Genomic DNA, 115,343 nt, shown 5'->3' on the forward strand with positions numbered 1-115,343 from the left:
GATCTCGCCGCTGGGCGACACCATGGACAGACGCCTGTTGATCCGCAATCTGTCCATCACCCTGGCCGTGGCCTCGCTGGGCGTCTTTCTTGCCCCGAGTCTCTGGCCATTGCTGGTGGCGAGTTTCGTGGTCGGTCTGGGCGCCAACATCACCCAGCAGCTGATCCCGCTTGCCGCGTCACTCTCCACACCGCAGAGGCGCGGCAAGGTGATCGGCACGCTGATGACAGGGCTGACCATCGGCATCCTGCTCTCGCGCACCCTGAGCGGCAGCATCGCCGAGTACTGGGGCTGGCGCAGCGTCTTTCTGGTCGCCGCCATCCTCGCCATCGTCATCGGTATGTCACTGTATCGTCAGCTGCCGAGTCGTGCCCCTGCGGTGCAGATGGCCTATCCCAGGCTCATCGCCTCGATGTTCACGCTGCTGAAACGCCATGCGCTGCTGCGCGAATCCGCGCTCACCGGCGCACTGTGGTTCGCGGCCTTCAACGCCATGTGGGCGACACTGGCACTTCATGTCACCGACACGCCCTTTGATTACAGCGTTCAGCAAGCCGGACTGTTCGGCATCATCGGACTGGCGGGGATCATCGGAGCCAAGGCGTCGGGACGTCTGGTCAATCGCGTCGGCGCAGGCCCCTTGATCAGCCTCGCGCTCACGATGGTGGTGGCCGCCTTCGCGGTACTCGGCCTCTGGGGAGACAGCCTGACGGGGCTGATCATCGGCATCATCCTGCTGGATCTCGGGGTCTTCGCCGCCCAGATTCCCAATCAGGTACGCGTCTTCTCCATCGACCCCGAGGCGCAGAGCCGCATGAATGCCGTCTACATGCTGTGCTATTACACCGGTGCCGGCCTGGGCTCGGCCGTCGGGGTCAAGATGATGAGCCTCTTCGGCTGGCAGGGCATGGCAGTGTTCGGGCTGACGCTCGGGGCGCTGGCGCTCGTGCATCACCTGCTCAGACAGCGCCGGCCAGCGGCGCCCTCCCACAAGGCCTGAACGTCCCTCTCAAGAGGTCCATGGGCCCCGACGACAGCGAATGCCGCCATCACTCACGGACTGCGGCAAATGACGCCATGATTCAGGTAGTCGATTCAGGTACACTCTGCGCGCCATTTCGGTGCGTGGCCTGACTGCGACGACCTGCAGTCCGCCGACCAGCGAGATGGTACGCGATTCACGGCCTGTACTCAGGGCAAGAACCCGTCAAACTCTCGAGATCCACATGAAGCTCATCGTCAAACTTGTCCTCGGCATCATCGCCGGTCTTCTGATCGGTCTGATGGCCCCGGATATCGTGGTCCGCGCGGCGCTGACCGCCAAGGTCATCATCGGCCAGCTGATCAACTTCACCATCCCGCTGATCATCCTGTTCTACGTGATGAGTGGCATCGCCTCTCTGCCGAAGAATTCAGGCGCCATGCTCGGACGCACCGTCGGCATGGCCTATGGCTCCACCATTCTCGCTGGCATCTTCGCCTTCCTGGTCGCCAGCAATCTGCTGCCGGGCATGCTGTCCGGCATGGCGCCCGTGGCCGAAGGCCGCGACGCACTGGCCCCCTTCCTCGATCTCGAAATTCCGGCCGCGTTGCCGGTGATGACGGCGCTGGTACTGGCCTTCGTCTTCGGTGTCGTCATCAGTCGTCGCGAGCTTCCGACCCTGAAAAGCGCGGTATTTGAATCACGTGAAGTGGTCGACGTGTTCCTCAACAGCGTCATCATCCCGCTGCTGCCGCTGTTCATCGCCGGTACCTTTGCCGAGATGGCCTATGAGGGCAAGGCGCTGTCGACTCTGGATACCTTCTGGAAGGTGCTGGTGCTGGCCATCGTGATGCACTGGATCTGGTTGAGCACGGCCTATCTGATCACCGGGCTCGTCCAGCGTCGCTCGCCGCTGGGACTCCTGCGCAACATGCTGCCCGCCTATCTGACGGCGCTGGGCACCATGTCCTCCGCCGCGACCATTCCGGTCAGCCTGCGTCAGACCAAGGCCAACGGGGTCAGCGATGAAGTGGCGGATTTCAGCGTGCCGCTGTGTGCCACCATCCATCTGTCAGGCTCCACCATCACCATCGTGACCTGCGCTACCGCCGTGATGATGATGAGCCATGACCTGGCCATCGCCAGTCTCGGCGAAGTCGTCCCCTTCCTGATCATGCTGGGCCTGACCATGATCGCCGCGCCCGGTGCGCCGGGCGGCGCCGTGATGGCCGCACTGGGCGTACTCGGCAGCATGCTCGGCTTCGGCGAGGCGGAACTTGGCCTGATGATCGCGCTGTATCTGGCACAGGACAGCTTCGGCACCGCCACCAATGTCACCGGCGACGGCGTGATCGCGCTGTGGGTTGACCACTTCGCCCGCCGAGATGGCGTCGTCGCGGACAGCGATGCCCGAGCGCTTGATGAGCAGGCAGCGCGTTCACGCTCCTGAAGCAGGCCACCCGAGCGTCACGGACTGATCTCCAGGGCGCTCGGGACAACCGCTGCACACGAAAATGCCCCGCCACTCGAGAAGTGGCGGGGCATTTTCGTGTGCAAGGCTTCCACATGCTCAAGGTGAGGCATGACGCCGCGCCGCGCCTGACACCATGCCCGCGAACGGCTACCATGAGCGCCCACGCGTGAGCGCTGTCATGGCGGTGAGTTACCGCCTCTCTGTTACCGTTGCCGGAGTGCCAGATGTCCCTGCTTGACTCTTTCCCCCTCACCTCGCGTGCCCAACGCCTGCCCCTGCGACGCACACTGGCGGCCTGGTGCCTCGCCGGTGGCAGCTTGATGCTGGCGCAAAAGGCCAGTGCCCTGGAGATCGGCATGCCTGCCGACGCCGGTGTCAGCGCCACCCCTGCCGTCGTGCTGGAAGCCGAAGGTACCCTCGAGGACTCATTGCGCGAGCCGCTGACCCTGACGCAATTCGCCAGTGCGGATGAGGTGATGAAGGGGCTGCGTGATGGCACGCTGGACGCCGCCTACCTGACGCCCTGGAACCTCAAGGCACTGGCCGAGAGCGGCGTGCCGCTGCGGGTACTGGATGGCGCGGACCTGGATGATGTCAGCCTGGTCGCACGCGATGAGCTGATCCGCTATACCAAGCTGTTCGAGCCGCAGGAAATGCTGATCCGCTTCCTGAATGACACCACGCGTGCAGTGCGGGTGGTGATCAGCGACAGTGATGCGCGCTCGCATCTGGCGCTCAAGCAGTGGATCGAGGTCAAGGTCGGTTCCAGCATGCAGCTGGTGAGCCCGCGCTCGCTGGAAGCGCTGGAAGGTGATGAGTACGCCGGCGATGCGCCCAAGGCGCTGATCAACAGTCGCAAGATGCATGCCGCCTTCCTGGGTGGCGATGACGCCTCCCGTCTGGTGGCCCTGCACCCGCTCTCCAAGGACTGGCTGCCGCGCGCCAACATGCTGGATCTTCCGCGCATGCTGCTGGTCAGCCGCGCCGACATCGCCGATGACGCTCTCGATGCCGAGCTTCAACAGCTGGGCCAGGCCCACGCCGCGGCACAACGCACCCTGCATCAGGAAGACCCGACGAAGGCGGCCTTCATGCTCAAGCAGGAGTGGCCGGCCCAGGCCGGTAAAGCGCCAAGCCTGCCCCAGGTGGTACATGCGCTGAATGGCAATGCGCTTGCCGTCAGTGACATGCGTCAGGCGCTCAATGACTGGCTGGGCGAGCAGCAGACCAAGGTCAGCTGGCCCGAACTCCAACCGTGAGTGACAGTCGTGAGTGACAGTCGTGAGTCGTCCTGATCCCAGGCCGTCTTGACCCCCAGGCCGCCTCGGACCGTCAAATGCCAGGCGCGTCAGCCAGACACGAAAAAACCCGCCAATTGGCGGGTTTTTTCATTCATCAGCGACGATCAGGCGTCCAGCGCTTCCGCGATCTGGGACTGAGCCTTGGGACCGATACCCTTGACCTCAGCGATCACGCCGTCAGCGTGGGCCTTGCGGACCTTGGCGACGTCATCGTAGCCGGCTTCGGTCAGCGCGCGGATAGCTGCAGCGTTCAGACCCAGGTCTTCCAGGGAAGCCGCGTCTGCGGTGTCCTCGGACTCCGCCTGCTCTTCAGCGGCTGCCATCGGCATCATGCGGGACTGGGCGATGGCCTGTTCACGGGCCAGACGCGCCTTGTACTGCACCAGCTTTTGGTTGAACTCGTGTTCGACCTGCTTGCGGTGCTTGTCAGAGGCTGCTGCCTTCTCGCTCAGACGCTCGTTGCGAGCACGCAGGTCCTCGACTTCCTTCTTTGCCTTGTCACGGGCATTGCGGAGCTTGTCGGCTTCCTTGCTGGCTTCACGCAGCTGACGCTCCAGCTCCTTGATGCGGGCGTTCTGGTCCTGCTTGGTGTCCTGCTCCTGAAACAGGGATGCAAGCTGATCGTCAAGAGTAGCGTCGGTCATACTGCTATGTTGCCTCGAATAATTGATAAAGAGCTAAAGTCTGGGCGCACATTCTACCGCAGTTCTTCAGTTTGTGCTGCATTTGAGCGCAACCGAGCGGGATGAATGTGATGTCGGTGTCCTGCCTGGCGCAATTTTACCCCATCCTCACCATAGCGCCAGCACTGGTTGTCTCTGGCGCCGGGTGAGCCTATCGGCCAGTCGTCGTGGCGGTCTTCACGCATGCCACGTCGACTGGCCAGGCAATTCCTGCCCCCTTCTCACGTCACGTTCACATTCACGCAAGAGGGGGCGATCAAGGGCGCCTCAGTGCTTGCGCCATTCTTCCAGCTTGTCCGCCAACTGCTGGCGACGCGCATCAGGCGCCGCGAGAGAGGCACTCTGGTGACCTTCCCCGAAGCGATTCTCCAGGTAGTCCATCAGGTTGATCAGCTCGCCGTCGGTCAGGTTGTCATCAAAGGCCGGCATGAAGACGCTGTGACCATTGTTCTCGCGCTGCACGCCATTGAGAATCGCCTGCGCCAGGTTGTCCGGATAGACACTGCCGGTCACGCTGTTGTGGAACAGCGACGGGTAGTAACCATCCTGGGTGCCGGCGCCATCCGCCCCGTGACACATGGCACAGTGGCCCAGATACAGGCGCACACCCGGGGTGGCATCCGTCAGCTGACCGATCAGCGCTTCGTCATCCGGGCGCTTGTCGAGTGGCTGACCGCGCAGCAACAGGACATCGTCAGCCGGCGCCCCCTGATTGAACCGCGTGGCGACCTGAGGCTCGCTGGCCTGCTCGGCTTCCGCCTGGCGATCGCCATCATTGATCGCCTCGCCCTGCTCACCCTTGCCATTCACGGCCGGGATGGACTTCAGATAGACGGCAATGGCACGCAGATCATCTTCGCTCATGTGACGCATGGAGTGCGTGACGACATCCGCCATCGGGCCGCCGGCCTGCGCCTTGCCCTTGAGATTGCCGGTGGCGAGGTAGGTCTGGATATCCTGCTCACTCCAGCTGCCCAGACCATCCTGCATGTCCGGCGTCAGGTTGAAGGCGCGCCAGCCTTCGATCATCGCACCACCGAGATAGCCGTCCTCATCGCCTGTCAGCGCCTTCTCCTGGAAGGCGATGCCACGCTCGGTGTGGCAGCTGCCACAGTGTCCCGGCCCCTGGACGAGATAGGCGCCACGGTTCCAGTCGGCGCTCTTCTCGGGGTCATCCTGCCAGGGCTCCAGCGGCGAGAAGATCTCTTCCCACAGTGCCATCGGCCAACGCATGTTGAGCGGGAACGGAATCTCGCTCTCACGGTTCGGCGTGGCGCTCGGCGTCACGTCATGCATGTTCCAGGCATAGAGTGACTTGATGTCGTCATCGGTCAGACGTGCATAGGACGGGAACGGCATCGCCGGATAGAGATTGTGGCCATCGGCCGCCTCACCTTCGCGCAGTACACGGGTGTACTCCTCGAGGGTGTAGTTGCCGATGCCGTGTTCGGTGTCCGGGGTGATGTTGGTGGCGAAGATCTTGCCGACCGGCGTCTCGAAACCGAGACCGCCGGCGTACTCTTCACCATCTTGCGTACTATGACAGGCAGCGCAATCACTGGCGCGTGCCATGTACAGGCCCTTCTCGATCAACGCCGGATCATTGGTGGCGGCCTTGTCGGCCTCCACCTGCCTGGCGTGCTCATCTTCACCACTGCCACAGGCGCTGAGCAACAGCGCACTGGAACCGGCAATGGCAGCAAGACGAATTGCACGGGCCAGACGCGCGGGACGGGCCGTGAGGCGGGCACCTCGGGCATTCTCATCAATGGCATCACGAATGCCAGCAGTACGGGCGTGCGGGACCATGCTTATATTTCCTGTTCGAGCAGATCGGCAATACGAAGAGACAAGGCGGCAATCGTCAGAGTGCAGTTGACCGAGCCGACAGTCGGCATGCTACCGGAGCTGGCGACGAACAGATTGTCGTGGCCATGCACTCGGCAATCGCGGTCCACCACGGATTGCGTCGGGTCATCTCCCATCAGGGTCGTACCGCAGATATGCTGGTTGTTGGAGAACTCATCACGGAACGCGATGTCCGTGCCTCCCATCAGCTTGGCGATGCGTGCATATTGCTCCCGCGTATGCACGGCGCTGCGCTTGACGTAATCATCGATAGCATAACGGAATTCCGGGCGCGGCAGACCAAGTGCGTCACGTTTTTTTGACGGCGTGATGCGATTGGCTGGCTCGGGCAGCAGCTCATGGAAGCTGTCGAACTGCACATAACGGCTGGCACGATTGTCGATCTGCGCCTGCAGGTCCGCGCCCAGCCTCAGGGGTGTCTCCGCCAGCACCTCGGTGGTCATCTGCTGAGTCCGGGCGATGTTGGAAAGGTGCAGCTTCTTGGAGGCGAATTCACGGCGGAAATCCCCGTCACGCCAGGTGATGATGGACGTCATCTCCTGGGGGCCACGGCCGGCCCACAGTGCCTCATCGGCCAGAAAGCTCACACCGGTACCCGGGTGATCCATCAGATGCCGGCCGACCATGTCGTTCTGATTGCCCACACCGTCGGGGGTATGCGCATTCACCGACATCTGCATCAGCTTGGGCGTCTCGATGCCATTGGCCGCCAGCACCACCTTGGGAGCGCTCAGTCGGTGCTGCTTGCCTTGCGGGTCGAGATAGCGCACTTCGCGGATCTTGCCGCTGGCATCGCTTTCCAGATGATGGACGATGGCATTGTCGATCAGTCGGGCACCGGCGCGCTCCGCCTTCTCGACGTGAATGATGCCGGAGTACATCGCCCCGATCGGGCAGATCGGCATGCAGTTGTTGTTGCCGCAGCAGGTCGGGCGGTCATCGTAGGGGCGGCTGTTGCGCGCCACCGGCTCGGTGACCATGTCAAAACCGTGGGGATTGATGCGCTCGCTGACCCGCCGTTCGTTCCACGACAGCGGCAGAGGCGCCATCGGATACTCGGCGCTGCGCGGGCTGCCGAGATCGACATCATTCGGCCCCCAGACACCCAGCGCCACCTCGGCCCGAAAGTAGTAGTCTTCCAGGTCCTCATAGGCGATCGGCCAGTCGAGACCTACTCCATATTCGCTCTTGAGACGGAAATCGCTGGGCAGGAAGCGCCAGGCCGAGGCCGCCCAATGCCAGGTGGTACCGCCGACGGCGCGGATATACTGCGCGTCATAGGGCTGCTCACCCTTCTGGACGAGATAGTCGGCATTGTCGCCGTGCAGCATGGGATGCGGTGCCGCCTTGCTGGCGGGATACGGCCCCATGAAGTCCATCTTGTCGGCCTGATTGCGAAAGCGCTCCACGATCTGCCAGCGCTCCAGGCGCGGGCCGGCTTCCAGCATGATGACCGCCTTGCCGGCTTCGGCCAGACGATGCGCGATCAGGGCACCGGCAACGCCGGAGCCCACCACGATCACGTCAGCGTCATACGTACGAGCTTCCTCAGCCATGCGGGGTTCTCCTCAAGGTGCTTTGCGTCACCGCAGCGGGACTGCGATGTCGTCAGGGCATTCGTTGCCGCCCGCTCTCATGGCGATGCTGGCAGATGAACGAGTGGGTTCAAGCAGGACGCTCGGCCCAGAAACCGGGACGATTCGGGCAATAGGTCCGCACGACCTGGACATCGCGGGGACCTGCATACATGCCGGCATGTTCAAAGGCGATCACCTCGGCCTGCGGGTCGGTGGCAGATTGCCCCACCGTCCCCAGCATCCAGGCCTGCAGCACGCGGCGCACCAGTGCCATCTCGGCTTCGCTCACGTCATCCTCGCGCAGATATTCACGCTGCTCCCCCAGGGCCAGGAGACGATCTCTCAGGTCCACCAGCGTGCCAAGGCCCGGCACGCCATCGACGGGCGTACGCGCCAGTGCCTCGAAGAACCGCTGCCCGAGGCGCTCATTGAGGACTCTGTCACTCAAGAGCCATGCCGAGAGGGACATGAAGGCGGCAAAGGCGCCATCCTCATCCGTCTCCCGGGCACTGCTGGTGACCGTTTGCGCCAGCGCCGACAATGGCAGGCTGGTCAGTGTCGCGGCACCGACCCCGAGCAGACCACGCTTGAGCAGGCGACGCCGGGAAGCATCGACGCGTGCGATGTCATGAGTCGAATCAGGCAAGGCATCGGTCTCAGGCGAAGTCGTCATGGGGCTCTCCGGGCAATCATGGGAACAGATACGCACACTCGAGCACGCTGGCAGGCCAGCAGCAGGTCAAGCGGGAAACATTAACATTGGGTGAATGGTAACAATTGGCACCCCCTCATAGACGAAAGACTAATGAATCGTGCGTTCGCACTTGCGCAACTCCGTCATCGCGCTCGATGCAACCCTAGTGAACGCGGCAGACCCTACCCCTCGCCCCGAGAGCGTGGCTTACGTCTTTCGCGGCGGCTGACGTTTTCAGTCATCTCGCGGCACAGTAGGATGTGGGCTTGATCCCTTCGTCATTCCAAGGATGGCCATCATGCTTCGCACCCTGCGTACCCCTCTCGCGTTGATTCTCACCACCACTCTGCTGGCAGGTTGCGAGAGCGCGTCCCTTATCGCCGACAGCATTTCCCTTCCGGACTTCGGCAGCACCACTGCCTCCGAGGACGCCGATCAGCGCGTCAAGCGGACAGTGGCCTTCCCGGAGGCGGAGTACGCCAAGCTCGACAAGACGGGAACCTCGGTCATCAAGGGCCGCATGTCCTATGACTGGCAGGGTCAGACGATCCATGCCAACCGAGCCGGCATCTCCATTGCCCCCGTCACCACCTACTCCGCGGAAGCCGCGGAACTGGCACTGGCCGGCAAGACGGCAGAGCGCGCCGACCCGCGTGCCCAGGCCTATACCCATATCGTGCGCACCGACAGCAATGGCTACTTCAATGCCACCGGCCTGCCCGCCGGCACCTTCTATGTCGCTGGCGTCATCAAACTGCCCGATGGCACCCGCAGCCCGCTCATCCTGAGCCAGGTGCAGGTCGGGCGTGGTCAGACACGCAACATCGAACTGAGCCGCTGAGCGTGCTGAGCCCAGACTCCCGCGAGCCCCGGGCCTGCCACCCTGAGGGATGATCGACGAATGACCACGACACCATGACGGCACTCTCGTTACGTTCCTACACGCCACGCGCCGATGTGCATGATCACGAATATCCGCAGCTGGTGCTGCCGATCCGGGGCCATCTCGACATCCAGGTCGGCGGCTACACCGGTACCGTGGTCACAGGCGAATGCGTGATCATCCGCTCGGGCGAGATCCATCAGTTCCAGGCCCATGACGCGGCACGCTTCATCGTCGCAGACCTGGACTACCTGCCCGACAATCTCGCCGCCACTCGGCGCGTGGTGTTCTCCATCAGCACCCTGCTGATGAACTACCTTCTGTTTCTCGAAGCCCAGCTGCAGGGCAAGGTCGATGCGCGGATCGACCGTCTGGCCATCGAGCTGTTTCTGGGCCTGCTGGAGCGGCAGACCTGCGACAAGCGTGTCGATCGGCGTCTACTCAGAGTGCTGGATGTCATGAACGAGCAGTTGGATCAGCCGCATGACGTGGCATCACTGGCGGCCCTGGCGCATCTGAGTCCTACCCAGTTCCACAAGATCTTTCGTGACAACCTGGGCGTCAGCGTCAAGCAGTACCTGACAGCCCGGCGCATGGAGCGCGCCCGTGCGCAGTTGATCCATTCCGACCTCAGTGTCCAGCAGGTCGCCGAGGCAGTGGGCTATCAGAACCTGTCGGCCTTCACGCGACGCTTCTCTCACCATTTCGGCATGACGCCGCGCGAGATGACTCGCCAGTACTCCAGCCTGACCATCTCCAGCTGAGCGTCTTCCCCTGACCTTCTTCAGCACCTCTCCCGCCCTTGTCACGGCGTTTCAGACGCCTGCTGGCTCACTTGGCTGTCTCCAGCAGAACGAAGCGTAGTTTCAGCACAATATCGATTCGCAATGAAGCGTAATCTCGTGGTCACCGAATCACCTTTCATTGCGAGCCATCAACCATGCAACACCGCATCGCGAACGCTTCGCTCTCCCCGCTGCTCCAAGGTCAGACCGGCAACCTGTGCGTACTGCTGGCTGCCTGCCTGTGGGGGACCACCGGCACGGCCGCCCACTTCAATCAGGGCGTGAGCCCGCTGGCTACCGGCGCCTTCGCCATGGGGGTGGGCGGCGTACTCCAGGCCATTCTGTCACGCCGCCACCTTCGCGCCGAGGCACACAAGCTGCTCGCACAGAAACACCTGGTGGCCTGGGGCACTCTGTTCATCCTCTGCTATCCCCTGGCCTTCTACTCGGCCATGGAATACACCGGTGTCGCGATGGGCACCGTCATCACCATCGCCACGGCCCCCTTGGCGGCCGCCGCACTGGAATATCTGCTGGACCGCAAGAAGGTCACTACCAGCTGGTATGCCGCGCTGACGCTGGGAATGATCGGCGTCGCGCTGATGGCCATCGGCGAGACCGCGTTGCCTGAGGCCACGCCACTGCTGGAAGCGCGTGGTGAGGGGGCGATGCTCATGGATGAGCGCAAGCTCATCGGCATCGCCCTGGGGATCGTGGCCGGCGCAAGCTACGCCACCTATTCGCTGCTCGCCAGACGCATGATGTTGCAAGGCACCCACGGACGTGCGGCGATGGGCTGCCTGTTCGGCACCGCCGGTGTGCTGCTGCTGCTCGGCCTCGGAACCGCCAGCCTCATCCACGACCCGCGCCTGTTCGCCACGCCGGTGAATGCCAGTGTCGCCATCTACATGGCGCTGATTCCCATGCTGCTGGCCAGTCTGGTCTTCGGGCGTGGGCTGGCCAGCGTGCCCATCAGTCGCGTCACCATGCTGACCATGTTCGAGCCGCTGGTGGCAGGCGTTCTGGCGGTCGTGGTGGTCGGCGAGCAGTTCACCATGATGGGGGCGATCGGCATGCTGTTGATCATGACCTGCCTGATGCTGCAGCTTCGCTCCCGTGCCCCCAGGACCCCGACGGCCAGTCCGCAGCCAGCGCCCACCGCATGGGCAAGGGCCTCCCACGCATCACGACGCCCTGACCTTGAGGCAGAGCGGGCGTCTGATCTGGAGACTGACCTGGCGACGGGGCTCTGGACTGGCAACGATAGCGGGCAGGAGCCCGCCTGCGAAAGCGTCGCAATGCTCGACTACCCCGCAGAGAGCCAGCACGGCTGGTCCCCATGCGGCAGTGGAGTCCGGCGACAGGACACCACGTTGAACGGATCTCACTGAACGGATCTCACTGAACTGGCCTCACTGAGCCGGTTGCACTGAGCTGACGACGGGGCGCAGACCGCAGTGACTCGCCGCGTTGTCGTGATCATGACAGAAAGTGGTTTCAGCACACTCTGCGTGCTCGCGGCATGCATGGCGAGCCGACGAGAAAGAGCGCACCTCTCACGCCAAAGGAATGCCTGGATGACAACGATCTCTCCTCTGACCTCCCAACCCTCGAAGTCGGGAGTGCTGGGCAGCCTGGCGGTGCTGTTTGCGGCGCTGCTGTGGGGCACCACCGGCACGGCGGCCCACTTCAATCAGGACGTCAGTCCGCTGGCGACCGGTGCCTTCGCCATGGGCGTTGGTGGCCTGCTTCAGGCAGTGATCGCACGGCCCTATATCTTGGGCTGCCTGGGCCTTTTGATGGCGCAGAAGCGCTGTGTATTGCTCGGCGCCGTATGTGTCGTCATCTACCCGCTGGCCTTCTACACCTCGATGCATCTGGCGGGCGTCGCCATCGGCACGGTGATCACCATCGCCACGGCGCCCCTGGCGGCCGCGATACTGGAGCGCCTGTTCGGTCACCATCGACTCACGCCGAGCTGGTATCTCAGCCTCGCGCTGGGCATCGCCGGGGTGGTGATGATGGCATTGGGCGAAACGGGCCATCAGGGCATGCCGACGCCCCTCGCCGCGGGGCAGAGTGCTAACGGTCGCCTTGCCTTCACTGATGAACTGGCGCGCCTGGCGGGTATCGCGCTGGGCATCATCGCCGGGGTGACCTACGCGGCCTACTCGCTGATCGCACGGCGCATGATGGAAGGTGGTATCCACGCTCGCGCGGCCATGGGCAGCCTGTTCGGCGTCGCCGGCATCGCGTTGATCGCAGGCCTGGGCCTCAGCATGCTGGTGGCAGACCCGCGCCTGTTCGCCACTGCCGGCAACGCAGGCGTAGCACTCTACATGGCACTGGTACCGATGTTCCTCGGCTATCTCGCCTTCGGCTATGGCCTCAAGACCATCGCCGCCAGCAAGGCCACCCTGCTCACGCTGTTCGAGCCGCTGGTCGCCGCGCTGCTCGCCGTCACCATCGTCGGCGAGCATATCGCTCCGCTCGGCTGGACCGGCATGGTACTGATTGCCGTCTGCCTGGTGATTCAGGTGAGGCCGAAAACGACCTGAGGAATGCCTGGAGCCTGAACAACAGAAAGCCCCAGCCTGATCCTCAGGCTGTGGCTTTCTGTGTTACTGGGCATGAACTCTCGGCCTAACGCCGTCTCGATCACTCGCCGTGAAGAGCGTGCGACGTCAATGCGAGGCAAGCTCGGCGGCATCAACTTGCGGCGTTATGCGGCGTACGCCCTTGGCATCCTGCGCGTAGGCACGATGGCGCACATCCCAGAGCTCCACAGCATGCTGGATGTTGAGCCAGAACTCCGGCGTATTGCCTAGCGCAGCCGCCAGCTTGATGGCCATCGGGGCCGTCAAGGTCCCCTTGTCATGAACGATACGGCTCAGGGTATTTCTGTGCACTCCCATCGCCTCGGCCAGTGTGCGGATGTCGATCTCCATCGGCTCCAGAAACTCTGCCGTCAACATCTCGCCTACCGTCAGTGGGCGCCGCTGGGTGTTTCTCATCGCTGCTACCTCCTCTAGCCCTTGTCAGCATGCGGGTCTAGATATGTTTGATGGGCAATCCCTGCCTCCCATCGAAAGATGAGTCGATACTGCTTGTTGACGCGAATCGAGCAATAACCTGCGAGATTGCCCTGCAGATGCTCGAAACGATTGCCTGGCGGAATCCTCAAATCAGACTCCTGGCTTGCGGCATCGAGAATCTGCAACTTGCGATAAAGCGAATTTGAGAGCGCCGCAGGTATCTTGCGGTGACCAACATCTTGCTCGTAGAAGCTCTCGAGCCACACATCCCTGAATTCCACCGCCATGGCAGCACCTTTTCCCCTCATTCTATGCACAACCCCGTTGTGCATCAAGTGACTCTCCCCTGACGTTTCTCTCCCCCATGAAAAACGCCCAACGAGTCCAGAACTCGTTGGGCGTTTCGTATTCCTCTGCCCTTCACATCAGGCGATCAGTCACTCATGCCGCCGTCTTGTCGGCCAGTTCGACCTTGGCAAGCTTGATCAGCCCGCCGTAGACGACGAAGGCGACCACGACACCCACGACCGGCGGCATGAAGGGGGAGCTCCAGGCACACAGGCAGGCGATGGCGTAGGCGGCGAGGCCCGGCCAGTGGTAATCCACCTTGGGCATCTCGGCGAGACGCGGATACTGGCCTCTGTGGCCGAGCCAGAAGTTGGCCATGATCACGCCGCCGATCGGTGGAATGAAGGTACCGAGCAGAATCAGGAACGGGATCAGCCACTCATACATGCCGAGTACCGCCAGCACCGTGCCGATGGCCGCGCCGCCCAGGGTGACACGCTGACGATGCGGTGTGCGCAGCAGGTTGCAGCCGGCGATGGCGAAGTTGTAGATGGTGTTGTCCTGGGTGGTCCAGATATTGAGAAACAGCATCAACACCGCGAGGCTGACCAGCCCCTGGGCAATCATCACATCGACGATATCAGCCTGCTGATAGATCATCGCGCCGAGCGCACCGGTCAGCACCATCAGACCATTGCCGACGAAGAAAGCCGCCAGCGTGGCGATCACGGCGATCTTCGGCGAGCGTGCGAAGCGACTCCAGTTGGTCGCCTGGGTGCCGCCACTGATGAAGGTACCGATCACCGCCGTGATGGCGGCTGTCCAGCTCATGGAATCCGTGGGCGTCAGTGCCGCGAGTCCCGCCATGCCACCGACGTCGACCATGCCGGTATAGAGACTGAACAGAATGAACAGCAGCATGGCCGGCACGGCAACGCGCGAGAGCATGTCGAGCCCGCGATAGCCGATCATCGCCGTCAGGCAGAAGGCGAAACCGAAGATGACCATCAGCGGCGTGGTCAGCCATTCCGGCAAGCCGAGTGTCTTGACCAGCACGATGGCGATGGTCGCGGTGCCCCAGGCGTACCAGCCGATCTGGGTGAAGCCGAGCACGAAGTCCGACAGACGGCTGCCCTTCTCGCCAAAGCATAGGCGGCCCATCAACACCGAGTTGAGGCCGCTCTTGCAGGCGATGTAGGCCAGCGCCGCCGCATAGCTCCCCAGCAGCAGATTGCCGATCACGATGATCCACATCAGCTCATTGAGTTCGAAGGCCGCGCCCAGTGACCCACCGGCCCACATGGTGGCGGTGAAGAAGGTGAAGCCGAGCAGCACCATTGAAGTGGAGAGCAGCCCACGTCGTGCCGAAGCGGGGACTTCGCTCAAGGGATAGTCATTGCCTGCGGCCGAAGCCAGCGGTGAGGTCTGTGAAGTTGATGAGCGGTCATCTGCCATGCGGGGTATCCCTCGGACTCGTGCATCGCGCCGAGTCTCTTCGTGTGAGGCCGTGTCAGCCGGAGTAAGGTGCCATGCTCTCTCGCCATCTGGCAGGTCGCTCTCATGGAACGCTGCGCTCGACGGGCAGCGCGTCGGTCGATGAGAGCCTGCCAACCGCTGGCGAAGTGCGGATGAGCGGGACTGGCGGTCGCCACCCTACCACCACGCAAGAAACGCGCCAGTCCTTGAGATGCCCGCGTACCTGTCCGCGGGCTGCCCGGCACCATAACTTGTCCTTGGCGTCAGGATCTCGCGCTGGAGGGGGTGTGAGGCAGCTATTGGCGCAGCAATGCCTTCTCTGACGTATCGCTTGCGTCACTTGGCCGGTGATGGCGCAAGATCCCCGTATGATGCCCTCAATATGGCAGTGATCCACAAAAACGCCACGCGGCGCACTCTTTCAGTGCAGCGCGTGGCGTTGATCGCATCGTCCTTTCTCCACGCCATAACCTGACGCCAAGTGCAGGATGCAAATTTTTTCAGACATTCCCGGTCAGAGGCGTCCTCAAGCGCTTGCCAGCACTCCTTCACTGGCATTGACCTCTTCGCTGTCCATCAGACGCAATCTGACAGGCACCGATTTCGAGGCCGGCGTATTGCTGCGCGCATCACGGTGATCCAGCGGAATCAGGTCATTGGTTTCCGGGTAATACGCTGCCAGACAGCCGCTCGGGATATCGTAGGCCTTGAGCTTGAAGCCGGCCATGCTGCGCTCGACACCATCCTCACTCACGGTTTCCATACGCACGCGCTGGCCCTCGGACAGGCCGAGCGTTTCCAGATCCTGCGGGCTGATCATCACCACCATGCGCGTCCCGTAGACGTCCCGATAGCGGTCATCATTGGAATAGACGGTGGTGTTGAACTGATCATGGCCCCGCATGGTGCTGAGCAGGAAGGTACTGTCCATGTCCAGCGTCTCGTGGGTGACCTTGTCGAGGCCCTGCTCATCGGTGCCAAGTCCCTCGGGGAACAGGAAGTTGGCGCGCCCGGAGTCGGTGTGCCAGATGCGCTCACGCGGGGCGATGCGGATGTGGAAGCCACCCTGCGCCAGGCGGGCATTGTAATCCGGGAAGATCTGCGGGAAGACCTGTTCGATACGGTCGCGAATGCGCGCGTAATCCGCCTGCAACCAGTCCCAGTCCAGGGTGGGATGCGCCGGCAAAGTGGCCTTGGCCAGCTGACAGGTGATGGCGATCTCGGAATGCAGGCTGGCATCCGCCGGCGCCATCACGCCGCGCGAGGGCGAGACGTTGCACATGCCGTCCTCGACACTGGTGGTCTGCTCCGCGCCCTTGCCATCGGCGCCGGCCTGCAGATCCCGCTCGCTATGACCCAGCGTCGGCAATACCCAGCCGTGCTTGCCGGGGTGCAGATGGCTGCGATTGAGCTTGGTGGCGATATGCACCGTCATGTCCAGCTCGTGCACCTTCTCCACGATGCGCTTCTGGTCCGGAATCGCGCGGAAGAAGTTGCCGCCCATGCCGATGAAGGCCCGTGTCTCACCGCGCAGAATCGCCTCGCAGCATTCGGCGACATCATGGCCGTTGTCCCGTGGGCACTGGATGTCGAAGACGCGATCGAAGGCATCCAGCATCGCGCCGTTGGGGAGGTTCTCGATACCGACGGTGCGATCCCCCTGCACGTTGGAGTGGCCGCGCACCGGACAAGGCCCGGCGCCCGGCTTGCCGATATTGCCGCGCAACAACAGCAGATTGACGATCTGCTGGATGGTATCGCCACCCCGCGCATGCTGAGTGATGCCCATGCCCCAGCAACAGATCACGCGCTCGGCCTCAAGATAGGTCTGCGCCGCCTGCTCCAGTGACTCCCGTGACAGGCCGGACATCTCGACCAGATCCTGCCAGTCGAGCTTGCGGCAGTGATCGGCGAAGGCCTCGAAGCCGTGGGTGTGCTGAGCGATGAAGTCATGATCCAGCAGCCCCACCGCATGAGGATTGCGCTCACGCAGCGCATCGTCGGCCTCGATCACGTACTTGCACATCGCCTGCACGGCAGCGAGATCCCCGCCGATGCGCAGCTGATGGTACTGGGTGCTGATCTCGACGCCCTTGCCGCTCAGCATGTCCCTGGGCGATTGCGGGTCGGCAAAGCTCACCAGCGCCCGCTCGCGCAGGGGATTGAAGCTCACCACCTCGGCACCACGGCCACGCGCCTCGTGGAGATCGCCCAGCATGCGGGGACTGTTGGTGCCGCTGTTCTGACCGAAGATGAAGATGGCATCGGCCTGCTTGAAGTCCTCGAGATTCACCGTGGCCTTGCCGATGCCGATGGACTCCGGCAAGGCCCGGGAGGTGGTCTCGTGACACATGTTCGAGCAGTCGGGGAAGTTGTTGGTGCCGTACATGCGCCCGAACAGCGAGAACAGGAAGGCCGCCTCGTTGGAGGTGCGCCCCGAGGTATAGAACTCGACCTGGTTCGGGTCGTCATACTGTTTGAGACGCTCACCGATCTCGGCGTAGGCCGCCTCCCAGCTGGTCACCTCGTAACGGTCCTGCTCGGCGTTGTAGCGCAGCGGGTGCGTCAGGCGCCCTTCCTTCTCCAGATGATGATCCGTCCACTCGCGAAGCTGGCTCACGGTGTTCTGAGCGAAGAGTTCATCGCTGACGCGTTCACGCGTCGCCTCCCATGCCAGTGCCTTGGCACCGTTCTCGCAGAAATTGGCCCCCTTGGGCTTGTCACCATTCGGCCAGGCGCAGCTCGGACAGATGAAGCCATCCGGCTTGTTCATCTTCATCAGGCTGACATGCCCGGCGATCGGCAGGTGCTCCTGCCAGAGGAACGTCTCCACTGCCTTGAGCGATGGCCAGCCGCCGCCCGGCGGACGATCAAGCTGGCTGCCGGAAAGCTCGCGGGAAAGGTCAGGCGCATGGGACCCCTTGTGGCCGAAGGTGCTGGAAGAGGCGGGCCGGGACGTGGGCGCGTCGTGTGACATGTCAGAACTCCTGCGCGGTGCGTGCTCGATCAAGAAAGAGAAAGTAGCAGGCGAGATATGAGCGATACCTCATCTCTTGCTCTCGCGCGGGGGATTTTCAAGGGCAGCCGGCGTTGCGCCCTTGAAGTTCTTTCGATCCGCCACCAGAGTTGTACATACCTGACACAATGAGCTCGAGAAAATGCGCTGACACGGCGAGACCCTGACAGACGTGAGCCGTCTTCTGGAATGCTGGAACTCCTAAAGCTTGAAGGGAGAAGCTGAGAGTCCGGCAAGAAGAGAGACAGGCCACGCGTCTCGCCCAGCCACTCGACAAGCTGACGCTGATGAGGAGCCCGGACATGACCATCTTTGAAGCCCTGCGCGAGACCCACGACGAACAACGCCGCCTGCTGGACATGCTGCTCAAGACCGAAGGTGACAGCGAGCCTCGCGATGACCTGTTCAAGCGCCTCAAGGAATCGCTCACCAACCATGCGGGAGCTGAGGAGCGCGCGCTCTACATCCCGATGATGGAGCACGACATGACGCAGGAAAAGGCGCGTCACAGCGTGGCCGAGCACCATGAAATCGATGAGCTGGTCGAGAAACTCGAGACGACGGACTACAGCTCGCCGGGCTGGCTGGCCGCCGCCAAGCAGCTCGAGCATCTGGTGACTCACCATCTGGACAAGGAAGAGCAGGAAGTCTTCCAGCTGGCCGGTCGCGTCTTCGACGACGCCACCAAGCAGCGACTCGCCGATGAGTACCTGAAGGACATGAAGGCACGCGAAGCGGCCTGATATGTCGCCTGACGCCTGACGCCTGACGCCTGACGCTCGACAATAGCCAGGCAGGACATGACACGGGCTGGCCACATGACGTGGCCAGCCCGTTGTCGTTGATGGCGGTCGAGAAGTTGGCGAAAGAGGCTGACGCCCCGACCGCACGACATTACCGGCGGCGGCTGCCTTTCGCCCCGGCCCCCTTGAATGAACCACCAGCACGCTTGCCCTTCTTCTCTCCCTTGCCCGCCCCTGGCCCGGTCTCGGAGGTCGCGGAACGTCCGACATGACGTGCGATCCAGATCGTATGCCTGGCTCCGGACGTGCCATGGGCATACACCTGACGTGCCTCGGCCTTGAAACCGGCCCGCGACAGACGCTGCGAGAAGCGCGCATCGGCCGTGGCCGACCACACTGCCAGAATGCCGGCAGGACGCAGTGCCCTGGCGCATACCGCCAGCCCTTCCGCGCTATAGAGCCAATCATTGTCGTCAGCGGTCAGCCCCTCCGGGCCATTGTCCACATCCAGCATGATGGCATCGAAACCGCCAGGTGCTTCGCGCAGCACCTCGGCCACATCGCGATTCTCGACGGTCGTGCGCGGATTGCGGATCGGATACCCCGCCTTGGCCCCCAGCGGGCCGTCATTCCAGGTGATCACGCCCGGCACCAGCTCGGCGACCACCACCTCGGCATCTGCCTTGAAGTGCGCAAGCGCCGAGGCCAGCGTGAAGCCCATGCCCAGACCGCCGATCAGGACACGCTGCGGCGCCGACGGCGTTCCGCGACTCTTCAGCAGGCCAGCAGGAATCTCTGCCAGCGCGTCTTCCGAGCCATGCATGCGGGTATTCATCAGCTGCCCCCCCTTGCCGCTCTCGATCTTGATGACGAAGTCCTCGCCATACTCGAACAGACAGAGCGAATCCGTGGTACCGGGGATCGGGGCGGTATCGAGCAGCACAAAACGTTTCATGGCATATCCAGGCTAGAAGAGATCACGCGACAATCGATACCTGCAGGCAACTCCAGCCGGGGCGACGCGCATTGACGCAATATCCCGCTGGCAGGCATCTGCATGATCCAGAGGAGCGTTATCCTACCAGCCATGCGCGTCATGGCGATAATGAGCCAGTCACTCCACAGGGATAGCTGCCTGAAAGGACAACAGCAGTGGCAACGATTGAGAGACAACAGAGTCTCTGCAACAGAACTGGCACATTCTCGTGGTATCTCTAATACTGGCTAGGTGGTTACGAAAATCCACAATCGTTAATCAATGGAAGTTGCATAATGCAAAACGCTGGCGCGAAGGTGCCAGACACGCGGCAGCGATGCTCTCTGGCTTGAGCGCCAGCCAGGCCACGGCCTGCTCGGGAGATCGTGCCCGCCACGCATGCCTCTCGGGTCATTGCCTGACCCCGCCTTGAGGCGACACACTATGGGGAAAGGCGGTCTGCGGGACAGGCGAGAGGGTGATTTCGCACGACGATTCACGCACGTAAACAACGACACCTATAACAGCGACGCCTGACAGAAAGACACTCTCACGTGGCGGCAGACGCCGTCATGACCAGCGAATGACACGCATCATCCGCACTCGGGACACCGAGTGCCATCTAGGGGAACCACCGATGCCACACACCAACCCAGAGCAACTGGCGACCATCAGTGCCGAAAAGGTAGAGGAACGCTTTCGCGGTCTGCATCCCATCGTCGCGCTGGTGTCAGCCACGCGACTGATGCAATACCTGGAGCGTGAGGGCCTGATGCTGCAGGCACACCGCCGCCTGTGTGCCTGCATCATCCGAGAGGCCCTGCCCACGCTGGAAGCCGGTCCGGGGCATGACCCCGAGAACCTGCCAGAGCTCAATGTCCAGGCCTCACCCCAGCAACGGGAGCAGGCGCTTGCCCCCGCCGTGGCCTCCGTCTCGCCGCAGGGGGCCCCCACCCCGGCGACCGTGCACGACAAGCCACAGGGCGTCGTTTCCTGAGCCGTTGACACCTGGCCTGAGCCGAAGATGACACCCCCGCCCGTTGCTTTCCCCTGAGCAACGGGCGTTTTCATTGGTGGCATGACCCCGCCCCACATGAACATCAAGTTTTTTGAATGTAGGGGTTTGAATCCGCACGAAGATCCACATGTCATTCAGGTAGGCGTTCGCGTCTGAAGGCGATTGCGTCGTCATCATGATTCACGGACAAGGAGTGACAGCATGAGTCAACTACAACCCCCGCAGCATCAGGATCATCAACCGGGTGATGAACATCGCATGCAGCCTCGCCCCGAATATATCCGGGAAGGCTATCAGGGCAGCGGAAAGCTCAAGGGCAAGGTCGCCGTCATCACCGGAGGCGACAGCGGCATCGGGCGCGCCGCCGCCGTCCACTTCGCGCGCGAAGGGGCCGACTGCATGATCACCCACGTCGGCAGCGAGGAAAAGGACGCCGAGGAAACCCTCCGACTGATCGAGGCCGAAGGTCAGAAGGCCAGCCGCATCGCCGGTGACATCGGTGACCCGGCCTTCTGCCGCAAGGTGATAGAAGGCACGCTGGAGGAATTCGGCAAGCTCAACATCCTGGTCAACAACGCCGCCGAGCAGTACGACTGGAATGACGTGACCGAGATAGATGACGAGCAGCTCGAACGCACCTTCAAGACCAATCTCTTCAGTCACTTCTATCTGATCAAGGCCGCCGTCCCGCATCTTTCCAAGGGCGACTCCATCATTGCCACCTCCTCGGTCAACGCCTTCAAGGGCAATGACAGCCTGATCGATTACAGCGCCACCAAGGGGGCCATCCAGGGACTGGTACGCTCGCTGTCCGGCACGCTGATGGACCGCGGCATCCGCGTCAATGCCGTGGCCCCCGGCCCGGTCTGGACCCCGTTGATCCCCGCCAGCTTCGAGGATGACAAGGTCGCCGAATTCGGCAAGCAGGTGCCGATGGAGCGTCCCGGGCAACCCAGCGAGATGGGCCCGGCCTACGTCTATCTGGCCAGCGACGATTCAAGCTACATGTCGGGACAGACGATCCACCTCAATGGTGGCGTCGTGCTCAACACCTGATCACGATGCGTCCCTGAACGCTTCACTGCGCCAGTGGCTGGTGATCACTGCCCTGCCAGCGATGTGGCGATCACCACGCAGCAACACCAAAGGCCACCCGATCCGGGTGGCCTTTTTCACATTCCCATAGGGGTCTGCTCAAGGAATGCGTACCGCGTCTCAGCGCTTGTGCCGCGTTCGAATCACCTCTTCTCCCTGCCAGTATCAGGCCCTCCTGTCGGTCCGTATCAGGCATTTCACACGGCTGTAAAGCGTTGGCCTCTCTATTCTGGTAGCAGCCCAGGGAATGCCATGGGCAGGAAAGGAACGTCACTCGCGCTGCAGGAGGCCTGCATGTCCAAGCTGATTCTCTCGCTGGATGGTGGCGGCATACGTGGGGCAGCTACCGCCCGGTTTCTGATGCATGTCGATGCGACACTCAAGCGCGACCATCAGACCACACTGCGCGCCTGCGTCGATTTCTACGCAGGCACCTCTACCGGCAGCCTGATCGCGCTGGCGCTGGCTACCACCGACATGAGCCTCGAAGACATCAACGGGCTCTACAGCGCAACCAATGCCAGGAAGATCTTCGTCGACAATCGTGGCTGGTTCGAACTCGATGGCATCAATGCGCCCAGGTACGAGGCCAAGGGCAAGAGCGCGATGCTCAAGAAGCATCTCGGCCAGGCCAAGCTCCGGGATGTCCCTGACGGCAAGCAGGTCCTCGTCGTCACCTACGGGATCGAGAGACGCCGCCCGCATGTGCTGAAGTCCAGCAAGCGCGAGCACCACAAGCTGCTGGCCTGGCAGGTCGCGGATGCCTCGAGCGCCGCGCCCACCTACTTCCCGACCCGCGACATGAAACTCGGGACGGACAATGAGCAGACCTGGCTGATCGATGGTGGCGTGATCGCCAACAACCCGACGATGTGCGCCATCGCCGAGGCCTGTCGACTGTGGCCGCATGACACCCGGCGCGTGCTGTCGATCGGTACCGGGACGCGCACGCGCAAGATCAACGGCCCGGATTCCCAGCATTGGGGCGCGGTGCAGTGGATGCTGGAAGGCAGTCTGATCGACGTGCTCTCCGACGAGAAGGTGGTCGGCTATCAGGCCATCACCATCTCGCCGCCGGGCAGCTACATCCGCGTCAACGCCGAGATGCGCCCGCAACCGGGATTGCCCAAGGCGCCTGACGATGCGATGGACGACATCAGCGTCACCAATATCCAGCGCCTCAAGGGCATGGGCGACTTCTGGTTCGCGCAGTACGGCGAGGCAGCGGTGGCGCTGATCATGGACCACTATCGTGGCCCGTCGCTGGACCGCATCGACCCCGCCACCGGCAAGCCCGAGGCCTATGAGCCTCACTGAGCACGCCTTGCAAGACGCGAACTCGGAGACGCCTGTCAGCGATTTTGCTACTCTGCGCTGCCATGCTCATGCCGACCCGAGTGTCCCCGATGCCCCAAGGTAGTTCGCCAGTGTCTCGCCGCCCCGCCACCCGCCTCCTGGCAGCGCTCAGTCTGTCATTGGCGACCCTCGCGCCCACCCTGACGCCGGGTCTCGCCCTGGCAGCCGACGACATGCACTTTGACCAGCCGGAAGCCTTCGCCACCTTGAAGAAGGCGGTCGGCTATTTCGATGAGATGGACACCTTGCCGGAAGAGGCCTGGATCAGCCGCGATCAGGCCTCCGCGCGCAGTGATATGGACGAGATGATCGAGGAAGCCATGCAGGCCCTCGACGTGCCACAACTCTCGACCCTGCGCAGCACCTATCGACAGGTCGAGGACAAGATTCGCGAATCGCGCCGTGAGATTTCCGAGTTGAAGGAGAAGCGTATCCTGGCGCCCGACACCGAGGTCTCGACGCTGACGCGCTTCACGCCTACCGATACCCTGCGCGAATTCACCGCCAGCACACGCGGCGATTATGACCTGCTGATCGCCGCACATGAGAAGAACATCACCGCCTATCAAGGCGAGCTGACCACGCTGGAAGGCAAGCTGGCCGCGCGGCTCGATGAGATCGGCATCACCCTGACGCCGGACCAGGTCCAGGTGTGGCTGTCCTCGGTGGTCGGCGACGACGTGCTGACCATGAGTGTCGTGTTCGCCAGCATCAAGTCGGTGGCCCAGCAGCTCGCCGAGCTGACCCGCGACAGTGGCGAGAATCTGGAGTACGCGCGTCGCTACTACGGCATGGTCGTCATGCTCCACCGCATGATCGTCACCATGCAGCAGGACTTCATCGCCCGCGTGGATGACGAGGTATTGCCGCAGCTGCAAGGGTTCGCCGACGAAGCCCAAGCCACCACGCGCGAAGCCCGCACGCTGATCAAGCAAGGCGGCTCACGTGAGAGCCTGGAGAACAACATCCGCGCCAATGCGCTGACGCTCAAGACGATCAACCTCTATCGCTCGTTGGTGAGCGAGCAGCGCGACCGCGTCAAGACATCGCTCACCAAGAGCCAACGCGAACTTGCGGTGGCGACCAATACCTATCGCACCGTCAAGCTCAGCGCGCATGTCGCCGACCTGATCCGCCAGGGCGTCAAGACCTTCGACACCCTCGCCGGCCTGCAGGTACCGGTCGCCACCAGCTTCGAGAACAACGCCATGCGCGAGGAATTCCGCAAGCTGACCGAGCGCATGCAGCAGGCAAAGTAGCACTCGCGTTCAGTATCGATACCACGCCTTCGCCCTGCCGGGCGGAGGCGTTTTCAATTCTGACGCTGCTCATTGCCGCCCTACCGGATGTCGCGCATGGTCAATATGCTCTCCAGCGTGCGTCTGAGCCGGGCCACCTCACTGACCAGACTCTCGCCCGCCAGCATGCCGACCCCCAGCACCAGCCCACGTCGTGAATCCTCGCTGCTGCAGACCATGCTCAGTGGCCGCACGATCAGATGCTCCTTGACCATCAGTTGCGCGACGCGCTTGTCATCGATCTCGGGGGCGAACTGCACGCACAGGCTGATGCCGCGCGAGGGCGGCGAGACGCTGATCACGCCCTTCACCTGACACAGCTGGTCATGCACCACCTGCTGTCGGCCCAGATAATCGCGCTGGATGCGCTGATACCAGGCATCGAGATCCCCATCGGCGATGAACTGCGCCAGCACCGCCTGATCCAGCATGCGCCCCTCGCGAAACACCTCGCTGCGCAGCCGATTCATCGGCCCGGCCAGCGCGCGCGGCACCACCAGATAGCCCAGCCGCAGGCCAGGAAACATCAGCTTGGAGAACGAGCCGACCAGCAGGCGATTGTCGGCGTCCGGGTCAAACAGCAGCTGATCATGGTCATCGCCACTGAACTCGTAGTCATCCTCGAGGATATAGGCGGGCTGACAGGCCTCGCAGAGCGCCAGCTTGTCACGCCGTGAGGTAGGGACACTCAAGGGATAGTGATGCGAGCCGGTGAAATAGGCGATCTGCACCGGACGACGCGCCAGCAGGGCGAGCTCGTGGCCCGGGGCATCGGCGGTGTCATCCGCGGGTCGCCAGGGAATCAGCTGGGTCTCGAGTCCGGCGGCCAGAAAGACATTGCGTGCCCCCCAGTAGCAGGGAGACTCCATCACCACCTGCTGGCCGGCGTCCGCCAGCGCCAGCGCACACAGCTCGATGCCGTGGTGGGTGCCCTCGGTGATGATGATCTGCTGGGTATCGCAATCGATGTTGCGCCAGCGGCGTAGAAAATCCCGAATCTCCCGCTTGAGCGGGCCATAGCCACCGCTGGAATACGACAGCAGCAGCGCGTTGTGGGGCACCGTGACGCTGGCATACAGCTGACGCCACTTGCGCATCGGAAAGCGCGCGATATCCGGGATGCCCGGCACGAAGGCACCACTCTGGATCAGACTCGCCCCTTGCCCGCCCAGCACCCGGCGTGCGCGAGTGGAAAGCGGCAGTGGCGCAGGTGCCTCGGGCGAGGCGCTGCCGGGTCTCGCGGCATATGGGCGGCGCGTCCAGGTGCCCTGACCCTGCCCGGTGTGCAGATAGCCTTCCTCGATCAGCGACTTGATGGCCAATGACAGGGTGTTGCGTGCCACGCCCAGCGCCTCGCACAGCTTGCGATGCGCAGGCAGCCGTACCCCCACCGGCCATTGCTCACGAATCATCTCGAGCAATGCCTGCTCCAGCCGCACCTGCTTGCCCAGGGCCTGCGACTGGCGGCGATAGCACTCGATCAATGGCTCAAGCGTGGCCAGTTCCATGCAGGTCTCCCGATATCGTTCATGTAGCACGTAACGTCCATACGCTGCATAGATCACGTGAGCAACCAGCCTGGCTGGCGGGGTACAGCGCCCATTCATCCCTGATTATCCGCAGTCCACCAAGATTGGTCCAGTCAAACGCTCAATTGGTCTATTCGCCTGAACAGTGGCCGCTGATAGCGTGTCCCTCAGGCGCTGCCTACTGACTGATGCTCACAGCCCACGATGGCTGGATCGCTCCTGCGATGTCGACAGGAGCGAATTTTTCCCACAAGCCTCAGCCAGCGACAGGACTGACCTTGCACCTGCTTACCCGCCAGAACGTTCGGCACAGGACAGCAGACGCACACGAAAGACATCAGCAGGTCCGGCACCGCCATATAACAAATTCCAAGATCGACTCGGACGCATCCCCCATGACCCAAACAACTCCCCCTGCAGAACAACTTGTCAGAGTCCTCGCCCGCGGCGACGTTCTGGCCCTCGCCTTCGGTGCCATGGTCGGCTGGGGCTGGATCGTCCTGACCGGCGGCATGATCCAGAATGCCGGCAGCATCGGCGCCATCATCGCCTTCATCATCGGCGGCATCGCTGTCGTCTTGATCGGCCTGACCTATGCCGAACTGGCCGCCGCCATGCCCAAGGTGGGTGGCGAACACGTCTACAGCTACCGTGCCATGGGACATTTCTCGTCCTTCCTGTGCACCTGGACCATCATTCTCGGCTACCTGAGCGTGGTGTCCTTCGAGGCGGTGGCCCTGCCGACCGTCATCGAGAACCTCGCACCCGGCTATGCCGTCGGTCACATGTGGACCATCGCCGGCTGGGACGTCAAGGCCACCTGGGTTGCCGTCGGTGTCGGCGGGTCTCTGGCGATGATGGCGATCAACTATGTCGGCATCACCACGGCAGCGCTGCTGCAGAAGGTCGTGACCGGCGTGATCCTGATCGCCGGTGTCCTGTTCGTGACCGGTGCACTGTTTGAAGGCGATGTCGCCAACATGACGCCGCTGTTCACCCAGTCTGAGGGTGGCGTGACGGCCGGCATCATCGCGGTACTGGTGCTGGTGCCCTTCCTGTTCGTGGGCTTCGATGTCATCCCCCAGGCCGCCGAGGAGATCAATCTGCCCTACAACGCCATCGGCAAGGTGCTGATGATGTCCGTGGTACTGGCAGTGGTGTGGTATGCGCTGATCATCCTGGCCACCAGCCTGGCACTGGATCACGACTCCCTGCTGGCAAGTTCACTGAGCGTGCCGGATGCCATGCAGGCACTGTTCAACACGCCCTGGGCCAGCAAGCTGATGATCCTTGCAGGTATCGCCGGCATCATCACCAGCTGGAACGCCTTCTACATCGGTGGCTCGCGCGCCATCTACGCCCTGGCGCATGCCGGCATGCTGCCGGCCGCCCTCGGCAAGCTGCACCCGAAACACAAGACACCGACCAACGCCGTACTGCTGATCGGCCTGCTGTCCTGCATCGCGCCCTTCTTCGGTCGTCCGGCACTGGTGTGGATCGTGGATGCCGGCGGGCTGGGTATCGTCATCGCCTATCTGTTCGTCGCGATCTCGTTCCTGATCCTGCGCATCCGCGAGCCGGACATGCCGCGCCCGTTCCGCGTGCGTCACGGCAAGCTGTGCGGTGTGCTGGCCATCCTGCTGTCCTTCGCCATGGCCTGTCTGTACCTGCCGGGCAGCCCTTCCGCACTGACCGGCACCGAGTGGATGATCTTCGGCGCCTGGATGGCACTGGGCCTGGTGATGTACGCCATCGCCCTCAAGCAATTCGGCCGTGAATACAGCGACCGCATCATGGCACCGGCCTTCACCGCTCACTGAGCAAAGGCCTCGTCATGTGACCGCCGGGCAGGTCCGTCCGCCTGCCCGGCCCCATCGGACTCGACCACCGCGAGCCGATATCAGGACAGTCCGCGCGATTCGCCAGCGCTGTCCACTCAATGAATGCACTGCACGCCAGACCGCCAGAGGAGCTCCACATGTCCCGTATTGCACTCCCGACCAGCGACTTCCTGAAGCGCTACGTCAACTCGGAGAACAGCCGCGACGTCTTCGTCCCTGCCTTGATCGGCAGCGAGCGCCGCGAGACCGGTACCACCTTCAACGTGACCAATCCGGCGACTGGCGAGCAACTGGCCCGTGTCGCGGAAGTCAGCGCCGAGGATACCCGTGACGCCGTCGCCGCCGCCGAGAGCGCCGGCAACGCTTGGAAGAAGGTGCCGGTGAAGGAGCGTTCTGCGCTGCTGCGCCGCTGGTTCGACCTGGTGCTTGAGCACCGGGAAGACCTCGCCCAGCTGATGACCCTGGAACAGGGCAAGCCGCTGGCGGAATCGCGTGGCGAGGTGACCTATGGCGCCTCCTTCATCGAATTCTTCGCCGAAGAAGCCAAGCGCATGGCCGGTGAGACCCTGCCGTCCCACGGTGCCGACAAGCGCCTGATGGTGCTGCGCGAGCCCATCGGTGTGGTGGCAGCCATCACGCCGTGGAACTTCCCGCTGGCGATGATCACCCGCAAATGCGCGCCGGCGATCGCCGCAGGCTGTGCCGTGGTCATCAAGCCGGCCGAAGCCACCCCGCTGACCGCGCTGGCACTGGCGGATCTGGCGCTGGAAGCCGGCCTGCCGGCAGGTCTGATCAGTGTCGTCACCGCCATGAAGCCGATCGCCATCGGTGAAGTGCTGACCACCGACCCGCGCATCCGCAAGGTCTCCTTCACCGGCTCCACCCCGGTGGGCAAGACGCTGATGGCGCAGTGTGCCTCCACCGTCAAGAAGACCGCCATGGAGCTGGGCGGCAACGCCCCGTTCATCGTCTTCGATGATGCCGATGTCGATGCCGCCGTCGACGGTGCCATCGCCTCCAAGTTCCGCAATGCGGGCCAGACCTGCGTGTGCACCAACCGCTTCCTCGTCCAGGACGGCGTCTACGATGCCTTCGTCGAGAAGCTCGCGGCGCGGGTCGCCGCCATGCAGGTCGGCGATGGGCTGGTCGATGGCAACACCATCGGTCCGCTGATCAACGGCGCTGCCGTCAGCAAGGTGCAGAGCCACGTCGATGACGCCATCGGCAAGGGCGCGCGCCTGGTCACCGGTGGCAAGCCGCACGCCCTGGGCCACAGCTTCTTCGAGCCCACCGTGCTGGCCGATGTCACCACCGAGATGGTGGTGGCGGATGAGGAGACTTTCGGGCCGCTGGCACCGGTGTTCCGCTTCCACAAGGATGAAGACGCCATCGCGATGGCCAATGACACGCCCTTCGGCCTGGCCGCCTACTTCTATGCCACCGACTACCGTCGCATCTGGCATACGCTGGAAGCGCTGGAATACGGCATGGTCGGGGTCAATGAGGGCATGATCTCCACCGAGCTGGCGCCCTTCGGCGGCATCAAGGAATCCGGTCTGGGTCGTGAAGGGTCTCACCACGGTCTGGAAGAGTTCACCGAGCTGAAGTACGTCTGCATCGGCGGCCTCTGATTTTGTGTGGACGCCTCGCGACGATGCCTCGAGAGGACGTCTCACGACGTTATCCCACCACGTTTACTAGACAACGGTGGCATGGTCCGCGCCATGCCACCGGCAACAAGAAAAGGAACCTGACATGAGCCACTCCCAGCTGAGCAACGAACAACTCGACGTCCTCAAGCACAAGTACGTCGCCAAGGGTGCCGTCACCGCCACGCCGCAGTTCGCCGACACCGCGCTGAACGCCGAGATCTGGGATGCGGACGGCAACCGCTGGATCGACTTCGCCGGCGGCATCGGCGTGCTCAACCTGGGTCACCGTCACCCGAAGGTCGTCGCCGCCGTCAAGGCACAGCTCGACAAGGTCATGCACACCGCCGCGGGCGTCATCTCCTACGCCCCGTACGTGCAACTGAGCCAGAAGCTGGCCGAGCTGACGCCGGTGCGTGGCCCGGAACGCAAGACCCTGCTGGTCAATTCCGGCGCGGAAGCGGTCGAGAACGCCATCAAGATCGCACGTGCCGCCACCGGCCGCAGCGGTGTCATCACCTTCGACGGTGCCTTCCACGGCCGCACCATGATGACCCTGGCGATGACCGGCAAGGTGCTGCCGTACAAGAACGACTTCGGCCCGATGCCGGGTGACATCTTCCGTGCGCCCTATCCGAACCCGATTCACGGCATCAGCGAAGAGCAGTCCCTGAACGCCATCCGCACCCTGTTCAAGACTGACATCGCACCGCACCGCACCGCCGCCATCGTCATCGAGCCGGTGCAGGGCGAAGGTGGCTTCTACATCGCCTCGCCGAGCTTCCTCACCGCGCTGCGTGAGCTGTGTGACGAGCACGGCATCCTGCTGATCGCCGATGAAGTGCAGTCCGGCTTCGCGCGTACCGGCAAGCTGTTCGCGATGGAGCACAGCGGTGTCGAAGCCGACATCATGACCATGGCCAAGAGTCTGGCCAACGGCATGCCGCTGTCGGCTGTCGTCGGTACCGCCGAGGTGATGGATTCCTCCGGCCCGGGCTCTCTGGGCGGCACCTACAGCGGCAACCCGCTGTCCTGCGCCGCGGCCCTGGCCGTCATCGACGTCATCCGCGAAGAGAACATCCTGGAGCGCAGCACCCAGATGGGCGAGCAACTCGCCGCGCGTTTCGCCCAGTGGGAAGAACGCTTCGCGCATGTCGCGCACTCACGCAACCAGGGTTCCATGGCGGCCTTCGAGCTGGTGGACGCCGATGGCAAGCCGGACCCCGCCGCGACCGCTGCCGTATGTGCCAAGGCCAAGGAGCTGGGGCTGATCCTGCTGTCCTGTGGCTTCTATTCCAACTCCATCCGCGTGTTGGTGCCGCTGACGGTCGAGCCGGAAGTGCTGGAAGAAGGTCTCGACATCGTCGAGAAGGCGCTGGAAAGCCTCGTCTGATCGGTTGCCTTTTCCGACACACGTGTAACAGAACGGCCACCTTCGGGTGGCCGTTGTCGTTTCCAGCGCCACTCGCTGCGCTGGAGGGAAACCCTGGGCCGAGAAATGAATCGCAAGCTCATTACCCATCTAACCATATAGCCAATCAACCCAAGCAGCCTTTTGTGGCAACTAATTGATTAAATTATGATATTCGCTGCATTTCTGCGTATTCCCGACCGATTCTCGCCATGCCACACGCCATCGTGAACGACGGCTGCCAGAGAGAGACCTTTCTCATCGGCAGCACCTCGAGTGACCCCTACCATGACTGACAGCAACGCCCACGACTTCAAACGCAGCATGCAGCAGCGCCACCTGGTGATGTTGTCCCTCGGCGGTGTCATCGGCACCGGCCTGTTTCTCAGCTCCGGCTATACCATTCAACAGGCCGGTCCGGCGGGGGCGGTACTCGCCTATCTGATCGGCGGACTGGTGGTCTATCTGGTGATGATGTGTCTCGGCGAGCTGGCCGTGCACCACCCCGAACCCGGCGCCTTCAGTGCCCACGCCACCCGGTATCTGGGCCCGGCCACCGGCTACACCGTCGCCTGGCTCTACTGGCTGACCTGGGCCGTGGCACTGGGCTCGGAATTCACCGCCTCCGCCGTGTTCATGGGGCGCTGGTTCCCCGGCGTCGAACCCTGGATCTGGTGCGGCATCTTCTCGCTGATCGTGTTCGGCATGAACATCGTCTCGGCACGCTTCTTCGCCGAATCCGAATTCTGGCTGTCGTTGATCAAGGTCGCCGCGGTGATCGTGTTCATCGCCGTGGGCGCCGCCGCCATGTTCGGCTTCACGTCACTCTCGGGCAATACCGAGGCGCCGGGCGTCACGCGCATCCTGCAGGAGGGGGTGTTCGATCACGGCGTGATGCCGATCCTGATGACACTGCTGGCCGTCAGCTTCGCCTTCTCCGGTACCGAGCTGATCGGCATCGCCGCCGGCGAAAGCGAGAATCCCGAGAAGAACGTGCCCCTGGCGATCCGCGCCACCCTGTGGCGGCTGATCATCTTCTTCATCGGCACCATCATCGTCATCGCCGCCCTGTTGCCCCAAAACAGCGCCGGTCTCAAGGAAAGCCCCTTCGTGGCGGTCTTCCAGCTCACCGGCATCCCCTACGCGGCGGACATCATGAACTTCGTGATCATCACCGCACTGCTGTCGGCGGCCAATTCCGGCCTCTACGCCGCCTCGCGCATGCTGTGGACCCTGGCGGACCAGAAGACGCTGCCGCGCGTGTTCAGCCGCGTCAATCAACGCGGCATTCCAGTGCCCGCGCTGCTGATCACCATGCTCGGCGGCCTGCTGTCGCTGCTCTCGAGCGTCTATGCCGAAGACACCCTGTATCTGGCGCTGGTGTCGATTTCCGGGCTTGCCGTGGTGCTGGTATGGATGGCGATCGCCGCCAGCCAGTTCAGCTTCCGCCGCCAGTGGCTGAAGGCCGGCCACAGCGCCAGCGAGCTGACCTACCGCGCGCCGCTGTACCCCATCGTGCCGATTGCCGCCTTCCTGTTCTGCGCGCTGGCCTGCATCGGCATCGCCTTTGACCCCAACCAGCGCATCGCGCTCTACTTCGGCGTGCCCTTCGTGGCGCTGTGCTATCTGGTCCACTCTCTGACCCATCGCTCGTCTACCGACGACGCGAATTCCCCGACTCCGACCCCGCAGGAGGCCCTCGATGCCCGCTGAAGCCACCCGCAATCCGCTGAGCGCCATCACCGCCCAGCAGCCCTTCCTGATCGTCGATGGCGCCCTGGCCACCGAGCTTGAGCGTGCCGGATTCGATCTCAACGACTCGCTGTGGTCGGCCAGGGTGCTGGCCGATGAGCCGCAGGCGATCGTCGATGTGCACCGCGCCTACTTCGAGGCCGGTGCCGATGTCGCCACCACCGCGAGCTACCAGGCCACGCTCGAGGGCCTGATGGCGCGCAGCCTGAGCGAGACCCAGGCCAGCGCGCTGATCCAGCGCTCTGTCACCCTGGCCGCCCAGGCCCGCAGCGAGTACCTGGCCGCGCACCCGGAGCGTCTGGACTGCCCGCCGCTGGTCGCGGCCTCGGTCGGCCCCTATGGCGCATATCTCGCCGATGGCAGCGAATACCGTGGCGGCTACGCGCTGGACCGCGCCGGCCTGCGCGACTTCCACCGTGCCCGCCTCGCCACGCTGCTGGATGCCAAACCGGACGTGCTCGCCGTCGAGACGCTGCCGTGTGCCGAGGAAGCCCAGGCCGTGTGTGACCTGCTGCGCGATGACTTCCCCACGGCGCGTGCCTGGATCGCCTTCAGCGCGCGCAACGCCAGCGAATTGAGCGACGGCACGCCGATCCGAGAGGCCGTGCGCGCCATCGCCGACTGCGAGCAGGTGGTCGCCATCGGCGTCAACTGCACCGCGCTTGAGCACATCGAATCGCTGGTGCGCGAGATTCGCGGCGAGACGGACAAGGACATTGTCATCTACCCGAACTCCGGTGAGGTCTATGACCCAGTCACCAAGACCTGGTCCGCCGCCTGCGCCGTCTCGGTAGAGTCTGATGGCGACGGCTCTGACCACGACCATGACCTCGCCGGCTGGACCCCACGCTGGCTGGCCGCAGGTGCCACGGCCATCGGTGGCTGCTGCCGCACCGGCCCGGACGATATCCGCGCGCTGGCGGATCTGCGCAAGGCGCTGGGTTGATCAAGACTCTAGGCTGATTGAGTTGCTGAGTCCGGTGCAGTGAATACGCAGTACTGAACTCCAGCGCTGAACTCCAAGTACTGAATTATTAGCGCTGAACACGAACGCCCTGTCCGGTCACATCACATGATCGGACAGGGCGTTTTCGGTAGCGTCCCAGGCCCAAAATCTCTAGGATGGCAGGACACTGATGAGCGATTGCTCAAAATCATTCCAACATGCTCTCAAGATGGCCGTAGGCTCCCATTGAAGAGCGCGTGAGAGATCAGCAGGAGAATCCCCATGTCACAGCTCGATATCCAGGTCGCCTACGACGTGGTCTGCCCCTGGTGCTGGATCGGCAAGCGTCATCTTGATGACGCCATCGCGCAACTCGACTTCAAGGATGAGGTGCGCGTCAGCTACCTGCCCTTCCAGCTCAATCCGTGGGTGCCACGTGAAGGCATGGCGCGCGCCGACTACCGCGCGCAGAAGTTCGGCAGTGTCGAGCGTGGCGCGGAACTGGATGCCCAGGTGGCCCAGTCAGGCGCGCAGAGCGGCGTCACCTTCCGCCACGCCCTGATGGAGCGCACGCCCAACTCCACCGATGCCCAGCGCATCGTCTGGCGCCAGCAGTCCGTGGGCCTGGCGGAGCGCCCGTTGCTGGAAGCGCTGTTCACCGCCTACTTCCACGATGGCAAGGATGTGGGAGACCGTCAGGTGCTGGCCGAGATCGCAAGCCTGCACGATGAGAATCTGAGCGTCGAACAGGCGCTGACCTTCCTCGAATCCGGCAAGGGCGAGCAGGAAGTCGCCGCCCAGCAGGAAGCGCTGCGCAACGCCGGTATCCAGTCGGTGCCCAGCACCATCGTCGGTCAGTACTACGTGCCCGGCGCCCAGCCGGTGGAAGTGCTGGTGCAGATGCTCAATGAGGCGCGTGCCCAGCAGACGGATTGATCTGCCACGCACTGATGCCAAGCGCTGACGCCAAGCGCGAATGCCATGAACGGACAGACGACACGCCCTTCGCAAGGATGGCGTGTCGTTTTGCGTTCAGGCATAAAGGAAAGGCTGATTGAGGCAAGTCACGACAACAATACGACTCACGACAAGGACTGCTGCATGCCGCGCCCCATCATTCTCGATTGTGATCCCGGCCACGACGATGCCATCTCGCTGATTCTGGCCCTGAGTTCAGACGCGCTCGACGTGCTGGCCGTCACCACCAGCGCCGGCAATCAGACCCCCGACAAGACCCTCAACAACGCGCTGCGCGTGCTCACCCTGCTGGGGCGGCATGACATTCCGGTCGCCGGTGGTGCGCCCAAGCCGCTGGCGCGTGAGCTGATCATCGCCGACAACGTGCATGGCGAAAGTGGCCTGGATGGCCCCAAACTGCCAGACCCCGCCTTCGCCCCCGTCACGCAGAGCGCCATCGAGCTGATGGCCGAGAAGGTCCGTGCCTGTGAGCAGAAGGTCACGCTGGTGCCCTCCGGCCCGCTGACCAATATCGCGCTGTTTCTCTCAGCCCACCCGGAGCTACACCACAAGATCGACAGCATCGTGCTGATGGGGGGCGCGGCAGGTGTCGGCAACTGGACCCCCGCCGCCGAGTTCAACATCTTCGTCGACCCCGAAGCCGCCGACATGGTGTTCAAGTCCGGCCTGCCCATCGTGATGTGCGGGCTGGATGTCACCCATCAGGCGCAGATCATGGATGAGGACATCGAGCGTATCCGCGCCATCGACAACCCCGTCGCCCAGTGTGTCGCCGAGCTGCTCGACTTCTTCATGATCTACCACCGTGACCCCAAGTGGGGCTTCAGCGGTGCGCCATTGCATGACCCCTGCACCATCGCCTGGCTGCTGAAGCCTGAACTGTTCACCGCTGTCGATTGCTGGGTCGGGGTCGAGACGCAAGGCGAGCACACCCAGGGCATGACGGTGGTCGACCGTTACCAGCTCACCGGCAAGCCGCACAACGCCAGGGTATTGTTCGATATCGACCGCGAGGGTTTCGTTGACCTGATCGCGCAACAGCTCAAGCGCTATCAATGACTACCGATGACTATCGATGACTACCGCTGATCGCCACGCCAGTGCCACTGCGCCACAAGAGCACGGCTATGGCTTCGACTACGACTACCTGATCGTGGGCTCGGGCTTTGGCGGCTCCGTCTGCGCGCATCGCCTGACCGAGAAAGGTTATCGCGTGGCGGTCATGGAACAGGGCAAGCGCTGGACGCCGGACAACATGCCGCGCTCCAACTGGCGTCTGAGCCGTTGGCTGTGGCGGCCGATGCTGGGGTTGCGCGGCTTCTTCACCATGAGCTTCTTCCGTCACGTCATCGTGCTGCATGGCAACGCGGTGGGCGGCGGCTCCATCACCTATGCGCAGACACTGCTGGTGCCGCCTGACAAGATCTGGGACAACGGCCAGTGGGCGGGGCTCAATGACTGGCATGCGGTGATGCCTGAGCACTACGCCACGGCGCAGAAGATGCTCGGCGTGACGACCAATCGAATCATCGCGCCGGCGGATGACGCCCTGAAACGCATGGCGGAAGTCGCCGGCTGCGAGGACACCTGGTACCCCACCGAGGTCGGCATCTTCTTCGGCCCCGAGGGCGAAAGCGCCACGCCCGACGCCGGCAGCCCCCATCCAGACCCCTACTTTGATGGCGAAGGGCCTGAACGAAAAAGCTGCATCGGCTGTGGCGGCTGCATGATGGGTTGCCGTCATGGCGCCAAGAACACACTCGACAGGAATTATCTGTATCTGGCCGAGAAGCACGGTGCCAAGGTACATGCCGAGACCAAGGTGATCGATGTCGTGCCGCTCAATGGCAAGACGGATGGGGCCGATGGCTATGCGGTGACGACGGTGCCCTCCACTTTCGCCGGGCTCTATCTTGGCCTGGGCAAGCGCCGTGTCACCTGTCAGTCCATCGTCTTTGCAGGCTCGTCGCTCGGCACCCAGGAGTTGCTGTTCCGCCTCAAGGACAAGGGCTCATTGCCGAACGTCTCGGATGCGCTGGGCAAGCGGGTGCGCACCAATGCGGAGTCCTTGATCAGCTGTCGCATGCCGGGAAGTCGCGATGACATGTCCAAGGGCATCGCCATCGGCTCCGGCATCCATATCGATGAGCACACCCATATCGAAGCCACGCGCTATCCGGCGGGCTCCGATTTCATGGGGCTGCTGTTCACCGCGATGGCCAGGGGCAAGCCCGGCTGGACACGTCCCTTTTCCTGGCTGAGCGCGATGGCGAAGCTCTTCCTCGCCAATCCACTGCGCGCGCTGAGATTCCAGCTGCCGTGGGGCTTCGCGAAGGAGACCATCATCTTCCTGTGCATGCAGACGGCGGAGGGCCACCTCGACATGACGCTCAAACGCCTGTGGTACTGGCCATTTCGCAAGGCGCTGGTCACCGAGGGCAAGCACATTCCCACCTTCATCCCCGAGGCGAATGACTTCGTCACGCGTGGCGCCAAGGCCATCGGCGCCATCCCCGGCAGCAGCATCCCCGAGATACTCTTCAACATCCCCACCACGGCGCACTGCATGGGCGGTGCGGCCATGGCAGCCTCCCCCGAGGACGGCGTCTGCGATGGCCAGAATCGCGTCTTCCATTACCGCAACATGCTGATCTGTGACAGCTCGATGCTCGCCGCCAACCTGGGCGTCAATCCCAGCCTGACCATCACCGCCCTGGCGGAACATGCGATGAGCCATATCCCGCGCAAGGGCTGATTTTCAGGGGGCGCAATGTGGGGAGCTGATGCGGGAGGTGCTGGGATAGAGAGTGCTGGTGTAGAGAGAAAGCGGCGGCTGGTATCATTGCCCGCCAGCATCTCAGGCCAGCATCTCGGACCAAGTGCCTACAACACGCGGGATCGATCAACACGGGAGCACAGCAATGAAACGGGTGTCACTCTTCAGCATGGCCAACTGCCCGCACTGCAAGACAGCCAAGCAGTATCTCGAGCAGCAGAAGATCGGCTTCCGCCTGGTGGATGTCCGATCCCCTGCGGGACAGAAGGAATTCGCCAAGACCGGCTTTCGCAGCGTGCCTGTCCTGAAGATTGGCGATCAGTACTTGAAGGGGTTCAGCGTCAAGGGCTTCAATCAATTGTATAAGGATTAATATTTGTCTCTTAGGGTCAGAATACTTCCTCAACTCCATCATTAAAGAGATCGTTCACAAACACAACCAACAGAAGCCAATACTTTATTAATCGATAACCTTCGAAGATTTAACAAGGCTACTACAACAGCAGCCTCGTTATTCACTTCAATACGTACATCAGAGAATTAAGCTCTAAAAATCTACGAGACAGGTTGTAAATCACGCAATTTATCGACCATATGCTGCAAGTTAGTGTTAACCTCTATAATACTATCAATCAATACTTCTGAGTGAGGAATATTATGTACAACAACATTTCTTACTTTCATTGCTCTATATAGCTCATCATACTCTTGGGGTGTAACTATCTCAGCTTCTACTAATGCCTTTAACATAGACCAGACAGAAAACTCAGAATATTCTATTTTTTCAGAATCTAACCTATCCTTTGCAACAAACTCAAACTCTTCCCATGTGGACAACAACATACCAATGCTACTATACCTTTCGTATGCTTTTAGTCGATCTTTATATTGACGATCTCTATACACAAGCATAATCCATGAGGAAAAAGATACGACTACACCTACCCCAGCAAGAGCGAGCAATTTAGATTGATATAAAGTTATCTCGATTTCGAAATATGATTTGGCAAAATACAACAAAGACAGAAATGCAACAATAATACCGGCCAATATATATACTCTAAAGACTACACCCAAATAGTCTTTTCGACGATATACATAATCGTTTTCGCCTAAACTGTTGCGACCTAGAAACTTTTTATTAAAACCGAATAAGCTCATGTTACTACTCCGCGAAGACTGAAAGCGTTAAAACCAGCAAGGTAACAGAAGCGACAATGATAAAAATCAACATATAAGTTCCATCTTGAAGTTTATCTGCATCATACATTATGCTAACTAGCAAAGTTAACAGTGCAGCTAATGCAGCCAGTATCCGCGACCACAAACTCCGTTTATTCGTAACCGCTCTACGAGTTACATATAAGTTTGCATCATAAACATTTTTGCTAGTAACTTCAGGTTCGCGGCCATCAACCTTATCCTGGGATTCTAACCGGTTGGACTCTTTAATCAATCTATCAACAAAATTAGTGGTTGATTTTTTTAACTCGTCCCTAGCGGGCTCATTAAATCCAACTAAAGCTTCATCCTTGATATTTATATTCATGCACTTTCCCTAGCTAGCCATATAGCAAGACTTAAAGCCATAGTTAATAATTTAACAATATCATAGGTTATCTCACCTAACCACAAATAGCATTACATTTATCTTATAGCATGCAAGCGCTCAATATTCGCCACCAGATCGGTAAACCTCTCCCCTTGGATATGCACGTGATCCTTCAGCGCTTGCTCGGCAGCAGCGGCGTCGCCGGCTTCGATGGCGGCAACGATGGCTTCGTGTTCAGCGTAGGAGCTGTGCATGCGGTGGCGGACATGAAGTTGCAGGCGGCGATAGGGCTTGAGGATGGCGTGCAGGCGCGTGGCTTCTTCGGTGAGGAAGGCGTTGTGGCTGGCGCGGTAGAGGCAGTGATGAAAGAGGCCGTTCTCGTAGTAGTAACCATTGGCGTCGTCGGCTTCCAGGCGTTCACGGCAGGCGGCGTGGGCGTCCTTGAGTTCCGAAAGCTCCTGCGTGGTGATGCGCCGTGCGGCGAGTCGGCCGCACATGGCTTCCAGTTCCGCCATGACTTCAAAGCGTTCCACCAGCTCCGAGACGCCCAGCTGCGTCACGAAGGTGCCGCGCTTGGGCACCACCTTCACCATGCCGGAGGCCGCCAGCTGCTGCAGCGCCTCGCGGATCGGCGTGCGGGAGCACTGATACTCGCGGCCCAGCGCTTCGGGGTCGAGCTTGGTGCCCGGCGGGAAGCGCCCTTCGACGATGGCATCTTCCAGCAGGTCTCGCAGGCGTTGCGCATGAGACATCTTGATCATCATCGTCGTCCTTATACTGTGGCCTGACGGCGCTTCTCTCGAAAGCGGCCCTTGAATCCCTGTAAGCCTGAGCGCTGGAGCACTGAAGAGCCTGAGAGCTCGAAAGCCTGCAAGCTCGAGCGCGATGGCCTCGTCATTGCGATGATGCTTGATGAGCCGTCATTGATTCACCACAACCCCGCCCAGCACCACGCCGTTCTCGCAGCATTCTGCCCTCGCTCTCCTGCCTTCATTGAACAGGGAAGTGGCCGTGCAGGAAACTGACTTTAGTCTAGTCATGCATGGGATTCCTTGACGCTACCACACGATGCGCCTATCTGTTGTATACAACAAGACGACGCAAATATTTAAGCCTCAGACGCCATACTGAGAGCTTGAGCAGTGAACACGTCGCTTCGTCCCGCGCCTTGAGGAACCGCCATGAACATCAATCTGAGTTTTCTGCAGGATCTGCTGACCCATGTCGGCCAGCGTGCCCGTCAGCAGGTTGGCCTCTCGCCCGGTGCCGGCAATGAAGACACCGCCCTCGCCCGCCTGACCGAGAGCTGCCACAACCTCACCGAGAGCAGCGGTGAAGCCTCGCGCATCATGATGGCCCAGCGGGCGCTGGAGGATTATCAGCAGCTGGATCACGAGCAGCGCCTCGCCTTCTTCCAGCTGCTGGCCGAGCATTACGCCGCCGATGAAGACCGTATCCACGCTGCCTACGCGGCCTATCGCGACGCCCCGGACAACGCCAATCTCAGTGCGCTGTTCGCCGCCAGTGAACCCAGGCGCCAATCGTTGCTGCGCCGCCTGAACCTGTGCCCCGGCGGCACCTATGAGATCGTGCGCATGCGTGCCGACCTGCTCAAGCTCATCAAGCAGCATCCGGAATTGAAGCCGCTGGATGCCGACTTCGCGCATCTGTTCGCCTCCTGGTTCAATCGTGGTTTCCTGATGCTGGAGGCCATCGACTGGAACACCCCCGCCGCGGTGCTGGAGAAGATCATCCGCTACGAGGCGGTGCATGCCATCCAGGACTGGAGCGATCTGCGCGGGCGCCTCGACCCCGAGGACCGCCGCTGCTACGCCTTCTTCCACCCGGCCATCGGCGATGAGCCGCTGATCTTCGTCGAGGTGGCGCTGTGCAAGGGGGTGCCCAACAACATCCAGCATCTGCTCGCCAACAGCGGCCAGACCACCGAACGCGAGGCGGACACCGCCGTCTTCTACAGCATCAGCAATTGCCAGAAGGGCCTGAAAGGCATCTCGTTCGGCAACTTCTTGATCAAGCAGGTGGTGCAAGAGCTGCAACGCGAACTGCCCAATCTCAGCCGCTTCGTCACCCTCTCGCCGGTGCCCGGCTTCAGTCAGTGGCTGACACGCGCGCGTGATGAGGAAGGCCTGGAAGTCTCCGATCTGCTGGCCCATCACCTGCAGCACGACGACTGGATGAATGACGAGGAGGCCCAGCAGAAGATGGCGCCGGAACTGCGTGCCCTCGCCGCCCACTACCTGGTCAACGTCAAGCACCGCAGCGGCCAGCCGATGGACCCGGTCGCCCGCTTCCACCTCGGCAACGGTGCCAGCCTGCATCGCCTCAACTGGCCGGGTGACACCTCCCCCAATGGCCGCCAGCAGGCCCACGGCCTGATGGTCAACTACCTCTATGAGCCACACCGCATCGAGCAGAACCACGAGGCCTTCAGCCGCAACGACAGCGTGGTGTGCAGCAGTGAGGTCAAGAAGGAATCGAAAGCCAACAAGGAGCTGGCCAAGGCGCCGAAGCGCGAGACCAGGAAGGAAAGCGATACCCTGTCCAGTTCGCCCCTGCCATCTAAGACAGCCGAGCAGTCGCCCGCGACCAGATCGGCCACGGATGCCAGCGACAGCAAGCCAGCGCCGTCACTCGAGGAATGAGCCACTCGAGGAAAGCGTCACACAAGGAATGAGCCACTCGGCAGGCACGCCACCTGCCGGAGCACACCTGATCAGAACGTCGCCTTGCGTCAACGCCTCATGACAAGACAAGGCTAATGACAAGACAACGCCTCATTACAAAAATAACGCCATTGGAGCCAACGATGCCTCACGCCAACCACGACAACCTCTATCTGCAATTCGCGCGCAACTTCGATGAGCGCCCGGATGCCACCTTCCTCGATACCGTCGAAGGCCACGGCTACACCTTCGCCGAGGCACGCAGCGCCGCCGGTCAGATGGCCACCGCACTACGCGAGCTGGGCGTGACCCCGGGCGACCGCGTCGCGGTGCAGATCGACAAGAGCTGCGAGACCGTCATCCTGTATCTGGCCTGCCTGCAGGTCGGCGCGGTCTATCTGCCGCTGAATACCGCCTACACCGGCGAGGAGATCCGCTACTTCCTGGGCGACGCCGGCCCGCACCTGTACGTCTGCCAGCCCAAGGTGCTGGAGACGGCACGCGCACTGGGCAAGGAATGTGATGTGCCGCGTGTCGAGAGTCTGGGCACCGAGCAGGACGGCACCCTGATGGAGCAGGCCCGCCAGTGCAGCGCAAGCAGTGAAGTCGAGCCACGCGCCGCCGATGATCTCGCCGCCATCCTCTATACCTCCGGCACCACCGGGCGCAGCAAGGGCGCGATGCTGACCCACGCCAATCTGGCCTCCAACTGTCAGGCGCTGGCCGAGACCTGGCGCTTCACCCGTGATGACCATCTGATCCACGCCCTGCCCATCTTCCACACCCACGGCCTGTTCGTGGCCTGCAACATCGTGCTGACGGTGGGCGCCTCGATGACCTTCCTGCCAAAGTTCGATGCCGAGCAGATTCTGGATCTGATGGCGCGCTCCAGCGTGCTGATGGGCGTGCCGACCTTCTACACGCGCCTGCTGGAATCCGAGCGCCTCAATCGCGAGACGACCGCCGGCATGCGGCTGTTCGTCTCCGGCTCCGCGCCGCTGCTCAGCGAGACCCACAGTGAGTTCAGTGCACGTACCGGCCACGCGATTCTCGAACGCTACGGGATGACCGAGACCAACATGAACACCTCCAACCCCTACGACGGCGAGCGGCGCCCCGGCACGGTGGGCATGGCGCTGCCCGGCAGCGAAGTCCGCATCACCGACCGCGAGACAGGTGCCACCTTGCCGCGTGGCGAGACAGGGCTGATCGAGGTGCGCGGTGCCAACGTCTTCAAGGGCTACTGGAAGATGCCGGAGAAGACCGCCAGCGAGTTCCGCGAGGATGGCTTCTTCATCACCGGGGATCTCGGTCATATCGATGCCGATGGCTACCTGTGCATCAGCGGCCGCGACAAGGACCTGATCATCTCCGGCGGCTACAACATCTACCCGAAGGAGGTGGAGCTGCTGATCGATGACATGCCCGGCGTCAATGAATCGGCGGTATTCGGCGTGCCCCACCCGGACTTCGGCGAAGGTGTCTGCGCGGTGGTGGTCATGCAGGCCGGCCACCAGGGCAGTCTCGATGAAGCGGCGGTGCTTGCCGCCCTCAGCGACAAGCTCGCCCGCTACAAGCAGCCCAAGCGCGTGTTCTTCATCGAAAGCCTGCCGCGCAACGTGATGGGCAAGGTGCAGAAGAAACAGCTGCGCGAGGAATATGCACAGCTGTTTGCCCCTGAGCCGGCCCGCTCACACGGCTGAGCCATCACTGTCAGGCCTGACACCCGACACCTTCGTGCCACCGGCATGGCGTGACGCCATCACGTCATGTCGGTGGGTTCACTCACCCCGATTCCTTGCAAGGACAGGCAAGGAACGCCCGATAGTCAGACACAAGACACGGAAAGACAGGCTCGCCAGCCTGGATGGACGTGATGAATGACACGAATGAGATGACACACATCAGATAGACGACAAGACGCCACACTGCTTCACCACCACTTCACCACAACAACAAGAAGGTAATACGCCATGGTGATCTACGGAGTTGCCCTGCTGGCAGGGTGCATGATGGCCGGTCTCGTGATCGGTGATCTGCTCGGAGAAATGCTCAATATCGATTCCAATCTCGGCGGTGTCGGCATCGCCATGCTGCTGCTCATCTTCATCACCGGTGTGCTGAAGGACCGCGGCAAGATGGCCGACAGCACCTCCAGCGGCATCAATTTCTGGAACGCGATGTACATCCCCATCGTGGTCGCGATGGCCGCCAGCCAGAACGTGGTCGCGGCCTTCAGTGGCGGCATGGTCGCGCTGGTCGCGGGCGTGCTGGCGGTGGTGCTGGGGCTTGCACTGGTGCCCCTGCTGACCGGCAAGCGGCCGGAAACCGCACTGGAAGAGGCTCCCCTGCCCGACGAGAACCGCCCCAGAACCTCAGTGACGACAGGCGCCCCGGTGCTGGATCGCAGTCGCCATGCCTCCCCCACTCCTGCTCACAAACACTGAGGGCTGACCCATGATCGATTCACTCGTCCACCTGTTCGACAAGTATCATCTGGTCGCTGCCTTCGCCGTGATCGGGCTGGCGATGTATGTCGCCTACTGGATCAGCAACAACCTGACACGCGGCAAGCTGCACGGCTCCGCCATCGCCATCATCCTCGGCCTGGTGCTGGCCTACGTGGGTGGCGCGACCACCGGCGGCAGCAAGGGGCTCTCGGATGTCACGCTGTTCTCGGGGCTGGGCCTGATGGGGGGCGGCATGCTGCGTGATCTCGCGATCATCGCCACCGCCTACGGGGTCAATCTCAAGGAAATCCGTCAGACCGGCTTTCGGGGTGTCATCGCGCTGTTCGTCGGCGTGCTGATCTCCTTCGTCGCCGGTGGTGGTGTCGCCATCGCCTTCGGCTATACCGATCCTGTCGATATCACCACCATCGGTGCGGGCGCGGTCACCTATATCGTCGGCCCGGTCACCGGTGCCACGCTCGGGGCCAGCTCCGAAGTGGTCGCGCTGTCGATCGCCGCCGGCCTGGTGAAGTCGATCCTGACCATGGTGGCCACGCCGATGACGGCGCGCCTGATCGGGCTCGACAATCCGCGCTCCGCGATGATCTTCGGTGGCCTGATCGGCACCACCAGCGGTGTGGCGGCGGGCCTTGCCGCCACCGATGCCCGCTTGGTTCCCTACGGCGCGATGACCGCCACCTTCTACACCGGCCTGGGCATCCTGCTCGCCCCGACGGTGCTGTTCCTCGCGGTACGTGCGGTGATGTAAGCATCGCGCTGACACGAGAGGCAATGACACAAACCGCTCTGAACAAGCCGCTCAGACACAAGCAACGCTGACACAAGACGACGGCGGCATCAGTCAGGACAATACATGTCCCACGCTGATGCCGCCGTCGTGTCGTTTACCGCCCATATGACTGTCCACTTTACTACCCAATCCACACCGTGGCGGCCGGCCGGATCAGCGTGGCCTCAACAAGCGTTCCATCACTGCCCGCGCGGCGGGCCACATCACGCTGCCGTGGTCTTCGCCCTCGAACAGCCGCCACTGGACGGCTGCCTGCGGACAATGCTCGCGCAGCTGGCGTGCATGCTCATGTGCGTTGTCGATCATCGCGCGCTGGACACGCAGCCTGTCACGCTCAGGGTCCTGCCGCCTGGGCTGCGGCGATTGCTCACGTCCGCCAGCCGCGATGTACACCGGGCCCGCCGTCTCGGAGCAGGCAAGACGCAGCGGCCAGTTGGCCGGGGCATTCTCCTGCCGCCACCACAGCGAAGGACTGATCGCGAAGATCGCCCCGAAGGCCTCGGGTGCCTTCTGCTGGGCATGGAGCGCGAACAGGCCGCCGAGTGAATGTCCGACCAATGCAGGCCGCTCGAGATCGAGCGGATAGCGTGAGGCCAGTTCAGACGGCAGAGCCTGGGTCAGATAGTCGAGGAAATCCTCGCCACCGCCGGTACCCTCTGGCGCCGTGCCGGTGGTGAGCGGTGGCGTGAAGTCTTTTAAGCGTAGCTTCGTGACGATGTCACGCACCGCCTTTGCCTGCCCGTCCGTCTCGCCCGCATAACCGACCGCGACGATGGCGAGGTCTGACGGCGCCTTGTCAAATCCACGGCGTCCCAATATGTCGCGCGCTGCCGTGAACAGATCCAGGTGACGATTGCCATCCAGCACCAGCAGTACCGGATAGCCGCCCTCGGGCGGTGCGATCTGCGGCAACGCCACCTGGATCAGGTAGTCATGTCCCGTGGCTGATGAGTGCTGCGTGAAGGAGGTCGTCATGCCAGGCAACACTGCATTGTCAGCGGCCTGAGTCATGGCCATGGCCAAGGCCGGCAAGCTGACAGCGCCGGATGTCAGCATGATGAGTCCCCATGCCTGCAGTCGTGCGAATAGCCTCATGCGCGCTCGCAATCCGATCCTCATGCTCAGAACTCATACTTCATGGTGGCGACGGCGCTGGCCGGACGTCCCACGAAGTTGAAGACACTGGCCGAACCGGCGCGCACGTAATATTCACGATCGAACAGGTTGTAGACGTTGAGCTGGCCACTGAGTTTGGGCGTGAACTGATAGCCGAGCATGGCATCGAACACCGCATAGCCCGGTGCCTGGATGGTGCCCTGGGTGCTGTCGAAATCGCTCAGTGCCGTCATGCCGGCACCGACGGACACGCCATCCAGCAGGTTGCCCTCGAAGCGATACTGGGTCCACAGATTGACCATGTTGTTGGGCATCAGCATCAGCAGTGCATCGGAGCTGCCGGCTTCCAGCACCTCGGAATCCATGTAGGTGTAGCCGAAGATGACATCCCACTGCGGCGTGATGTTGCCGGCCAGCTCAAGCTCCGCACCGGTGATGCGCATCTTGCCGGAATCCACCGAATAACTGACGCTACCGTCGGTCGAGGAGGCAGCACGGTGGCTGTCGGTCAGCTGGAAGCCGCTGATACGCGCATTCAGTGCGCCATCCAGATAGCTGCCCTTGATCCCGATCTCGTATTGCTCGCCTTCGCGCGGGTCGATCAGATTGCCATCCTCGCCTTCGCGGGTCTGCGGCTCGAAGACTCTGGAGTAGCTGGCATAGAGGGAGTGGTCGGCGTCCAGGTCATAGACGAGTCCGCCATAGGGCGTGACGGCGGTGTCCTGCATGTCACTGCTGCCGCCGTTGAGCTTGTCTTCGGTCTCGGCCGAGAACTGGCTGACGCGCGCACCCAGTATCACCGCCAGCGGTGCCACGGGACGCAGTGTCACCTTGCCGTACAGGCCCTGCTCTTCCAGGGTGGTCTCGGTGCGCGACAGGCTGTAACCGCTCACGCCATCACGGGCATTGCCGAGAATGTCGACATAGGACAGAGAGTTCAGCTCGCTGATGCTGGCGCTGGAGCCGGTCAGGTTGCCGGTGCGCGCCGCGGTGGTATCCGATTCCGATGTCTTGTAATCGACCCCGACCACGAATTCGTTCTGGTTGCCGAAGGCATCGAAGCCCTGGGTGTAGCTGGCATCCACGCTCACCGAGGTCTCATCGGTGACACCGGCATAGCCCGCGACACTGCTCAAGTCGCCAGTATCGCTCAGTGCCGAGCCACTGTAGGCGTATTCGTAATCCGCATTGCGATCACTGTAACGCGCCGCCAGGCGGCCATAGCCGCGTGAGCTGAAGCGGTGGGTCAGCTCGGCGATCACATCGGTGGCATCACTCTCGAAGCTGTTCCAGTCCGCGCCGTAGAATGCCGAACGGCGGCCATAGGTGAAGTTGTTGTCACCATCGACCGGCTGACCCTGATTGACGGTGATGTCCTTAGTGTTGTGGATCACCCCCAGTGACAGCTCGGTATTCTCGTCGAGATCGATATCCAGCGCGCCATAGAAATCATTCAGCGTGTTGTCGTTGTCATCCACCCATTGCGCCTGCTCGGTGGAGCGGGTCACCAGGCGCCCGCGGATACGGCCCTGTTCATCGATGGGCCCGGAGATATCGACACTGACGCTTCGGTCTTCCAGCGTACCGACACTGCCGCTGATGGCGCCCTGGAAGGTATCGGTCGGGCGCTTGCGCACCAGATTGATGACCCCGCCCAGCTCACTGGTGCTGTTGAACAGACCGGACGGCCCACGCATGACCTCGACCCGGTCGATGGCGGTCAAGGATGGCACCGAGCCCGTCAGACTCGACATCGGCGCGGAGAGCCCGTCAATGCTGTAGGCATCGTATTCATAGCCGCGCGCAAAGATCGACGAGCGACCGCTGTCATTGTTCAGCACCCGCACGCCGGGCGTCCGTGCTGCCAGCTGATCCAGCGTGATGAAGTTCTGGTCCTCGATGGCGTCATGGGTCACCACGCTCACCGACTGCGGAATGTCGCGCAGCGAGGCCGGCACCTTCGAGCCCACCGTGGCAGCGTCAACGCTGTAGCCGCCGCTCTGCTCACTGGACGCCATGTCATACAGGCGCAGGCCCGTCACCCGCTGGGTATCCAGCACCATCGTCGCGTCTTCCGCCTGTGCCGGCAGACTGACCAGCACCACCCCCGCCCCGATCATCAGACGACGCGTACCTGCCCCGCACAGACCGCGTCCCCGTACCGTCACCTTCTTCATCGTGTCCCCTTGGCTCACCTGGCCACTGCTACTAATGATAATTATTTGCATCTGTGTGACTGACGGGGCATTTTGGCACTCCATGACGACAAAAACCTTTGCGGAACCCTCCCTGATGTTTGCAGGTGCGACAAGATGAGCCTTACTCCCCCTCCCGGCCTCGCCAGCTCTCACACCTCGGCAGGCGCACGCCACCGGATCATCGAGCTCGATCACGTGCACCGCATGGCGCGGGCACTGACCAGCGACCACCAATGCCAGCCCGCCGAGGGCCAGTCAGCCGATGGCGCGCTGATCGGCAACATGCAACTGCAGGAAGTGCAGCCAGGCCTGTTCATGCGCCTCAACCGCATCCGCAAGCGGGCGGATCTGATGATTCGCTCCCGCATCGAGCCATCGCTGAAGATCGCCGTGGTATGGCGTGGAGAGCCCAGGGTCAGTTTCGGGCCACAGCACCATGCGCTGAAGCCGGGCCGAGCGCTGTGCATCGCGCTCGATGAGCCCACCGAATTCCGACTGCAAAGCCCCAAGGGGGCTTATGAGCACAGCGCCATCCTGACGCTGACGCCCGCGTGGCTGACGTGGCATCTGGGGGTCTCAAGCGCCAGCGAGGTGATGCCCGAGGCGCGGCATCTGGCGCATTACCATTGGCAGCCGTCTGCGCGTCTGGTCGAGCGCCTGGAGGAATTCAGTCGCCAACGGCCGGGAACGCTGGCGCTTAGACTCGGCATCGAGTCAGTGGCGCTTGAGGTGATCAGCGAGTGCCTGGCGGCCAGACCGCCCCAGGCGGATGACAGCGCACAGCGCCGCCTGCAGGGCACGTCAGAGTGGCAGGCGAGGCTCGAGGATTGGATCTCCAGCGGGGAAGTGGCCTATCTGAGTCAGGCGGAGATCGCCGCCCGGCTGGGCATGAGCGTGCGCCAGTTGCAGCGCCGCTATCGCGACGCCTACGGCCAGACCATGTCGCGGGACCTGAGGCGGCGGCAGTTGCTCCGTGCCGCTCACCTGTTGCAGGACCGCAATGTCACGGTGGAGGCCGCCGCCGAGATGGCGGGGTATCGCAGCGCGGCCAATTTCGCCACCGCCTTTCGTCGCCAGTTCGGCGTGCCGCCCAGCCAGCGGCCTGTCGTGACGGCGTGAACGACGCATGGACCTGGAGATGCCCCGTTGCTAATGTTGATCGGCATCGCGGCCCGCGCCATGCCTGCCGGTTGCGACAGCACCTGAACGGCACACGGCTCGCATGAAAACGGCACGCACCAAAACCGCACCCCACAACAAGATCTTCGCCACGCTCTCGCACAAGGACACTGCCATGTCAGTCGACAACATGAAGCTGGAATCGCTCGCCCTGCATCACGGCTACACCTCGGAAGCCACTACCAAGGCGGCGGCGGTGCCGATCTACCAGACCACCTCCTACACCTTCGACGACACCCAGCACGGCGCGGATCTGTTCGATCTCAAGGTGCCGGGCAACATCTATACCCGCATCATGAACCCGACCAATGACGTGCTGGAGCAGCGCATGGCCGCCGTCGAAGGCGGAATCGCGGCGCTGGCGGTGTCCTCCGGCATGGCGGCGATCACCTATGCCATCCAGGCGCTGGTGGAAGTCGGTGACAACATCGTCAGCACCAGCCAGCTGTATGGCGGCACCTACAACCTGTTCGCCCACAGCCTGCCGCGTCAGGGGGTCGAGGTGCGCATGGCGGCCTTTGATGACTTCGCCGCACTCGAAGCACTGATCGATGACAAGACCAAAGCGGTGTTCTGCGAGTCCATCGGCAACCCTGCCGGCAACATCGTCGATCTCGAGCGTCTGGCCGAGATCGCCCACAGGCATGGTGTGCCGCTGATCGTCGACAACACCGTGGCCACGCCAGTGCTGTGTCGTGCCTTCGATCACGGCGCCGATATCGTGATCCACTCGCTGACCAAGTACATCGGCGGCCACGGCACCACCGTGGGCGGCATCATCATCGATTCTGGCAAGTTCGATTGGGTCGCCCACAAGGAGCGCTTCCCGATCCTCAACGAGCCAGACCCCTCCTATCACGGCGTCGTCTACACCGAAGCCTTCGGCCCGGCCGCCTATATCGGTCGCTGTCGCGTGGTGCCGCTGCGCAATACCGGCGCCGCGCTCGCCCCGCACAGTACCTTCCTGCTGCTGCAGGGGCTGGAGACACTCGCCCTGCGCATGGAACGCCACTGCAGCAATGCGCTCGCGCTGGCCGAATACCTCCAGCAGCACCCTAGCGTCAGCTGGGTCAACTACGGCGCCCTGCCGGACAGCCCCTATCACGCCACCTGCCAGAAGATCACCGGCGGCAAGGCCTCCGGCATCATCAGTTTCGGCATCAAGACGGACGCGACAGGGGCCGATCAGGCCGAAGCCGGGCGTATCGCCGGCGGCAAGTTCATCGATGCGCTGCAGATGATTCTGCGCCTGGTGAATATCGGTGACGCCAAGTCGCTGGCCTGCCACCCGGCCTCCACCACCCACCGCCAGCTCAACGAGGAAGAACTCGCCATGGCCGGTGTCTCGGCGGACCTGATTCGTATCTCGGTGGGGATCGAGCATATCGATGACATCATCGCCGATGTCAGCCAGGCGCTGGACAAGGCGGTGGCCTGACCCGAGCGCGGCTCTTAAACGACAGTCAGGCGACATTCAGACGCCGACCAGGCCGCCTCAGCGACACATCAGCGCCCGCGAAGACACGCCTCTTCGCGGGCGCCTTGCATTGCTCGCGGGCGCCTTGCGTTGCGTGTCCCGATGACTGCTGCTTCTCTCAGGCTTGCCAGAATTGAAATCGTTACCAAAGAAGATAACGGTATATAAAAGAACTGGGCGGTCAGGTGGGCGGGACATCCAGACCCAGCATAAATCTGATTAATACCAAGAATAAGAATTCGCAACTACCGAAATACACGAGCAGAACACACTCTTGGGTCAAGGCGTACACAGAGACGCCTGTCACGACCATAACAACTCCAAGAGGTGTCCCGATGAAATCCGTCCCGCTGAAGCCTGCCCTGCTGACTGCTGCCATCACGGCGGCCTGTGCCCTGCCGCTGAGCGCCGCCCAGGCTCAGGATATCAAGCTCGGCCACGTGCTGGCGCCGACCCATAGCTGGAACATCGCGGCGGAAGGCTTCGCCAAGGATGTCGCCGAGGCCACCGAGGGCCGCGTCAATTTCCAGGTCTTCCCCAGTGGCCAGCTCGGCAACGAGAAGACCGTCGTCGAAGGCATGCAGATCGGCAGCGTACCGGCCGGCGTGATCGGCTGTGGTTCCTTCCAGCCGCTGGATGCGCGCTTCGGCATCGTCGAACTGCCCTACTCCTGGCCGGACCGCGAGCACGCCTATGCCGCCTACGATGGCAAGCTGGGCGACGCGCTCGAGGACATCGCCGACGAGCACAACATGAAGATCCTGTCGTGGTGGGAAAACGGTTTCCGTCACGTCACCAACAACCGCGGCCCCATCACCACCCCGGAAGACCTCGCGGGCCTGAAGATTCGCGTCACGCCGGACAAGATGCGTCTGGACACCTTCACCGCGCTGGGTTCAAGCCCGGCACCGCTGTCCTTCGGTGAGCTCTACTCCGCGTTGCAGCAGGGCGTGTTCGATGCCCAGGAAAACCCGCTGGCCATCATCTATTCCTCCTCGTTCAGCGAAGTGCAGGACTACGTCTCCCTTACCGGTCACGTCTGGGCACCGGCGTGTCTGACCATGTCCAACTTCAGCTGGAACCAGCTCTCCGAGCAGGATCAGGCCACGGTACAGAAGAGCGCCGACGAATGGCGTGACAAGCAGCGCGCGATGACCCAGAAGGATGACGCCGAGCTGGTCGCCAAGCTGGAAGAAGCCGGCATGCAGGTCAACGAGGTCGATACCGCGCCCTTCAATGCCAAGGTGCAGGGTGTGTGGGCTGATTACGCCGACGTCTTCGGGCCTGAGCTGATGGGCCTGGTCGAGCAATACCGCAAGGGCGAGTGACGATGTCTTCCGCCTCTCCCTCCGTCAAGCCGCTGGCCGCGTTGTGTGCCGTGCGCACCTTGATGATCACTCTCTCACGTTGGTGCTGCCGGGGCTGTCTGGCCCTGGCAGCCAGTGGCGTGGCCGCGCTGTCGGCATTGGTGATCTGGACGGTCTTCATGCGCTGGGTGATGGGTCAGCCGCCGCACTGGGCAGAGGAATTGCCGCAGCTGGTGCTGGTCTGGACGACATTGTTGGCCGCGGTGTCCTGTACCCGCAACCGCACTCACCTGAGTGCGGGTCTGCTGCCGCTGCTGGTGCGCTCGCTGCGTGTCCAGCGCATCACCGGCCGTATTACCGACGCGATGATCCTGATCATGCTGCTGTTGCTGGCCAAGGCAGGCATGGACCTGAGCGCCATCACGATGCGCCAGACCACCACCGCGCTGCAGATTCCCGCCGGCATCGTCTACCTGTCCGTGCCGCTGTGCTGCACCGCGATGGCCCTGATCCAGCTCGAGCATCTGTTGAGTCCTTCGGCCATCGGAGCCGAGGTTCACGAGACGGATGCCACTGCGCCTGACAACGCTTCCTCTCGCCAAGGAGATGCCCCATGACACTCGGCGCCCTGGCTCTGCTCGGCGTATTCGCGCTCGGCATCCTCATTGACATCCCCATCGCCTTCGCGCTGCTGATGTCGGCCCTCTTCTACCTGCTGGCCTTCGGTGCCGCGCCGATGATGGTCTCGGCGCAGCAGTTCGTGGCCGGGATGGAAAGCTTCACCCTGCTGGCGATTCCGCTGTTCGTGCTCGCCGCCCAGTTGATGAACCGCGCTGGCCTCACTGAGCGCCTGGTGCGCCTGTGCATGGCGATGGTCGGTGACATCCGCGGCGGCCTGGCGGTGGTCGCGGTGCTGGCCTGCATGATGTTCGGCGCGCTGTCGGGTTCCGGCGTGGCGGACGTGATCGCCATCGGCAGCATGCTGCTGCCCACCATGGCCCGCAACGGCTATGACAAGGGCTTCAGCAGTGCGCTGGTCGGTACCGCCAGCTCCATCGGCACCGTGATTCCGCCCAGCATCGTGATGATCGTCTACGGCACCACCTCCAACACCTCAGTGGGCCAGCTGTTCATGGGCGGCATCATCCCCGGCCTGATGCTGACGGTCGCGCTGGTCGGCGTCGCCCTCTACCTGTCACGCAAGCATGGCTGGTCGGGCGGTGTCGCGGCCCGTGTGCCCGGCGAGCGTCGCCGCGCGCTGCTCAGTGCCATGCCGGCGCTGATGGTACCGGTGATGATCATCGGCGGTATCCGCTTCGGGGTGTTCACGCCCACCGAGGCCGCCGCCTCCGCGATTCTCTACGCCATCATCATCGGCACCTGTGTCTATCGCAGCCTCACCTGGCGCGGCTTTCTGGACAGTGTCCGCGCGACCGCCGAGACCACCGGCGCCATCCTGCTGATCATCGGCGCGGCCGGCATGTTCGCCTGGGGTCTGACCTACGAGCAGGTGCCGCAGGCCATCGCCCAGTTGATCGGCGAATTCACCGACAGCCGCATCAGCGTCCTGCTGCTGCTGACCGCCGTGCTGCTGGTGCTGGGCTCCTTCATGGAAAGCGTGGCGATCATCATCATCGTGACGCCCATCGTGATGCCGCTGCTGGCGCAATACGGCATCAGCCCGGTGCACTTCGGGGTGCTGCTGACCGTCAATCTGGCCATCGGCGCCAACACGCCACCGCTGGGGATCGACCTGATGGCCGCGTGTCGCATCGCCGGGATCAACGTCAGCGACTCGCTGCGGCCGCTGGGCCTGATGCTGGGCGCGATGCTGACCGTGCTGATGCTGATCACCTTCATCCCGGAACTCGTGCTGTTCCTGCCCAACCTGATGGAGGGCTGAGCGATGACCTCTCTTGCCACTCAGCCCCTCCCGCAGCGCTGGCTGTTCGTGCCCGGGGATGACGCCGCACGACTGGAAGCCGCGCTCACCAGCGGTGCCGATGCCATCGTGGTCGATCTCGAGGAATTCACCGCCCCCGAAGGCCGTGCACTGGCGATCAGTCGCTTCGCCGAGTTCGCCAGACGTGCCCGTCGCCTGCATCTGTGGCCGGCGGTACGCCTCAACCTGCTGGAGCAGGGTGGACGCGAGGAGCTGGCCGCGCTGATGCAGACCGCACTGGGCGAACTGGCCGGCACACCTACTGCGGTCTTTCTCCCCGCCGTCGAGCAGCGCAGTCAGCTGGCCGCGCTGGATGAGGCGCTCGCCGAGCAGGAACGTCTGCATGCCCTGCCCGCGGGCTGTCTGAAGAGCATCGCGACCCTGGAAAGCGAGGCCGGCCTGTTGAACGCCGAGGCCTTGCTCGCACCGGGAAGTGACACGTCACGCCTGCTGGGCGCGCTGATCGGCACCGGGGACCTGGCCACTGACCTGGGCCTGATGCCAGACCAGCCCGCCGCCATCATCACCGAAACTCTGAAACCGTGGCGCCAGCGACTGGCCGTGGCCTGCAGGACACATCAGCGACTGGCCATCGATGGTCCGTGGCGCTGGCAGCACGGACTGGGCACCGACCAGCACTGGGCCAACCAGCAGGGACTGCATGCGCGGTGTGTCATCCACCCCGATCAGCTCGAAGCGCTCTACGACCTGATGCCCGCAGACAGTCACCGACTGCGACGCTGACGACATCGCTCCGGCACCCTCTTTCGATCTGACAGCCTCTTTCGCTCTGACAGCTTTTATTGCACCGACAGCCTATTCACCTTACGCAACCACAACGAGAACCTTCCCATGACTCAGGCCGCTGACACCTACACTCACGAATCCACTCTGCCGCTGCGCAATGGCGGGCAGATCCTCGTCGACCAGATCCGACTGCACGGCACCAAGCGTGTCTTCCTGGTGCCCGGCGAAAGCTACCTGCCGTGCATCGATGCGCTCAATGAGCACAAGGGCGCCATCGACCCCATCGTCTGCCGCCAGGAAAGTGGCGCGGGCTACATGGCCGAAGCCTACGGCAAGCTGACCAATGAGCCGGGCGTGTGCTTCGTCACCCGTGGCCCGGGCGCCACCAACGCCTCCATCGCCGTGCACACCGCCTATCAGGATTCCACACCGATGATCCTGTTCATCGGTCAGGTCGGTGGCGACTTCATCGAGCGCGAAGCCTTCCAGGAAATCGATTACCGCCGCATGTTCGGCGAGATGACCAAGTGGGTCGCGCAGATCGACGACACCTCGCGCATTCCGGAATACATCGCCCGCGCCTATCAGGTGGCGCGCAGCGGTCGTCCGGGGCCGGTGGTGCTGGCACTGCCCGAAGACACCCTGTGGGGCGAGGCGCAGGTCGCGGACGTCAAGCCGCACCCGCGCCTGATGACCTACCCGGGGCAGCCGCAGCTGGATGAGCTCAAGGGCCTACTCGCCAGCGCCGAGCGTCCCTTCCTGCTGGTCGGCGGCAGCGGCTGGACTCGCGACGCCCAGGTCGCGCTGGAAGGCTTCGCCCAGCGCTTCGACATCCCCACCGGGGTCGCCTGGCGCCGTCTGGAATGTGTCGATGCCGAACTGCCGCAATTCGCCGGTCACGTCGGCATGGGCATGCACGCCGAGCTGCGCCAGCAACTCCTCGAGAGTGACCTGGTGATCGCCGTCGGTACCCGCATCGGCGAGGCCACCAGCGAAGGCTATAGCTGGATCCAGTCACCGGTGCCGACCCAGAAGCTGGTGCACATCTACGCAGACCCGGAAGAGCTGGGGCGTGTCTATCAGCCGACGCTGGCCATCAATACCGACGTCAACGGCTTCGCGCTGGCGCTCTCCACCCTGTCACCGGACAGCACGCCGCGCTGGTCCGGCATCACCCGCGAGGCGCGCGCCGCCTATCTGGCCACGCTTGAGGAACAGCCGTCGCCGGGCCCGCTGAGCCTGGACAAGGTCAGCCTGACCGTCGACCGCATCCTCGATGGCAAGGGCTGCATCAGCGTCGGCGCCGGCAACTACGCGCTCTACGCCCACCGCTACGTGCGCTTCCGTGGCCTGGGCAGCTCGCTGGCCCCGACCGTCGGTTCCATGGGTTACGGCCTGCCCGCCGCCATTTCCAGCAAGCTCGAATTCCCGGAACGCCCCGCCGTCTGCTACGCCGGTGATGGCTGCTTCCAGATGAATCTGCAGGAACTGGGCGTGGCACTGCAGTACCGCCTCGGCATCGTGGTGCTGGTGTTCAACAACGGCATGTGGGGCACCATCCGCGCCCACCAGGAAAACGACTTCCCGGGCCGCGAGATCGCCCTGACCTTCACCAACCCGGACTTCGCCGCGCTGGTCACCGCCTACGGCGGCCTCGGTCAGGTGGTGGAGAAGGACGAGGACTTCGAGGAAAGCTTCACGCGCGCGCTGGAATTCGCCGACCGCGAGCATCTGCCGGCCCTGATCGAGCTGCGTTATGACCCGGACGGCATCGCCCCGGGCAAGCTGCTGAGCGGCATCCGCGAAGACGCCCTGACACGCAACGACAAGGCAGGTATCTGACATGAGCACACCCTCAACTCAAGCGACTCAAGACGTGCTGGACTCCCTCGCCCTGCGCGTCGATGGCAAGCGCCTGTGGGACGCGCTGATGACACTGGCCGAGATCGGTGCGACGCCCAAGGGCGGCAACTGCCGTCTGGCCCTCACCGAAGAAGACCGCGCCGGCCGCGAGCTGGTCACCGGCTGGCTGGAAGCCGCTGGCCTGACGCTGCGCGTCGACGAGATCGGCAACATCTTCGCCCGCCGTCCGGGCCGCGATGACAGCCTGCCGCCGGTGGCCACCGGCAGCCATATCGATACCCAGCCCACCGGCGGCAAGTTCGACGGCTGCTTCGGCGTGCTGGCTGGCCTGGAAGTCATGCGCGTGCTGGATGAGCACGGCATCGAGACCGAAGCGCCGCTGGAAGTGGTGATCTGGACCAACGAGGAAGGCAGCCGCTTCGTGCCGGTGATGATGGGGTCCGGCGTGCATGCGGGCCTGATCCCGCTGGAGAAGGCACTGGCTGCCACCGACCGTGACGGCGACAGCGTTGCCGCGTCGCTTGAGCGCACCGGCTATGCCGGCGACGTGGCGGTGGGCAGCCATGATTTCGGCGCCTATTTCGAGGCGCACATCGAGCAGGGCCCGGTGCTGGAGCAGGAGGAGATCACCATCGGGGCCGTCACCGGCTCGCTGGGCCTGCACTGGTTCGACGTGGTGGTCAGCGGTCAGGAAGCCCACGCCGGCCCGACGCCGATGCATTACCGTCGCGATGCGCTAAAGACCGCCTGCGCGCTGGTCAGCGACATCCTCACGCTGGCCGATGACTACCAGCCCAACGGCCGCGTCACCTGTGGCGAATTCAATGTGCACCCCAACTCGCGCAACGTGATTCCGGGCCAGGTGCGTTTCAGCGTCGACCTGCGTCATCTGGAACCGGCGGTACTGGCCGAGATGCACGACCAGCTCAAGGCGCTGTGCCTCAAGCATCACGCGGCCAATCAGGCTGACAAGCAACGCGTCGATGTCGAACTGATCGAAGTGCAGCACATTCCGCCGACGCCCTTCGCGCCGGAACTGATCGAGATGGTGCGCAGCGCAAGTCAAGAACTGAACCTCAGCTTCCGCGACATGGAAACCGGTGCCGGTCACGACGCCGTGCAGATCGCCGGCATCAATCCGGTGGCGATGATCTTCGTGCCCTGCGAGGACGGCATCAGTCACAACGAGAGCGAGAACGCCGAGCCTGCCGATCTCGAAGCCGGCGCCAACGTCCTGCTGCTGGCGATGCTCAAGCGCGCCGGTGTCGTCAGCGCCAGCGCTGACAATGACGACGCCAATGCGACCCACAACACCGCGGAGAACGTCCAATGAGCACTGCCACTGCTTCGACCACTGCCGCCCCACTGACCCATGCCGACTGGCAGCAGCGCGCGGCAGCGCTGACCTTCGAGACCCGTGCCTTCATCGACGGTGCCTATGTGGAAAGCACCGGCTGCGACACCTTTCCGGCCTGGAATCCGGCCACCGGCGACGTGCTGGCACATGTCACCGCCTGCACCGAGCAGGACATCGACCGCGCCGTGATGGCGGCGCGGCGTGCCTTCGACTCCGGCGTGTGGTCGCGCCAGTCACCCCAGGCGCGCAAGGCCGTTCTGCAGTGCTTTGCCCAGCTGATCCGCGACAATGCCGAAGAACTGGCGCTGCTGCAGACACTGGAGATGGGCAAGCCGATCGGCGACAGCCTGGGCTTTGATCTGGCGGAAACCGCGCGCGCGGTGGACTGGTATGCCGAGGCCATCGACAAGCATTACGACGAAATCGCGCCCACCGGCGAGAACGTGCACGCCACCATTACCCGTGAAGCGCTGGGCGTGGTCGCGGCGGTGGTGCCGTGGAACTTCCCGCTGATGATCGCGTCGTGGAAGTTCGCCCCGGCGCTGGCGCTGGGCAACAGCGTGGTACTCAAGCCGGCCGAATCCTCAAGCCTGAGTGCGCTGCGTCTGGCGGCACTCGCCGATGAAGCCGGCCTTCCGGCGGGCGTCTTCAACGTCACGCCGGGGCTGGGCGCGGTGGCGGGCCAGGCGCTTGGCCTGCACATGGAAGTCGATGCGCTGGCCTTCACCGGCTCCACCGCCACCGGCAAGCGCTTCATGCGCTACGCCAGCGACTCCAACTTGAAGCGGGTGTGGCTGGAATGCGGCGGCAAGTCGCCGCATATCGTGTTCGCCGATTGCCCGGATCTCGACATGGCCGCACGCGCTGCGGCAGACGCCATATTCATCAATCAGGGCGAAGTCTGCATCGCCGGCTCCCGCCTGTACGTCGATGAGGCCATCTTCGATGACTTCATGCCGCGCCTGATCGCCTGCGCCCGTGCCATGCCGGCCGGTGATCCGCTCGACCCGGCCACGCGCATGGGCGCACTGGTCAGCGCGGACCACCACGAGAAGGTGCTCGGCTTCGTCGAGACGGCGCTCTCGGAAGGCATGACGCTGCACCAGGGCGGCCGCGCCATCGCTCCCAGCGACGCCACCTCCGGCGGCTGGTATCTGGAGCCGACCATCGTGGAAGGCGGCCAGAACAGCACCGTGATGCGCGAGGAAATCTTCGGCCCGGTGCTGGGCGTGACCCGCTTCAGCGGCGAGGAAGAAGCCATCGAACTGGCCAATGATTCCATCTATGGCCTGGGCGCTGGGCTGTGGACGCGGGATCTGGCGCGTGCCCATCGTGTCTCGCGGCGTTTGAAGGCGGGGCTGGTGTGGATCAACTGCTACGCCGATGGCGATATCAGCGTGCCCTTCGGTGGCGTCAAGCAGTCCGGATTCGGGCGTGACAAGTCACTGCACGCGCTGGACAAGTACTCCGACCTGAAGACCACCTGGATCAATCTGGCCTATTGAGCCGTCGGTCGGCCCTCGAGGGGCGCCCCCGAAGCGCCGCTGCCACCCGGACTCTCTGGTGACAGCGGCGCGGGCCATTCAGAACGCGCTTCAGAACGGGCTTCAGGACGGGCTTGAGGACGGTCTTCACGACAAGGTCTTGATCGAGCGCCAGGGGTGGCTCAAGTGGCGGGCGCGCCGTCACTGGCCAGCACGGCATTGGGGTCCGGCAGCTGCATTTCCAGACCGCGATGCAGACGTTCTTCCAGCGGCACCTTGGCCAGCGCGTTGTGCAGGAAGTCGACGAAGGTGGATTCGGCGGCGCTGAAACGCGCCTCACGGTGCCACATCAGATGCAGGTCGATATCGGCCACGCCACCGTAGGGTGGCAAGGGCCACAGCTGCTGCTCCTCGACCTCACGCCGCACGATGTGCTCCGGCATGCAGCCGATGCCCCAGCCGGCCAGCACCATGCGGCGGATTTCCTGCAGGCTGCTGGATTGACCGATCACCGGGCCCTGCAAGCCCTCGCGGGCGCGGAACATCGCCAGCGGAGACAGCACGCCATCGAGCTGCTCGCTGCCGAAGGAGACATAACGCTCATTGCGCAGCGCCTCCAGCGGCAGATTCTGCTGACCGAAGAGCGGATGCATGCGACCACAGAAGTAGCGGTAATTCTGGCGCGCCAGCACCTGGGACATCAGTGGCTCCGGTGTCTGCTGCGCCAGGCAGATGCCCAGAGCGCCCTGGCGCTGCAACAGGCCCTGCTGCACCTCGTGACTGGACATCTCCTGGATCGAGAAGGTGACCTGGGGGAAACAGCGATGAAAGCGCGCGAACACGCTATCAAGGAATCGGCACTCGATGCCGGTAATGAAAAGGAGCGAGACATGCCCGGAAATCTCCGTATGACTGTTGCCCACCTCAGAGGCGAGACGCGCCACGTTGGCGTAGATCTCCACGGCCTCGCGATAGACCACCTGCCCCGCCCCTGTCACGCGAAAGCTGTGACTGTCTCGTTCGATCAACCGTTGCCCGAGACGCTCTTCCAGACGCTTGAGTGACAGACTCACCGCCGGCTGGGACAGATAGAGACGGGCTGCCGCTCGACTGACACTTTCCTCCTGAACGATGACGATGAAGGTTCTCAGCAGGTTCCAGTCCAGAGTGTCATGGATGGGTCGCATGGCGAGGATTCCTGTCCAGAAAATGACGCACCCGGCGTGGCAATGGCCACGCAACGTCTTCGTGACGAGCCAGGTAGCATGAAAGTCAGCACTGCCTCGTCATTGCCATCCACTTGAGTGATATATTGCCTTTCTCTCAAGCTGGAAATGACGATCAATACAACATCAACAATGCGGAAAAATGACAATGTTCGATAGCCGAGAAACCGAGATTCTCTCGATCATGATCATAGCATGTGGCCTATTTCTGATGGGGCTTTCGCTGTATTTCTTTCGCCGTATCAAGACCTATGATGACTACAATGTCGCCGGCCGTTCCACCGCGACCTTTCCGCTGATCTGCACGCTTGTCGGCACTGCCGTCGGCGGCTCCACCCTGCTGGGCTTCGTCTCCAAGGGCTACACCTTCGGCATGGGGCAGCTGTGGCTGCCGGTGGGCATGACCGTCGCCGGCATCGCGCTGTACTTCTTCATCGGCAAGATTCACGCCGAAGGCCGGCGCCTGGAGATGGTGACACTGGCCGACTTTCTGGTCAGCCGTTTCGGCGAGGGGGTCAGACTCCCCACTCTACTGAGCATCCTGTGCGCCTACGCGGCCATCACCGGCATGCAGTTCGTGGCGGTGGCCACGGTGCTCAAGCTGGTATTCGGCCTGGCGCTGCCGGTGGGTATCCTGCTGACCTGGGCGCTGCTGACCGCCAAGACGTGGCTGGGCGGCCTGATGGCGGTCATCTGGTCGGATGCGATTCTCGGTACCCTGCAGACACTGGGCATCTTCTTCCTGCTGGTCACCGTCTACTACGCCAGCGGCAGCTGGGAGATCATCAGTGCATCGCCCACACCACAGGGCAGCCCTGACTTCATGAGCCTGACCGGCATCTCCGGCCATGAACTGGCGGTCTACATGCTGACCATCGGCGCCTATCAGTTCGTGCGCCAGGACCTTTGGCAGCGCTTCTGGGCCGCGCGCAGCCTCAAGGCGGCACGCACCGGCTACGCCGTGGCCATCGTCTTCACGCTGCTGGTCGGTGGTGCCGTGGTGTTGATCGGTGCCTTCGCCAGGCTGGGTCTGGACATCGCGGTCGCCAACCCGGATCTGTCCTTCTACGCCATCATCAAGGCCACCCTGCCACTGCCGCTGATGGTCAGCATGGTCGTGGTGCTGCTGGCGACCATCATCTCGTGTGCGGATTCGTTCTTCATCGCCGGCGCCTCGTCGATTGCCAATGACGTGATCAAGCCGCGCATGAAGGGCCGTGATGATGCCTTCATGCTGCGCATGAGTCGTCACTCGGTGATCGCCATGTCCTTGATTTCGCTGGGCTTGGCACTCTACGCCCCGCGTCTGCTGGACATCTGGATTCTCGGCAGCGCGATGCTGGTCTGCGGGGTACTGGTGCCGACGGTGGTGGCCCTGTGTCGCCGCTCGCCAGACCCGCGCGGCGGGGTGATCATGATGTGGGGCGGGCTTGCCACCGCCATTCTCTGGCAGCTGCTGGGCCATCCCTTCGGGCTGCATCCGGTGATGATCGGCCTGCCGGTCTCGCTGGCACTGATGCCGTTGGCGCTGCGCAAGCCGAGCCTCAGCCTCGCGACCGACACCGCCACGCGCTGAGCCTGATGAGCGGGGCTCGCGCCGCTGTCAGACACTGGGGCACGCCTCGTCATGCATGACACATGATGCATGCAACATGAAGCCCCGGTTCCCGATGCGGTCATCACGACATCGAGAACCGGGGCCTTGTTGCGATCTTCGCTCGAAGCCCTGCGGTTCTTGTCTTTCTTGCAGTGGTGTCTGTTCTTTCCTCTTCTTCTCTCCCTTCCCTTGCGTTCTCACCTTGTATTCCATCGCTTTCCACCAGATTCATCCCCCTGTATCGGTCAGAAGTACTCTGGACTATCTGCCAGTATCACTCTGGATTCTCTACCAGGATCATCTCGTGTTGCCTTGTGGTTCGTACCGAGAATTTTCCTTGAATTTCCGAAATATGCCCCTCGAATTGGCGCTGGAAGTCACTGGACAAAACACACAGGTTTTCTTACATAAATCTCGCAAATACTGCATATTGAAATTTGAAAGCCCAAAAGGCTGATGATTCGTTGACCGCAGCCAAGGCGGCTCATAGATTGAAGACGTACCATCAACGACAAGTCGCAAGGGACGCCGCTGCACCTCCTGGCTATCTGATCCCACCAGGTACGTGCAGTCAGCATCACCCGACACAATAACGATAAAGTGGAAACTGCTATGAAAACCCTCAAGCCCGCTCTGTTGCTCCCGCTGCTCGCACTGCTCCCGGCCACCCAGTCAATGGCCACCGAACTGCGCATGCTGTCCAGTTACGACCAGACCACCGCCTATTCCCGTGAAATCGCCCAGCGCTTCATCAAGGAAGTCGAAGCCAATGACGCTGCCGACCTCACCATCCAGCTGACCGGCCCGGACGTCGTGCCGCCCTTCGAGCAGCTGCAGCCCGTCGCTGCTGGTGTCTTCCAGCTGCTCTACACCCACGCCGCCTATCACACCAACACCACTGGCGTTGGCGCGGCGATGGATGGCGTGGCGGTGAATCCGGAACAGACCCGCGAATCCGGCCTGTGGGACATGGTCGATGAGCACTACAACGGCCTGGGCCTCAAGCTGATCGCGATTCCGCCGCTGGGCAGCCATGGTTTCCAGTACGTGCTGAAGGAGCCGATCACCGGCACGCCGGGTCTGGACGGGCGTCGTCTGCGCGGCAGTCCCACCTATACCAATGTCACCAAGGGGCTGGGCGGTACGCCGGTGCTGATGTCCAGTGGCGATGTCTATTCCGCGATGGACCGTGGCGTGATCGACGGCGCGGCCTGGGGCCTGAATGGCGTCAAGGACATGGGCTGGCAGGAAGTCGCCGGCTACTACTCCAAGCCGACCTTCGGTCAGACTTACAACTTCGTGCTGATGAACTTGAACGCCTTCAACAGCCTGACCCCAGAGCAGCAGAAGGTGCTGCTTGACGAGGGCCGTCAGCTGGAGACCGAGATCGTCCCGGTGCTGGATGAACTGGCGATCGAGGAATGGAAGGCGCTGAACGAGGCTGGCATGCAGGCCACCGAATTCGCCCCGGAAGACGCCGAGCGTCTGGATGCCCTGGTCACCGACGGTATCTGGCAGCTGGGCATCGACAAGTCGCCGGAAGCCGTGACCGCCATGCGCGAGCTGGCGATCGAGAAGCACCTGACCACCGTCAGCGAGTAAGGAATCCACCATGCCAACCCTGCTTGCACGTGTGCATGACGGCGTGACGCGAGCAGGCTTCCTTCTAGGCGGTGTCACCCTGTGTGGCATCGTCCTGTGCTTCTGGCTGGAAGTCATCGCGCGCTATTTCTTCAATTCGCCCACCCTGTGGTCCGGCGCGATGGTGGCCTACCTGCTGTGCCTCTCCATCTCGCTGGCCGCGCCGGAACTGGCTCGTACCCATGGCCATATCGCCATCACCGTGCTGCCGGAACGCCTCAGCCCTGCCACCCGCGCCCTCTATGACCGCCTGCTGGCGCTGATCACCGGCGGCGTCTGCGCCGTGGCCGGCTGGATCTGCCTGCAGGAAAGTCTGCGTCAGTTCCAGTACCACACCACCACCGCCATGGGGCTCGATATCCCCAAGGTCTGGGTGTCCTCCTTCATCGCCTACGCGTTGATCAATGCGGCCCTCTACTTCCTGCGCCACGCCTTCACGCGCGCCGCGCCCGAGGCGACCCCATCGGACGACTCCGACTCCGCCGCCTCCTCGGCGACCACCGACGCCAGAAAAGGACCCTGAGTCATGGAATGGTATTTCTCTCTGGGCCTGGCCATCGCCTTGCTGATGGGCCTGTTCGCCCTCGGCATCCCCGTCTTCGCCGCCTTCCTGACCATCAACGTGCTGGGCACGCTGTGGTTGATGGGCACCGCCGGTTTCGGCATGTTCGCCAACAGTGTCTACGACAGCATGACCTCGGAGACGCTGACCACCATCGCGCTGTTCGTGCTGATGGGGGAGCTGCTGTTCCGCTCCGGCTCCATCGATGTGATCTTCGACTCGCTGGATGCCCTGATGGGCCGCATGAAAGGCCGTCTCTACTTCTTCGTCGTCGCCCTCTCGACCCTGTTCGGTGCCCTGTCCGGCTCGGCACTGGCCGTGACCGCCATGCTCAGCCGCTCGGCGCTGCCGACCATGCAGGAGCGCGGCTATGACGACAAGCTCTCCATCGGCCTGATTCTGGGTGGGGCGAGTCTCGCGCCGATCATCCCGCCGAGCCTGTTGGTGATCATCATCGGCTCGATGGTGGATGTCTCCATCGCGCGGCTGCTGATCGCCGGTATTCTGCCGGGTATCCTGCTGGCTGCGCTGTTCATCCTCTACGTGAAGGTGCGCATCACGCTGGACCCGCGCCGTGCGCCGCCGGTCGATGAAAGCGGTGGCGGTACGGCAAAGGAGAAGCGTCGTGCCCTGATCAACATGCTGCCGTTCAGCATCATCATCTTCGCCGTGCTCGGGTTGATCCTGCTCGGTATCGCCACACCGTCCGAGTCCGCTGCCACCGGCGTGCTGGGCTCACTGCTGGTCGCCGCCTACTACCGCAAGTTCTCCTTCAAGATGGCGGGCGAAGCGGTGATGTCCTCGCTGAAGGTCAGCACCATGATCATCCTGATCCTGGCGTGTTCGAAGCTGTTCTCGCAGCTGTTGAGCTTCACCGGCGCCACCAGCGGTCTGGTGAGCAGCGTGACCGGACTGGATCTCGATCCGGTCTGGATGCTGCTGATCCTGATGCTGATTCCGCTGATCGCCTGCATGTTCATCGACCAGATCGCCTTCATGATGGTGGTGATCCCCATCTACGCGCCGCTGGTCAAGCTGTATGGCTTTGACCCGGTGTGGTTCTGGACGCTGTTCTTGATCAACATCTCGGTGGGCAGTCTCACCCCGCCCTTCGGCTACAACCTGTTCGCGGTGAAAGGTGCCGCCCCCGCGACCCCGATGCAGACCATCTACGCCGCCGCCTGGCCCATCGTCATCTGCTTCCTGTTCGCGATGCTGATGCTCTACTGGGTACCGGCACTCACCACCTTCCTGCCCAGCCTGATCTGACCGACCACGCCGAGAGACTTCCATGTACCAACTCAATGACATGCCAGACCAGGTCGCGCCGGAGCTGCTGGCACAGCTCACCCAGTGCGAGACGGCCACCATCGGCCACTTCCACACCCACGGCTTCGTCGAACCGGCGATTGCCTGCATGCTGCCCCAGGTACGGATTGCCGGCACCGCCGTCACCGTCTCGCTGCCACCGGAAGATGGCACCCTGCTCAACCACCTGATGCGTCTGGTACGCCCGGGTGATGTGCTCATCGTGCATCGTCAGGGCGATCGCCACCGCGCCTGCTGGGGCGGCGTGATGACCACGGTCGCCTCACGCCTGGGCGTGGCAGGCGTGGTGATCGACGGCATGGCCACCGATGCGCTGACCATTCGCGACAAGCATTTCCCGGTGTGGAGTCGCGGGGTCGCCTCGCTCACCACCCGCTTCGCCGGGATCGGCGGCGCGCTCAACGTGCCGGTCAGCATTGGCGGCGTGGTCGTCAATCCGGGCGATGCCATCCTCGCTGACGAGAGCGGTGTCATCGTCATGGCCCCCTCAGAAGTCTCCGCCATCGCCACCCACGCCATCGAGGTGCAAGAAGCGGAAGACGTGCTGCTGACGAAGATCGCCGAGGGTGCCTGCCTGCCCGACCTCACTGGTGCAAGCCAGCTGATTGAGGAAGTGAACGCACGGGGTTGATCACCCCGCTTGATCAGGTCGCGAGATACTGTTTCTTTAGAGAGATGCTGATTCTTTGGAAAGACGCTGTTTCTTTAGAGAAATGCTGAAAGCAAAAAAGGCCACCAGATTGCTCTGGTGGCCTTTCGGGTTCTGACACGGTCAGTCTGACACGGTTAACTGACACGGTCAGTCTGACGCGGGCTGACTGCTACATATCACTGATGGGTGATCACCGCTTCACAGCTGACCGGGAAATTCAGCGAGTTGGCGATGAAGCACAGCGCATGCGCCCGGTGGTGCAGCTCATGGGCGAGCGCGATATCGTCGCCGGCGGCCAGCGTGATCTCGGGTCGCAGGACAATGGAGGTGAAACGCCCCGCCTCGCCCTGGCTCTCTGTCTGAGTCTTGCCATCAGCGGCGGGCGTGCCTTCCTGCATCGTGCCCTCGGCGTGGTCGTGATAGCTCATGACACGAATGCCGGCCTCAGCACACAGGTGCAGATACCACAGCTTGTGGCAGGCCGAGACGGAAGCCACCAGCATGTCTTCCGGATTCCAGCGGCCAGCATCGCCCCGAAAGGCAGGGTCCGCGGAGCCTTCGAGGCTCGGCTTGCCACTGACACGGGCCACGAAATCGCGCTCATAGGCGGTGTAATGCGTGGTGCCCTCGCCGCGATTGCCGGTCCACTCGAGATCAACCGAATAAAGGTGTTGTCTGAACGTCATTGTCTGGGGGTCTCTTCACAAGGGGAGCGCGGACGCCGGCATGACGTGCCGCCTGATACTTCCGCATGATTAGTCTTCCAATCAGGGAGGGGAAGCAAGAAGTCCCCACACCCCGATGATAGGATTGGCACATTCGCACTCTGACAGGATGTCACGCATGGCGTTTGCAGCTGGACGACGGTTTACCGGGATTCCCGGGCTGGCAATCGCCGCCCTGACAGTCGGGCTCGGCCTGGGCTTATGTCTCATGACGCCCGGTGCATCGGCACGCGCCGACGCCGCACAGTTCCGCCCCACGCCTCGGGTCATCAATACCCTGAGCAGCACCTACGGCTTCGTCATCGCTCAGGACATCACGCTGGCGCGTATCGCCGAGACCTATCCTGAACTCGCGCATGACGCTGACCTTGCCTCCGCCTACTTCGCCAATGCCTTCCCCGATATCACCACACGACTCGCGGACAACCTCGAAAGCCTGATGGGGCGCGAGCATGCACGCGAAGTGCTCGACGGGATTCGCCGGCAGATGCAGAAGGAACTGGCCCCGCAACTGACCGCCGACAAGCTGACCACCGACTTCGCCGCCCGCTTCATCGAGGCCATCCGCCTGCGTGCCGAGGGCGAATACCTGCCCTCACCCTTCAAGGAATTCCTGCTGGCGACCAAGTACCAGATAGAGCCGGTGTACGAACTGTACGACGGCTATTTCCAGGAATTCCATTCCAAGGGCCATGCCAAGTCGCTGGGCATCAACCTCGCGCTGCACCTGCCCGCCTCGTGGTCTGCCGCCGAGGGTCGCCTACCGCATATCGTGCAGAAGTGGCAGAGTCAGGCCGGTACCGGCACCGACATGATCATCCTCGAGATCTATGACCTGCATGGCGACACCGTCAGTGACACGCAGCTCAAGGTGATGGCCTCCACCAATACGCTGGCCCAGTGGGCGCCCATCAACAGTCAGATGCTCGACTCCGGCCTGACCCGAGTGGATCACCGTCAGGCCTACTGGTTCGATATCGCCATGACACAGCGGCACCAGGGCACACCCATCACCTCGCAGACCCGCGAATACGGCCTCTTCCTTGATGACAAGCTGATCCGCCTGCACTGCACCAGCTATCACCCCGCCGCCGACGGCACCGCCTACACCAAAGCCAAGACAGACCTCACCGTCGAGGAAGGCTTCAGCGAGATCAAGCCGCTATGTGAAGGGGTGATGAGGAGTTTGGTGGTGATGGAGAGAAATTAATTCGTTAAAGAGAACCTCAGAAATTGTCGACTGCATAACGTGTAATTAATAAAATACTTACAATTGATCAACTAGCAAAATAAACATTCCTTTCAGTCATAATATCTAAGCTGGCTAAGAACCACTCTAATGCTTACATTTATACAATTAGTACATAAAGCATCCTATTAATCTAGGATGCTAAGCTACACAAAGTGCGTCGAAATAGAAGATGACTCTCTCTGAGAAAGTATCGACTATCAAATTCTGGGAAGTATACACGCGCCTTGGATATCAAAGGCACTACACTTACTACTCGAGATGAAAAAACTCAACTTATTATCGTATTGTAGATTATCTATGAATTTCGTCCTCAAGTATAATGGTCGGTAGTATCAACCATTATCGGAAGAGAGTCTATGGCTCGCAATCATCTATAAACGCACTATTTCTGCCAAGCACTAAGCAAGACCGACCTTATGCCGATGATGAACCGATTCAAGATTAGATGGTTTGTAAGGTGGTCCAGAGGATAGAACATATTCTATATTTATTTAAAATAATGTTCGCGAAACGAGTTATTGGCACTCTGTTGGCTACCATACTTTGATAATTTCTTAGCGATGCATATCAGCAGCTGCTAGATAAATGAAGAGGTTATGCTAATCAAATGGCCCGAATCTCTTTCGGTAGCTTCGAGCCATTTCGATCACCCCTCGTGAATCTTTACTAGCACATCCGTAGCCCATTTTTTCTCTGAATTGTGTACTTCGGCCGTATCTATCACTTTAGACATTTGCAGTAGCTGACTGTCCATTGACTGGTCAAAGTCGAACCATATATCTCTATGGGAACCGAAGCGCACTCTCCAGTAAGCGACACCCTGATCAAACTGGACTTTCAGTGTTTTACCACTTTCGAACTCTAGGTCTAGCTTACGATGATGTGGAATATCACGATTTGATTTCTTAATTACAACATCAACATTCTTACCAACCATTGCCGATATCCATTTATCTGCAAAGTATTGGAAGTCTTCTTCTTTGGCCCAGTTATCAAATGCTTTCTTCCCTTGAGTGTGGCTAATTTTAAATAACGTACAGATCTGAACGTTAGCACTTTCAGAAATAAGAACTCTCAAAGGCAAAAATAGCGCTCCTAGAATAGCGATCACTGCCGGGTTCTGAATATAACGATCCGAATAAGTAATCTTAATTATTTTTTCTGTTCCTAGTACTGTAGAAATGTTCGGATTCTGGTTACAAACAAACTCCCAAAAACGTTCCCCAAATGTTTGCAAAGAACCGTTGAGTTCATCTTGAATTTGCACATCCACTGCCCCAGTATCTGATGGAAAGTTTAAGCTCATTTTTTCCCATGATATGGCTGGCTGCAGTTTGGAAAGTACAACTAATTCATCGCTTTGATGCCAAGCTGAACCAGGGAGCATAGCAATTATACTTCGAGACGCCAAAGTATATATTTCACTTCCTATCGTCACTTGAGCTGCATACTTATGGCTGTGAGATGTTTTCTCATAGCCAATATTTATACCTATATCTGAGAAATTAGAAAGATCTTGAAGAATTTCTGTATCAGTGATGTCTGCAGGAATGATTAGATCAACCACCACGCCATCAGTCAGTACGTAGTTCTGTAACGCGCGTTTAAACTGAGGTGCCTGTATATCCCAATCAGCTACCTCATCTTTTGCGAACAATGTTAGCCTGGACGCACCTGAATTAATCAAGCGACGCAAGGCCGTCTCTATACTACCTGGCTCGTATTGGCCGTCAGATAAGGAAAGCTTATCTTCTTCTGGCAAGCAGATATACTGTGAAAAATCACTGCCTAACCAATCCAAAGCACTTTGTCGGTTTAAACTATTATAATCATGCCGTGTTTGTGAATCGATCAAGCATTCACTACATCCTGTTATACAATGAGCACAATGCAACTGGTCAACCATAGCGCGCAAAACACCCTCTATATAGAGGGGGGAGGTGGTCGCAAACCCAGCCCCACCACTAATCACATCATAAAGCTGAATTATACTGACAGCTTGACCATCATCCAGCTTGCTAGGCCGTGTTGCATAGCCGAGTTCAGATGCTGATACCCCCAAGGTTTCAGCGAGTGCAGAACGCAGAGCAACAGCCAAGGTCAAAGCAGTGTTCCTGCCTTCCGGTGTATCGGCCAGATACTCACCGCTAACAGGATTTCGTAGCATCAGCTCGAAGACATCAGTGGAGGAACGAGCACCTAGGCTAATATTAGCCATAATGCTACCACTGCCCCGGCAAGGTAGACGCTTATTTTGTTGATCCTTATCTTCTTTAGAAGGGCGTGGTGGGTAGTGCTCACCCGACGGCGATAGCTCAACAGGAAATTCATCCCTGGCTTTCATCGATTCAGCGCGGCCACAGCTCATACACAGTGCAAAACCTGCCCCATTCTCACCAGAGCTATGATGAAATACACGGCCATCAGCCCCATAAGCCATCGAGCCAAGGATAGGATTAGGTAATGGAGTCCGATCTGCATGTACGAAGACCCAAGATGTTTCAACTGGGATAAATTTTTGATGTTGAATGTTATTTGAAGCCGATTGGTACGCATCAGTCACAAAGCCTGCAGGCTGTATAACTCTACGTATGTTAGAGTACTTAATCGGCGCGGCGCATTTACTGTTGGTACACACCAACTCGGCTTTCTTTACTAACCCCTCTTCATAGCCTGACTGACCGCAGCCATCGCAGCGCCAAGCAACGTCTATTTTTTGAGCCTCTTTAGCATCCAAGTTCAGATTGTGCCAGTGTAGAGAAATGCCTGCCGACCTAAAGACGCGACCATCCAGAACAATTTCCGCACCCGGCGCATATTCACGAATAGCAATTGCTAGATTACGGGAAGGGAGTCCTTTGTAACGGGATACGCTATCCTCTCGATCACGTTTTACCTCGATCCCTCCCTTTTCACGCAGATAGTCTTCAATGGTAAAGTTGTCAAAATTAACTACATCAGTTGGAAATCCGTAACCCGGTAACCAAATACGGGCAGAAAGGTCACGCAATAAATACTCGTTACAGTGTCGGGTTTTCTCTATCTGCAGCCGCTTGAGGTATGAACCGCTCCCTTTAGCTTGTTGTTCCTCTTCTGACAAATAGCGGTATACAGTCAACCAGCGATCCTGCAACTTTTGAAGCGACTTCATTGATTCACGTCGTAGTTGATACGCTTCTACTCCCGCTAGTGCAGTACCCTTTACCAGAAACCCTATCGCTTTATCAATATCTGACGTAGAGTTGCCAAGTAATGCGATTAAACGATCGCACTGTGAAGGCCCCTTAGTGTCATCATAGAACCACTGCGTATTGAGACTGGTTTTTTCTTTCTGGGTCGGTCCGACCTGGTTGCACAGAAAATCAGACAACAGCAATGAGTTAACATGCCGCTGCACAAGTCGCCTAGAGTTCAAAGCTACAGCGGGTGCGGGGATTTTTGTATCGAAAGGCCAACTCGGATTTGCAAAAACTTGAAGATCATGTGGATTATTCTTACACAAGGTATAAGCAAATGCTCTGGACTCCTTGCTGCGTCCCGCACGACCCGCACGCTGCTGATAATTAGCTGGGTGTGGTGGCACATTGTTCATTACTACTGCCGATATGCCCCCAATATCCACACCCATTTCCATGGTGGTAGAACAATTCAGGACATTGATTTTTCCCTTCTTAAACATATCTTCATAAGAACCAAGACGCTCAGATGATTGCTGTGCCGAGTGCTCTGCGGTGCGGTAATAGAACCCACCCTCTACCGCACGGTCATTAATATCTGTCCATAAGTTTCTAGCACGTAGAGCACAGATTTCGGGGGCTTGCATAACCTGTTCCCGAATTCTAGTCAAGCCTGCAATAGCATTATCCTGTGAGCGATCAAACTTCCACACGTCAGGCATTTCAACCTGGTCGCAGACATATAACTTACGTTTTTCTTCCGTAAGCGTAGAGAAATTTATATGTGTTGGAAGGTATGGGGTAAAACCTTTAAAAGTTGTATCAAACAGCTTATTGGTCACTGGGCAAATGAATGCTTGGTCAATTAGGGAGAAAAAAATATGCTCCCGAGGCAGGGAGAACTGATTACCATCAGACTTTAAAGCAGACCCTGGCTGAGTTAATTGTAACCAAGCAGCTTTCAACCAGTCATTCACCAAGTCAGAATCAGAAGGATTGGAAGGGTTTAAGCCCGCTCCTAACGAAAGCAGCTTAATCAAGCGTTGAGAGTGGTTACCATTACGGATCTGCGGCCAGCGCTTGACTCGATTTTCATCTTTCTCTTTTGACTCTGGCGAGAGCAGTGCTTTTGAAGAAAAACGGCTACCGATCCAGTCTTTCCAGCCCTCATCAATTTGAATGTAGCTGTTCTCACGCACGTGAAAGTCCAACGCCACCTTTAAAAAATCTACCCAGTCCTGATGAGTTAAACCTTTCATCTCCCAGAGATTAGGTAACTTGTGCACTTTATCCAATCCTTGGTAACTGACTTTAATCAGTCCTTGCGTCTCCAAGCTGTTTTGCCTTTTCGGCCGTCGCATGAATTCGCGAAATAAAAGCATTTCAGCTAACTTATGCGGCCCATCAGTCTCCGCGAAAACTTCAGGTTTTTGATATTTATTAGCAAGCAGCATCGGCCCTTTCAGATCGTTACGTTGTTTCAGGTCATCAATTAGTTGCCTCCAAGGCAGGACAATGAGCTTAGTCCGTACTTCCCCCCCCGTAGCAGTAGCGAGCATTTCATTAAAATTTAAAACTTTGTCTTTTTCAACTTTTGCTTGCTCAAGTAACCCAAGCTGAATATACATATCAGCGTCTTCATTAGCTTTGGTTATGAGTTTTTCTATCATTTCCGGATTTAGGCCATCTGGTGCCTTCTGTTCTTCTACTTGGCTTCTCTGAAACCAACCAATACTCTCAACGACTAGACCACGCAATCTGCTTCGTTCAGCTTCCTGTTGCATACGCACGGACATACGAGCTGTACCCTGACGGCTATCAGTAAAGGTAATAAGCCTACGCCCTCTACCCGGCAAAGATTGAGGACCGGGAGCGGATTTGTCTTCCGGCTGAAAATCTTGGCAGTATTCAAGAACAGTAGGTACCGCATTTGCCACATAGAATGGACTTCCCAACATCGCTCGACGGAATGGTAACCCACCTTTGAAGCCACTATGACCGCAATTTTTGCGGCTGCATGTAATGTCGTGATCTATTAATCCAAGCTTAACCCCGCCATCTTGAGTGGCATTGAACTCCCCGGTTGTTTTTTCAAATTCATGTACGCTGTACCCTTTACTATCAGCTCTATCCGAACTAAGAACCAAAGGGATTATACTTACCCCTAAAGCAGATGTTAAAAGACCATCAGCTTCCAAATCGCTTGAAACCTCAGACTGAAGTGAAAACTCATCTCCAGTAGATCCATCCCATTGAATTAGCTTGTTCATTTTGTCCCGAGCCAACAAATGTGGCTCATTACAGTCATTACATAGCACCAGTTCAAAAACAGGGCTACCACAGCTGCAAGTTTGCCGCTGACTAACGTAGACATATCCGAAGGGCCAATCTTGCTGTAGTGGTGTACCTTGTTTTGCTGAACAGCTTTTATCGAAGCAGGCCCAGAGCCCTTGGGTGGTACGTTGGAATAAATGTGCGCGTAGCTTTAAGAAGGCAGGATCCTCTGCACTGGGTTGAGTACCGGTACACAGGTCTAGCCAACGTAACACCTCACCTTTACTGAGAGAGTGCTTACCACTCTGATTCAAGTGATCAACCAGTTCTGTCAGTTTTAAGGGTGTGGGGGAATTGACTAATAGGTCTCTCAAAGACCGTGCAATGGATGAGTGAACCAAAGCATCAAAGCACTCAGGATTCACTTCTGGCTGGTCTGTGTTGGTTGCTGGTATCTGCTCAAGAGTATCAAGCGAAGTCTGCCGTGACTGGCATACATCCAATTTAGGCTCTACGCGACGCCCCCCCAGAACATCGATCTGCTCGACCGGCACCCCAGATAGATCAGACAGAAACTGCTTCAACTGTTCTGCGGCTCCTTCCCCGGCAATAGTCGCAGAAGTAGCAACAAATCTGACCTCATTCGGCGTGACACCAAAGGCAGTCATCACTCGACGTAGTTGTAGGGCTAGCTCGGCAGCTTGAGAACCTACGTAGGTGTGAGCCTCGTCCAAAACAATCCAGCGCAACGACTTCTGCCGACGGGAGATTTGTACAATAGGCGCATCAACCTGACGTACCATCATGTATTCAAGCATTGTGCCGTTGGTGACCAAGATAGGTGCAGGCTCTTCGCGCATCAGCTCGCGGGACAATATTTCATTAGGATGCTGCTTCTGTTCAGTGCGTTTATTGGCTTTCAGCTCTTCGGTATTACCGTTATACAGGCAGTAACGGATTCCAGAACCAAAGCTTTGTGTCCAGGCATTTAAACGCTCACGCTGTGAGTTGATTAAAGCGTTAAGCGGGTAAAGAAACAGCGCCCGCACTCCAACCAATGGCTGATTACCGTTATGTTTATACTCTCGGTACAGATCATCCAGAATCGGAACCATAAAGCATTCTGTTTTACCTGAGCCGGTACCACTGGTAACAATCAAAGAACGTTTTTGCTGTAACAAGGACTGCCAGCTCGCTAACTGATGAGCAAAGGGTTTCCAGTCAGCACCAAAGCGGTAGCGTCCGTTATCCTTGTTATCGAGAGAATCCACCACTTCCCTGCTCAGCAGCTGCTGGCCATCGGCTAACTGAGCCATATTTACATCAGACTCTTCCCATCCAAAAGTCTGCTCGAACATAGGTGGAGCAAGGAAGGAACCTTCTTGATCACACTCATGATGCATGATGCCACTCAAATGCTCTCGTAGCCCTGCATCTGTGATACTAAGAACGCCCAAGGTGGCTTCGGCTGTACGGTATGCTGACTGTTCAATCAATGATGAAAAATAGTGTTTCATAACTCTTTATTTCCTTAACATCAATTAAAAACATTATTTAACAAACTATACTGGTAAACAGAATTAAACCATTTTGTATCAAAATTACGCACTTGCCGTAGAAAAAAAACTACCTCGGCGCTTTCTTCAAAAACTTCTGTAAAGCAGACCTTACCGCTAGCAACGGCTGCTGCAAAAACAGGCAGGTATACCACTGCATTGCGGAAGTCCATTTCTGGCTTGAAGGAGATCACCGAGTCAGATTGTGCTAGAGCCCATCGTTGTAAGCGTGCGCCTCCAAATTCTGGCCAAATTGCTTCACTACGGTCACGTATTAGCTCTTGATACCAGCAAGACACAACCGGCCTGAAAATCTCTAAAGGTAACTGACTCTTTGATCTTACTGTGGCGCCTAAAAGATAGTGCTGAACATTATCACCATATGCTGGAAAGCCCCCCCCCAATCGGACAAGCATCCGGCCAACCAAGGTTTCAGCAATTTCTTTGGCGACACCGTTTTCTTTCAGGAAAGCCTCAAACCGTCTTGCAGACGCCTGCATATCGCCGATTGGTAAAAACTCCCAAAGAATAGGAAATTCAGACTCGATTCGGCCAAGAAGCACTGGATCCATCTCAAATTTGAATAACGCCATGCACAGCGCTTTATGCCTCACCAAGGCTCTCCATACCTCAAATGTGGCGAGAGGTAGGTAGCCATAATTATCATACAAGGCACGCAAAAAGCTCCAACCACTGTGCATGGGGTTATTAGCCATAGCATCCAAAACCGGAGTGAACGAGCTGTCAGCCGAAGCATGATCGAACATCAGGACAGCCTTCTGCAAGCTTTGTGCTTCATCATGCTGGCTGTCAATTGTCCACGCACCAGTGATAAAGAATGGCCGAAACGACACAGCAGAATTTTTTTTAGGAACAACTAACCACGGACCATCGCGTTCAACCAAAGCAGGCAACTCAAACTCTCCTGTAGGTACTCCTTCGCTACGCCGGGAAGGTACAAGAACAGAGCTTCGCATCGGGTCATACAGCGACATAAGGACTGGCTCAGGCAAGACATCACACACATTTTTGAAGTTCCTTACTCTCAAGCCCTGGAAATCTTTTTCTACCTCTATCACAGTTGCATATCTTCTAATCCGATACATCTCATCCATACTATTGCCGAAAACTCGCATCTCTACCGTTTGATCAATTCCAGAATCAAGGGATAACAGATCAATAATTTGCTCGCGGATGCTAAATAAGCTTATTTCTATCGGCTTTTCATCCACAGTATAAGACCAGCTATAGCTAGCATTACGGGCTTTCTGCCCACGTAAAGTTAATTCTAGCTTGAACTTGGTTGGCACTCCACTCCGACCAAACAAATACAGCTTCACACCTAGCAGGTCATCAACACATATATCTCGATTTAGTAGGTGACCAAAGGAATCAAAAGCAATACAACCACAGCTTGGATATGGCAGTTCAATCGTAATAGGGTCCGCAATAAGACTAGGAGTGATCACAAGTGATAGATTTACCGGCGGGAGCCCATCTGCTGACAACCTCAGCTCTGTATAATCTTCACCTTTTATTTGTTTGGCCCGCACAGACTCTCCGACTATCTGGTAAAGGCAGCGTTGATTGGAATAAACAAAAATACTGCCCTCTCCAGGGGTATTACCACTACGTAATTCCAAGCGAAAGTCAGCTGGCAAAATGCCCACTTTACGCCGCAGTAACGTGTCTCCTTTAGTGTTACGCACAGACACATACTGAGTACCTAACACCTCCTGTAAGACACCGTGGCCAGGCAACATTCCCCCCACATAGAGCTGGCTTTCATGCCGATGTATACTGTCAGCAGTGTTCTGCCACTGCTCCTTGGGGAGCCCCAAAAATGTAAGAGAGGGCTTAGTTGTCCACTGTAACTGAGATCCATCTAGCTCGAGTCCTAGCACAGCGCCGGTCGAATGCCCTGTACGAACTCTGTATATCTCGTCGCAAGAGATTTCTAGCTCGGCCTTACCCTGTATTTTTATGGACCTTAAGGAGCAAAAACTAGGACCCTCGACAATATGGAGCTTGCTAACACTATCAGGCTCACTAAACTTACTGCCTCGTGGTAATACAACTATAAGCTCTTCATTCGCCATATTGAAGGAAGCTTGCCCGCACATTTTCCAGCTATCATTAGCCGGTACAAATCCAATTGGAACCTCGCCAAGAGCAATAGTGCTAGAATTAATAGGTATCGATGCGATAATTGAACCGCCTGCCATAGCAACTAGGCTCAGAGGTGTGTTTGGATCTCTGCGCTTACCCAAAATCTCTCGCTGACGCACCCTAACTTTGGCGGTGTTGTTATCCACTACTGCATAGCAAGGACCAAGTATTGCTATCGTATTACCTGCTTCGACCAACACTAGTTCAAACCGTGTCGTAGACGGCTGTGACGTTAATTCAAAGATCACTTCATCCGGCATAGACACCTGTACCTTGAGCACTTCTGGCTGGGATTCGTTCCAGAAATGTCGGCACGCCCAGTCTCCCGTAGCTTTTCGCCGCCGCTTCCCCTCTACTGTTGCAGTATTAAGTAGGCTATTGAGCAGGTTATTACCGGTCTGATTATCTAGAGGTAGCGGAAAAAGCTCACGCCACCTAGGATTTTTTACATCAAGCAAGGCAACCGGTTCATTTTCTTGCTCCAGACAATAGTTTCGCACCAGCGTCAATAATTGGTCTGCCATTCGTGCGATCAGCTCGACTGAAGCCGGCGAGGAGAAAACTTGGGGCAAGTTGCTGGCTTCAAGTATTCTCTCCACCTGTTGGGCCGTGCTATAGCCCATTAGATGCCATTGATCATGCTGCTTTAATACTCGGTCAAACAGAGCATAAAAGCGGCTTCCTTCTTCGCGCAGCACCTGAAACGGCAATCCGCCCTCTGCAAATAAAGAGCCTAAAAAATTACGCCGGTCCGACTCGTAAAAATGAATCGGACGCTTCCAGTAATCCTCTAAACCTCTAGGAACCACTTTTCTCAATTCTATCGGTGAAAGACTATAACCCAGCACGTTCCAGATAGGATCCCAGCTCCACCCATACTCACCTAGGTACTCACGCCGGTACCACTCTGAGCAAAAAAGAACGAAGCAAGCACAACCGGCCCTATCCTTTACAGCCATATCAAAACTTCCAAGCTGAACCAGCAGTTTCTGAAGCCCGAGGTACTCTTCGTAACTGCAATGATACTCATAGAGCCCGCGCTGATCAGGGTGCTTGCTCCCCCTACGTTGTAGAAAGTCGGTTAGCCAAGTCGAGCATTTATAGACTGATTGCGACATGATTATCACCCTTTGAGAGTTGCCGAGTCCTGTATAATTAACCACCATTAGGGGAATAATTCAGACCGTTTACTTTGTCATTCTGCATGGCAGCTATCTGCACTTAATGATGCAGCGCCTTACGAGGTGTATATTTTTTACAGCCCAGAATAGTGATTGTTTAGTAATAGATGAACATATACATTATTGAGCGTGGATACAAATATCAAAAGCACCACCCGCGGCATTCGAAACTCCTAAATACTCCCGTAAAACATATGACTGGTGCTCGATAGCTGGGTCACCTCGGGAGCAGTCATTCAACTTCTCGATCGTCTTGTTTAGCTTTGCATTACTGACCTCCAGATAGTCCGTTCCCTTTGTAAAGTACTGAAGAATCAAGCAATCGGTGTTTTCGTTAGTCTCTTTCTGGCTAGCGCAAGAGGAACCACATAATATATCACTACTGACAAAATCTTGGCGAATGCTTCATAGTCAGCGAATTACGAGCAGAATTACAAATCTACGGTCAGATCATCTGTTATATTATCCCGCTGTGAGCTAGAGAAACATACGACCAAGAGGAAGCAGCTTCGACGCTCTACCAGCCTGGCTAACCCCCTATTACGTATACGCCTCCCGGTGCCCGGTGTATTATATTATTTATGGTTGACGCATATGCCAAAAGAGGACATCAGCGATCTGTCCTAATACAGCCTTACATCATGGTATACATGAATCTTGTATTATTGAGTTTAGATAATCTATTAGTAGATCATGCTCTTCTTCACTTTGGTCGACAAAGCAGTGAGGATAATGACACTGGGCCACTTACTTATATCAAGTGGTCCTAAGTGATAGACTTAATCTATAATATCTAGGTGCTACGACGAATACAGATACAAGGAAATCAATTTTTCAACTTCATCATCTTCCTTACCACAGACGGCTGGCTGATCCCTGCCCTCTTGGCTATCGCATAAGTGCTCGGCAGCTCGGCTGCCATCTCGCGTAGCCATTGTGCTTCGATGCGTGCCAAACCTTCCTTGAGCGTTTCGTTGGGGCCGAGTTTGGGTATTGGCATGGCTACCGCCCCCTCAGCGGCAGGCTCTGAGAGAGAATTGGGACTATGAGAGTTATCGGCAGTGGTAAAACTATCATTAACGCCTATTCCATTAGATTTTTCATTACTGAAGCCAAATGAATTGCCTAGTCCATTAGCGTTATTCGTGGAACAAGTGTTGAGCAGTGTTTTCACTGAGTCGCTGTCGATGACATCACTTGGGGCGCTGAGCCAGGCGCGTTCCAGCCAGTTTTCCAGTTCGCGGATATTGCCGAGCCAGTCCTGGCGCATGAGGACGGGCCATAGGGTAGCGTCGAGGAGTTTGCGGCGACTGTGACGTTGATTGAGGCGTGAGAGGTGTTGCTCTATCAGGGCGGGAATGTCTTCGCGGCGTTCGCGCAGCGGGGGCAGGCTGACGGGGAGCACATTGATGCGGTAGTAGAGGTCGAGGCGGAATTGTCCCTGCTCCACGCGGGCGGCGAGGTCTTGATTGGTGGCGACGACCAGTCGGAAGTCGGCGCGGCGGGTGGTGGTGTCGCCCAGGCGGGTGATCATTCCGTCCTGAATCACCTTGAGCAGCTTGGTCTGGGTGGCGAGCGGCAGCTCACCGATTTCATCCAGAAACAGGGTGCCGCCTTCGGCCTGTTCCATCAGGCCCGCCTTGCCGCGATTGCCCGCGCCGGTGAAGGCACCGGCTTGATAGCCGAACATCTCGGACTCGAACAGGCTTTCGGGGATGGCGCCACAGTTCACCTCGATGAAGGGGCCGTCGGCGCGTTGGCTCCAGCGATGCAGTTGATGGGCGAAGGCCGTCTTGCCGACCCCGGATTCGCCCAGCATCAGTACCGTGGCGTTGGTGGGCGCGACCCGCTTGAGCAGCAGCGCTATCTCCCGCATCACGGGGCTTTTGACCTGTAGCTCGCCCAGTTCCAGCGCGGCGTCTTCGCATTCCGCCTGCTCGCGCGCGGCCTGCTCGCACAGGGCACGCCCCTGCTGCTGCGCGTCATGGGTGGTCTGCTCGGCACCGGAGCGCGCACTCCCCACCGCCCCCCAATCACTTTCCCCCGCACTCCCCCCGCCCAGCTCACTGCCCCGCGAGTTGCGCCGCAGGTGATCCGTGAAGCGCTGCTGGAGCACGGCATATTCCTGCTGCAGCAGCTGGATATCGGTGAGATCCATCGAGCGGCTGACCACGCACTCGAGCTTGCCCGCGACGAATACCGGATGCGCCTGCGCCACCACTCGCCGTCCAGTGGCGGTGAGCTGCATCATCTGCAGCGTTCGCCCCGTGCGCAGCACCTCCAGGCTGATGGAGGGCTTGAGCACCCCGCTGGCTTCCAGGTCATGCACGTTGGCGGCACACAGCGCCTCACGCGTCATGCCATAGACCGCCGCGGCGCCGGGGCTGACATCCAGCACCTGGCCATCCGCGCTCACCACGAAATAGTGGTCATGGGCGGTGTCGATGATGGTCTTGAGAATCTGGTGGTCGAGCTCTGACATGGCGGGCACCTCATGGTCGAGCCTGTGAATCGGGGCGGGGCTATCTATCAGGTCTTTCCAGCACTTCTTTTTACCGGCTCTTTCTTGCACGTCTTTCAAGAGGTGCTTTTGACGACAGCGCACTACCTGACAGTGCGCTGCAAGTACTGCGCTAAAAGACACTCTCGATGATGCCTGAATGTGATCCACAAATGAATCGACGATCCATTTTTGAATCGGTATTAGCGGAAGAGTGATCCACAAATGAATCACTCGACAACCACCTCTTTAAAAAATCCAATAAAATCAATCGTCTGAAAATTGGCATGGTTACTGCAATGCTGGGGTATGCGCCAAGGAAGATCGCCGGCTTTCATGACACCGTCCGGCCAGGCGATCAGGCGAACCATCACAATACCCCGCTCGTCGTCAGAGAATTACGAGCGACTCAAGACCCTGGAGAGACAGATGAGCGAATTCAATCAGCCACTGGGCGGCAACGACATGCCACGTTTCGGCGGCCCGGCCACCATGATGCGCCTGCCGGCTCAGGAAACCGCAGAAGGCCTGGATGCCGCCTTCATCGGCATTCCGCTGGACATCGGTACCTCCAACCGTCCGGGCGCGCGCCTCGGCCCGCGTCAGATCCGTGATGAATCGCGCATGCTGCGCCCCTACAACATGGCCACCCGCGCCGCGCCCTTCGACAGCCTGCAGGTGGCGGACATCGGCGATGTGCCGATCAACACCTTCCACCTGCCCAAGAGCATGGACATCATCGAGAAATTCTACGATGAAGTGCTCAGACACGATTGCGTGCCGCTCACCCTGGGCGGTGACCACACCGTCACCCTGCCGGTGCTGCGCGCCATCGCCAAGAAGCACGGGCCAGTCGGTCTGATCCACATCGATGCCCACGCCGACGTGAATGACCACATGTTCGGCGAGCCCATCGCCCACGGCACGCCGATTCGTCGCGCCCAGGAAGAAGGCCTGCTCGACAGCCACCGCGTGGTGCAGATCGGCCTGCGTGGCACCGGCTACTCCGCCGATGACTTCGACTGGTGCCGTCAGCAGGGCTTCCGCGTGGAAACCGCCGAGATGTGCTGGTTCAAGTCACTCGCCCCGCTGATGGCCGAAGTGCGTGACATGATGGGCGATCGCCCGGTGTACATCACCTTCGACATCGACGGACTGGACCCCTCCGTCGCCCCCGGCACCGGCACCGTGGAAGCCGGCGGCCTGACCATGCCCCAGGGCATGGAAATCGTGCGCGGCGCACGTGGCCTCAATATCGTCGGCGGTGACCTGATGGAAGTCTCCCCACCCTACGACACCAGCGGCAACACCGCGCTGATGGGCGCGACCCTGCTCTACGAGATGCTCTGCGTACTGCCGGGCGTGCAACAGCGCGACTGAGTCGCACCGCGCCTCCATAGCCAGTGAAAGACCCCGCCGGAGGGCGGGTCGCGTGCCAGGGGCCTGTCCCGTCCCTGGCACGTGAAGAATCCCCCGCGAAGACGGCATGTCGCATGCCGAATGACCGATCAGAGCCTGACCATTACAACAAGATCAAGGTGACCCGAATGACAACCAGCATCGACCCGACGGCGGAGCACGCACCGTCCCAGCATGACTCCGCGTCTGACTCCGCCGCGACCCCAGCGGCCCGCCCGAAGAAGGACCTGATCGCCACCCGCCCGGTGCCGCTCACGGCCAGGGGGCTGATGAAATTCCTGGTGCCGTCACTGCTCGGCGTCAGCTTCTTCCTGGTGCCGTTCAGCGTTGGCGACACCATCAACATCGGCATGGGCCTGATGGCCGATTGGCTCAAGGCCACGCTCGGCAGCGCCTTGCCCGCCATCGCCGTCGCGGTGCTGTGTCTGTCGGTGATCCTCACCGGCTTCGTCAAGCTCGCCAAGCCGAACTGGGCACGTCAGGGCGCAGCGCATGAGCTGTTCGATGTCGCGCCGGTGTGGTTTGCCATGCGCGCCCTCGGCGCCATCTTCGCGCTGATGACCTACTTCCAGTGGGGGCCAACCGCCGTCACCGCGGCCTTCACCGGCGGCGTGATGCTCAATGATCTCGCCCCTGTCCTGCTGACCTTCTTCTTCTTCGCGGCCATTCTGCTGCCGCTGCTGGTGGACTTCGGCTTCATGGAATTCATCGGCAGTCTGGTGCGCCGTCCGTTCCGCGCCATCTTCAATCTGCCGGGACGCAGTGCCATCGATGCCACCGCTTCATGGATGGGCTCCGGCACCGTCGGCGTGCTGATCACCACCCAGCAGTACGAGCAGGGCTTCTACAGCAAGCGCGAAGCGGCGGTGATCGCCACCAACTTCTCGGTAGTCTCGATCGCCTTCGCGTTGCTGGTCACCAGCTTCATGAACATCAATCACCTGTTCGTGCCCTTCTATCTGACCGTCGTCATCGCGGGCCTGATCGCCGCCGTCATCGTGCCGCGTCTGCCGCCGCTGTCGCGCAAGCGTGATGACTACCATGAGCCGGTCGGCTGTCAGATCAGTGAAGAGAACCAGAGCGACTGTGGCGTGCTGCGCTACTCACTCGGGATGGCCGTCGCGCGCGCCGAGCATGCCCCGGGCCCGCTCAAGCTGGTGAAATCGGCCGGTTTCAACGTGGCGGACATCTTCCTCGGTCTGCTGCCGGTGGTGATCGCCATCGGGACCGTGGCGCTGATGCTGGCCGAGTTCACGCCGGTCTTCACCTGGCTCTCCTACCCGATGATTCCGCTGCTGGAACTGCTGCAGATTCCCCACGCGGCAGAGGCAGCCCCGGCGACGCTGGTCGGCTTTGCCGACATGTTCCTGCCGGCGGTGCTGGCCAAGGACATCGACAGCGAACTGACCCGCTTCGTGATCGCCTGCCTGTCCCTGACCCAGTTGATCTACATGTCCGAGATCGGTGCCCTGCTGCTCAAGTCGAAGATTCCGCTCAAGATCTGGGAACTGGTGGCCATCTTCGTGCTGCGCACGCTGATCACCCTGCCGATCATCGCCGGTATCGCCCACGTCTTCGTATTCTGAGCCGAGGCCAGCACGCCGCAAGAGCGCTGTGCCACCACCAGCCTCCTGTGCCTGGACTCCTGTGCCTGGACTCCTGTGCCTGGACTCCTGTTCCTTGGACTCCTTTTCCTCATGACTTCCGGGGGCGCCACGGCGCTCCCGTCTGCCGGATAGCCTGCCATGACCTGTGCTGAACTCCTGATCCGACTGCTGCGTGACACCTACGGCGTCGATACCGTCTTCGGTATTCCCGGCGTACATACCGTCGAACTCTACCGGGGCCTGGAGCCCGACGCTGATCCCGCTGCGCGCACCATTCGCCACGTCACCCCGCGCCATGAACAGGGCGCCGGCTTCATGGCCGATGGCTATGCCCGCAGCACCGGCAAGCCCGGAGTGTGCTTCATCATCACCGGCCCGGGGATGACCAACATCACCACCGCGATGGGCCAGGCGCTGGCCGACTCCATCCCGATGCTGGTGATCTCCAGCGTCAATCGCTCCGACACCCTCGGGCGGGGCCAGGGGCGTCTGCATGAACTGCCCAGCCAGCAGCAGCTGGTCTCTGGCGTGGCGCGCTTCAGCCACACCCTGCTCGACCCGTCCGCGCTGCCGGAAGTGCTGGCCCGTGCCTTTGCGCTGTTCGAGGGTGCCCGCCCCGGCCCGGTGCATCTCGAGATTCCCATCGACCTGTTCAATGCCGAGATTCCACTGCCTGCCGGTCGCACCACCCATGACGTCTCGCGCTCACGCATCGGGCGTCTCGCGCCGGACCCGGCGCTGATCGACGAGGCCGTGGCCCTTCTGACAGGCGCCGAGCGCCCGCTGGTACTGCTGGGCGGTGGCTGTGTCGCCGCGCCTGAGGCCGCGCGTCAACTGGTGGAGGCCCTCGATGCCCCCACCGTCACCACCATCAATGCCAAGGGCCTGCTCGGCGGCGCCCACCCGCTGGATCTCGGCGCCAATGCCGCACTGCCTGCGGTACGCGAGCTGGCGCGCGACGCCGATGTGGTGCTGGCGATCGGCACCGAGCTTGGCGAGACCGATTACGACGTGGTGTTCGATGATGGCTTCGTGATCGGCGGAGAGTTGATCCGCATCGATATCGACCCCGAGCAGCTGGCGCGCAATCATTCGGCCGCGCTGGGTATCGTCGCCGATGCCGGCCTGGCGCTGGAGACGCTCGTCGATCGTCTGGCTGACCTCAAGGGCAACCCGAAAGGCACAGGTCGCGGCGCGCAGATCACCGCCGCGACACTGGAAGCCCTCGCCCTGCCGACCGACCCGGCCTTCGCGCCCTACGTGCCGCTGTTCGACACTCTGCAACACGCATTGCCAGAGGCCATCTGGGTCGGCGATTCCTGCGCGACGGTCTACGCAGCCAACCACCTGCTCAGCCAGCCGGCACCGCGCCGCTACTTCAATGCCTCCACCGGCTACGGCACGCTCGGCTACGGCCTGCCCGCCGCGATGGGCGCGACCCTGGGCCGCCCGGACCTGCCGGTGATCGCGCTGGTCGGCGATGGCGGCATCATGTTCACGCTGTCGGAACTCGCCTGCGCGGTGGAAGAACAGCTGCCGGTCGTCATCGTGCTGTGGCACAACCAGGGCTATGAGGAGATTCGCCGCTTCATGGACAACGCCGGCGTCACGCGCCTGGGCGTCGACATCCAGGCCCCCGACTTCCAGCTGCTGGCCCGCGGCTTCGGCTGTGCCGCCGTCGCCATCGATTCCCCCCAGGCACTGCAGGTCGCCTTGGACGAGCGCGACGCTAGCGCCCCGCTGCTGGTGGAAATCGACGCGGCCGGGTGGCATGCCGCCGTCTCGCCCTGATGACACCTGACGCTGGTGGCGGCGCCGAACGCCGTAAACCAGCGTCCCTGACATAGCCTCCAACAGAGAGCGCCACGCCCCTGCGAGCCTGAACGCCAGACAGTCACTCATTCGAAGCCATAACCACAACAACAAACATGAGACTACTGACATGTCATTCCTGACCAGATTCATCGGCAAGGACACCCTGAGTCATCAGCAGAACAAGAGCCTGGGTGCGCTTGGCACCATGGCGTTGTGGCTGGGGGCCAACGTGGTCGTGACCACGATCCTGACCGGCATGCTGCTGGTACCTGACCTGACCTTCTCCACCGCCATCGGCAGCATTCTGATCGGCTCGCTGATTGGCGCCATCCCGCTGTTGCTGGTGGGCCTGATGGGACAACGTACCGGCCTGACCAGCATGGTGCTGACCCGACGCGCCTATGGACCATCGGGCAGCAAGCTGATCTCGCTCATCAACATGGGCGTGCTGATCGCCTGGAGCTGGATCCAGGCGCTGCTGGCCGGCATGAGTCTGGACTACGCCATCAGTGAGATGACGGGATATTCCAACCTGCCGTTGATGACCGTGGCGTGTGAGGTCATCGTCGTGATGATCGTGCTGCGCGGCCATCTGGGCATCGAGCGGGTGGAGCGCTGGGCGGCACTGGCGATGGGCGGTCTGGCAGCGCTGGTCATCTATCAGCTGAACCATCACTACGATCTCACCACCCTGATCGATATTCCTCAGGAATCCCGCAATGGCATCACCCTGGGCATCGCTTTCGATATCGTGATCGCCACGGCGTTCTCCTGGATTTCCTCCTCGGCCGATTACAACCGCAACTGCAAGAGCGGCAAGATCGCGATCTGGGCGACCTATGCCGGGTATGTGCTCGCGGCATTGATCGCCATGGGTCTGGGCGCTGCGGTTTCCGGTCTTTCCGTACTCAACGGCCTGGAACAGACCTATGATCCCACTCGTCTGCTCTCAGGATTCGGGTTCGGGCTGCCTGCCGCGTTGGTCATCTTCTTCTCCGTCATGACCACCAACGTGATGGCCGTCTACAGCGCTACGCTGTCCTGCATGAACGTGGCCCCTAAGATGAGCTTCTGGAAGCCGGCATTGATCATCGGCGTGGTGACCGTCTTCGGCGCGCTGATCCCCGGGATTCTCGATCAGTTCCAGAACTTCCTGCTCATCATCGGAGCACTGTTCATTCCGGCCTTCGCGGTCATGATCGCGGACTACTATCTGGTGGGTACCCAGGGCTATGACGCGTCACTGCTGGAAGCGACGCATCAGGTGGGCCGCAAGACGTCCGGCGTCGCCATCGGGGCTTACCTGATGGGCGCCGCACTCGCCGCCTACTGGACTCTCGTTTCACCTCTTGCCTTCGGTGCCTCTCTGCCGGTCTTCCTGATCACCGGGGGGCTCTACTGGCTGGGCACTGCGCTGCTGACACAGCACGAAGACAACAGTGCCGACCTTGCCGCCCGCCCCGCCACTCTGCCGACGGACCGTGCCGCATGAGACTTTGCATCGCACAGACAGACCCGATTCGCGGCGATATCAGACGCAATCTGGAGACGCTAGACCGCCTGTGCGAGCAGGCGGTACTAGCCGGGGCGGATCTCCTGGCTCTTCCCGAGCTGGCACTGACCGGCTACAACATCTTCGCGCAACTCGACGTCCTGGCCGACGACGGCACCCTGCAACGCCAGGTGGCAGAGCTGGCGCGCCGCCACGGGCTCTTTCTCCTGTTCGGCGTCGCACAACGCCACGTCGACGGCAGCCTGAGAAATTCAGCGGTGCTGATCGGAGAGGATGGTACGACTCTGGCCAGCTATCACAAACGCCACCTGTGGGATGAGGAGGCACGCCATTTCACTCCGGGAGAGGCACTGTGCGTCGTGGAGACACGCCTGGGGAGGCTGGGATTGATGATCTGTTATGACAATGAATTCCCGGAGATGGCGCGAGCGCTGGCACAGTCAGGCGCCCAGGTGATTCTTTCGCCGACCGCCAACATGCTGCCGAATGCGGAGCGTCAGATACTGCAGATCCGGGCCCGCGCCATCGACAATCAATGCTTCGTCGCCTGTATCAATCGCGCAGGCCGCGAGGATAATCTCCACTATTGCGGGCACAGCCTGGTCGCGGGGCCTGATGGCGAAGTCATTGGCCAGCTGGGCACGCAGACTGGCACGCTGATGATAGATATCGATCTACAGCAGATTGCCGAAAGCCAGCGACATCAGCACTACCTGAAAGATCTGCGTCCGCCGACGAGACCCCAGTCATGACACATTTCTCACTTCCACGGGGCAATGCTGAGCACTGGTACCGGACACGTCGCCTGAGTGATGACATCACGTTGATCGATGAACCGGGGATCAAGCCCTTCTATCGCTGCAACATCTGGCACGTGCGTGGCCGAGATCGCGATCTCGTCGTCGATTTCGGGCTGGGGGCGGTGCCATTGCGACAGCAGGTCGCCTTGCTGGCAGAGCGTGACATCACGGCGATCGCCAGCCACTGCCATTTCGACCACATCGGGGCGGCGCATGAATTCGGCTGCTGCCATGTGCACGCGGCGGAAGCCGGTATCCTGGCCGCACCGGACAATCAACACACCCTGGCCGACCTGTTCCTGGACAATGAGATGTTCGACATCCTGCCGCCTGCCCCCTATACGCATACCAGATATCGCATCACAGCACCCGCCAGCATCGCCGAGGTAGAAGATGGTGATGTGATTGACCTGGGAGGTCGCACTTTCACGGTATTGCATACCCCGGGCCACTCGCCAGGCGGACTGGCACTCTGGGAGTCACGGACCGGCACCCTGATATCAGGCGACGTCATCTATGACGGCGAGCTCATCGAGGATGCCTACCACAGCGATCTCGATGACTACACAAAGAGCCTCAGACGCCTGCGCGAGTTACCGGTGAGGACGGTGCATGGAGGACACTTCCCAAGTTTCTCGGGGGAACGCCTGCACACCCTCATCGATCAATGGCTCAGAGGTCATCAGCGCTGAGTCACTTTCGTCTTCACGACAACTCGCATCACTTCATTCCAGAAATTCTCAGGCCAGAACCATCAATGCAAGGAACTCCCATGTCAGCTACCTCATTGCACAAGCTCGATCAGCAGTTCATCAACAACGAGTGGGTCAAGTCCCACGGCGAGCGCCGTCTGGCGGTCACCAATCCTTTCGAGGAAACCGTCATCGCCGAGGTGACGGCGGGGGATGCGCGTGATGTGGAGGCCGCCGTCACGGCGGCTGCCAATGCCTTCGAGGGCTGGCAGGCACTGAGTGGCGCCGAGCGTGCGGTCTATCTGGAGGCCTTCGCCGAGGGGCTGACATCTCGCCGGGAAGCGCTGGTGGAGATGTCGTGCCGCAACAACGGCAAGATTCGCGCCGAGGCCGAGATCGATCTCGATGACGCCATCGGCTGCTACCGCTATTACGCCGAGCAGGCACGCGCGCTGGATGCCCGTCAGGGCGCGGTGGTAGCGCATGATGTCGAAGGCTATGCGGCGCACAGCTATCAGGAACCGGCCGGCGTGGTGGGGTTGATCACGCCGTGGAACTTCCCGCTGGTCACCAGTGCCTGGAAGGTCGCGCCGGCGCTCGCCGCGGGCTGCACCCTGGTGATCAAGCCGTCTGAAGTGACGCCGCTGCCGGAACAGGTGATGGCCGAGATCGCACTGGAAGCCGGACTGCCGGCAGGCGTGTTCAACCTGCTGCACGGCGATGGCGAGGGCATCGGCGCGCCGCTGACGCGTCATCCGCGCATCGACAAGATCTCCTTCACCGGCAGCAACGTGGTCGGCGAGAAGGTCATGCAGGCGGCGGCCTGCGGTACGCGTGGGGTGTCGCTGGAACTGGGCGGCAAGTCAGCGATCATCGTGCTGGAAGATGCCGACATCGACGACGCCGCTGACTGGGTGATGGCCGGCATCTACTTCAATGCCGGGCAGATCTGCTCCGCCACCTCGCGCCTGCTGGTGCATGAGGCCATCGCCGATGACCTGCACACCGCGCTTGCCAGTCGTATCGATGCACTGGTGCTGGGTGACCCGCTGGACGCCGCGACCCAGATGGGACCGATGACCAGCGCCCGCCAACGTGACACCGTGCTGGGCTATCTCAATGTGGCGCGCGAGGAAGGTCTGACGGCGCTGCGCGATGACACTCATCGCAGCCTGCCGACCAAGGGCTACTTCGTGGCGCCGACGCTTTACACCGATGTCCCGGTGGAGAGCCGTCTGTGGCGTGAGGAGATCTTCGGGCCGGTGCTGTGCTCACGTCGCGTGGCGGATGAGGCCGAGGCGATTCGCCTCGCCAACGACAGCGATTTCGGGCTGGTGGCCACGGTGGTCAGCGGTGATGCCAGGCGCGCCCAGCGAGTCGGCCGCCGTCTGCGCGCAGGCGTGGTGTGGTACAACAGCGAGCAGCTGCCGCTGGTACAGGCCAGCTGGGGTGGCTTCAAGCGCAGCGGCATCGGCCGTGAACTGGGCCCGTGGGGCCTGGCGGGCTATCTGGAGGTCAAGCACATCATCGGGCCGGTACTTGACTGAACGTATTGGCTGAGCGTCTTGCCTGATCAGATGACGAAAACGCCCCGCCTCGGCAATCCCCGAGGCGGGGCGTTTTCATTCACCTTTTTACTTCACCACTTTTCCTTTGCGGCTTCCCTTCACGGCTTTCCCATGAAACCAGCGCCTTCTCCTATCAGCCGGCCGCCGCCGTCTGGCTGACCCCATCCCGTGCGCAGCACTGGCCACAATGGCTGCCGTGGATGCTCAGCGCCTGCCAGGCATCGAAGGTGCTCAGATAGATCTCGCCGCCGAGATTGACCGGCAGTTCAGAGCGCTTGAGGCGGTCCATCACCGGGCCCTTCACTTCGCTCAGATGCAGCGACACCCCGGCTGCCGTCAGGCGTTCATTGATGACTTCCAGACTTTCCAGCGCGGAGGCATCGATCAGGTTGACCGCCTGGCAGGCCAGCACCAGATGCCTGAGCGACGGCTGCTGTGCCACCAGCGCCAGCACGGTGTCTTCCAGATAGCGCGCATTGGCGAAATACAGGCTCTCATCGATGCGCAGTATCGCCAGCTCCGGGTCGGTCTCGACCTCATGTCGCTCGACATTGCGAAAGTGCTCACTGCCCGGCACGCGTCCGACCAGCGCACTGTGCGGCTGGCTGGTGCGCTTGAGATAGAGCCCCAGTGACACGAGGATGCCGACGATGATGCCGCTCTCCACCCCCTGCACGAGGGTGATGATCAGCGTGATCATCAGGGCCGCCCCATCGCCCTTCGAGTAGCGGAAGGTGCGCTTGATCGCCGCGAGGTCGATCAGACTGCTGGTGGCGACGATGATGATGGCCGCCAGCGTCGCGCGTGGCAGCCACGCCAGCCAGTCCGTCAACCACAGACTGGCGAGCAGAATGCCGATGGCCGTGAAGGCCCCCGCCAGTGGCGTGGCTGCCCCGGCATCGAAGTTGACCACCGAGCGCGACAGCCCGCCCGAGATCGGCATGCCGCCGCTGACGCCTGCGCCCATGTTGGAGAGCCCCAGCGCGATCAGCTCCTTGTCGGGGTCGATGCGCTGACGCCGACGCGCGGCGAGGGTCTGGGCCAGTGCCAGCGACTCGACGAAGCCGACCACGCTGATCAGCAGCGCCGACACCAGCAGTCCCGACCAGTCATTGCTGACAAGGGACGGCAGGCTCAGGGTGGGCAAGCCGCCGGGCACGCTGCCGACCAGTGCCATGCCCTGCTCGCCAAGCCGCAGCCCCCAGGCCAGCAGACTGGACAGGATGACGGCGAGGATCGGCGTGGTCTTGCACAGCATGCCCGCTGCGCTCTCACTCATCCCGAGGGCCATCAGGCCCTGCTTGAGATGACGACGCGCCAGCGTCAGGGCGGTCCAGCAGCCCAGCCCGAGGGCCAGTGTCGGCCAATGCACGCCGGCCCCTTGCGGCAATGACAGCCACGACTCCCCCATCTCGAGCAGATTGCCGCCACTCAGGCGCAGGCCGCTCATGGGCCCGAGCTGGCTGGCGATGATCAGGACACCGGAGGCCGTCATGAACCCGGAGATCACCGGGTGGCTGATGAAATTCACCAGCGCCCCCAACCGCAACAGCCCCATCGCCACCAGCATGGCACCGGAGATGAGCGCCAGCAGCAGCGCAGCCGCGAGCATCTCGGGCGTCGAGAGCGCGGCACCATCGGCACCGCTCATGCCTGCGATGGCAGACGCCGTCATCAACGAGATGATCGCCACCGGCCCGACAGCCAGCGTGCTGCTGGTGCCGAACAGCGCATACAGCACCAGCGGCAACATGCTGGCATACAGGCCGACCTGCGCCGGCAGCCCCGCCAGCAGCGCATAGGCGAGTGCCTGCGGCACCAGCATGACACTGACGATCACCGCCGCCAGCAGATCTCGCCCGAGACTCTGGCGATCATACTGGGCAAGCCAACCCGCCAGCGGCAGCCAGCGGGCCAGCGCGCCGCGCGAGCGGGCGTGGGTCAGCTCGGACGGCTCAGACATCGCGTGACGCCGGACGCGCCAGCCACTCATGGCCCTTGAGCATCAGGTTCCAGTAGATGAACGGCAGGCCACGTGCCTTGAGCTGCCAGGCCAGGCGCGTCGGACGGGTACCGTCATTGAGCCACTTGGGGAAGGTCGGCTGCAGCTCACCGCCGTAGCCGAATTCCGCCAGCACGATGCGTCCGTTCTCCACCGTCAATGGACAGGAGCCATAGCCACGATAGCCCGCCGCCAGCGAGTCGCCGGCCAGGGTCGCGAGCAGATTCTCCACCACCACCGGCGCCTGCTTGCGCACGGCCGCGGCGGTCTTGGCGTTCGAGGTACCGCTGATATCCCCCAGTCCGAAGATGTCGGGATGGGTGATGTGCTGCAGGGTCTCGGGTTCAAGCTCCAGCCAGCCAGCGGCGTTGGCAAGCCCCGAGTCCTTGATCAAGGCCGGCGCCTTCTGGGGCGGTACCACATGCAGCATGTCGAAGGACTGCTCGACGATCTGCGGCTCACCGCCTTCCTCGGCCGCCGCCACCTCGAAGCGCGCCGTCTGCGCTTCCCCATCCACGGCGATCAGACGCTGATGGAACTGCACCTCGATGCCATAGCCCTTCACAGCCTCTTCCAGCGCAGGCACATAGGCCGGCACGCCGAACATCACGCCCCCGGCGTTGTGGAAGGTGACCTCCAGCTGACCGAGCACATCTTCACGCTGCCAGTGATCGCAGGACAGGTACATCGCCTTCTGGGGGGCGCCGGCACACTTGATCGGCATCGGTGGCTGGGTGAACAGCGCACGACCGCTGCGCAGGGACTGCACCAGCTGCCAGGTATAAGGCGCGAGATCATAACGGTAATTGGAGGTGACGCCATTCTTGCCCAAGGTCTCTTCGAGGCCTTCGATGGCCGCCCAGTCCAGCTCAAGCCCGATGGCCACCACCAGACGCTCATAGCGAAGCTTGCGCCCATCCCCCAACGTGACCTCATGCGCGTCCGCGTCGATGCCCACCACGGACTCGCGATACCAGTGCACGCCCTTGGGCATCACCGTGGACATCGGCCGGCGAGTGGACTCCGGGGTGAAGATCCCGCCGCCGACCATCGTCCAGCCCGGCTGATAGCTGTGCTGCTCCGATGGCTCGACGATGGCGATATCCATGCCGGCCTGACGCTTGAGCAGGCTGGCTGCCACGGCAATCCCGCCGGCCCCTCCTCCCAGAATCACCACCTTGTGGGCATTGGGGGGCACCGTGACGGTCGTCTCGCCCCTGGTTGCTGGTGACGGTGATGAGGCTGAATCGCTGGCGGGATTGTTCATCCGTGACTCCTTGAAAAGAAAATTGGCATAGAAACGTAAGAAGTCTACGTCATTTATTTACCTGTGCAGGCGGCGAGGGTCAGAAACGATTGAGCGGAATCTTGAGATAGGCCTGATCATTGGCGTCCTGAGGCGGCATCTGGCCGGCCCGCATGTTGACCTGGACCGCCGGCAGCATCAGGCGCGGCATGCCAAGCCCGGCATCGCGCTTCGAACGCATGGCCACGAAGGCCGCTTCATCGACTCCGGTGTGCACGTGGATGTTGTGCTTACGCTGCTCCCCGACCGTGGTCTCACAACAGAAGCCCTCGCGCCCTTCGGCGGAATAGTCGTGACACAGGTACAGGCGGGTGCTGTCAGGCAGCGCCAGCACCTTGTGGATCGAGCGGTACAGGGTGCGCGCATCACCGCCGGGGAAGTCACAGCGCGCGGTGCCGTAATCGGGCATGAACAGCGTATCGCCGACGAAGACGGCGTCTCCGATCACATAGCTCACGCAGGCCGGCGTATGGCCCGGAGTATGCAGAACGCGGCATTCAAGCCCGCCGATGGCCAGGCTGTCGCCCTCTTCCAGCAAGCGGTCGAACTGACGTCCGTCACGCGCGAAACCCGCCTCGGCCGCGAAGATGTCCGCAAAGATGTCCTGCACCTCACGGATACGTGCCCCGATCGCCAGCTGGCAATCAAGCTTGTCTTTCAGGTAGGCGGCGGCCGACAGGTGGTCGGCATGGACGTGGGTCTCGAGAATCCATTCCACCTCCAGCGACTCGTCCGCGATGTGGGCCAGCAGGGCATCCGCCGACTGCGTGGTGGTACGGGCTGCGGGGTAATCGAAATCCAGTACCGGATCAATGATCGCGCAACGCCGGGAGTGCGGGTCACGCACCAGATGCGTGAAGGTATTGCTGTCTTCGTCGAAGAAGCTCTCGACATGGGGCTGCAGTGTCGGGGTTGCCATCCTTCGGCCTCCTGAGTCAATCAAGGGTGAATGGACCTCAGCCTACGCCTGTCCGGGCGCGAACGCAAAAATAGAATAACGATAAAACCATTTGGAATAACGGTAGCACCTAATTGATAACCTATTGATATCAGCCATCAAAAAAGGCACGTGACGGTGCCTCGGATATCGCCAGGCGCGCCTCTCACCCTAAGGTATAGCGGATAAACGATATCGCTCACGTTAGGCTATTATTGTCAGGTGACACGATTCACCTATACACTCTTGAACGATTAACCTCCGCGAATCGCTGTCTTTCCTTCACGCCTCATTGGATGAGCTACGCCATGCCACGCATTCTTCAATGGTCGATCACGGTCGCTCTCGCCGGCTTCCTGTTCGGCTTCGATACCGCTGTCATCTCAGGTGCGGACACCTCTCTGCAGAGCCAGTGGGGTCTCAGCGACCTCATGCACGGCCTGGTCATCATGTCGATGGCACTGTGGGGCACGGTCATCGGTGCCATCTTCGGCAACTGGCCGACAGATCACTTCGGCCGCCGCGCGACCCTGATCGGGATCGGGATCCTCTATCTGGTCTCGGCGCTGGGCTCGGCGCTGGCCACCGACCCTTACGTGTTCTCGTTCTTCCGCCTGCTGGGGGGCCTGGGTGTCGGCGCGTCCTCCGTGGCAGCGCCCATCTACATCTCCGAGATCGCCCCCCGCGAGCGCCGGGGCGCGCTGGTCGGGCTCTACCAGTTCAACGTGGTGTTCGGGATCGTGATCGCCTTCGTCTCCAACTACTTCATCGGCTTCATGGACGGCGAGAACTGGCGCTGGATGCTGGGGGTGGAAGCCGTGCCGGCAGCGCTCTACCTGCTGATGATCTGCAAGGTACCGCGCAGCCCGCGCTGGTTGATCCTCAAGCGCAATGACGAGGCGGCCGCCGCCGAGATCATCCGACTGATCAATCCCAAGGCCGACATCGCCGAGGAAATCGCCATCATCCGTGGCACGGAAAGCGAAGAAAGTGCCAAGCAGCACACCCGCCTGTTCGCCTGGCGCTACCGCCTGCCGATCCTGTTCGCCTTCCTGATCGCGGCCTTCAATCAGCTCTCCGGCATCAACTTCATCATCTACTACGCGCCGCGCATTCTGGCCGAGGCGCAGCTGGAATCAAGCGCCGCCCTGCTCTCGACGGCCGGAATCGGGGTCATCAATCTGGTCTTCACCATGCTGGGGATGTCACTGATCGACAAGCTGGGCCGCCGTACCCTGATCCTGATCGGCTCGGCCGGCTATCTGCTGTCGCTGTGCCTGATCGCCTGGGCCTTCCATCTCGAGGACTTCTCCGCCATGGGCGGCTATGGCGTGCCAATCCTGCTGGGCGTGTTCATCGCGGCGCATGCCATGAGTCAGGGCACGGTGATCTGGGTGTTCATCTCCGAGATCTTCCCCAACAAGGTCCGTGCCATGGGGCAGTCCTTCGGCAGCTCCGTACACTGGATCTTCGCGGCCCTGATCGCGCTGCTGATGCCCACCATCCTCAGCCAGTTCAGCGGTGGGCCGGTGTTCGCCTTCTTCGCCTTCATGATGCTGCTGCAGCTGATCTTCGTGCTGTTCTTCATGCCCGAGACCAAGGGTGTCTCGCTTGAGGAGCTTCAGGGCCGCCTGGTTCGTCCCACCCGACGCGAACAGGCCGCAGCGCTCGAACCCCAGAGCCGCTGACCCGCGACGGCCCGCCTCTCGGCTGACACATGCCATCCCCACGACGCCCCGCCCTGCGGGGCGTTCTCGTTGCTGCCCTCTTGATTGCCCTCGTCAGTTCCCTCTTCAGCCCCCTTGAGTGCCCTCTTCACTGCCCGGTTCACGATGTCGTGAAACGTTCAATCAGCGTGTCATCAGCGCCATCGCAACAGACAGGCGCAACGTCTGAAAATTACGAATCATTACTGACATATCCTTTGGTATCGAAAGCATTGCGGGGGCGCCAAATTTAGTGAAATGATCCATCCGAAACGTTTCGGAAGATGCTTTCCAGCGATTTCACGCCCAGACACCTTGCCAGAGGCCTGCACCATGCCACCGAAGATCACTCTGAAATATCTCGCCACTGAACTGGGGCTCTCGGTGACTACCGTCTCTCGCGCCCTGGGGGGGTTCGAGGATGTCAGCGTAGCGACGCGTGAACGAGTCCAGGCCTTCGCCAACGACGTGGGCTATCAACCCAACCAGAGCGCACGCCGACTGAAGACCGGCCGCACCTCCTCGGTGGGCTACATCATGAACGGCGCCCAGGGCGACTTTCGTGACCAGTTCAACACCCGCCTGCTGGTGGCGCTGGGGCAGGCACTGCACGATGCCGCACCGGAGCACGACCTCATCGTCACCACGGTGCCGGAAGACCGCCACGAGCTGGAGACCTACAAGCGTTTCATCGATGGCGGCAAGGTGGACTCCTTCGTGGTGGCGCGTACCTGCATCCAGGACCCGCGCGTCGATTTCCTGCTCGACAGCGGTGTCCCCTTCGTCACCCACGGTCGCACCGGCCGCGCCGACGAGCACGACTGGGTCGACATCAATGCCGCCGATGGTTTCCTGCGCGCCACTCGCCATCTGATCCAGCAGGGACATCGCAACATCCTGTTCCTCAACTTCTTCAGCGATCTCTATACCGCGGTGGAGCGTGAGACCGGCTATCTGCAGGCCATGCGCGAGGCCAGCCTCGCCCCCAGCTCACGCCATTGCCCCCACGGTTACGCCAGCGCCTATCAGGTCGCCAGAGAGGTGCTGGCGAGTGCCGATGCCCCCACCGCCTTCGTGTGTGCCAGCGACATCTTCGCCTACGGGGTGATGGAAGCCGTCAGCGAGAGCGGGCGGGCGCCCGGCCGGGATATCGCCATCATCGGGGCGGACAACCTGCCACCGCTGATGTACCAACAGCCCAGCCTGAGCACGCTGGACATCTCCTTCGAGACCGTCAGCCAAGCGCTGATCGAGCTGGTACTGGCCCCGCGAGAGGGTGTGCCACGCCACCGCTGTTTCGATTACGAGCTTCTGCTGCGCGATACCACTGCCTGACGCGCCGCCCGTGAACGCTGCCCCTTCATCCCACTACCCGCCCCGGGAGACACCCATGCGCAAGATGCCGACCGCCCTCGCCGTGATGGCACTGTTGGGCAGCACCTCCGCCCTCGCTGACCTCACCTTCTTCAGCACCCAGGCAAGGCCGCTGGAAGAAGCCCAGCAGATGCGCGAGATCGCCCTGGCCCCCTACGCCGAGTCCATCGATTACATGCCGCAGGAAACCGGTACCTTCCTGTCACGACTGGAGGCGGAGAAGTCGAGTCCCGAAGGCGCGCTGGACCTGCTCGGCGGCCTGCATGGCGAGCTGGGCTCGCTGACGCCCGGCATTCTCGCGCCACTGGATACGCTGGCAAGCAAGCTCAAGGACAAGGGCATCAGCGAGCAATACCTGACGCTGGGCAAGCTGGGCGGCGAGCAGCAGCGCTACATCCCCTGGATGCAGGCCACCTACATCATGGCGGCCAATCGCAAGGCGCTGCCCTACCTGCCCGAAGGCGCGGATCTCGATGCACTGAGCTATGACGAGCTGCTGGCCTGGGGGCGCAATCTCGAGACCGCCACCGGCCAGCCCAAGCTGGGCTTCCCGGCCGGTCGCAAGGGGCTGATCCACCGCTTCCTGGAAGGCTATCTCTATCCCTCCTTCACCCATTCGGTGGTGCGCGAGTTCCGCAGCGCCGATGCCGTGGCCATGTGGCAGAAGTTCCGCGAGATCTGGGCGGTGACCAATCCACGCTCCACCGCCTACGGCTTCATGCAGGAACCGCTGCTCAATGGTGAGGTATGGGTGGCGTTCGATCACACCGCGCGCCTCAAGGATGCCTTCAACAAGCGTCCCGATGACTTCGTGGCCTTCCCGGCGCCGGCAGGCCCCAGCGGTCGCGGCTACATGCCGGTGGTGGCAGGGCTGGCGATGCCGGCCAATGCCTCCGACCCCGCAGCCAGTCGCAAGCTGATCCGCTATCTGATGACGCCCGAGGCCCAGATTCGCACTCTGCGCGCCACCAACTTCTTCCCCGTGGTCACCGCTGAATTGCCTGATGATCTGCCCGCCAGCATTCGCATGTCCGGCAAGGCGGTGGCGACACAGTCTTCCGCCGAGGATGCCGTGCTGTCCCTGCTGCCCAGCGGCCTGGGGCAACAGGCGGGCCTGTTCAACAAGATCTACCGCGATGCCTTCGTGCAGATCGTGCTGCGCGACGCCGACATCGAGGAGACGCTGGATATTCTCGCGCCGCGCCTGCAGACGCTGATCGACACCGCAGGGGCCAGCTGCTGGCTGCCGGACACGCCCAGCGACGGCCCCTGCCCGGTCAAGTAATTCGCTCACACGAGCCGTCGCTCGACAGCACCGACAGAACGCAACACTCGCAACACTTGCAACACAAGCAGCAGCAACGGCACCCCTCGACGGGTCGCCATGACGGTACGCCAACCCCTGTCATGCCGACCCGGTGCCACGAACCCCTTCCGACACGCCATCACAACAACGTCAAAGGTGAGCAAAGATGAAGCACGATCGCTGGCTACCTTATTACCTGATCGCCCCCAGCCTGCTGTTCATGGGCGCCTTCTTCCTCTACCCCTTTCTGGAGATCTTCGCCCAGGCCTTCACCCAGCCTGACGGCGGCGTGAGCCTCGCCAACTTCACGCGCATCTATCAGGACTTCAATTTCTGGCCCTCGCTCAAGAACACCCTGCTGCTCACCGGTGTCGTGGTGCCGGTCCAGCTGGTGCTGGCCATCGGCATGGCGCTGATGGTCACAAAGATGAACAAGGGGCGCGACAGCATCCTCTACATCTGGACCATCCCGCTGGGCATCTCCGATCTGGCCGCCGGCATCATCTGGCTGGCGATTCTGGAACAGTTCGGGTTTCTCAACAGCTTCTTGAGCGCGGTCAGCGTGATCGATGCGCCAACCTCGTGGCTCAACTATCAGAACGCCTTCGCGTTGTTCCTGGCGGTGGTGGTCGCGGAAATCTGGCGCGGCACCGCCATCGTGCTGGTGATCCTGGTGTCGGGCATGGGGCTGATCCCCAAGGAATATGACGAGGCCGGTCAGGTGTTCGGCGCCAGCTACTGGCAGCGCCTGTGGAAGATCACCCTGCCGATGCTGCGCCCGAGCATCCAGTCGGCACTGATCCTGCGCACCCTGCTGGCACTGGAAGTCTTCGCGGTGGTGATGATGCTGGGCGGCAGCGACATGCCGGTACTGATGAGCGAGACCTTCGACTGGCAGTTCCTCTATCAGCAGACCGGCGCCGCCTCCGCCTACGCGGTGCTGATCATGCTGATCTCGGTAGTCATCACCGGCTGCTACCTCAAGTTCCTCAACGTTCCGAAGGAGGCACGCTGATGAAATCCACGACATCCGAGGCCATCATGCCGGCTCCCGTGTCTTCTCGTTCCGATTCCCAGGCCCCGGCGCAGGCGCAGAGCGCACACAAGCCACGCCGTCATGACATGGCCTGGAAATGGCTGTTCCGTGCCGGTGTCGCGATTCTGGTGCTGTGGGTGCTGGTGCCCATCGCCCTGCTGATGCTCAACAGTGTCAGCACCCCGGAGCAGATCAGCGGCTGGCCCAAGACCCTGACCCCGGCGCTGAGCTTCGAGACCCTCGACTTCTTCTGGCACTACCAGGGCGTGATCAGTGCGCTGGGCAACTCGCTGCTGGCCGCCGCCTTCACGATGGTGATCGCCATCGTGCTCGGCGCTCCCGCCGGGTATGCGCTGGCCCGCTTCGTGTTCCCGGGCATGAACGCCTTTCGTCTGATCATCATCCTGTCGCGGGCCTTCCCGATGCCGCTGCTGGCGCTGCCGCTGGCCGTCATCTTCATCCAGGTGGGCATCGATGACTCCATCCTGGGGCTGGCGATGGTCCACGCCACCCTGGCACTGCCCTTCGCGGTGCTGATCACCTCGAGCCTGTTCATGGGCATTCCGGTGGAACTCGAGGAAGCCGCCTGGCTGATGGGCTGCAACCGCTGGCAGGCCTTCCGCCGCGTGGTGCTGCCGCTGGCCGCGCCGGGCATCACCGCCTCTGCGGTATTCGCCTTCGTGATCTCGTGGAACGAGGTGTTCGCCTCGGCGATTCTCACCGTCGAGAACCGCACCCTGACGGCCTTTCTGGTCCAGAGCCTTTCCGAGTCGCCCGCCGAGATCAAATACGCCGGCGGTCTGATCCTGGTCGTCCCGGCGCTGCTGTTCCTGTTCGCGATCCGCAAGTACCTGTTCAGCATGTGGGGCATTTCCAACCGCTAGCGTACGGCCCTTCATCCGGCCAATGCATGACGACGGCGGTCACCTGTCCATCCAGCGCCGTCGCTCACGATTACAAGGAGTCCGACCATGTCAGCCATCCAGATCAGTGCCGTACGCAAGCAGTTCGGCAAGCAGGAAATCCTCAAGTCCATCGATCTCGAGATCCGTGACAAGGAATTCACCGTGCTGCTCGGCCCGTCCGGCTGCGGCAAGTCCACCCTGCTGCGCATCATCGCGGGGCTGGAGTACGAGAGCAGCGGCTCGATCCGCATCGGCGAGCGTGAGATCACCTCCCTGGCACCGCGGGATCGCCGCATCGCGATGGTGTTCCAGAACTACGCCGTCTTCCCGCACATGACGGTGGCGGAGAACATCGCCTTCGGCCTGCGCGTGCGCAAGGACAGCGAGGCGCACATCCAGCGCAAGGTGAAGGAAACCGCCGAGCTGATGCACATCGAGGACCGTCTGGATCACTACTCCGGCCAGCTCTCCGGCGGTCAGCGTCAGCGGGTCGCGGTCGCGCGTGCTCTGGCGATGGAACCGGAAGTGCTGCTGATGGATGAGCCGCTCTCGAATCTGGATGCGCTGCTGCGCCTGGAGATGCGCGCCGAGCTCAAGACCATCCTCGCCGCCTCCGACACCACCACCATCTACGTGACCCATGATCAGGTCGAGGCCATGAGCCTGGCCGACCGCATCGCGGTCATGAAGGGGGGCCAGATCGAGCAGTACGCGCCGCCCTCCGAGATCTACCACTATCCGGCGACCGAATTCGTCGGCAGTTTCATCGGCAATCCACCGATGAACTTCATCGCCCCGGATGCACGCTGGCACCAGGCCGCCCCGGCCGCCAGCCAGATCCACAGGTGCGGTATCCGCCCCGAGGACTTCGAGGTGCGCTTCGAGCCCACCGAGGACTTCGCGCCGGTCCGTGTGCTGGTCACGGAGCTGCTGGGCTCCCACAAGCAGCTGACTGCCCGCTTCGGGGACGAGATGCTGCGCGTCAACGTACCGAGTGACCTGGAGATCGCCAATGGCAGTGACATCCACATCCGGCCGCTGGCCGAGAAGATGCGCTTCTATGACCACAGCGGCCAGCTGATGTCGGCGTGAGGCGTGCTGTCCCCTTTCGACCCGACATTTGACCCCGAGCCTTTGATTGCGAACCTTTGATCCAGAACCTTTGATTTCGAACCTGTCATCCCGAACGGAGCCGACTTACATGAATGCCAAGCTCGACGCGCTCAGCGCTCACGACGTTCTCAAGCTCAACGACCTGGGCGGCTACACCGTCCCCACGCGTGGCCTCTACCCCTTCCAGTGGAACTGGGACGCCGCCATCACCGCGCTGGGCTGGCTGGCGGCCGGTGACGAGGCACGTGCCTGGCGTGAGATCGAGCGTCTGCTGGAAGGCCAGTGGGACAACGGCATGGTGCCGCACATCGTCTTCCACGGTGACGCGGAAACCTACTTCCCGGGGCCGGAAGTCTGGGGCGTCAAGCGCAGCCCGGCGACCAGCGCCATCTCCCAGCCACCGGTGCTGGCCAGCGTCATGAAGCTGCTGTTCGAGGAAGGCCGTGACCGCCGGCTTGCCGAGGAGAAACTGGCCGCCACCCTGCCTGGCGTCATCCGCTATCACCTGTGGTTCTACCGCGACCGTGATCCGGAACATACCGGCCGCGTGTGCAGCTATCACCCCTGGGAGTCCGGCATGGACAACAGCCCCCAGTGGGACGGCCCGCTGGCTGGCGTGCCGCCGGTCGATGCCGAATACGTGCGTCGCGATACGGGGCTGGTCGACCCGTCCGAGCGCCCGCACAAGTACGAATATGATCGTTACATCTATCTGGTGAAGTTCTTCCAGCAGAACGAGCACGACGCCGAGGTGCTGTATCGCGACTGCCCGTACCGCGTCGAGGACATCAGCCTCATCTCCATCCTGCACCGTGGCACGCGCGACCTGATCGCGCTATGCGAAGAGGATGCCGGCGGGCTAGGCCTGGTCAACACCCACGGCGAGGCGCTTTACAGCCTCAAGCAGTCGCTGGCGCGCACCGAGGAAGGCGTGCAGGCGCTGTGGAGCGATGAGCTGGGCTGCTTCCTGAGCCGCGATGCGCGCGCCAACGTGCTGCTGGAGCACGTCACCACCGCCGGTATCCTGCCGCTGTTCGCCGGGGTCGCCAGCGGTGCCCAGGCGCAGCGCATGGGCGGCCTGCTCGAGGACTGGCTGGAACAGGCGCCCTTCGGTGTCGCCTCCACCCACCCGGCCAGCACCCGCTTCGAACCCAAGCGCTACTGGCGCGGGCCGAGCTGGCTGCACATCAACTGGATGCTGGCCATCGGCTGTGAGGAATATGGCATGTCCCGCGAGGCCGACCGGATCAAGCAGGCCAGCCAGCAGTGCATCGCGGCGGCAGGCTACTATGAATACTTCAATTCGGTGACCGGCGAAGGCTGTGGCGGTCGCGACTTCTCCTGGACGGCAGCGATGGACCTCTACTGGCTCAACCCGCTGGAGAGCTTCACCGCCAGCAAGGCGGCGTCCGGCGTAGTGGAGGTCTCCTGATGACTCAGCACGCCTCTCAACAGATGCAGGCGCCGCAGAAGGCACCGCTGACCCGGCAGGCAGTACCGCCCATGCCGGCAACGTTCGCCAGTCGCGGCTTTCTGGACACGCACATCCGCTCGATCATGGACTTCTATCTGCCGCGCGCGGTGGATCAGGAACGCGGCGGCTACTTCCAGGCGTATCGTGATGACGGCAGCGTGTATGCACCCGCGGCGCGTCATCTGGTCAGCAGCACGCGGATGATCTTCAACTTCGCGATGGAATATCTGCGCACCGGTGACCAGGCGTGTCTGGCCGCGACCCGTCATGGCATCGATTATCTGCGCGAGGTGCATCTCGATCCGCAGACCGGTGGTTACCTGTGGTCGCTGAGCGAGCAAGGCGAGGCGGATCATACCAACCAGTGCTACGGACTGGCGTTCGTGATGCTGGCCTACGCGACGGCCTGGCGCGCCGGTATCGAGGAGGCCCGCGGCTGGCTGGACGAGACCCACGCCCTGATGGAGCAGCATTTCTGGTCGGAGCATCACGGTCTGTACGCCGATGAAGCCAGTGCCGACTGGCAGACACTGTCTGACTACCGTGGCCAGAACGCCAACATGCATGCCTGTGAAGCCATGCTGGCCGCCTTTGAAGCCACGGATGACGAACGCTATCTGAATCGCGCCATGCTCCTGGCCCGCAACATCTGCCAGCGTCAGGCCGCCAAGGCCGATGGCCTGATCTGGGAGCATTACGATCGCGACTGGAACGTCGACTGGGACTACAACCGCGACGACCCCAAGAACCTCTATCGTCCCTGGGGCTTCCAGCCGGGCCACCTGACCGAATGGGCCAAGCTGCTGCTGATGCTCAAGCGTTACCGCGATGACGACTGGCTGCTGCCGACCGCGAAGCGTCTGTTCGATACGGCGATGGATCTGGCCTGGGACGGCGAACGTGGTGGGCTCTACTACGGCTTCGCGCCGGATGGCACCATCTGCGACGACGAGAAGTACTTCTGGGTGCAGGCCGAAAGTCTGGTGGCCGCAGCGCTGCTGAACGAGGCCACCGGCGAGTCGCACTACGCCGAGTGGTATGCACGCCTGTGGGGCTACGCCTGGCAGCACTTCATCGACCATCGCTACGGCGCCTGGTATCGCCTGCTGAATGCCGACAACCAGCGCTTCGATGATCTCAAGAGCTCGCCCGGGGCCAAGTGTGACTATCACAGCCTCGGCGCCTGCCATGAGCTGCTGCGCGTGATCACAAACGACTGAGCCCTGTCGCACTGCGACTGCACCACCCGACACCCCGCCCTGTGCGGGGTGTCCTCGTATGAGGAGAGCCTTCTCTGTCCATCGCCGTCCGCCAGCATGCTCTATTTATTCGTACACCTATCATGTTTCTTTAGCGCGCCGCTCGTGACAATACTGAAACCCGCTGATCGCTCCACCAGAGGGCGACAGGCTCGGGGTCTCCCCGAGGCGGTGCCCGTGTCTGAGACGTCGTCACGACACAAGCGCGCACTGGACAGGAAGGCGCCTCACAAGTCGTTGCTATTCAAGCAGTTCTTACACAAAAAATTACTACACAAGCAGTCACTACAATAACAAGCGGAGTCCCACATGCCCCTCACTCAACTCCTGGACTGGCGGTTGCATCTGCTGGTCGTGGTGCTATCTCTCGGCGCCGAACTGATCGGTATCCTCAAGTTCCCCCTCGGCCCCGGCACCCTGCTGCTGTTGCCCCTGTTCTATGCCTTCATTGCGGCCGTGCTGTGCAATCCGCACCTGTTCAGCGGCACGAAACGCGTCATCCCGCCGGTGATCAGCGCGGCGGCAGGACCGGTCATCCTGCTGTCGATCATGCCGTTCATCGCCCGCTTCGGCTCCACCATCGGCCCGGCCATCGAGCAACTGATCTCGGCAGGTCCGGCGCTGATCCTGCAGGAGCTGGGCAATCTGGGCACCATGCTGATCGCGATGCCGATCGCGGTCGTGGTGCTCAAGATGGGCCGTGAGGCGATCGGCGCGACCTACTCCATCGCGCGGGAACCCAATATCGCGATCATCTCCGACAAATACGGCCTCAAGGGGCCGGAAGGTGTCGGTGTGATGGGCGTCTATGTCGTGGGTACCATGTTCGGCACCCTGTGGTTCGCGTTGATGGCGGGCTACCTGACCTCGCTGGACATCTTCGACCCGCGTGCGCTGGCCATGGCCTGCGGTGTCGGCAGCGGCAGCATGGTGGCGGCATGTTCCGGCGCCATCGCCGGTGCCCTGCCGGAGATGGGCGAGGAGCTGCTGGCCTTTGCCGGCGCCAGCAACCTGCTGACCTATGCCACCGGCCTCTACGTGTCCCTGTTCATCGCCCTGCCGGTCGCCGAGCGCCTGTTCCGCTTCTTCAGCCGCAAGCGGGCTGGTGACAAGGGCGCCATGAATGACGAGGAAGCCACGCTGGCCTCCGAGGCGCTGGTTGAAGATCGCCCGGAGAACCAGCTGGGCAAGACGGCACTGGTGGTCGCGGCCGTCTGCGTGGTCGGCTGGGTGGTCAACACCATCAACGGTGCCAGCCTGATCGACGCCGCCCCCGGCATGCTGATCCTCTACGTGATGACCATGCTCGGCCTTGGCGTCGCTCGCCTGATGCCCTTCTATCTGCCGGCCATCGCCTGGGTGTCACTGGTCAGCATTCTGATGACACTGCCATGGTTCCCGGGCAGCGGCTGGATCACCGAGCAGCTGAGCTTCGTCAACTTCCTCGCCATCGTCACGCCGGTACTCGGCTACGCGGGTCTGGCGCTGAGCAAGCGCGAGTTCAGCATGTTCCGCCAGGCTGGCTGGAAGCTGGTGATCATCTCGCTGCTGGTCTTCACAGGCACCTATATCGGCTCGGCGGTCGTGGCGCAGGCACTGCTCTGATCACACGGGCTTCGCACGTTGCTTCCCCCCCTCTCAACACATTCAAGCCGGCACTCCAGGGTGCCGGTTTCCACAGGAATTCAGCATGCAACTACCCGAGAACATCGACGAGGCACTGCTGCGCAGCTGGCGCCATGAGTTTCATCAACATCCCGAGACGGCCTTCGAGGAGCACCGCACCTCGGCGCGTGTCGCCGAGATCCTGCGTGCGGCGGGTCTCGAGGTCACCACCGGACTTGCCGAGACCGGCGTGGTGGCGGTGCTGGATGGCAATCTGGGGCCGGGACGTACCATCGGTCTGCGTGCCGACATGGACGCGCTGGATGTCACCGAGGCCAACGCCGTCTCACATTGCTCGCACACACCCGGCAAGATGCATGCCTGTGGCCACGACGGCCATACCACCATGCTGCTGGGCGCGGCCTGTACGCTGGCGCGTGATCCGGACTTCGCCGGGCGCGTGGTGTTCGTGTTCCAGCCCGCCGAGGAAAACGAAGGCGGCGGACGCCGCATGGTCGAGGATGGCCTGTTCGAGCAGTTCCCGATGGAGGCCATCTACGGCCTGCACAACTGGCCGGGACTGGCGCTGGGCGAAGCCGCCGTGCATGACGAGGCGGTGATGGCGGCCTTCGATGTCTTCACCCTGACCTTGAGCGGTCATGGCTGTCATGCGGCCATGCCGCATCTGGGCAAGGACACCATCCTGGCGGCCTGCCAGCTGGTGACCCAGCTTCAGGGGCTGATCAGCCGCGAGACGCCGGCCCACAAGACCGCGATTCTCAGCATCACCCAGTTCCATGCCGGCGATGCCTTCAACGTGATGCCGGAAGTGGTCGAGCTGCGTGGCACGCTGCGCTGTTTCGACCCGGCACTGCGGGCGCACCTGCAGCAGCGCTTCCATGATGCCGTCGATGCCATGGCGACCTTCCATGGCCTCAAGGTCGAGTTCGACTATCAGCCACGCTACCCGGCGACCCTCAATACCCCGGGACACGCCGAACGCTGTGCCAATGTCCTGGCGCAACTGCCCGGCATCCAGAAGGTCCATCGCGATCTGCCACCCTCCATGGCCTCGGAAGACTTCGCCTATCTGCTGCAGGAGTGCCCCGGCGCCTATATCTGGCTGGGCAACGGCGAGGACAGCGCCTCACTGCACAACCCCAACTACGACTTCAACGACGCTGCCACCCCCATCGGGGTCAGCTATTGGACGTCACTGGTGCGCGAGTTGCTGACGCGCGATTGATGGCCACATGCCCTTGGCGGCAAGCGCGATGCGGATGACGTCGCCAGGCGCGGCGTTGAACTTGATCAAGGACCATCGCAATCTACACAGTGTCATGACTCTGGTGAGGAAGGAGCGACATGAAAATCAGCGTGATCGGCAGGGAAGCCATTGGCGCACGGAGCCGGACGGCGCTCTCAAGGGCAGGGTTTGAGGTGGCGGGCGAAGTGGCAGACAAGGTGACGGACCAGGTGACGGCCGAGACGGCGGGCGCTGCGACCGCCACGGTGGAGCAACGCTGCCACGCGCCTCATGAGCAGAGCGAGGCCGAGCGGTGGTTCGATACGCATTCACGGCCGCGTGAGCGATTCACCAGCGAGGTCTACCTGCTGGCGCTGGCAACCTCCCAACAGGTGCAGAAGGTACTGACCGGCAAGGAAGGCCTGCTGCGACTGGCACCGCCGGGCAGTGTCATCGTCGATCTCTGCCGGGGCGATGTGAACATCAGCCGCGAACTGGCCGTGCAGACCCGGCTGGCTGGCCATCACTGGCTGGAAGCGGCTTCCAGTCGCGACCCTCGCGATGAGAGCGAAGGCCATCTCACGCTGCTGGTCGGCGGTGATGACGCCACCGTGCAACGCATGACGCCCCTGCTCGAGGCCATCGCTACCCGGCACCTGCACGTCGGGGATGCCGGCTGTGGGCATGCGGCCGTGCTGGCCAATGACTATCTCCACGCCGCCCATCTCATCACCACGGCAGAGGCGATCGCGATGGCCTATCGCGCCGGGGTGCGGCCTCACGCCTGCATCGATGCCATCAATCTGGGGGCCGGCCGCAGCGCCGTCAGCGAAGTGAATTTCCCGCGCTGGGTGCTGCCGGGAGATTATGATTCCGGTATCTCCACCGGTGCCCTGCGCCGCGACCTGCGCCTGGCGCGCAGCTACGTGACCACCCTCAAGCTGCCTTCCGGGTTGATGAAGGCGGTCTTCGATCGCTGGCAACCCCCCGAACTGTGCCCGGCGGATGAAGATGACATCCATCATCTGTGTGATCGCTGGCTCAGCGATATTCCCGCTCAACTACGACACACCTCATCACCTGCCACCGACGCCCCGAGCGCGCCGACCGACGCCGGGGCGCCTCGCTCATCAGGACGCGATGCCTCGGCGCCGGGCAAGGTGACGGATGGCTCCCGGCCGCCTGCCGAGAAAGCCTGAGCCCACCCCCATCGCGGGCTGACGCGTCTTGTCTTCACCCCCGACAGGCCTACTCCTGACGGGGGCCACTGAAGGCCGTGATCCAGCGCTCCAGGTGGCGCAGAAGTTGCAGACTGGCCCGTGGCATGCGCCGTCCGATCCGCGTGATGATGTGGGCGCGTGCCTGGCGAAAGGCACTGCATTCCACATCACGAGCGATCAATACGCCCTCCTCCAGCTCGCGCGCAGCCGCGAAGGCCGGCAGCAGCGTGATGCACAGCTCCGAGCGCGCGGCCTGCTTGAGCACTTCCATGGAATTGGTCTGCATCACCATGTGGGGACGTACGCCCGCGTCACGAAAGCCGTCATCCATCAGCTGACGCACTCCATGGGTGGGGCCCCACAACGCCATGGGATGCGCTGCCACCTCTTCCAGGGTCAGCGCATGGTTCACCGCCGCCAGCGGATGCTCCGGGGACATCATCGCCACCAGCGGTTGTGGGCTTGAATGCCAGAAGCGCAATTGAGGGTGCACGCGTTCGTGGTACATCAGGCCGATATCCGCCTCATCCTCGACCACACGGTCGATGATGCTCTGCATGCTGCCGGTATTGACCTTGAGGGTGATCCCCGGGTACTGGGACCGGAAGGCGCGCAGGGGGATGTTGACGAGATCGCCCACGAAGCCTTCGCCGATGATCAGGCGAATCTCGCCGGTTTCCAGCCGCTGGTAGGCATCCAGACGCTCACCGAAGCTTTGATCCAGCTGTTCGCGCTGCTGAATGTAGTCCAGCAGCATCTCGCCCACTCGTGTCGGCTGTACGCCATCACGGGTTCGCTCGATGAGCGTGGCGGCCATCGCCTCTTCCAGCAATCCGATCTGGCGACTGACCGCTGACGGCGCGATATCCAGACGAGCGGCGGCCTGCCGGATCGACCCCGCTTCAATGGTGACCTGAAAATAGACGAGGCGTTGATGCGGAATATCCATGAGTGAACGCTGCGCAAGAGGTTGAACTGAGGCCAGACATCCCGCATGTCCATGACCCTACGGAGGAACGTCTCGAGGGCCACGACCCGATGCCTTGACGTCGCGGGGACTGGAAAGCACGCTCGAGAAGAGCGCTTGACACGAGAAAGACTCACGTGGATGCAGAGGCCGGCTATCAGCCGCCCGGCGGTCAGCGACTCCTGCCTCACTACGCAACAGCGTACCAGATACATGCCCGAGAAGGCGGAGTGAGTGTCGCCTGCCGTGATATCTTCGCAACCAGATTGTTCCAGACGAGGATATTCCCCTCTCGGCTGACTCTGTCGGCCGACTTTCGGGCGATTCTGAAGCCCGACGTTGATTGCGGTAACATGACCCCACGGCCGCGACAGATTCGATGCGGCTCCCCACGACAAGGAGATATGCCATGTTGACCATCTCCAGTTCGGTGACACTGGCGGATTGGGAAATCGACCTCACCCAGATTCGTGCTCAGGGCAATGGCGGCCAGAACGTCAACAAGGTGGCGTCAGCCGTCCACCTGCGGTTTGACGTGCAACGCTCCACCCTGCCCTCGTTCTACAAGGAACGCCTGATGCAGTTGTCGGATCAACGCATCAGCAAGGACGGTATCATCATCATCAAGGCCCAGAGCCACCGCACCCTTGAACTCAACAAGGAAGATGCTCTGGCACGCCTCAAGGCGCTGATCCTCGATGCCGTCAAGGTACAGAAGGCACGCCGCGCCACTCGCCCCAGCAAGGGCGCCAAACGGCGGCGGGTCGACAGCAAGACTCGCAAGGGCAAGATCAAGGCGATGCGCGGCAAGGTCCAGGACTGATCCGGCGCCCACGGCGGATCGACACACTCAGCGCTGATCGGCAGGCCCGGGGCTTGATCAGACAGGCTCGGCAACGGGCCTTCCACCTCTCAAGGAAGATGTGACATGCGCACTCTCGCAAGCTCACTGGTATTGGGCGGCCTGCTGGCCGTGGGGATGGTCTGGAGTGGCAGCTATCTCAAGGAAGCGGCACAGGTCTGGGAGGCGTCCAACCGGGTGGTGACGGTCAAGGGCCTGGCGGAGCGCGACGTCAAGGCAGACCTGGCTCTCTGGCCACTGCATTTCAGCGTCAATGCCAACCACCTGTCCGACCTGCACGAGGCGCTGGCTGATGATGAACGCAAGATTCGGGACTTTCTCACCGCTCGCGGCTTCCCGTCCGAGCAGATCAGCGTGACGTCACCGCAGGTAACCGACCTGCATGCCAATAGCTACAACGCCCAGCGCCCTGACGAGCGCTACCGCGCCGAGGCCACGGTACTGGTGCGCTCGCCCGAGGTGGATCTCGTCAAGCAGAGCGCTTCCCGTACCGGCGAGCTGGTGCGTGAAGGCATTCTGCTGTCGGCGGACTATGCCTACCGCACCGAATTCCTGTTCACGGGGCTTGCCGCTCTCAAGCCGGAGATGATCGCGGCAGCCACCGCGGATGCACGGCGTGCCGCGCAACAGTTCGCCGAGGATTCCGGCAGCCAGGTGGGGCATATCAAGCATGCAAGCCAGGGCTACTTCTCGATCTCGGACCTCGACAGCTATACCCCCGATATCAAGCAGGTCAGGGTCGTCACCACCATCGACTACACGCTCAGTCACTGACCTCCCGGCGGGCGGGCGATCGCCCCCGCCGCTCCTTATCGCCTTTCATGATTTCCTCGACAGCGGAGCCTGCATGTCCGACACCGTTCTCAGCAAGACCCAGACCAGCTTCTATCGTCGCCTGTTCGTGGCGCATCTCATCGCCCACGAGATCGCCAGCGTGCCGGACATCATCGAGGCCACCGGCATGCCGAGGCGCACCGCCCAGGACACCATCTCGGCACTTGCCGAACTCGAGATTGTCTGTGAATTCCAGCATGCGGAAGGTCAACGTCACAACATCGGTCACTACGTGATTCGGGACTGGGGGCCAATCAATGCCCAATGGGTCGCCGACAACGCCGCACGACTGCAACGAGTGCTGGGCTACGCGTGATTGATCGCCACGCGCGATTCGATGCACTGCTGACGCTGGGCGTCTGCACGATATGGCAGAGTCATTCTGGAGGGAGTTGAGACATGTTGACGGCGGACATCTGGACAAGCGCTCTCGAGCACGCCGTCATCGCCGTGATCATCCAGCTGATGCTCTGGCCAGTCTTCACGCTGTGGTCGTCTGGCGCCATTGCGGTCGCCATCTTTCTGGGCCGGGAAATTGCCCAGCACGAGTACAAGGGGGGTGGCCCCAAGGCAGTGGCCTGGGATCATGGCCTGCTGTACCACTGGAACTGGGACTCCAGCCTGGACGTGGCCCTGCCGCTGGTGTCATGCGTGATCTGCGCGTCACTGGTGCAGGCTGCAAGACATTGGCGCAGGCGCTCTGCCTGAGCCGGAACGGCTGTGTCAGCCCCGCCTCGATACCGCTGCCCCGGCATCGAGTCATCCTGCCTGTACCGCAATTCCCATGTGCACGTCTGAGGCACGCACTCTCAGCCAGAGTACGCCACTGGGGATACCTCGACCTGACGCTTCCTGCGTCGGATCGGGTGCTGCGCACGACTCTTGAGATACTCCGCCAGTGTCTTCGGCTCGATGCTGGGATGCTGATAGACGTAATCCTCCGTGATGATCGACAGGAATTCGGCACTGCGTGCCCCCGCGACCTCTATCCCCAGCACGAAGTCCTGTCCCTGATGTACCTCGAACAGGAAGTTGGGGGCTTGCGCCGCACAGGTCCTTGCCACGTAGCCATCCCCCAGGCTTTCCTTGAGGATGGAACGCTCCGGGTTGAACCGACTCTCCATGTAAATGTTAACCGTTTTCATTCTCACCTCCCTTGAAGGCAAGCCAGTATATACTAGAAATCTAATACTCACAGCATCAAGAAAGCCATGCGAGCATGACCCGGCCTCGCAGATCGAGCCTTTCTTGATCTTGATCAATAATCGCAATAACTCAGCAATATCAATATGTTGAAACGATATAACACGACCGGATGCAAGCCCTGACCCACTCTCGCTCACCGTATCAGATGCTCATGACCTTTCATCTCGCGACAAAAGAAGAGGCCAACCGAACTCTCGGCTGGCCTCTGGTCGGGACACTGGTGGACGAGGACGTCAAACCGGCTCATGTCTCTCTTATGACAACGATCAAAGACTTCCATCGCCAGCCAATTCACCTCTCGCCTCGCTCAGCGCTTTCTGGGCTTCCGTCAATTTCTTCTCTTTCTTCTCTATCTTGTCCTTGTCACCATCCGACAAGGCGTCTTCCAGCTCCTGTCGACGCTCCCCGACCTCCTCCTCCCTTTCGCGGATCTTCTGCTCTCTTTCCTTGTGCAAGGTGGATTCATCACAGCCATTTTCCACAGCCGCGAGCGCTTTCTTCAAGCCTTCCACCTTATGGGCATTTCCCTGCGCATTGGCATCCTCGAGCTCCTGCTTGATCGAATTTGCCTTGTCCTGACAACCACTCACGAGTTCTGGAGAGGCCGCGGACACGGAAGATGCCAAGGCACTCAGCCCCATGGCAATCAATGGCAATGCGATAGCTCGGCCGAGGGTAGCGTCTCTGGACATGATCTTTTCCTGGGTGGGGGGGTCTCGACCCACCAGTACCGTAATCGCTAATAGAAGACAAGCGAGAAGCACTGTCACGAGTTCACTGACAGCCAGCCATTGCACCAGGAAACCACAGAACCTGGAGACCAAAGAACCTGGAGACCGGCATCCATGCCCGCGAACCGATAGCCCCTTGAACCACCAAAGGGTCGAGCGAAAGATCGTCAGCAAGCGAGCAAGGACGAAATCATGACGATAAAGCAGAACTGCAGGGCGAGAGGACGAGAGGACGAGAAGACGAGAGGACGAGAGGACGAGAGGACGAGAGGACGAGAGGACGAGAGGACGAGAGCAGAAGGATAGCGCTCGAGAAAGGACAACAGACCATGAGCGCTGCCAGCGCTCTGAAAGAACGCAAAGAAGCCAGCTCAATGAGCTGGCTTCTTTGCAACGATGACCGAATGAACTTGGATCATATAGGAATCATCGTTCGGAATTCAGAGGCTTTCAAGCGAATGAAAATCTTCTGAACCCCTTCAATTCTGGTCGGGACGACAGGATTCGAACCTGCGACCTCTGCAACCCCATTGCAGCGCGCTACCAAGCTGCGCCACGTCCCGACTTCGTCCTTGAAAGGCTTCCCCCTCAAGACGAGACGTAATGTACCGCATTGATCTCAAAAAGAAAAGCCCGATATGAACATTTCTTGTCATTCGTCGCGCAAGCGCGTGACTCGCGACCCGTGGCGCTCCGGAAAAGATTGAATTCTCCCATGGGACGAACCATGTTCTAGTCATGACCCCATCAGTACCACTTGATAGGAAGGATGACATGGCGAACGTTCATTTCACTCTCACGACGCACCTGAAGAACGGGCAAACCGTCAGCGGCGACCCGATCAAGGTCAGTGCCAGTAGCACGCCGCAAACGGGCAACACGATACAGAAAGGGGACTGGCCGGCACTGGACGCCCTGTCACCCAACTTCCCCGTCACCGTCACGAAAGTGGAAGAAGATGATGACGGCAACACCCTCGTGGCACTCACCGAGTCGGACAAGCCTGACCCCTCGGACCCGGACAGCTATCGCTACACGCCGTGGAAATAGCCTCGGACAGGCAGCCACACGAGAAAAGATGCATCGGCCAGCCATTGGCAGTATCGTCCAGACAGTATGAGGACTATCTCATGAAAGCCGAGCCTGTCGCCGGGCCACTGCTGCCCTGCCGCCTGTCATCGAGGACAGGCGGTCCCTGAGGCGATGGTGAGCCACGCCCCCCCGCACAGGCGAGAAACGTTGGGGCACAGTGAAACCGGAAACGGCTTTCCTCGAGTAGGCTGACACTGAACAACGACCAACGTCACATGAGCCTTCATCATCAGCCGATGCCTGAAGCATCCGACTGGCCCAATGACCGTCGAGGTACCATGACTCGTCTTGCAAAAATGGTAGGCACCAG

General features: G+C 61.1%; 90 protein-coding genes, 1 tRNA gene and 1 pseudogene (2 of these 92 running past the window's edge). 64 read left to right on the top strand and 28 right to left on the bottom strand.

Features of this window, described 5'->3' with window-relative positions; all coding sequences use genetic code 11:
• The 3 genes from HXS65_RS12115 to HXS65_RS12125 all read left to right on the top strand — a co-directional run.
• On the top strand, nucleotides 1-1,000 hold the 3' portion of the coding sequence (locus HXS65_RS12115; RefSeq protein WP_255304495.1) for an MFS transporter. Its footprint begins 221 nt before the window's first position; the window shows 1,000 of its 1,221 coding nt (coding positions 222-1,221); the start codon falls outside the window, past its left edge; the stop codon is at nucleotides 998-1,000.
• 226 nt (nucleotides 1,001-1,226) lie between these two features.
• The gene (locus HXS65_RS12120) at nucleotides 1,227-2,432 is read left to right on the top strand and encodes a dicarboxylate/amino acid:cation symporter (protein WP_084208616.1); all 1,206 of its coding nucleotides are present in this window, start codon (nucleotides 1,227-1,229) and stop codon (nucleotides 2,430-2,432) included.
• Nucleotides 2,433-2,680: 248 nt separating this feature from the next.
• Nucleotides 2,681-3,715 carry a hypothetical protein gene (locus tag HXS65_RS12125; RefSeq protein WP_176493959.1) on the top strand — a complete coding sequence of 345 codons (1,035 nt, stop codon included), beginning with the start codon at nucleotides 2,681-2,683 and terminating at the stop codon, nucleotides 3,713-3,715.
• A 146-nt stretch (nucleotides 3,716-3,861) separates the two neighbouring features.
• Here HXS65_RS12125 and HXS65_RS12130 read toward each other — a convergent pair whose 3' ends face one another.
• The 4 genes from HXS65_RS12130 to HXS65_RS12145 all read right to left on the bottom strand — a co-directional run bounded on the left by HXS65_RS12130 (nucleotide 3,862) and on the right by HXS65_RS12145 (nucleotide 8,559).
• Nucleotides 3,862-4,401, bottom strand: coding sequence for a hypothetical protein (locus tag HXS65_RS12130; RefSeq protein WP_077376142.1), 540 nt, complete (start codon nucleotides 4,399-4,401; stop codon nucleotides 3,862-3,864).
• A 306-nt stretch (nucleotides 4,402-4,707) separates the two neighbouring features.
• Nucleotides 4,708-6,249, bottom strand: a complete 1,542-nt coding sequence (locus HXS65_RS12135; RefSeq protein ID WP_218015077.1) for a cytochrome c — start codon at nucleotides 6,247-6,249, stop codon at nucleotides 4,708-4,710.
• A gap of 2 nt (nucleotides 6,250-6,251) precedes the next feature.
• Complete coding sequence (locus HXS65_RS12140) at nucleotides 6,252-7,865, bottom strand: GMC family oxidoreductase (protein ID WP_077376139.1); 1,614 nt, start codon at nucleotides 7,863-7,865, stop codon at nucleotides 6,252-6,254.
• Nucleotides 7,866-7,974: 109 nt separating this feature from the next.
• Nucleotides 7,975-8,559, bottom strand: coding sequence for a sugar dehydrogenase complex small subunit (locus HXS65_RS12145; RefSeq protein WP_077376136.1), 585 nt, complete (start codon nucleotides 8,557-8,559; stop codon nucleotides 7,975-7,977).
• Between the two features lie 319 nt (nucleotides 8,560-8,878).
• Here HXS65_RS12145 and HXS65_RS12150 point away from each other — a divergent pair, with 319 nt between their 5' ends.
• From HXS65_RS12150 to HXS65_RS12165, 4 genes are all read left to right on the top strand, one after another.
• The gene (locus tag HXS65_RS12150) at nucleotides 8,879-9,421 is read left to right on the top strand and encodes a carboxypeptidase regulatory-like domain-containing protein (RefSeq protein WP_176493960.1); all 543 of its coding nucleotides are present in this window, start codon (nucleotides 8,879-8,881) and stop codon (nucleotides 9,419-9,421) included.
• A gap of 74 nt (nucleotides 9,422-9,495) precedes the next feature.
• Entirely contained in the window at nucleotides 9,496-10,227 is a 732-nt protein-coding gene (locus HXS65_RS12155; RefSeq protein ID WP_176493961.1) for an AraC family transcriptional regulator, read from the top strand.
• Nucleotides 10,228-10,403: 176 nt separating this feature from the next.
• The gene (locus HXS65_RS12160; protein ID WP_176493962.1) at nucleotides 10,404-11,639 is read left to right on the top strand and encodes a DMT family transporter; all 1,236 of its coding nucleotides are present in this window, start codon (nucleotides 10,404-10,406) and stop codon (nucleotides 11,637-11,639) included.
• 186 nt (nucleotides 11,640-11,825) lie between these two features.
• Nucleotides 11,826-12,806: a DMT family transporter gene (locus tag HXS65_RS12165; protein ID WP_176493963.1), complete on the top strand. Its 981-nt coding sequence runs from the start codon at nucleotides 11,826-11,828 to the stop codon at nucleotides 12,804-12,806.
• A 126-nt stretch (nucleotides 12,807-12,932) separates the two neighbouring features.
• Here the strand turns inward: HXS65_RS12165 and HXS65_RS12170 are convergent, their stop codons facing one another.
• From HXS65_RS12170 to HXS65_RS12185, 4 genes are all read right to left on the bottom strand, one after another.
• Nucleotides 12,933-13,262 (bottom strand): HigA family addiction module antitoxin, encoded by a 330-nt coding sequence (locus HXS65_RS12170; RefSeq protein WP_077376121.1) that lies wholly within the window; start codon nucleotides 13,260-13,262, stop codon nucleotides 12,933-12,935.
• A 14-nt stretch (nucleotides 13,263-13,276) separates the two neighbouring features.
• Nucleotides 13,277-13,570 (bottom strand): type II toxin-antitoxin system RelE/ParE family toxin, encoded by a 294-nt coding sequence (locus HXS65_RS12175; protein ID WP_176493964.1) that lies wholly within the window; start codon nucleotides 13,568-13,570, stop codon nucleotides 13,277-13,279.
• A 154-nt stretch (nucleotides 13,571-13,724) separates the two neighbouring features.
• A complete protein-coding gene (gene codB, locus HXS65_RS12180; protein WP_176493965.1) occupies nucleotides 13,725-15,026 on the bottom strand; it encodes a cytosine permease in 1,302 nt (433 codons plus the stop codon).
• A gap of 547 nt (nucleotides 15,027-15,573) precedes the next feature.
• A complete protein-coding gene (locus HXS65_RS12185) occupies nucleotides 15,574-18,024 on the bottom strand; it encodes an FdhF/YdeP family oxidoreductase (protein ID WP_176493966.1) in 2,451 nt (816 codons plus the stop codon).
• Nucleotides 18,025-18,365: 341 nt separating this feature from the next.
• Between HXS65_RS12185 and HXS65_RS12190 the strand changes: the two genes are divergently transcribed.
• Complete coding sequence (locus HXS65_RS12190; RefSeq protein WP_176493967.1) at nucleotides 18,366-18,806, top strand: hemerythrin domain-containing protein; 441 nt, start codon at nucleotides 18,366-18,368, stop codon at nucleotides 18,804-18,806.
• 274 nt (nucleotides 18,807-19,080) lie between these two features.
• On the opposite strand, the pseudogene HXS65_RS12195 reads toward HXS65_RS12190, so the two are convergent.
• Nucleotides 19,081-19,761 (bottom strand): annotated as a pseudogene (locus HXS65_RS12195) (spermidine synthase); the annotation flags it as partial.
• Between the two features lie 658 nt (nucleotides 19,762-20,419).
• Here HXS65_RS12195 and HXS65_RS12200 point away from each other — a divergent pair.
• From HXS65_RS12200 to HXS65_RS12215, 4 genes are all read left to right on the top strand, one after another.
• Nucleotides 20,420-20,779, top strand: coding sequence for a hypothetical protein (locus HXS65_RS12200; protein ID WP_176493968.1), 360 nt, complete (start codon nucleotides 20,420-20,422; stop codon nucleotides 20,777-20,779).
• 222 nt (nucleotides 20,780-21,001) lie between these two features.
• The gene (locus tag HXS65_RS12205) at nucleotides 21,002-21,856 is read left to right on the top strand and encodes an SDR family oxidoreductase (RefSeq protein WP_084208606.1); all 855 of its coding nucleotides are present in this window, start codon (nucleotides 21,002-21,004) and stop codon (nucleotides 21,854-21,856) included.
• Between the two features lie 333 nt (nucleotides 21,857-22,189).
• Nucleotides 22,190-23,212 carry a patatin-like phospholipase family protein gene (locus HXS65_RS12210; RefSeq protein WP_176493969.1) on the top strand — a complete coding sequence of 341 codons (1,023 nt, stop codon included), beginning with the start codon at nucleotides 22,190-22,192 and terminating at the stop codon, nucleotides 23,210-23,212.
• Between the two features lie 89 nt (nucleotides 23,213-23,301).
• Nucleotides 23,302-24,510: a hypothetical protein gene (locus HXS65_RS12215; protein ID WP_218015078.1), complete on the top strand. Its 1,209-nt coding sequence runs from the start codon at nucleotides 23,302-23,304 to the stop codon at nucleotides 24,508-24,510.
• Between the two features lie 80 nt (nucleotides 24,511-24,590).
• Here HXS65_RS12215 and HXS65_RS12220 read toward each other — a convergent pair whose 3' ends face one another.
• A complete protein-coding gene (locus HXS65_RS12220; protein ID WP_176493970.1) occupies nucleotides 24,591-26,057 on the bottom strand; it encodes a PLP-dependent aminotransferase family protein in 1,467 nt (488 codons plus the stop codon).
• Nucleotides 26,058-26,473: 416 nt separating this feature from the next.
• On the opposite strand from HXS65_RS12220, the gene HXS65_RS12225 reads away from it, so the two are divergent.
• The 9 genes from HXS65_RS12225 to HXS65_RS12265 all read left to right on the top strand — a co-directional run bounded on the left by HXS65_RS12225 (nucleotide 26,474) and on the right by HXS65_RS12265 (nucleotide 37,804).
• The gene (locus tag HXS65_RS12225; RefSeq protein WP_084208603.1) at nucleotides 26,474-27,898 is read left to right on the top strand and encodes an APC family permease; all 1,425 of its coding nucleotides are present in this window, start codon (nucleotides 26,474-26,476) and stop codon (nucleotides 27,896-27,898) included.
• 158 nt (nucleotides 27,899-28,056) lie between these two features.
• On the top strand, nucleotides 28,057-29,550 hold the full coding sequence (locus HXS65_RS12230; RefSeq protein ID WP_176493971.1) for an NAD-dependent succinate-semialdehyde dehydrogenase: 1,494 nt from the start codon (nucleotides 28,057-28,059) through the stop codon (nucleotides 29,548-29,550).
• A 124-nt stretch (nucleotides 29,551-29,674) separates the two neighbouring features.
• Complete coding sequence (gene gabT, locus HXS65_RS12235) at nucleotides 29,675-30,961, top strand: 4-aminobutyrate--2-oxoglutarate transaminase (RefSeq protein WP_371861075.1); 1,287 nt, start codon at nucleotides 29,675-29,677, stop codon at nucleotides 30,959-30,961.
• A gap of 306 nt (nucleotides 30,962-31,267) precedes the next feature.
• Nucleotides 31,268-32,692, top strand: a complete 1,425-nt coding sequence (locus HXS65_RS12240; RefSeq protein WP_176493972.1) for an amino acid permease — start codon at nucleotides 31,268-31,270, stop codon at nucleotides 32,690-32,692.
• Entirely contained in the window at nucleotides 32,682-33,677 is a 996-nt protein-coding gene (gene mmuM, locus HXS65_RS12245) for a homocysteine S-methyltransferase (RefSeq protein ID WP_176493973.1), read from the top strand. Before HXS65_RS12240 ends, mmuM begins: the two co-directional genes overlap by 11 nt.
• A 282-nt stretch (nucleotides 33,678-33,959) precedes the next feature.
• A complete protein-coding gene (locus HXS65_RS12250) occupies nucleotides 33,960-34,613 on the top strand; it encodes a DsbA family oxidoreductase (protein WP_176493974.1) in 654 nt (217 codons plus the stop codon).
• Between the two features lie 165 nt (nucleotides 34,614-34,778).
• Nucleotides 34,779-35,714 (top strand): pyrimidine-specific ribonucleoside hydrolase RihA, encoded by a 936-nt coding sequence (rihA, locus tag HXS65_RS12255; protein WP_176493975.1) that lies wholly within the window; start codon nucleotides 34,779-34,781, stop codon nucleotides 35,712-35,714.
• Between the two features lie 16 nt (nucleotides 35,715-35,730).
• On the top strand, nucleotides 35,731-37,410 hold the full coding sequence (locus tag HXS65_RS12260; RefSeq protein WP_176493976.1) for a GMC family oxidoreductase: 1,680 nt from the start codon (nucleotides 35,731-35,733) through the stop codon (nucleotides 37,408-37,410).
• 166 nt (nucleotides 37,411-37,576) lie between these two features.
• Nucleotides 37,577-37,804 (top strand): glutaredoxin family protein, encoded by a 228-nt coding sequence (locus tag HXS65_RS12265; RefSeq protein ID WP_176493977.1) that lies wholly within the window; start codon nucleotides 37,577-37,579, stop codon nucleotides 37,802-37,804.
• 182 nt (nucleotides 37,805-37,986) lie between these two features.
• On the opposite strand, the gene HXS65_RS12270 is transcribed toward HXS65_RS12265, so the two are convergent.
• The 3 genes from HXS65_RS12270 to HXS65_RS12280 form a co-directional block, all read right to left on the bottom strand.
• Complete coding sequence (locus tag HXS65_RS12270; protein ID WP_176493978.1) at nucleotides 37,987-38,592, bottom strand: hypothetical protein; 606 nt, start codon at nucleotides 38,590-38,592, stop codon at nucleotides 37,987-37,989.
• A 4-nt stretch (nucleotides 38,593-38,596) separates the two neighbouring features.
• Nucleotides 38,597-38,980, bottom strand: coding sequence for a hypothetical protein (locus HXS65_RS12275; RefSeq protein ID WP_176493979.1), 384 nt, complete (start codon nucleotides 38,978-38,980; stop codon nucleotides 38,597-38,599).
• Nucleotides 38,981-39,078: 98 nt separating this feature from the next.
• A complete protein-coding gene (locus HXS65_RS12280) occupies nucleotides 39,079-39,744 on the bottom strand; it encodes a GntR family transcriptional regulator (RefSeq protein ID WP_176493980.1) in 666 nt (221 codons plus the stop codon).
• A 420-nt stretch (nucleotides 39,745-40,164) separates the two neighbouring features.
• Between HXS65_RS12280 and HXS65_RS12285 the strand changes: the two genes are divergently transcribed.
• The 4 genes from HXS65_RS12285 to madM all read left to right on the top strand — a co-directional run bounded on the left by HXS65_RS12285 (nucleotide 40,165) and on the right by madM (nucleotide 44,886).
• Nucleotides 40,165-41,646 (top strand): malonyl-CoA decarboxylase, encoded by a 1,482-nt coding sequence (locus HXS65_RS12285; protein ID WP_308483183.1) that lies wholly within the window; start codon nucleotides 40,165-40,167, stop codon nucleotides 41,644-41,646.
• A gap of 164 nt (nucleotides 41,647-41,810) precedes the next feature.
• Nucleotides 41,811-43,370 carry a malonyl-CoA synthase gene (locus HXS65_RS12290; RefSeq protein WP_176493981.1) on the top strand — a complete coding sequence of 520 codons (1,560 nt, stop codon included), beginning with the start codon at nucleotides 41,811-41,813 and terminating at the stop codon, nucleotides 43,368-43,370.
• A 270-nt stretch (nucleotides 43,371-43,640) separates the two neighbouring features.
• The gene (gene madL / locus HXS65_RS12295) at nucleotides 43,641-44,114 is read left to right on the top strand and encodes a malonate transporter subunit MadL (protein ID WP_077376063.1); all 474 of its coding nucleotides are present in this window, start codon (nucleotides 43,641-43,643) and stop codon (nucleotides 44,112-44,114) included.
• Nucleotides 44,115-44,124: 10 nt separating this feature from the next.
• Nucleotides 44,125-44,886, top strand: a complete 762-nt coding sequence (gene madM, locus HXS65_RS12300) for a malonate transporter subunit MadM (RefSeq protein WP_077376060.1) — start codon at nucleotides 44,125-44,127, stop codon at nucleotides 44,884-44,886.
• A gap of 195 nt (nucleotides 44,887-45,081) precedes the next feature.
• Here madM and HXS65_RS12305 read toward each other — a convergent pair whose 3' ends face one another.
• Together HXS65_RS12305 and HXS65_RS12310 are read right to left on the bottom strand one after the other, a co-directional pair.
• Entirely contained in the window at nucleotides 45,082-45,984 is a 903-nt protein-coding gene (locus HXS65_RS12305; protein ID WP_176493982.1) for an alpha/beta hydrolase, read from the bottom strand.
• Between the two features lie 65 nt (nucleotides 45,985-46,049).
• Nucleotides 46,050-48,221, bottom strand: coding sequence for a TonB-dependent siderophore receptor (locus HXS65_RS12310; RefSeq protein ID WP_176493983.1), 2,172 nt, complete (start codon nucleotides 48,219-48,221; stop codon nucleotides 46,050-46,052).
• Nucleotides 48,222-48,356: 135 nt separating this feature from the next.
• Between HXS65_RS12310 and HXS65_RS12315 the strand changes: the two genes are divergently transcribed.
• The 9 genes from HXS65_RS12315 (at nucleotide 48,357) to HXS65_RS12355 (ending at nucleotide 59,619) form a co-directional block, all read left to right on the top strand.
• Nucleotides 48,357-49,361: a helix-turn-helix transcriptional regulator gene (locus HXS65_RS12315; protein WP_176493984.1), complete on the top strand. Its 1,005-nt coding sequence runs from the start codon at nucleotides 48,357-48,359 to the stop codon at nucleotides 49,359-49,361.
• A gap of 190 nt (nucleotides 49,362-49,551) precedes the next feature.
• A complete protein-coding gene (locus HXS65_RS12320; protein WP_176494047.1) occupies nucleotides 49,552-50,859 on the top strand; it encodes an O-acetylhomoserine aminocarboxypropyltransferase/cysteine synthase family protein in 1,308 nt (435 codons plus the stop codon).
• A 374-nt stretch (nucleotides 50,860-51,233) separates the two neighbouring features.
• Nucleotides 51,234-52,226, top strand: a complete 993-nt coding sequence (locus HXS65_RS12325; protein WP_176493985.1) for a DctP family TRAP transporter solute-binding subunit — start codon at nucleotides 51,234-51,236, stop codon at nucleotides 52,224-52,226.
• 2 nt (nucleotides 52,227-52,228) lie between these two features.
• On the top strand, nucleotides 52,229-52,822 hold the full coding sequence (locus HXS65_RS12330; protein WP_255304496.1) for a TRAP transporter small permease: 594 nt from the start codon (nucleotides 52,229-52,231) through the stop codon (nucleotides 52,820-52,822).
• Nucleotides 52,819-54,108: a TRAP transporter large permease gene (locus HXS65_RS12335; protein WP_136937720.1), complete on the top strand. Its 1,290-nt coding sequence runs from the start codon at nucleotides 52,819-52,821 to the stop codon at nucleotides 54,106-54,108. The genes HXS65_RS12330 and HXS65_RS12335 overlap by 4 nt, the downstream gene beginning before the upstream one ends.
• 3 nt (nucleotides 54,109-54,111) lie before the next feature.
• Nucleotides 54,112-54,891 carry an aldolase/citrate lyase family protein gene (locus tag HXS65_RS12340; protein WP_176493986.1) on the top strand — a complete coding sequence of 260 codons (780 nt, stop codon included), beginning with the start codon at nucleotides 54,112-54,114 and terminating at the stop codon, nucleotides 54,889-54,891.
• Between the two features lie 108 nt (nucleotides 54,892-54,999).
• Entirely contained in the window at nucleotides 55,000-56,736 is a 1,737-nt protein-coding gene (locus HXS65_RS12345; protein ID WP_176493987.1) for a thiamine pyrophosphate-binding protein, read from the top strand.
• 1 nt (nucleotide 56,737) lies between these two features.
• The gene (locus HXS65_RS12350; RefSeq protein ID WP_176493988.1) at nucleotides 56,738-58,090 is read left to right on the top strand and encodes a Zn-dependent hydrolase; all 1,353 of its coding nucleotides are present in this window, start codon (nucleotides 56,738-56,740) and stop codon (nucleotides 58,088-58,090) included.
• A complete protein-coding gene (locus tag HXS65_RS12355) occupies nucleotides 58,087-59,619 on the top strand; it encodes an aldehyde dehydrogenase (RefSeq protein WP_176493989.1) in 1,533 nt (510 codons plus the stop codon). The genes HXS65_RS12350 and HXS65_RS12355 overlap by 4 nt, the downstream gene beginning before the upstream one ends.
• Before the next feature lie 161 nt (nucleotides 59,620-59,780).
• On the opposite strand, the gene HXS65_RS12360 is transcribed toward HXS65_RS12355, so the two are convergent.
• Nucleotides 59,781-60,785 carry a LysR family transcriptional regulator gene (locus HXS65_RS12360; protein ID WP_084208581.1) on the bottom strand — a complete coding sequence of 335 codons (1,005 nt, stop codon included), beginning with the start codon at nucleotides 60,783-60,785 and terminating at the stop codon, nucleotides 59,781-59,783.
• Between the two features lie 187 nt (nucleotides 60,786-60,972).
• On the opposite strand from HXS65_RS12360, the gene HXS65_RS12365 reads away from it, so the two are divergent.
• From HXS65_RS12365 to HXS65_RS12385, 5 genes are all read left to right on the top strand, one after another.
• A complete protein-coding gene (locus HXS65_RS12365) occupies nucleotides 60,973-62,400 on the top strand; it encodes a sodium:solute symporter (RefSeq protein WP_176493990.1) in 1,428 nt (475 codons plus the stop codon).
• A gap of 633 nt (nucleotides 62,401-63,033) precedes the next feature.
• Nucleotides 63,034-64,023, top strand: coding sequence for a TRAP transporter substrate-binding protein DctP (gene dctP / locus HXS65_RS12370; RefSeq protein ID WP_084208578.1), 990 nt, complete (start codon nucleotides 63,034-63,036; stop codon nucleotides 64,021-64,023).
• A 10-nt stretch (nucleotides 64,024-64,033) separates the two neighbouring features.
• Complete coding sequence (locus tag HXS65_RS12375) at nucleotides 64,034-64,585, top strand: TRAP transporter small permease (RefSeq protein ID WP_141391557.1); 552 nt, start codon at nucleotides 64,034-64,036, stop codon at nucleotides 64,583-64,585.
• Nucleotides 64,586-64,588: 3 nt separating this feature from the next.
• Complete coding sequence (locus HXS65_RS12380) at nucleotides 64,589-65,893, top strand: TRAP transporter large permease subunit (RefSeq protein WP_077376018.1); 1,305 nt, start codon at nucleotides 64,589-64,591, stop codon at nucleotides 65,891-65,893.
• A gap of 22 nt (nucleotides 65,894-65,915) precedes the next feature.
• Nucleotides 65,916-66,584, top strand: coding sequence for an RraA family protein (locus HXS65_RS12385; RefSeq protein ID WP_176493991.1), 669 nt, complete (start codon nucleotides 65,916-65,918; stop codon nucleotides 66,582-66,584).
• A gap of 197 nt (nucleotides 66,585-66,781) precedes the next feature.
• Here HXS65_RS12385 and HXS65_RS12390 read toward each other — a convergent pair whose 3' ends face one another.
• A complete protein-coding gene (locus HXS65_RS12390) occupies nucleotides 66,782-67,291 on the bottom strand; it encodes an OsmC family protein (protein ID WP_176493992.1) in 510 nt (169 codons plus the stop codon).
• A 157-nt stretch (nucleotides 67,292-67,448) separates the two neighbouring features.
• Here HXS65_RS12390 and HXS65_RS12395 point away from each other — a divergent pair, with 157 nt between their 5' ends.
• Complete coding sequence (locus HXS65_RS12395; protein WP_176493993.1) at nucleotides 67,449-68,540, top strand: hypothetical protein; 1,092 nt, start codon at nucleotides 67,449-67,451, stop codon at nucleotides 68,538-68,540.
• A gap of 688 nt (nucleotides 68,541-69,228) precedes the next feature.
• Here HXS65_RS12395 and HXS65_RS12400 read toward each other — a convergent pair.
• From HXS65_RS12400 to HXS65_RS12420, 4 genes are all read right to left on the bottom strand, one after another.
• On the bottom strand, nucleotides 69,229-75,549 hold the full coding sequence (locus HXS65_RS12400; RefSeq protein ID WP_176493994.1) for a DEAD/DEAH box helicase: 6,321 nt from the start codon (nucleotides 75,547-75,549) through the stop codon (nucleotides 69,229-69,231).
• Between the two features lie 20 nt (nucleotides 75,550-75,569).
• Complete coding sequence (locus HXS65_RS12405; RefSeq protein WP_308483184.1) at nucleotides 75,570-78,923, bottom strand: STY4851/ECs_5259 family protein; 3,354 nt, start codon at nucleotides 78,921-78,923, stop codon at nucleotides 75,570-75,572.
• Between the two features lie 841 nt (nucleotides 78,924-79,764).
• Entirely contained in the window at nucleotides 79,765-81,420 is a 1,656-nt protein-coding gene (locus tag HXS65_RS12410) for a sigma-54-dependent Fis family transcriptional regulator (RefSeq protein ID WP_255304506.1), read from the bottom strand.
• A gap of 248 nt (nucleotides 81,421-81,668) precedes the next feature.
• Nucleotides 81,669-81,809, bottom strand: coding sequence for a hypothetical protein (locus HXS65_RS12420; RefSeq protein ID WP_176493996.1), 141 nt, complete (start codon nucleotides 81,807-81,809; stop codon nucleotides 81,669-81,671).
• Between the two features lie 58 nt (nucleotides 81,810-81,867).
• On the opposite strand from HXS65_RS12420, the gene speB reads away from it, so the two are divergent.
• From speB to HXS65_RS12455, 7 genes are all read left to right on the top strand, one after another.
• Nucleotides 81,868-82,818 carry an agmatinase gene (gene speB, locus HXS65_RS12425; protein WP_176493997.1) on the top strand — a complete coding sequence of 317 codons (951 nt, stop codon included), beginning with the start codon at nucleotides 81,868-81,870 and terminating at the stop codon, nucleotides 82,816-82,818.
• A gap of 308 nt (nucleotides 82,819-83,126) precedes the next feature.
• Entirely contained in the window at nucleotides 83,127-84,443 is a 1,317-nt protein-coding gene (locus tag HXS65_RS12430) for a YjiH family protein (RefSeq protein ID WP_176494050.1), read from the top strand.
• Nucleotides 84,444-84,602: 159 nt separating this feature from the next.
• Nucleotides 84,603-86,255, top strand: coding sequence for a 5-guanidino-2-oxopentanoate decarboxylase (locus HXS65_RS12435; RefSeq protein WP_176493998.1), 1,653 nt, complete (start codon nucleotides 84,603-84,605; stop codon nucleotides 86,253-86,255).
• Between the two features lie 151 nt (nucleotides 86,256-86,406).
• On the top strand, nucleotides 86,407-87,771 hold the full coding sequence (locus HXS65_RS12440; protein WP_176493999.1) for a cytosine permease: 1,365 nt from the start codon (nucleotides 86,407-86,409) through the stop codon (nucleotides 87,769-87,771).
• Nucleotides 87,768-88,544, top strand: coding sequence for a carbon-nitrogen hydrolase family protein (locus HXS65_RS12445; protein ID WP_176494000.1), 777 nt, complete (start codon nucleotides 87,768-87,770; stop codon nucleotides 88,542-88,544). The genes HXS65_RS12440 and HXS65_RS12445 overlap by 4 nt, the downstream gene beginning before the upstream one ends.
• Nucleotides 88,541-89,284: an MBL fold metallo-hydrolase gene (locus HXS65_RS12450; protein ID WP_176494001.1), complete on the top strand. Its 744-nt coding sequence runs from the start codon at nucleotides 88,541-88,543 to the stop codon at nucleotides 89,282-89,284. The genes HXS65_RS12445 and HXS65_RS12450 overlap by 4 nt, the downstream gene beginning before the upstream one ends.
• Nucleotides 89,285-89,364: 80 nt before the next feature.
• Nucleotides 89,365-90,831 (top strand): aldehyde dehydrogenase family protein, encoded by a 1,467-nt coding sequence (locus HXS65_RS12455; RefSeq protein ID WP_176494002.1) that lies wholly within the window; start codon nucleotides 89,365-89,367, stop codon nucleotides 90,829-90,831.
• A gap of 154 nt (nucleotides 90,832-90,985) precedes the next feature.
• On the opposite strand, the gene HXS65_RS12460 is transcribed toward HXS65_RS12455, so the two are convergent.
• The 3 genes from HXS65_RS12460 to HXS65_RS12470 all read right to left on the bottom strand — a co-directional run bounded on the left by HXS65_RS12460 (nucleotide 90,986) and on the right by HXS65_RS12470 (nucleotide 95,079).
• Complete coding sequence (locus HXS65_RS12460) at nucleotides 90,986-92,815, bottom strand: SulP family inorganic anion transporter (protein ID WP_176494003.1); 1,830 nt, start codon at nucleotides 92,813-92,815, stop codon at nucleotides 90,986-90,988.
• Nucleotides 92,808-94,121, bottom strand: a complete 1,314-nt coding sequence (locus HXS65_RS12465; RefSeq protein ID WP_176494004.1) for an FAD/NAD(P)-binding oxidoreductase — start codon at nucleotides 94,119-94,121, stop codon at nucleotides 92,808-92,810. The genes HXS65_RS12460 and HXS65_RS12465 overlap by 8 nt, the downstream gene beginning before the upstream one ends.
• A 79-nt stretch (nucleotides 94,122-94,200) precedes the next feature.
• Entirely contained in the window at nucleotides 94,201-95,079 is an 879-nt protein-coding gene (locus HXS65_RS12470) for an MBL fold metallo-hydrolase (protein WP_176494005.1), read from the bottom strand.
• Nucleotides 95,080-95,312: 233 nt separating this feature from the next.
• Between HXS65_RS12470 and HXS65_RS12475 the strand changes: the two genes are divergently transcribed.
• The 11 genes from HXS65_RS12475 to HXS65_RS12525 all read left to right on the top strand — a co-directional run bounded on the left by HXS65_RS12475 (nucleotide 95,313) and on the right by HXS65_RS12525 (nucleotide 109,320).
• A complete protein-coding gene (locus HXS65_RS12475; protein WP_255304498.1) occupies nucleotides 95,313-96,785 on the top strand; it encodes a sugar porter family MFS transporter in 1,473 nt (490 codons plus the stop codon).
• Between the two features lie 351 nt (nucleotides 96,786-97,136).
• On the top strand, nucleotides 97,137-98,138 hold the full coding sequence (locus tag HXS65_RS12480) for a substrate-binding domain-containing protein (protein WP_176494007.1): 1,002 nt from the start codon (nucleotides 97,137-97,139) through the stop codon (nucleotides 98,136-98,138).
• Between the two features lie 55 nt (nucleotides 98,139-98,193).
• Complete coding sequence (locus tag HXS65_RS12485; protein WP_176494008.1) at nucleotides 98,194-99,462, top strand: ABC transporter substrate-binding protein; 1,269 nt, start codon at nucleotides 98,194-98,196, stop codon at nucleotides 99,460-99,462.
• Nucleotides 99,463-99,649: 187 nt separating this feature from the next.
• The gene (locus HXS65_RS12490) at nucleotides 99,650-100,498 is read left to right on the top strand and encodes a carbohydrate ABC transporter permease (RefSeq protein WP_077375970.1); all 849 of its coding nucleotides are present in this window, start codon (nucleotides 99,650-99,652) and stop codon (nucleotides 100,496-100,498) included.
• A complete protein-coding gene (locus HXS65_RS12495) occupies nucleotides 100,498-101,403 on the top strand; it encodes a carbohydrate ABC transporter permease (RefSeq protein WP_205700530.1) in 906 nt (301 codons plus the stop codon). The genes HXS65_RS12490 and HXS65_RS12495 overlap by 1 nt, the downstream gene beginning before the upstream one ends.
• Nucleotides 101,404-101,490: 87 nt before the next feature.
• The gene (locus HXS65_RS12500) at nucleotides 101,491-102,516 is read left to right on the top strand and encodes an ABC transporter ATP-binding protein (RefSeq protein WP_077375967.1); all 1,026 of its coding nucleotides are present in this window, start codon (nucleotides 101,491-101,493) and stop codon (nucleotides 102,514-102,516) included.
• Between the two features lie 109 nt (nucleotides 102,517-102,625).
• Nucleotides 102,626-103,969, top strand: coding sequence for a trehalase family glycosidase (locus HXS65_RS12505; protein WP_176494009.1), 1,344 nt, complete (start codon nucleotides 102,626-102,628; stop codon nucleotides 103,967-103,969).
• Nucleotides 103,969-105,231, top strand: a complete 1,263-nt coding sequence (locus HXS65_RS12510) for an AGE family epimerase/isomerase (RefSeq protein WP_308483185.1) — start codon at nucleotides 103,969-103,971, stop codon at nucleotides 105,229-105,231. The genes HXS65_RS12505 and HXS65_RS12510 overlap by 1 nt, the downstream gene beginning before the upstream one ends.
• Before the next feature lie 348 nt (nucleotides 105,232-105,579).
• On the top strand, nucleotides 105,580-106,875 hold the full coding sequence (locus tag HXS65_RS12515) for a DUF3100 domain-containing protein (RefSeq protein WP_176494010.1): 1,296 nt from the start codon (nucleotides 105,580-105,582) through the stop codon (nucleotides 106,873-106,875).
• Nucleotides 106,876-106,960: 85 nt separating this feature from the next.
• Nucleotides 106,961-108,121, top strand: a complete 1,161-nt coding sequence (locus HXS65_RS12520) for a M20 aminoacylase family protein (RefSeq protein ID WP_176494011.1) — start codon at nucleotides 106,961-106,963, stop codon at nucleotides 108,119-108,121.
• A 119-nt stretch (nucleotides 108,122-108,240) separates the two neighbouring features.
• Nucleotides 108,241-109,320, top strand: coding sequence for an NAD(P)-dependent oxidoreductase (locus HXS65_RS12525; protein WP_176494012.1), 1,080 nt, complete (start codon nucleotides 108,241-108,243; stop codon nucleotides 109,318-109,320).
• A gap of 49 nt (nucleotides 109,321-109,369) precedes the next feature.
• Here the strand turns inward: HXS65_RS12525 and HXS65_RS12530 are convergent, their stop codons facing one another.
• A complete protein-coding gene (locus tag HXS65_RS12530) occupies nucleotides 109,370-110,290 on the bottom strand; it encodes a LysR family transcriptional regulator (RefSeq protein ID WP_077375953.1) in 921 nt (306 codons plus the stop codon).
• 427 nt (nucleotides 110,291-110,717) lie between these two features.
• On the opposite strand from HXS65_RS12530, the gene arfB reads away from it, so the two are divergent.
• From arfB to HXS65_RS12550, 4 genes are all read left to right on the top strand, one after another.
• Nucleotides 110,718-111,131: an alternative ribosome rescue aminoacyl-tRNA hydrolase ArfB gene (gene arfB / locus HXS65_RS12535; protein WP_077375950.1), complete on the top strand. Its 414-nt coding sequence runs from the start codon at nucleotides 110,718-110,720 to the stop codon at nucleotides 111,129-111,131.
• Nucleotides 111,132-111,236: 105 nt separating this feature from the next.
• On the top strand, nucleotides 111,237-111,944 hold the full coding sequence (locus HXS65_RS12540; protein ID WP_176494013.1) for an SIMPL domain-containing protein: 708 nt from the start codon (nucleotides 111,237-111,239) through the stop codon (nucleotides 111,942-111,944).
• A gap of 73 nt (nucleotides 111,945-112,017) precedes the next feature.
• Nucleotides 112,018-112,320 (top strand): helix-turn-helix domain-containing protein, encoded by a 303-nt coding sequence (locus tag HXS65_RS12545; RefSeq protein ID WP_077375943.1) that lies wholly within the window; start codon nucleotides 112,018-112,020, stop codon nucleotides 112,318-112,320.
• An 83-nt stretch (nucleotides 112,321-112,403) separates the two neighbouring features.
• A complete protein-coding gene (locus HXS65_RS12550) occupies nucleotides 112,404-112,712 on the top strand; it encodes a hypothetical protein (RefSeq protein ID WP_077375940.1) in 309 nt (102 codons plus the stop codon).
• Nucleotides 112,713-112,813: 101 nt separating this feature from the next.
• Here the strand turns inward: HXS65_RS12550 and HXS65_RS12555 are convergent, their stop codons facing one another.
• The 3 genes from HXS65_RS12555 to HXS65_RS12565 form a co-directional block, all read right to left on the bottom strand.
• A complete protein-coding gene (locus tag HXS65_RS12555) occupies nucleotides 112,814-113,149 on the bottom strand; it encodes a hypothetical protein (RefSeq protein ID WP_084208556.1) in 336 nt (111 codons plus the stop codon).
• Nucleotides 113,150-113,476: 327 nt separating this feature from the next.
• Nucleotides 113,477-114,007: a DUF1090 family protein gene (locus tag HXS65_RS12560; protein WP_176494014.1), complete on the bottom strand. Its 531-nt coding sequence runs from the start codon at nucleotides 114,005-114,007 to the stop codon at nucleotides 113,477-113,479.
• Between the two features lie 420 nt (nucleotides 114,008-114,427).
• A tRNA-Pro gene (locus HXS65_RS12565) sits at nucleotides 114,428-114,504 on the bottom strand.
• 211 nt (nucleotides 114,505-114,715) lie between these two features.
• Here HXS65_RS12565 and HXS65_RS12570 point away from each other — a divergent pair.
• Together HXS65_RS12570 and HXS65_RS12575 are read left to right on the top strand one after the other, a co-directional pair.
• Nucleotides 114,716-114,991, top strand: a complete 276-nt coding sequence (locus HXS65_RS12570) for a hypothetical protein (RefSeq protein ID WP_084208554.1) — start codon at nucleotides 114,716-114,718, stop codon at nucleotides 114,989-114,991.
• A gap of 320 nt (nucleotides 114,992-115,311) precedes the next feature.
• Nucleotides 115,312-115,343 carry the start of a GGDEF domain-containing protein gene (locus HXS65_RS12575; RefSeq protein WP_127735216.1) on the top strand. It continues 1,072 nt past the right edge of the window, so the window shows 32 of its 1,104 coding nt (coding positions 1-32); its start codon is at nucleotides 115,312-115,314; its stop codon lies beyond the right edge, outside the window.

The sequence above is a fragment of the Cobetia sp. 5-25-4-2 genome, assembly GCF_013374075.1.
GTDB lineage: Bacteria > Pseudomonadota > Gammaproteobacteria > Pseudomonadales > Halomonadaceae > Cobetia > Cobetia marina.

Coding starts and splice junctions, on each gene's coding strand:
- HXS65_RS12120 (WP_084208616.1), top strand. CDS start 1,227: ATGAAGCTCATCGTCAAACTTGTCCTCGGCATCATCGCCGGTCTTCTG.
- HXS65_RS12125 (WP_176493959.1), top strand. CDS start 2,681: ATGTCCCTGCTTGACTCTTTCCCCCTCACCTCGCGTGCCCAACGCCTG.
- HXS65_RS12130 (WP_077376142.1), bottom strand. CDS start 4,401: ATGACCGACGCTACTCTTGACGATCAGCTTGCATCCCTGTTTCAGGAG.
- HXS65_RS12135 (WP_218015077.1), bottom strand. CDS start 6,249: ATGGTCCCGCACGCCCGTACTGCTGGCATTCGTGATGCCATTGATGAG.
- HXS65_RS12140 (WP_077376139.1), bottom strand. CDS start 7,865: ATGGCTGAGGAAGCTCGTACGTATGACGCTGACGTGATCGTGGTGGGC.
- HXS65_RS12145 (WP_077376136.1), bottom strand. CDS start 8,559: ATGACGACTTCGCCTGAGACCGATGCCTTGCCTGATTCGACTCATGAC.
- HXS65_RS12150 (WP_176493960.1), top strand. CDS start 8,879: ATGCTTCGCACCCTGCGTACCCCTCTCGCGTTGATTCTCACCACCACT.
- HXS65_RS12155 (WP_176493961.1), top strand. CDS start 9,496: ATGACGGCACTCTCGTTACGTTCCTACACGCCACGCGCCGATGTGCAT.
- HXS65_RS12160 (WP_176493962.1), top strand. CDS start 10,404: ATGCAACACCGCATCGCGAACGCTTCGCTCTCCCCGCTGCTCCAAGGT.
- HXS65_RS12165 (WP_176493963.1), top strand. CDS start 11,826: ATGACAACGATCTCTCCTCTGACCTCCCAACCCTCGAAGTCGGGAGTG.
- HXS65_RS12170 (WP_077376121.1), bottom strand. CDS start 13,262: ATGAGAAACACCCAGCGGCGCCCACTGACGGTAGGCGAGATGTTGACG.
- HXS65_RS12175 (WP_176493964.1), bottom strand. CDS start 13,570: ATGGCGGTGGAATTCAGGGATGTGTGGCTCGAGAGCTTCTACGAGCAA.
- codB (WP_176493965.1), bottom strand. CDS start 15,026: ATGGCAGATGACCGCTCATCAACTTCACAGACCTCACCGCTGGCTTCG.
- HXS65_RS12185 (WP_176493966.1), bottom strand. CDS start 18,024: ATGTCACACGACGCGCCCACGTCCCGGCCCGCCTCTTCCAGCACCTTC.
- HXS65_RS12190 (WP_176493967.1), top strand. CDS start 18,366: ATGACCATCTTTGAAGCCCTGCGCGAGACCCACGACGAACAACGCCGC.
- HXS65_RS12200 (WP_176493968.1), top strand. CDS start 20,420: ATGCCACACACCAACCCAGAGCAACTGGCGACCATCAGTGCCGAAAAG.
- HXS65_RS12205 (WP_084208606.1), top strand. CDS start 21,002: ATGAGTCAACTACAACCCCCGCAGCATCAGGATCATCAACCGGGTGAT.
- HXS65_RS12210 (WP_176493969.1), top strand. CDS start 22,190: ATGTCCAAGCTGATTCTCTCGCTGGATGGTGGCGGCATACGTGGGGCA.
- HXS65_RS12215 (WP_218015078.1), top strand. CDS start 23,302: ATGCCCCAAGGTAGTTCGCCAGTGTCTCGCCGCCCCGCCACCCGCCTC.
- HXS65_RS12220 (WP_176493970.1), bottom strand. CDS start 26,057: ATGGAACTGGCCACGCTTGAGCCATTGATCGAGTGCTATCGCCGCCAG.
- HXS65_RS12225 (WP_084208603.1), top strand. CDS start 26,474: ATGACCCAAACAACTCCCCCTGCAGAACAACTTGTCAGAGTCCTCGCC.
- HXS65_RS12230 (WP_176493971.1), top strand. CDS start 28,057: ATGTCCCGTATTGCACTCCCGACCAGCGACTTCCTGAAGCGCTACGTC.
- gabT (WP_371861075.1), top strand. CDS start 29,675: ATGAGCCACTCCCAGCTGAGCAACGAACAACTCGACGTCCTCAAGCAC.
- HXS65_RS12240 (WP_176493972.1), top strand. CDS start 31,268: ATGACTGACAGCAACGCCCACGACTTCAAACGCAGCATGCAGCAGCGC.
- mmuM (WP_176493973.1), top strand. CDS start 32,682: ATGCCCGCTGAAGCCACCCGCAATCCGCTGAGCGCCATCACCGCCCAG.
- HXS65_RS12250 (WP_176493974.1), top strand. CDS start 33,960: ATGTCACAGCTCGATATCCAGGTCGCCTACGACGTGGTCTGCCCCTGG.
- rihA (WP_176493975.1), top strand. CDS start 34,779: ATGCCGCGCCCCATCATTCTCGATTGTGATCCCGGCCACGACGATGCC.
- HXS65_RS12260 (WP_176493976.1), top strand. CDS start 35,731: ATGACTACCGCTGATCGCCACGCCAGTGCCACTGCGCCACAAGAGCAC.
- HXS65_RS12265 (WP_176493977.1), top strand. CDS start 37,577: ATGAAACGGGTGTCACTCTTCAGCATGGCCAACTGCCCGCACTGCAAG.
- HXS65_RS12270 (WP_176493978.1), bottom strand. CDS start 38,592: ATGAGCTTATTCGGTTTTAATAAAAAGTTTCTAGGTCGCAACAGTTTA.
- HXS65_RS12275 (WP_176493979.1), bottom strand. CDS start 38,980: ATGAATATAAATATCAAGGATGAAGCTTTAGTTGGATTTAATGAGCCC.
- HXS65_RS12280 (WP_176493980.1), bottom strand. CDS start 39,744: ATGATCAAGATGTCTCATGCGCAACGCCTGCGAGACCTGCTGGAAGAT.
- HXS65_RS12285 (WP_308483183.1), top strand. CDS start 40,165: ATGAACATCAATCTGAGTTTTCTGCAGGATCTGCTGACCCATGTCGGC.
- HXS65_RS12290 (WP_176493981.1), top strand. CDS start 41,811: ATGCCTCACGCCAACCACGACAACCTCTATCTGCAATTCGCGCGCAAC.
- madL (WP_077376063.1), top strand. CDS start 43,641: ATGGTGATCTACGGAGTTGCCCTGCTGGCAGGGTGCATGATGGCCGGT.
- madM (WP_077376060.1), top strand. CDS start 44,125: ATGATCGATTCACTCGTCCACCTGTTCGACAAGTATCATCTGGTCGCT.
- HXS65_RS12305 (WP_176493982.1), bottom strand. CDS start 45,984: ATGCTGACATCCGGCGCTGTCAGCTTGCCGGCCTTGGCCATGGCCATG.
- HXS65_RS12310 (WP_176493983.1), bottom strand. CDS start 48,221: ATGAAGAAGGTGACGGTACGGGGACGCGGTCTGTGCGGGGCAGGTACG.
- HXS65_RS12315 (WP_176493984.1), top strand. CDS start 48,357: ATGAGCCTTACTCCCCCTCCCGGCCTCGCCAGCTCTCACACCTCGGCA.
- HXS65_RS12320 (WP_176494047.1), top strand. CDS start 49,552: ATGAAGCTGGAATCGCTCGCCCTGCATCACGGCTACACCTCGGAAGCC.
- HXS65_RS12325 (WP_176493985.1), top strand. CDS start 51,234: ATGAAATCCGTCCCGCTGAAGCCTGCCCTGCTGACTGCTGCCATCACG.
- HXS65_RS12330 (WP_255304496.1), top strand. CDS start 52,229: ATGTCTTCCGCCTCTCCCTCCGTCAAGCCGCTGGCCGCGTTGTGTGCC.
- HXS65_RS12335 (WP_136937720.1), top strand. CDS start 52,819: ATGACACTCGGCGCCCTGGCTCTGCTCGGCGTATTCGCGCTCGGCATC.
- HXS65_RS12340 (WP_176493986.1), top strand. CDS start 54,112: ATGACCTCTCTTGCCACTCAGCCCCTCCCGCAGCGCTGGCTGTTCGTG.
- HXS65_RS12345 (WP_176493987.1), top strand. CDS start 55,000: ATGACTCAGGCCGCTGACACCTACACTCACGAATCCACTCTGCCGCTG.
- HXS65_RS12350 (WP_176493988.1), top strand. CDS start 56,738: ATGAGCACACCCTCAACTCAAGCGACTCAAGACGTGCTGGACTCCCTC.
- HXS65_RS12355 (WP_176493989.1), top strand. CDS start 58,087: ATGAGCACTGCCACTGCTTCGACCACTGCCGCCCCACTGACCCATGCC.
- HXS65_RS12360 (WP_084208581.1), bottom strand. CDS start 60,785: ATGCGACCCATCCATGACACTCTGGACTGGAACCTGCTGAGAACCTTC.
- HXS65_RS12365 (WP_176493990.1), top strand. CDS start 60,973: ATGTTCGATAGCCGAGAAACCGAGATTCTCTCGATCATGATCATAGCA.
- dctP (WP_084208578.1), top strand. CDS start 63,034: ATGAAAACCCTCAAGCCCGCTCTGTTGCTCCCGCTGCTCGCACTGCTC.
- HXS65_RS12375 (WP_141391557.1), top strand. CDS start 64,034: ATGCCAACCCTGCTTGCACGTGTGCATGACGGCGTGACGCGAGCAGGC.
- HXS65_RS12380 (WP_077376018.1), top strand. CDS start 64,589: ATGGAATGGTATTTCTCTCTGGGCCTGGCCATCGCCTTGCTGATGGGC.
- HXS65_RS12385 (WP_176493991.1), top strand. CDS start 65,916: ATGTACCAACTCAATGACATGCCAGACCAGGTCGCGCCGGAGCTGCTG.
- HXS65_RS12390 (WP_176493992.1), bottom strand. CDS start 67,291: ATGACGTTCAGACAACACCTTTATTCGGTTGATCTCGAGTGGACCGGC.
- HXS65_RS12395 (WP_176493993.1), top strand. CDS start 67,449: ATGGCGTTTGCAGCTGGACGACGGTTTACCGGGATTCCCGGGCTGGCA.
- HXS65_RS12400 (WP_176493994.1), bottom strand. CDS start 75,549: ATGAAACACTATTTTTCATCATTGATTGAACAGTCAGCATACCGTACA.
- HXS65_RS12405 (WP_308483184.1), bottom strand. CDS start 78,923: ATGGTGGTTAATTATACAGGACTCGGCAACTCTCAAAGGGTGATAATC.
- HXS65_RS12410 (WP_255304506.1), bottom strand. CDS start 81,420: ATGTCAGAGCTCGACCACCAGATTCTCAAGACCATCATCGACACCGCC.
- HXS65_RS12420 (WP_176493996.1), bottom strand. CDS start 81,809: ATGGTTCGCCTGATCGCCTGGCCGGACGGTGTCATGAAAGCCGGCGAT.
- speB (WP_176493997.1), top strand. CDS start 81,868: ATGAGCGAATTCAATCAGCCACTGGGCGGCAACGACATGCCACGTTTC.
- HXS65_RS12430 (WP_176494050.1), top strand. CDS start 83,127: ATGAAATTCCTGGTGCCGTCACTGCTCGGCGTCAGCTTCTTCCTGGTG.
- HXS65_RS12435 (WP_176493998.1), top strand. CDS start 84,603: ATGACCTGTGCTGAACTCCTGATCCGACTGCTGCGTGACACCTACGGC.
- HXS65_RS12440 (WP_176493999.1), top strand. CDS start 86,407: ATGTCATTCCTGACCAGATTCATCGGCAAGGACACCCTGAGTCATCAG.
- HXS65_RS12445 (WP_176494000.1), top strand. CDS start 87,768: ATGAGACTTTGCATCGCACAGACAGACCCGATTCGCGGCGATATCAGA.
- HXS65_RS12450 (WP_176494001.1), top strand. CDS start 88,541: ATGACACATTTCTCACTTCCACGGGGCAATGCTGAGCACTGGTACCGG.
- HXS65_RS12455 (WP_176494002.1), top strand. CDS start 89,365: ATGTCAGCTACCTCATTGCACAAGCTCGATCAGCAGTTCATCAACAAC.
- HXS65_RS12460 (WP_176494003.1), bottom strand. CDS start 92,815: ATGTCTGAGCCGTCCGAGCTGACCCACGCCCGCTCGCGCGGCGCGCTG.
- HXS65_RS12465 (WP_176494004.1), bottom strand. CDS start 94,121: ATGAACAATCCCGCCAGCGATTCAGCCTCATCACCGTCACCAGCAACC.
- HXS65_RS12470 (WP_176494005.1), bottom strand. CDS start 95,079: ATGGCAACCCCGACACTGCAGCCCCATGTCGAGAGCTTCTTCGACGAA.
- HXS65_RS12480 (WP_176494007.1), top strand. CDS start 97,137: ATGCCACCGAAGATCACTCTGAAATATCTCGCCACTGAACTGGGGCTC.
- HXS65_RS12485 (WP_176494008.1), top strand. CDS start 98,194: ATGCGCAAGATGCCGACCGCCCTCGCCGTGATGGCACTGTTGGGCAGC.
- HXS65_RS12490 (WP_077375970.1), top strand. CDS start 99,650: ATGAAGCACGATCGCTGGCTACCTTATTACCTGATCGCCCCCAGCCTG.
- HXS65_RS12495 (WP_205700530.1), top strand. CDS start 100,498: ATGAAATCCACGACATCCGAGGCCATCATGCCGGCTCCCGTGTCTTCT.
- HXS65_RS12500 (WP_077375967.1), top strand. CDS start 101,491: ATGTCAGCCATCCAGATCAGTGCCGTACGCAAGCAGTTCGGCAAGCAG.
- HXS65_RS12505 (WP_176494009.1), top strand. CDS start 102,626: ATGAATGCCAAGCTCGACGCGCTCAGCGCTCACGACGTTCTCAAGCTC.
- HXS65_RS12510 (WP_308483185.1), top strand. CDS start 103,969: ATGACTCAGCACGCCTCTCAACAGATGCAGGCGCCGCAGAAGGCACCG.
- HXS65_RS12515 (WP_176494010.1), top strand. CDS start 105,580: ATGCCCCTCACTCAACTCCTGGACTGGCGGTTGCATCTGCTGGTCGTG.
- HXS65_RS12520 (WP_176494011.1), top strand. CDS start 106,961: ATGCAACTACCCGAGAACATCGACGAGGCACTGCTGCGCAGCTGGCGC.
- HXS65_RS12525 (WP_176494012.1), top strand. CDS start 108,241: ATGAAAATCAGCGTGATCGGCAGGGAAGCCATTGGCGCACGGAGCCGG.
- HXS65_RS12530 (WP_077375953.1), bottom strand. CDS start 110,290: ATGGATATTCCGCATCAACGCCTCGTCTATTTTCAGGTCACCATTGAA.
- arfB (WP_077375950.1), top strand. CDS start 110,718: ATGTTGACCATCTCCAGTTCGGTGACACTGGCGGATTGGGAAATCGAC.
- HXS65_RS12540 (WP_176494013.1), top strand. CDS start 111,237: ATGCGCACTCTCGCAAGCTCACTGGTATTGGGCGGCCTGCTGGCCGTG.
- HXS65_RS12545 (WP_077375943.1), top strand. CDS start 112,018: ATGTCCGACACCGTTCTCAGCAAGACCCAGACCAGCTTCTATCGTCGC.
- HXS65_RS12550 (WP_077375940.1), top strand. CDS start 112,404: ATGTTGACGGCGGACATCTGGACAAGCGCTCTCGAGCACGCCGTCATC.
- HXS65_RS12555 (WP_084208556.1), bottom strand. CDS start 113,149: ATGAAAACGGTTAACATTTACATGGAGAGTCGGTTCAACCCGGAGCGT.
- HXS65_RS12570 (WP_084208554.1), top strand. CDS start 114,716: ATGGCGAACGTTCATTTCACTCTCACGACGCACCTGAAGAACGGGCAA.